Source organism: Pandoraea cepalis (assembly GCF_902459625.1).
GTDB lineage: Bacteria > Pseudomonadota > Gammaproteobacteria > Burkholderiales > Burkholderiaceae > Pandoraea > Pandoraea cepalis.
Genome location: NZ_CABPRY010000002.1, coordinates 57672 through 172594, shown reverse-complemented (window position 1 = coordinate 172594; position 114923 = coordinate 57672). Strand labels below are relative to the sequence as shown.

At 63.8% G+C, this 114923-nt stretch carries 104 protein-coding genes (2 of these 104 cut by a window edge); 53 read left to right on the top strand and 51 right to left on the bottom strand.

The genetic code is table 11. The annotated features are described in order from the left end of the window. Positions 1-450, bottom strand: partial view of a TerC family protein gene (locus PCE31107_RS05655; protein WP_150607094.1) — the 5' portion only. It extends 330 nt beyond the left edge of the window; only the first 450 of its 780 coding nucleotides appear in the window; its start codon is at positions 448-450; its stop codon lies beyond the left edge, outside the window. A gap of 185 nt (positions 451-635) precedes the next feature. On the opposite strand from PCE31107_RS05655, the gene PCE31107_RS05650 reads away from it, so the two are divergent. Then, positions 636-1601 carry a LysR family transcriptional regulator gene (locus tag PCE31107_RS05650; RefSeq protein ID WP_150607092.1) on the top strand — a complete coding sequence of 322 codons (966 nt, stop codon included), beginning with the start codon at positions 636-638 and terminating at the stop codon, positions 1599-1601. Further along, positions 1588-2661 carry an AI-2E family transporter gene (locus PCE31107_RS05645; RefSeq protein WP_150607090.1) on the top strand — a complete coding sequence of 358 codons (1074 nt, stop codon included), beginning with the start codon at positions 1588-1590 and terminating at the stop codon, positions 2659-2661. The genes PCE31107_RS05650 and PCE31107_RS05645 overlap by 14 nt, the downstream gene beginning before the upstream one ends. Here PCE31107_RS05645 and PCE31107_RS05640 read toward each other — a convergent pair. Then, a complete protein-coding gene (locus PCE31107_RS05640; RefSeq protein WP_174966561.1) occupies positions 2643-4244 on the bottom strand; it encodes a tetratricopeptide repeat protein in 1602 nt (533 codons plus the stop codon). The two genes, PCE31107_RS05645 and PCE31107_RS05640, sit on opposite strands and share 19 nt — an antisense overlap. 466 nt (positions 4245-4710) lie before the next feature. Here PCE31107_RS05640 and PCE31107_RS05635 point away from each other — a divergent pair, with 466 nt between their 5' ends. Continuing rightward, on the top strand, positions 4711-6450 hold the full coding sequence (locus PCE31107_RS05635) for an ABC transporter permease (protein WP_150607087.1): 1740 nt from the start codon (positions 4711-4713) through the stop codon (positions 6448-6450). A gap of 10 nt (positions 6451-6460) precedes the next feature. Further along, complete coding sequence (locus PCE31107_RS05630; RefSeq protein WP_130027048.1) at positions 6461-7777, top strand: ABC transporter ATP-binding protein; 1317 nt, start codon at positions 6461-6463, stop codon at positions 7775-7777. A 71-nt stretch (positions 7778-7848) separates the two neighbouring features. Here the strand turns inward: PCE31107_RS05630 and PCE31107_RS05625 are convergent, their stop codons facing one another. Next, a complete protein-coding gene (locus PCE31107_RS05625) occupies positions 7849-8733 on the bottom strand; it encodes an outer membrane protein (RefSeq protein ID WP_150607085.1) in 885 nt (294 codons plus the stop codon). A gap of 442 nt (positions 8734-9175) precedes the next feature. Here PCE31107_RS05625 and PCE31107_RS23295 point away from each other — a divergent pair, with 442 nt between their 5' ends. Continuing rightward, positions 9176-9319 carry a hypothetical protein gene (locus tag PCE31107_RS23295; protein ID WP_017232894.1) on the top strand — a complete coding sequence of 48 codons (144 nt, stop codon included), beginning with the start codon at positions 9176-9178 and terminating at the stop codon, positions 9317-9319. Positions 9320-9476: 157 nt separating this feature from the next. Here PCE31107_RS23295 and PCE31107_RS05620 read toward each other — a convergent pair whose 3' ends face one another. Then, the gene (locus PCE31107_RS05620) at positions 9477-10442 is read right to left on the bottom strand and encodes an NAD-dependent epimerase/dehydratase family protein (protein ID WP_174966560.1); all 966 of its coding nucleotides are present in this window, start codon (positions 10440-10442) and stop codon (positions 9477-9479) included. Between the two features lie 2 nt (positions 10443-10444). After that, a complete protein-coding gene (kbl, locus tag PCE31107_RS05615; RefSeq protein ID WP_130027050.1) occupies positions 10445-11662 on the bottom strand; it encodes a glycine C-acetyltransferase in 1218 nt (405 codons plus the stop codon). Positions 11663-11866: 204 nt separating this feature from the next. Between kbl and PCE31107_RS05610 the strand changes: the two genes are divergently transcribed. Further along, entirely contained in the window at positions 11867-12463 is a 597-nt protein-coding gene (locus PCE31107_RS05610; protein WP_369751557.1) for a helix-turn-helix domain-containing protein, read from the top strand. Positions 12464-12499: 36 nt separating this feature from the next. Here PCE31107_RS05610 and PCE31107_RS05605 read toward each other — a convergent pair whose 3' ends face one another. Further along, complete coding sequence (locus PCE31107_RS05605; protein ID WP_150607081.1) at positions 12500-13267, bottom strand: TetR/AcrR family transcriptional regulator; 768 nt, start codon at positions 13265-13267, stop codon at positions 12500-12502. A gap of 210 nt (positions 13268-13477) precedes the next feature. Between PCE31107_RS05605 and PCE31107_RS05600 the strand changes: the two genes are divergently transcribed. Both PCE31107_RS05600 and PCE31107_RS05595 read left to right on the top strand, forming a co-directional pair. Beyond that, entirely contained in the window at positions 13478-14764 is a 1287-nt protein-coding gene (locus PCE31107_RS05600; protein WP_150607079.1) for an MFS transporter, read from the top strand. A gap of 173 nt (positions 14765-14937) precedes the next feature. After that, a complete protein-coding gene (locus PCE31107_RS05595; protein WP_150607077.1) occupies positions 14938-16062 on the top strand; it encodes an alkene reductase in 1125 nt (374 codons plus the stop codon). Positions 16063-16167: 105 nt separating this feature from the next. Here PCE31107_RS05595 and PCE31107_RS05590 read toward each other — a convergent pair whose 3' ends face one another. From PCE31107_RS05590 to PCE31107_RS05565, 7 genes are all read right to left on the bottom strand, one after another. Beyond that, a complete protein-coding gene (locus PCE31107_RS05590) occupies positions 16168-16479 on the bottom strand; it encodes a type II toxin-antitoxin system PemK/MazF family toxin (RefSeq protein ID WP_343032338.1) in 312 nt (103 codons plus the stop codon). A 26-nt stretch (positions 16480-16505) separates the two neighbouring features. Beyond that, entirely contained in the window at positions 16506-16649 is a 144-nt protein-coding gene (locus PCE31107_RS23290; RefSeq protein ID WP_174966559.1) for a hypothetical protein, read from the bottom strand. A gap of 184 nt (positions 16650-16833) precedes the next feature. Continuing rightward, entirely contained in the window at positions 16834-18081 is a 1248-nt protein-coding gene (locus PCE31107_RS05585) for a mechanosensitive ion channel family protein (RefSeq protein ID WP_130027054.1), read from the bottom strand. A gap of 167 nt (positions 18082-18248) precedes the next feature. Next, positions 18249-19448, bottom strand: a complete 1200-nt coding sequence (locus PCE31107_RS05580; RefSeq protein WP_130027055.1) for an osmoprotectant ABC transporter ATP-binding protein OsmV — start codon at positions 19446-19448, stop codon at positions 18249-18251. Then, entirely contained in the window at positions 19445-20092 is a 648-nt protein-coding gene (locus PCE31107_RS05575) for an ABC transporter permease (RefSeq protein ID WP_150607075.1), read from the bottom strand. Before PCE31107_RS05575 ends, PCE31107_RS05580 begins: the two co-directional genes overlap by 4 nt. A gap of 48 nt (positions 20093-20140) precedes the next feature. Continuing rightward, entirely contained in the window at positions 20141-21082 is a 942-nt protein-coding gene (locus PCE31107_RS05570; RefSeq protein WP_246181731.1) for a glycine betaine ABC transporter substrate-binding protein, read from the bottom strand. A 20-nt stretch (positions 21083-21102) separates the two neighbouring features. Next, on the bottom strand, positions 21103-21837 hold the full coding sequence (locus PCE31107_RS05565) for an ABC transporter permease (RefSeq protein WP_174966558.1): 735 nt from the start codon (positions 21835-21837) through the stop codon (positions 21103-21105). An 888-nt stretch (positions 21838-22725) separates the two neighbouring features. On the opposite strand from PCE31107_RS05565, the gene PCE31107_RS05560 reads away from it, so the two are divergent. Next, a complete protein-coding gene (locus tag PCE31107_RS05560) occupies positions 22726-24093 on the top strand; it encodes a GGDEF domain-containing protein (RefSeq protein ID WP_150607073.1) in 1368 nt (455 codons plus the stop codon). 13 nt (positions 24094-24106) lie between these two features. On the opposite strand, the gene PCE31107_RS05555 is transcribed toward PCE31107_RS05560, so the two are convergent. From PCE31107_RS05555 to PCE31107_RS05540, 4 genes are read right to left on the bottom strand one after another with little or no spacing between them, the layout of a single operon-like run. Continuing rightward, a complete protein-coding gene (locus PCE31107_RS05555) occupies positions 24107-24526 on the bottom strand; it encodes a VOC family protein (protein WP_150607071.1) in 420 nt (139 codons plus the stop codon). After that, positions 24526-26070, bottom strand: coding sequence for a SpoVR family protein (locus PCE31107_RS05550; RefSeq protein WP_130027059.1), 1545 nt, complete (start codon positions 26068-26070; stop codon positions 24526-24528). The genes PCE31107_RS05555 and PCE31107_RS05550 overlap by 1 nt, the downstream gene beginning before the upstream one ends. A 37-nt stretch (positions 26071-26107) precedes the next feature. Further along, the gene (locus PCE31107_RS05545; RefSeq protein ID WP_150564820.1) at positions 26108-27370 is read right to left on the bottom strand and encodes a YeaH/YhbH family protein; all 1263 of its coding nucleotides are present in this window, start codon (positions 27368-27370) and stop codon (positions 26108-26110) included. 15 nt (positions 27371-27385) lie between these two features. After that, positions 27386-29308, bottom strand: a complete 1923-nt coding sequence (locus tag PCE31107_RS05540; protein ID WP_150607069.1) for a PrkA family serine protein kinase — start codon at positions 29306-29308, stop codon at positions 27386-27388. 1178 nt (positions 29309-30486) lie between these two features. Between PCE31107_RS05540 and PCE31107_RS05535 the strand changes: the two genes are divergently transcribed. From PCE31107_RS05535 to gloA, 15 genes are all read left to right on the top strand, one after another. Then, entirely contained in the window at positions 30487-31302 is an 816-nt protein-coding gene (locus tag PCE31107_RS05535) for a metal ABC transporter ATP-binding protein (RefSeq protein WP_150607068.1), read from the top strand. After that, the gene (locus tag PCE31107_RS05530; protein ID WP_130027061.1) at positions 31299-32162 is read left to right on the top strand and encodes a metal ABC transporter permease; all 864 of its coding nucleotides are present in this window, start codon (positions 31299-31301) and stop codon (positions 32160-32162) included. The genes PCE31107_RS05535 and PCE31107_RS05530 overlap by 4 nt, the downstream gene beginning before the upstream one ends. An 11-nt stretch (positions 32163-32173) precedes the next feature. Next, entirely contained in the window at positions 32174-33103 is a 930-nt protein-coding gene (locus PCE31107_RS05525; RefSeq protein WP_150607066.1) for a metal ABC transporter substrate-binding protein, read from the top strand. A 212-nt stretch (positions 33104-33315) separates the two neighbouring features. Then, positions 33316-34659, top strand: a complete 1344-nt coding sequence (miaB, locus tag PCE31107_RS05520) for a tRNA (N6-isopentenyl adenosine(37)-C2)-methylthiotransferase MiaB (protein ID WP_017235217.1) — start codon at positions 33316-33318, stop codon at positions 34657-34659. 120 nt (positions 34660-34779) lie between these two features. After that, complete coding sequence (locus PCE31107_RS05515; RefSeq protein ID WP_130027980.1) at positions 34780-35841, top strand: PhoH family protein; 1062 nt, start codon at positions 34780-34782, stop codon at positions 35839-35841. After that, a complete protein-coding gene (gene ybeY, locus PCE31107_RS05510; protein WP_130027065.1) occupies positions 35838-36365 on the top strand; it encodes an rRNA maturation RNase YbeY in 528 nt (175 codons plus the stop codon). Before PCE31107_RS05515 ends, ybeY begins: the two co-directional genes overlap by 4 nt. 11 nt (positions 36366-36376) lie before the next feature. Then, positions 36377-37063 carry a gamma-glutamylcyclotransferase gene (locus tag PCE31107_RS05505; RefSeq protein ID WP_150607064.1) on the top strand — a complete coding sequence of 229 codons (687 nt, stop codon included), beginning with the start codon at positions 36377-36379 and terminating at the stop codon, positions 37061-37063. Positions 37064-37215: 152 nt separating this feature from the next. Continuing rightward, a complete protein-coding gene (locus PCE31107_RS05500) occupies positions 37216-38091 on the top strand; it encodes a CorC family transporter (protein ID WP_130027067.1) in 876 nt (291 codons plus the stop codon). A gap of 48 nt (positions 38092-38139) precedes the next feature. Further along, positions 38140-39696, top strand: a complete 1557-nt coding sequence (gene lnt / locus PCE31107_RS05495; protein ID WP_246181730.1) for an apolipoprotein N-acyltransferase — start codon at positions 38140-38142, stop codon at positions 39694-39696. A gap of 208 nt (positions 39697-39904) precedes the next feature. Then, positions 39905-40843 (top strand): glycine--tRNA ligase subunit alpha, encoded by a 939-nt coding sequence (gene glyQ / locus PCE31107_RS05490; RefSeq protein WP_017235211.1) that lies wholly within the window; start codon positions 39905-39907, stop codon positions 40841-40843. Next, the gene (gene glyS, locus PCE31107_RS05485) at positions 40840-42969 is read left to right on the top strand and encodes a glycine--tRNA ligase subunit beta (RefSeq protein WP_150607061.1); all 2130 of its coding nucleotides are present in this window, start codon (positions 40840-40842) and stop codon (positions 42967-42969) included. The genes glyQ and glyS overlap by 4 nt, the downstream gene beginning before the upstream one ends. A gap of 32 nt (positions 42970-43001) precedes the next feature. Next, positions 43002-43595 carry a D-glycero-beta-D-manno-heptose 1,7-bisphosphate 7-phosphatase gene (gene gmhB / locus PCE31107_RS05480; RefSeq protein ID WP_017235209.1) on the top strand — a complete coding sequence of 198 codons (594 nt, stop codon included), beginning with the start codon at positions 43002-43004 and terminating at the stop codon, positions 43593-43595. Between the two features lie 91 nt (positions 43596-43686). Further along, positions 43687-44490, top strand: a complete 804-nt coding sequence (locus PCE31107_RS05475; RefSeq protein WP_150607059.1) for a lysophospholipid acyltransferase family protein — start codon at positions 43687-43689, stop codon at positions 44488-44490. An 85-nt stretch (positions 44491-44575) separates the two neighbouring features. Further along, positions 44576-45454, top strand: coding sequence for a M48 family metallopeptidase (locus PCE31107_RS05470; protein WP_240756068.1), 879 nt, complete (start codon positions 44576-44578; stop codon positions 45452-45454). A 111-nt stretch (positions 45455-45565) separates the two neighbouring features. Further along, positions 45566-45967: a lactoylglutathione lyase gene (gloA, locus tag PCE31107_RS05465; protein ID WP_026132205.1), complete on the top strand. Its 402-nt coding sequence runs from the start codon at positions 45566-45568 to the stop codon at positions 45965-45967. Between the two features lie 108 nt (positions 45968-46075). Here gloA and PCE31107_RS23610 read toward each other — a convergent pair whose 3' ends face one another. After that, positions 46076-46513: a rubredoxin gene (locus PCE31107_RS23610; RefSeq protein WP_150607057.1), complete on the bottom strand. Its 438-nt coding sequence runs from the start codon at positions 46511-46513 to the stop codon at positions 46076-46078. 240 nt (positions 46514-46753) lie between these two features. On the opposite strand from PCE31107_RS23610, the gene PCE31107_RS05455 reads away from it, so the two are divergent. Continuing rightward, positions 46754-47644 carry a DMT family transporter gene (locus tag PCE31107_RS05455; protein WP_130027072.1) on the top strand — a complete coding sequence of 297 codons (891 nt, stop codon included), beginning with the start codon at positions 46754-46756 and terminating at the stop codon, positions 47642-47644. Here PCE31107_RS05455 and rsmA read toward each other — a convergent pair. Genes rsmA through PCE31107_RS05435 form a run of 4 tightly spaced genes read right to left on the bottom strand, consistent with a single transcriptional unit; the run spans position 47619 to position 53263 of the window. Further along, positions 47619-48452, bottom strand: a complete 834-nt coding sequence (gene rsmA / locus PCE31107_RS05450; protein WP_130027074.1) for a 16S rRNA (adenine(1518)-N(6)/adenine(1519)-N(6))-dimethyltransferase RsmA — start codon at positions 48450-48452, stop codon at positions 47619-47621. The two genes, PCE31107_RS05455 and rsmA, sit on opposite strands and share 26 nt — an antisense overlap. A 10-nt stretch (positions 48453-48462) precedes the next feature. After that, positions 48463-49542, bottom strand: coding sequence for a 4-hydroxythreonine-4-phosphate dehydrogenase PdxA (gene pdxA / locus PCE31107_RS05445; protein WP_150607055.1), 1080 nt, complete (start codon positions 49540-49542; stop codon positions 48463-48465). 51 nt (positions 49543-49593) lie between these two features. Then, positions 49594-50961, bottom strand: a complete 1368-nt coding sequence (locus PCE31107_RS05440; RefSeq protein ID WP_130027078.1) for a peptidylprolyl isomerase — start codon at positions 50959-50961, stop codon at positions 49594-49596. Next, positions 50954-53263 carry an LPS-assembly protein LptD gene (locus PCE31107_RS05435; protein WP_217425187.1) on the bottom strand — a complete coding sequence of 770 codons (2310 nt, stop codon included), beginning with the start codon at positions 53261-53263 and terminating at the stop codon, positions 50954-50956. Before PCE31107_RS05435 ends, PCE31107_RS05440 begins: the two co-directional genes overlap by 8 nt. A gap of 214 nt (positions 53264-53477) precedes the next feature. On the opposite strand from PCE31107_RS05435, the gene PCE31107_RS05430 reads away from it, so the two are divergent. The 7 genes from PCE31107_RS05430 to purH all read left to right on the top strand — a co-directional run bounded on the left by PCE31107_RS05430 (position 53478) and on the right by purH (position 61109). Then, entirely contained in the window at positions 53478-54563 is a 1086-nt protein-coding gene (locus PCE31107_RS05430) for an aminoglycoside phosphotransferase family protein (protein WP_246181729.1), read from the top strand. 19 nt (positions 54564-54582) lie between these two features. Continuing rightward, positions 54583-55323, top strand: a complete 741-nt coding sequence (gene murU / locus PCE31107_RS05425) for an N-acetylmuramate alpha-1-phosphate uridylyltransferase MurU (RefSeq protein ID WP_130027983.1) — start codon at positions 54583-54585, stop codon at positions 55321-55323. A 42-nt stretch (positions 55324-55365) separates the two neighbouring features. Then, positions 55366-56697, top strand: coding sequence for an aminopeptidase P N-terminal domain-containing protein (locus PCE31107_RS05420; RefSeq protein WP_150607051.1), 1332 nt, complete (start codon positions 55366-55368; stop codon positions 56695-56697). After that, entirely contained in the window at positions 56697-58031 is a 1335-nt protein-coding gene (locus PCE31107_RS05415; RefSeq protein ID WP_150607049.1) for a UbiH/UbiF/VisC/COQ6 family ubiquinone biosynthesis hydroxylase, read from the top strand. The genes PCE31107_RS05420 and PCE31107_RS05415 overlap by 1 nt, the downstream gene beginning before the upstream one ends. Positions 58032-58139: 108 nt before the next feature. After that, a complete protein-coding gene (gene dusB, locus PCE31107_RS05410) occupies positions 58140-59168 on the top strand; it encodes a tRNA dihydrouridine synthase DusB (RefSeq protein ID WP_174966556.1) in 1029 nt (342 codons plus the stop codon). Further along, complete coding sequence (locus PCE31107_RS05405; RefSeq protein WP_010803993.1) at positions 59165-59398, top strand: Fis family transcriptional regulator; 234 nt, start codon at positions 59165-59167, stop codon at positions 59396-59398. The genes dusB and PCE31107_RS05405 overlap by 4 nt, the downstream gene beginning before the upstream one ends. A 145-nt stretch (positions 59399-59543) precedes the next feature. After that, positions 59544-61109 carry a bifunctional phosphoribosylaminoimidazolecarboxamide formyltransferase/IMP cyclohydrolase gene (gene purH / locus PCE31107_RS05400; RefSeq protein WP_150607045.1) on the top strand — a complete coding sequence of 522 codons (1566 nt, stop codon included), beginning with the start codon at positions 59544-59546 and terminating at the stop codon, positions 61107-61109. An 89-nt stretch (positions 61110-61198) separates the two neighbouring features. Here the strand turns inward: purH and PCE31107_RS05395 are convergent, their stop codons facing one another. The 12 genes from PCE31107_RS05395 to PCE31107_RS05340 all read right to left on the bottom strand — a co-directional run bounded on the left by PCE31107_RS05395 (position 61199) and on the right by PCE31107_RS05340 (position 75586). Continuing rightward, complete coding sequence (locus PCE31107_RS05395; protein ID WP_150607043.1) at positions 61199-62254, bottom strand: porin; 1056 nt, start codon at positions 62252-62254, stop codon at positions 61199-61201. 43 nt (positions 62255-62297) lie between these two features. Further along, positions 62298-63308 carry an XdhC family protein gene (locus PCE31107_RS05390; protein ID WP_150607041.1) on the bottom strand — a complete coding sequence of 337 codons (1011 nt, stop codon included), beginning with the start codon at positions 63306-63308 and terminating at the stop codon, positions 62298-62300. Next, positions 63308-65602 carry a xanthine dehydrogenase family protein molybdopterin-binding subunit gene (locus PCE31107_RS05385; RefSeq protein WP_150607039.1) on the bottom strand — a complete coding sequence of 765 codons (2295 nt, stop codon included), beginning with the start codon at positions 65600-65602 and terminating at the stop codon, positions 63308-63310. Before PCE31107_RS05385 ends, PCE31107_RS05390 begins: the two co-directional genes overlap by 1 nt. Continuing rightward, positions 65583-66026: a (2Fe-2S)-binding protein gene (locus tag PCE31107_RS05380; RefSeq protein WP_130027097.1), complete on the bottom strand. Its 444-nt coding sequence runs from the start codon at positions 66024-66026 to the stop codon at positions 65583-65585. The genes PCE31107_RS05385 and PCE31107_RS05380 overlap by 20 nt, the downstream gene beginning before the upstream one ends. A 171-nt stretch (positions 66027-66197) precedes the next feature. Further along, the gene (locus tag PCE31107_RS05375) at positions 66198-67139 is read right to left on the bottom strand and encodes an AraC family transcriptional regulator (RefSeq protein ID WP_150607037.1); all 942 of its coding nucleotides are present in this window, start codon (positions 67137-67139) and stop codon (positions 66198-66200) included. 233 nt (positions 67140-67372) lie between these two features. Next, positions 67373-67981 carry a HutD/Ves family protein gene (locus tag PCE31107_RS05370; protein WP_130027101.1) on the bottom strand — a complete coding sequence of 203 codons (609 nt, stop codon included), beginning with the start codon at positions 67979-67981 and terminating at the stop codon, positions 67373-67375. A gap of 22 nt (positions 67982-68003) precedes the next feature. Next, positions 68004-69272 (bottom strand): glutamate-5-semialdehyde dehydrogenase, encoded by a 1269-nt coding sequence (locus PCE31107_RS05365; RefSeq protein WP_150607035.1) that lies wholly within the window; start codon positions 69270-69272, stop codon positions 68004-68006. Between the two features lie 208 nt (positions 69273-69480). Then, positions 69481-70560, bottom strand: a complete 1080-nt coding sequence (holA, locus tag PCE31107_RS05360; RefSeq protein WP_150607033.1) for a DNA polymerase III subunit delta — start codon at positions 70558-70560, stop codon at positions 69481-69483. An 11-nt stretch (positions 70561-70571) separates the two neighbouring features. Then, positions 70572-71087, bottom strand: a complete 516-nt coding sequence (locus PCE31107_RS05355; protein ID WP_174966555.1) for an LPS-assembly lipoprotein LptE — start codon at positions 71085-71087, stop codon at positions 70572-70574. Between the two features lie 95 nt (positions 71088-71182). Continuing rightward, positions 71183-73777, bottom strand: a complete 2595-nt coding sequence (gene leuS / locus PCE31107_RS05350) for a leucine--tRNA ligase (RefSeq protein ID WP_150607029.1) — start codon at positions 73775-73777, stop codon at positions 71183-71185. Positions 73778-74092: 315 nt separating this feature from the next. Continuing rightward, the gene (dapB, locus tag PCE31107_RS05345; protein WP_130027984.1) at positions 74093-74890 is read right to left on the bottom strand and encodes a 4-hydroxy-tetrahydrodipicolinate reductase; all 798 of its coding nucleotides are present in this window, start codon (positions 74888-74890) and stop codon (positions 74093-74095) included. Positions 74891-74917: 27 nt separating this feature from the next. Further along, complete coding sequence (locus PCE31107_RS05340) at positions 74918-75586, bottom strand: outer membrane protein assembly factor BamE (RefSeq protein ID WP_246181728.1); 669 nt, start codon at positions 75584-75586, stop codon at positions 74918-74920. 166 nt (positions 75587-75752) lie between these two features. On the opposite strand from PCE31107_RS05340, the gene fur reads away from it, so the two are divergent. Together fur and PCE31107_RS05330 are read left to right on the top strand one after the other, a co-directional pair. Beyond that, positions 75753-76190, top strand: coding sequence for a ferric iron uptake transcriptional regulator (gene fur, locus PCE31107_RS05335; RefSeq protein WP_017231760.1), 438 nt, complete (start codon positions 75753-75755; stop codon positions 76188-76190). 158 nt (positions 76191-76348) lie between these two features. Continuing rightward, complete coding sequence (locus tag PCE31107_RS05330; RefSeq protein ID WP_150607027.1) at positions 76349-77212, top strand: YveK family protein; 864 nt, start codon at positions 76349-76351, stop codon at positions 77210-77212. A gap of 89 nt (positions 77213-77301) precedes the next feature. On the opposite strand, the gene gap is transcribed toward PCE31107_RS05330, so the two are convergent. After that, positions 77302-78312 carry a type I glyceraldehyde-3-phosphate dehydrogenase gene (gap, locus tag PCE31107_RS05325; RefSeq protein WP_017231759.1) on the bottom strand — a complete coding sequence of 337 codons (1011 nt, stop codon included), beginning with the start codon at positions 78310-78312 and terminating at the stop codon, positions 77302-77304. Between the two features lie 28 nt (positions 78313-78340). After that, entirely contained in the window at positions 78341-80353 is a 2013-nt protein-coding gene (tkt, locus tag PCE31107_RS05320) for a transketolase (protein ID WP_150607025.1), read from the bottom strand. Positions 80354-80552: 199 nt separating this feature from the next. Between tkt and PCE31107_RS05315 the strand changes: the two genes are divergently transcribed. From PCE31107_RS05315 to PCE31107_RS05300, 4 genes are all read left to right on the top strand, one after another. Then, positions 80553-81458 (top strand): spermine/spermidine synthase domain-containing protein, encoded by a 906-nt coding sequence (locus PCE31107_RS05315; RefSeq protein ID WP_174966554.1) that lies wholly within the window; start codon positions 80553-80555, stop codon positions 81456-81458. A gap of 161 nt (positions 81459-81619) precedes the next feature. Beyond that, positions 81620-82042 (top strand): VOC family protein, encoded by a 423-nt coding sequence (locus PCE31107_RS05310; RefSeq protein ID WP_130027112.1) that lies wholly within the window; start codon positions 81620-81622, stop codon positions 82040-82042. A 79-nt stretch (positions 82043-82121) separates the two neighbouring features. Further along, positions 82122-82859, top strand: a complete 738-nt coding sequence (locus tag PCE31107_RS05305) for a 16S rRNA (uracil(1498)-N(3))-methyltransferase (RefSeq protein WP_150607021.1) — start codon at positions 82122-82124, stop codon at positions 82857-82859. Positions 82860-82907: 48 nt separating this feature from the next. Continuing rightward, positions 82908-83552, top strand: coding sequence for a YidB family protein (locus PCE31107_RS05300; RefSeq protein ID WP_150607019.1), 645 nt, complete (start codon positions 82908-82910; stop codon positions 83550-83552). A gap of 167 nt (positions 83553-83719) precedes the next feature. Here PCE31107_RS05300 and PCE31107_RS05295 read toward each other — a convergent pair whose 3' ends face one another. From PCE31107_RS05295 to PCE31107_RS05285, 3 genes are all read right to left on the bottom strand, one after another. Then, entirely contained in the window at positions 83720-84226 is a 507-nt protein-coding gene (locus tag PCE31107_RS05295; protein WP_017231753.1) for a barstar family protein, read from the bottom strand. A 49-nt stretch (positions 84227-84275) separates the two neighbouring features. Next, positions 84276-84671, bottom strand: a complete 396-nt coding sequence (locus PCE31107_RS05290; protein ID WP_130027118.1) for a guanyl-specific ribonuclease — start codon at positions 84669-84671, stop codon at positions 84276-84278. Positions 84672-84964: 293 nt separating this feature from the next. Further along, positions 84965-87268 (bottom strand): NADP-dependent malic enzyme, encoded by a 2304-nt coding sequence (locus PCE31107_RS05285; protein WP_150607016.1) that lies wholly within the window; start codon positions 87266-87268, stop codon positions 84965-84967. A 431-nt stretch (positions 87269-87699) separates the two neighbouring features. Here PCE31107_RS05285 and thiL point away from each other — a divergent pair, with 431 nt between their 5' ends. The 3 genes from thiL to PCE31107_RS05270 all read left to right on the top strand — a co-directional run bounded on the left by thiL (position 87700) and on the right by PCE31107_RS05270 (position 89859). Next, positions 87700-88701 (top strand): thiamine-phosphate kinase, encoded by a 1002-nt coding sequence (gene thiL, locus PCE31107_RS05280; protein WP_150607014.1) that lies wholly within the window; start codon positions 87700-87702, stop codon positions 88699-88701. Further along, positions 88698-89219: a phosphatidylglycerophosphatase A family protein gene (locus PCE31107_RS05275; protein WP_130027124.1), complete on the top strand. Its 522-nt coding sequence runs from the start codon at positions 88698-88700 to the stop codon at positions 89217-89219. Before thiL ends, PCE31107_RS05275 begins: the two co-directional genes overlap by 4 nt. Before the next feature lie 136 nt (positions 89220-89355). After that, positions 89356-89859 (top strand): CinA family protein, encoded by a 504-nt coding sequence (locus tag PCE31107_RS05270; protein WP_130027126.1) that lies wholly within the window; start codon positions 89356-89358, stop codon positions 89857-89859. A 55-nt stretch (positions 89860-89914) separates the two neighbouring features. On the opposite strand, the gene pyrF is transcribed toward PCE31107_RS05270, so the two are convergent. After that, positions 89915-90727, bottom strand: a complete 813-nt coding sequence (gene pyrF, locus PCE31107_RS05265; protein WP_130027127.1) for an orotidine-5'-phosphate decarboxylase — start codon at positions 90725-90727, stop codon at positions 89915-89917. A gap of 178 nt (positions 90728-90905) precedes the next feature. Here pyrF and PCE31107_RS05260 point away from each other — a divergent pair, with 178 nt between their 5' ends. Beyond that, positions 90906-91781: a mechanosensitive ion channel family protein gene (locus PCE31107_RS05260; RefSeq protein WP_150607012.1), complete on the top strand. Its 876-nt coding sequence runs from the start codon at positions 90906-90908 to the stop codon at positions 91779-91781. 59 nt (positions 91782-91840) lie between these two features. Here PCE31107_RS05260 and mtgA read toward each other — a convergent pair whose 3' ends face one another. From mtgA to mpl, 6 genes are all read right to left on the bottom strand, one after another. Then, positions 91841-92581 carry a monofunctional biosynthetic peptidoglycan transglycosylase gene (gene mtgA / locus PCE31107_RS05255; RefSeq protein WP_150607010.1) on the bottom strand — a complete coding sequence of 247 codons (741 nt, stop codon included), beginning with the start codon at positions 92579-92581 and terminating at the stop codon, positions 91841-91843. Between the two features lie 8 nt (positions 92582-92589). Beyond that, complete coding sequence (aroE, locus tag PCE31107_RS05250; RefSeq protein WP_150607009.1) at positions 92590-93462, bottom strand: shikimate dehydrogenase; 873 nt, start codon at positions 93460-93462, stop codon at positions 92590-92592. A 212-nt stretch (positions 93463-93674) separates the two neighbouring features. Further along, positions 93675-94634 carry an energy transducer TonB gene (locus tag PCE31107_RS05245; protein ID WP_246181727.1) on the bottom strand — a complete coding sequence of 320 codons (960 nt, stop codon included), beginning with the start codon at positions 94632-94634 and terminating at the stop codon, positions 93675-93677. Continuing rightward, a complete protein-coding gene (locus PCE31107_RS05240; protein WP_246181726.1) occupies positions 94628-96823 on the bottom strand; it encodes a ribonuclease catalytic domain-containing protein in 2196 nt (731 codons plus the stop codon). The genes PCE31107_RS05245 and PCE31107_RS05240 overlap by 7 nt, the downstream gene beginning before the upstream one ends. 77 nt (positions 96824-96900) lie before the next feature. Beyond that, complete coding sequence (locus PCE31107_RS05235) at positions 96901-97512, bottom strand: YqiA/YcfP family alpha/beta fold hydrolase (protein WP_150607003.1); 612 nt, start codon at positions 97510-97512, stop codon at positions 96901-96903. A gap of 49 nt (positions 97513-97561) precedes the next feature. Continuing rightward, on the bottom strand, positions 97562-98944 hold the full coding sequence (gene mpl / locus PCE31107_RS05230; protein ID WP_150607001.1) for a UDP-N-acetylmuramate:L-alanyl-gamma-D-glutamyl-meso-diaminopimelate ligase: 1383 nt from the start codon (positions 98942-98944) through the stop codon (positions 97562-97564). A gap of 120 nt (positions 98945-99064) precedes the next feature. Here mpl and PCE31107_RS05225 point away from each other — a divergent pair, with 120 nt between their 5' ends. The 10 genes from PCE31107_RS05225 to PCE31107_RS05180 all read left to right on the top strand — a co-directional run bounded on the left by PCE31107_RS05225 (position 99065) and on the right by PCE31107_RS05180 (position 107032). After that, entirely contained in the window at positions 99065-99721 is a 657-nt protein-coding gene (locus tag PCE31107_RS05225; RefSeq protein WP_150606999.1) for a UDP-N-acetylmuramate--alanine ligase, read from the top strand. A 100-nt stretch (positions 99722-99821) separates the two neighbouring features. After that, on the top strand, positions 99822-100346 hold the full coding sequence (locus PCE31107_RS05220) for a TlpA family protein disulfide reductase (RefSeq protein ID WP_150607601.1): 525 nt from the start codon (positions 99822-99824) through the stop codon (positions 100344-100346). 132 nt (positions 100347-100478) lie between these two features. Continuing rightward, the gene (aroQ, locus tag PCE31107_RS05215) at positions 100479-100925 is read left to right on the top strand and encodes a type II 3-dehydroquinate dehydratase (protein WP_017231507.1); all 447 of its coding nucleotides are present in this window, start codon (positions 100479-100481) and stop codon (positions 100923-100925) included. 69 nt (positions 100926-100994) lie between these two features. Next, the gene (accB, locus tag PCE31107_RS05210; RefSeq protein WP_150606997.1) at positions 100995-101456 is read left to right on the top strand and encodes an acetyl-CoA carboxylase biotin carboxyl carrier protein; all 462 of its coding nucleotides are present in this window, start codon (positions 100995-100997) and stop codon (positions 101454-101456) included. Positions 101457-101555: 99 nt separating this feature from the next. Next, positions 101556-102917, top strand: coding sequence for an acetyl-CoA carboxylase biotin carboxylase subunit (accC, locus tag PCE31107_RS05205; RefSeq protein WP_150606995.1), 1362 nt, complete (start codon positions 101556-101558; stop codon positions 102915-102917). Positions 102918-102956: 39 nt separating this feature from the next. Then, positions 102957-103850: a 50S ribosomal protein L11 methyltransferase gene (prmA, locus tag PCE31107_RS05200; protein ID WP_130027142.1), complete on the top strand. Its 894-nt coding sequence runs from the start codon at positions 102957-102959 to the stop codon at positions 103848-103850. Between the two features lie 64 nt (positions 103851-103914). Further along, positions 103915-104886, top strand: a complete 972-nt coding sequence (locus PCE31107_RS05195; RefSeq protein ID WP_150606993.1) for a DUF3426 domain-containing protein — start codon at positions 103915-103917, stop codon at positions 104884-104886. Positions 104887-104918: 32 nt separating this feature from the next. After that, a complete protein-coding gene (tpx, locus tag PCE31107_RS05190) occupies positions 104919-105419 on the top strand; it encodes a thiol peroxidase (RefSeq protein WP_017231511.1) in 501 nt (166 codons plus the stop codon). A 178-nt stretch (positions 105420-105597) separates the two neighbouring features. After that, positions 105598-106533, top strand: coding sequence for a carbohydrate kinase family protein (locus PCE31107_RS05185; RefSeq protein WP_130027148.1), 936 nt, complete (start codon positions 105598-105600; stop codon positions 106531-106533). 19 nt (positions 106534-106552) lie between these two features. Beyond that, positions 106553-107032 carry an outer membrane lipoprotein gene (locus PCE31107_RS05180; RefSeq protein ID WP_150606991.1) on the top strand — a complete coding sequence of 160 codons (480 nt, stop codon included), beginning with the start codon at positions 106553-106555 and terminating at the stop codon, positions 107030-107032. Positions 107033-107146: 114 nt separating this feature from the next. Here the strand turns inward: PCE31107_RS05180 and PCE31107_RS05175 are convergent, their stop codons facing one another. The 3 genes from PCE31107_RS05175 to PCE31107_RS05165 all read right to left on the bottom strand — a co-directional run bounded on the left by PCE31107_RS05175 (position 107147) and on the right by PCE31107_RS05165 (position 109562). Then, positions 107147-107713, bottom strand: a complete 567-nt coding sequence (locus tag PCE31107_RS05175; RefSeq protein WP_150564258.1) for a histone H1-like DNA-binding protein — start codon at positions 107711-107713, stop codon at positions 107147-107149. 28 nt (positions 107714-107741) lie between these two features. Next, entirely contained in the window at positions 107742-108044 is a 303-nt protein-coding gene (locus PCE31107_RS05170) for a hypothetical protein (protein ID WP_150550492.1), read from the bottom strand. 375 nt (positions 108045-108419) lie between these two features. Then, positions 108420-109562, bottom strand: a complete 1143-nt coding sequence (locus PCE31107_RS05165) for a ribonucleotide-diphosphate reductase subunit beta (RefSeq protein WP_150606989.1) — start codon at positions 109560-109562, stop codon at positions 108420-108422. 544 nt (positions 109563-110106) lie between these two features. Here PCE31107_RS05165 and PCE31107_RS05160 point away from each other — a divergent pair. Further along, entirely contained in the window at positions 110107-111069 is a 963-nt protein-coding gene (locus PCE31107_RS05160; RefSeq protein ID WP_174966553.1) for an aldose epimerase family protein, read from the top strand. Positions 111070-111185: 116 nt separating this feature from the next. On the opposite strand, the gene PCE31107_RS05155 is transcribed toward PCE31107_RS05160, so the two are convergent. After that, on the bottom strand, positions 111186-114140 hold the full coding sequence (locus PCE31107_RS05155) for a ribonucleoside-diphosphate reductase subunit alpha (protein ID WP_150606984.1): 2955 nt from the start codon (positions 114138-114140) through the stop codon (positions 111186-111188). Positions 114141-114514: 374 nt separating this feature from the next. Then, positions 114515-114923, bottom strand: partial view of a 1,6-anhydro-N-acetylmuramyl-L-alanine amidase AmpD gene (gene ampD / locus PCE31107_RS05150; protein ID WP_150606982.1) — the 3' portion only. The gene runs 191 nt beyond the window's last position; 409 of the gene's 600 nt are visible here — the last part of the coding sequence; its start codon lies beyond the right edge, outside the window — the gene reads right to left on this strand; the stop codon is at positions 114515-114517.

Sequence of the window (114923 nt, the reverse complement as noted above, 5' to 3'; positions counted from 1 at the left end):
CACGAGGTCCAGCATCAGGATCTGAACCACGGCGGCACGCGCGGTGATCGTCGCCATCGTACCCGCCGTCGATGCGCCCTCTCCATGTTCAGCATCGTCCGTGGCCGACGCCACATGCTGATGCATCTCCTTCGTCGCCTTCCACACGAGGAACAGGCCACCGGCGATCAGAATCAGGTCGCGCCACGAAAAGCCGTGGCCGAACAACTCGAAGAGCGGTGTCGTCAGCTTGGCGATCCATGCCACCGTACCCAGCAGCGCCAAACGCATGACCAGCGCCAGACCGATGCCCATACGCTGCGCGCGCGCACGCATCGACAACGGCAACTTGTTGGTCAGGATAGAGATGAAGATCAGGTTGTCGATGCCAAGCACGACTTCCATGACCACCAACGTGACAAGCGCCGCCCATACCGCCGGGTCAACCGCCAAAGCAAGCAGATAGTCCATATGTGCGCCAGAGATTCCCTAGGGTGATCGGAACATTCGCCGCCAGTCGACAGCGGCCATGCCCCTTCGTTATCCCGCACCTAACGCGAGGTGCGGGTCCAGGACAGCATGATCCCCGAACTCATGTTTCGTAAAAACCAGTTATATACTTCAAAATAGTTCGGTTTTTCCGAAGTCTATTCGATATGTTGAACTACCGTCATCTTTACTATTTTTGGGTCGTCGTCAAGGAAGGGGGCTTTGCTCGCGCGGCGGAGCGTCTCGACATGGCCGTGCAGACGATCAGCGCCCAGGTGCGCGAGCTCGAGAAATCACTCGGCCACCAGTTGCTCAAGCCCGCCGGACGCGGTGTCGCAATGACCGACCCTGGGCAGGCGGCGTTTCGGCGTGCAGAAGAGATTTTTCGCCTCGGCCAGTCGATCCCCGACGACGTCCGCGAGGCCGCCAGCGGTCGTGTGGCAAGGCTCGCCATCGGGCTGGCCGACGGTATCTCCAAACTGGCCGCGCACGCGATTCTCGCGCCGGTGCTCGACACGCCCTCGCTGCGGCTCGTCTGCCATGAAGGCGAGCACGAGCAGTTGCTCGCCGAACTTGCGCTACACAAGCTCGACCTCGTGCTCGCGAGCCAGCCCGCCCCGTATAACCCTACGCTGCGACTCTCAAGCGAACGTCTGGTCGCGTCGCCGGTCGACTGGTATGGGCCGGCATCGCTGGTACGCCAATCCGCGCGAGCCGCGTTTCCTCAATGCCTGGCAGACCTCCCCGTCGTGCTGCCAACCGGTCACTCGGCCCTGCGCGCCCGGCTCGATCAATGGTTTGAGGCACAGAGCATTCGCCCGAATATCGTCGGTGAATTCGAAGACAGCGCGCTCATGGCTGTCTTTGCCACACGAGGCATGGGCGTCTTTCCGCTGAGCGAGGCGGGCGCAGGCGACGTCTCGCTGCTGCGCGGCCTGCGCTGGCTGGGCCGCCCTGCCGAGGTTTTCGAGGACATCTACGCCATTCGCTCGCGACGTGGCGAAGGCCATCCGCTCGTGACGCAAATCATCCGTGAAATCGGCCCGACCGCCGGTTCTGCTATAAGAACGACTGGCGCGCCGTCTCCGTCTGCACCACCGTCATCTTCGAGGAAACCCCATGTCGAGTCGTAGCGATCAGCGCAAGTTCTTCCACCTCATGCTGTTCGTCGTGACGATCGTGTTCGGGTGGATTCTGTTTCCGCTATTCGGCGCCGTCTTCTGGGGCACGATTCTCGCCGTGCTGTTCCAGCCAGTGCAGCGCCACATGCTCACTCGTCTGCGCGGCCGGCCGAATCTGGCCGCCCTCGCCACGCTGGCGCTGATCCTGCTCATCGTGATCCTGCCGCTTACGCTCGTGATCGGCATGCTGACGCAGGAAATCAGCACGGCACTCGTTCGTTTTCGAGCCGATCTTCCCCAACTCACGGTAGCCTTCCAGCAATTGCTCGACCGGATGCCCGCGAGTGTGCATCGGGTGATGGACCTGGCCGGTGTGCAAGACGTCAACGCGATCCAGCAAAAGCTCGGCGACGGCGCCGCGCAAATCGGCCGCCTGGTCGCGGTCTATCTGGTCAGCATCGGTCAGAACACGGCGCAACTGCTCGTGAGCTTCGGCGTAATGCTCTACCTGCTGTTCTTTCTGCTGCGCGACGGTACAGTGCTCGGCGTGATGGTCCGACGCGCCCTGCCGCTCGAAGAACGCCACAAGACCCAACTGATCCGGCAGTTCACCACGGTCGTACGCGCCACCGTCAAGGGCAACATCGCCGTGGCCGTGGTGCAAGGCGCACTCGGCGGCTTCATCTTCGCCGTCCTCGGCATCCAGGGCTACGTGCTCGCCGCCGTGGTGATGGCCTTCCTGTCGCTATTACCCGCCGTGGGCGCGGCCGTCGTGTGGGTGCCCGTGGGGACCTGGCTGTTGCTCTCCGGGGAAGTCTGGAAGGGTGTGGTGCTGTTTGCGTTCTGCGGCACCATTGTGAGCCTGGTCGACAACGTGCTGCGTCCGATTCTCGTGGGCAAGGACACGAAGCTGCCCGACTGGGTCGTGCTGATCGCCACCCTCGGCGGGATGTCGCTCTTCGGCCTGACGGGCTTCGTGATCGGACCGCTCATCGCCGCTCTGTTTATCTCGAGCTGGAATATCTACACGCGCCTGCGCGACGACGACAGCGATCAGGCCGACGCCGGGTGATATCCGTGGGCCTTCATCGGCACTGCCGCCCGCGCTTCATGCACAAGGGTAGCGAGATCGGCCCCGACCTGCGCCATCAGTCCATCCCAGTCGCCGCGCGGCGACTGGCGATAAAGCGTGAGCGACCGATACCAGTCGCTGTCCCGACGCGATAACTGCCAGCGCCAGTCCGGCGTAAAGCCGACGAGTCCCCAGACCGGCTTTCCCAGCGCTCCGGCCAAGTGCAGCGCCGCCGTGTCCACTGAGATCACGAGATCCATCTGCGCCATGACGGCCGCCGTCTCGGCAAAATCGCTGAGCTTCGCGCCGATGTCATGCACATTGGCATACCGGGCCAGTTCGGCGCGCTCGTCGTCGGTCACATCGACCTGCAACGCGTAGAAATGCGCGTCGGCGCCGAAGACCGGTGCCCAATGCGCAAGCGCCACGTCGCGATGCGGCGGAAACGGCCCGGTGCGCCACACGAAGCCCACCCGCAACGCGCCTTCCTGCGGCTTGCCCAGCATCGACCGCCAGATCATCTCCCGCCCTGCGCTCGAGCGCACGTAGGGCAAAGCGGTTGCCACATCGCCCCCTGCTTTCAACAGATGCGGCAGGCTGAGCAGCGGCAACTGCCAGTCGAACGACGGCACCGGTATGTGCTCGGCAAGCACCGTCACCCCGCGCGCGAAACCGCCCAGCAACGTGACAAGCGGTGCTTGCACCGACAGCACGACGTTCGCCCCCATCTCGACCAGACGCGGCACAAACCGCACGAACTGCAACGTATTACCCAGGCCCGGTTCGCTATGGACGAACACCGTCTTGCCCGCGAGCGGCGCGCGGCCGTCCCAGAGCCGGTCGCTGAAACGCCGCCGCTGACCGCCTTCCTGCCAGCGCCACTCGTAGTCATGCCAGCCATGCTCGAAGTCGCCCAGCAGCAGATTCGTCTGCGCCCGGTTGGTGCGCGCGCCCGCATGGTCCGGCGCGAGCTTCACCGCCTCGCGCAAACATTGCAGCGCCTCGCCGAACGCGTGTTGTTCACGCAGCGCCACCCCCAGATTCACCAGCGGATCGGGTTGCTGCGGGGCGATGGCGTTGGCCAGCCGGTACGCGTCGATCTCTTCGTCGTAGCGGCCCAGGGCACCGAGCGCGCGGCCACGGTTGAAATGCGCCTGCCACAACGCCGGCGCCTTCGCCGACGTGCGCTCGAACCAGCCGAGCGCACGCGCGTTGTCGCCCGCCTGCGCCCAGGTCAGACCAATGGTGTGCATCGTGCCGATGACGTCCGGCGACTGCTGCACGGTGGCGTCGAACAACGCCTCGGCACGCATCTGGCGCCCGGCCTGGAGGCTGGCCATTGCAGCGTCGAAACTCGCCTGCGCGCCCGGTTGCGGCACGAGCGCGATCAGGCGGTCGAAGGCGTCGGCGGCCGACTCGAAGGCGTTGGTGCGCAACGAGACGTAGGCGAGGCCCTCGAGGGCCGGCAGGAATTCGGGGGATTGTTTCAGTACTTGGCGCAACTCGGCGATCGCCTCGTCGAGCCGGCCGGCGGCACTCAGTTGTCGTGCACGCTCGCAACGCGCGTCTAATGGCGTCGTCATGCGGCGCATCCTTGCTTGTCTTGGAATGAGAGGGAGTCGGGCCGGCAAGCCACACGACCACCGGGGGCGCCTTGCGCCCCCGGCCACTGGCGCCGTGGCCCGATCGAGCGGTGCACACTACACGACCGCACGGCGCGAAGCAAGCCGCGGGAATTGGTCCGCGCAACGCCCATAAAGTTCACATCATCCCAGCCTCATTTTGCGGCACGGCGTCGGCGCAAACGGTCTTAGCGCACACCTCGGGTATCATCTGTCGAAATCTTGATTTCCCGCAGTGCAACATAAAAACCACAATTCCTCTTGGAAGATCCGGTTTGCCAGCGTATGACACGCGCTTTAACATATTTTTACGGGGCAATCTGGTAGCATCCGCTGCCGTCCCTGCGCGCACGCAACGTCGCTGCCGCGCTGCATGCCGACGCCGAATCCTGTTATCCGTCCGACCCCTCATCCTCAAGAGGTCTTGATGACGCGCGTAGCCCGTCCGTTCATCCCCGCCACTGCGCGACGCCTGCTTCCCAACCGCTGGGATTTCATTGCGTTCCCGATCATCATCGGTTTCCTGATGGTCAGCTCGTCGGGCATCCGTCAGACGTTGGCCCCGCTGGCCAACCTGCAAACCGAAGTCATCTCGCTCGATCCGGCCAACCTGCCCGAGTACGCGTTGCGCACCACGCTGCGCATGCTCGCGGCGATGGTCGCCTCGCTCGTCTTCACGCTCGTCTATGGCACGCTTGCGGCCAAGAGCCGACGGGCCGAGAAGCTGCTCGTGCCGATGCTCGACATCCTCCAGTCGGTGCCCGTGCTGGGTTACATCTCGTTTACGGTCACCTTCTTCCTCGCCCTGTTCCCGGGACGCGTGCTCGGCGCCGAATGCGCCGCCATCTTCGCGATCTTCACGAGCCAGGCGTGGAACATGACGTTTTCGTTCTACCAGTCGATGCGCACCCAGCCGCGCGATCTGTCGGAAGTGGCGGTGAATCTGCGGCTCTCGCCGTGGCAGCGCTTCTGGAAACTCGACGTGCCGTACTCGATGCCGGGCCTCATCTGGAACATGATGATGAGCATGTCGGGCGGCTGGTTCTTCGTGGTGGCGTCCGAGGCGATCACCGTGGGCGACAAGACGGTCACGCTGCCTGGCATCGGCGCTTATCTCGCCACGGCCATCGTGCAGCGCGATCTGCATGCCGTGGGCTGGGTGATTCTGGCGATGGTCGTCGTCATTGTGATCTACGACCAGTTCCTGTTCCGGCCAATGGTCGCCTGGTCCGACAAATTCCGTCTGGAAGACACCGTCTCGCAGGCCGCGCCCGAGTCGTGGGTGCTCAACCTGATTCAACGCACCCGCGCGATTCAGTTCCTGCTCCGCCCGTTCGGCAAGCTGCTGCGTACGCTCGCGCGTGCACGCATGCCGCTCTCGCTGCCCGCCGCGATGCATTCCGAATCGAAAACCCCACTCTCGCGCGTGATCGATTGGGTGTGGGCCGCGCTGCTGGTAGTGCTGGGCGTGGTCGCCGCCTGGAAGATCTACGTCTTCGTGACGGCCGAAGTCGGCGTCGCCGAAGTGCTGCGCGTGTTCGGCCTGGGTCTGGTCACGTTGGTTCGCGTGGTGGTGCTCATTGGCATCGCCTCGGTGGTGTGGGTGCCGCTGGGCGTGCTGATCGGGCTACGCCCCAAGCTTGCCGAACGCATCCAGCCGGTTGCCCAGTTCCTCGCGGCGTTCCCGGCCAACCTGTTGTTCCCGGTCTTCGTGGTGGCGATCGTCCATTTCCACGCCAATCCGGACATTTGGCTCTCGCCGCTCATCGTGTTGGGCACGCAGTGGTACATCCTGTTCAACGTCATCGCCGGTGCGACAGCGTTTCCCAACGACTTCAAGGAAGCCGCCACCAACTTCCGCATTCGCGGCTGGCAGTGGTGGCGTCAGATCATGCTGCCGGGCATCTTCCCCTACTACGTGACGGGCGCGATCACGGCGTCGGGCGGCGCGTGGAACGCGTCGATCGTCTCGGAATACGTGCAATGGGGTAACGACAAGGTTGCCGCGCACGGCCTGGGCGCTTACATCGCGCAAATGACGGAAGCGGGCGACTATCCGCGCATTTTGCTGGGCATCGCCGTGATGGCGCTGTTCGTTGTACTGTTCAACCGCTTGCTGTGGCGTCCGATGTACGCCATCGCTGAAAACAAGCTTCGCCTGAATTAAAGGGACCGTGATGCCGAACGATACCCAACCGATTGCCGGAAAAGAGATCTTCTCGCTCGCCAACGTCGGCCGCGGCTTCCGCAAGGGCAGCGACGAGCGGCAAGTGCTCGACGGTGTGAATCTGCAACTGCACGAAGGCGAAATCGTCGGCCTGCTCGGCCGCTCGGGCTCGGGCAAGTCGACGCTGCTGCGTATCATCGCCGGCCTGATTCAGCCGAGCGCGGGCGACATCCGCTATCTCGGCGAACCGCTCGAAGGGCCGCCCGAAGGGGTAGCGATGGTGTTCCAGACCTTCGCGCTGTTTCCGTGGCTGACCGTGCTGCAAAACGTGGAAGCCGGACTGGAAGCGCTTGGCGTCGAGCCGAAGGAGCGTCGCCGCCGTGCCCTCGCCGCCATCGACCTGATCGGTCTGGACGGTTTCGAGAACGCCTATCCGCGCGAACTCTCGGGCGGCATGCGCCAGCGGGTGGGCTTCGCGCGTGCGCTGGTGGTCAATCCCACGCTGCTGCTCATGGACGAGCCGTTTTCCGCGCTCGACGTGCTCACCGCTGAGACGCTGCGTACCGACTTGCTCGACCTGTGGAGCCAGCGGCAGTTGCCGATCAAGTCGATCCTGATCGTCACGCACAATATTGAAGAAGCCGTGTTCATGTGCGACCGGATTCTGGTGCTGTCGTCCAATCCCGGCCGCGTGGTCGCCGAGATCAAGGTACCGTTCCCACATCGACGCAACCGTCTCGACCCGGCCTTTCGCAAGATGGTCGACGATATCTATGCACTGATGACGTCGCGTCGCAACGCACACACCACGCAGAAGATGGCGCTGGAGTTGTCGAGTCCGCTGCACGAAGTGTCGACCAACCTGATGGCCGGTCTGCTCGAAGCGCTGGCCGGGCCGCCATACAACGGCCGCGCCGACTTGCCGGAAATCGCGCAAACGCTGCTGCTCGAGGTCGACGACCTCTTCCCCGTGGCCGAAATCCTCGACCAGTTGGGCTTCGCGGAACTCAAGGAAGGCGACATCCTGCTGACCGTCGCCGGCAAACGTTTCGTGGACGTGAGCACGCAGGAACGCAAGGTGCTGTTCGCCGAGCATCTGCTGCGTCACGTGCCGCTCGCCGCGAAGATTCGCGCCGTGCTGCAGGAACGCCGCGGGCAACGCGCCCCGCGCGTACGGTTCGAGCAGGAGCTGGAAGATTCGATGTCGGACGATCTCGCGCAGGAAACGCTCGATACCGCCATCAACTGGGGACGTTACGCCGAGATTTTCTCGTACAACGACCACACGGAGACGTTCAGTCTGGAAGACGTGGAAGGCGCGACCTGATTATCGTCCGCCGGCGTCCGGCCGGGAATCCAACGCCGCGCGACTCGACTGAGCGCGCGGCGTTGTCGTTTTTAGAAGGCGTAGCCCGCACCGACCATCCACGTCTGGTTGATCGTCTTCGAATCGGGTTCGTAGGCATTCGTGCCCGGTGCAACCTGCGTGACGCTCGAGCGCCCGTATTGGAAGCGAGACCACTCGTAGCTCGCGTTCACGTGGAAGTTGCGCGCGATCGCATAGTCGAGCCCGAAGCCAGCCACGACGACCGGCTTGTTGCCGAGGCTGAACGTGTTCTGCGAGCCCGCCAGCGTCATCGAGGCGCCAACCATCGCGCCCGCGCGAACGTCCGCCGTCGCCACGAGCTTAGGTGTGACTTCAAGCTGCCCCATGAGACCGCCTCCGATCACGTGATGGCGATAGCGCTCGTAAAAGCCGTTCGGGTCGCGACTGCTGTCGCGAATCCAGTCCCGGTAGCTGTAGCTCAGATAGGGAATCATCTGCGCATGCCAGGTACCGAGTTGGAATGGAATCGCCTTGCCGGCCTTGAGCGTGACGTCCGTCGCGGTCGAACGCGTGCTCATCTGATAGTTCGGCTGAACAACACGGCCCGCCAGATCTTGCAGATAACCGCCGTAATCGACGTTGCCGTGCGAGACACGCACCGAGCCAGCGAAATAGAGGTTGGACACGCCGAACAGCTCTCGCTGGGTTGATGCCCCCAGCGCGAACGCGGCGATCGTTCCGCGTTCGGAGTCGCTCTTGCCGGGCGCGATATTTTCCCAGTAATGCAATTGCTGGGCACCCGCGTCGACCCAGACCTGATTGTTGGCGCGCAGCATGGCTTGCTGCGCAGAGACGTTGGCCGCACACACGCTGGCGGCAACGAAGACGAACGCGGCGCGCTTGATGGCGCTTCCGCGATGGCCGCAAGCGATGGTGCGGCGGGTACTAGGCGTCATGGCACGTCCCTCCCAGGCGTGTTCTCTCAGACGACTCGAAAATGGCCATCGGCGTGGCCACCGTTTTTCGGCATTGTTTCAGCGCGTGAAGTGGCATGCAAGCGGAGAAATGTGGATTCTTCGGATCCTTGGCAAATTGAGATTCACGCGGTTCGAGCGATCGAAACGGGAAACGTCGGCGGCATGGCCGTGGCGATTGGCAGATGCGCAAACGGCGGGAAATTTTCCCCCGCCGAAGCGGTCATCGCTGCGGAGAATCAAACGATCCGACCGTGTCAAAAAGGCCACACGTATCGGTATAGATACTGATTCGCGGTCGTTTTTATGCGGTCGCATAATGAATACGGAACCTGCTGGTCATGCACCGGGGGGCGCAGCGACGCGCAGTCATGCAGGTTCTTTCCGCGGCGAAGACCGTGCATCAGACCCGAGAAGACGCAATATGAGCTATTACCATTCGAAAGAAGCCGTCCGCGGGCGGGCCATCAGCTTGACCCCCGCGTACCGCTGGCGCCGACGCGCCTTTGCTGTGACCTGTGCGGTCATCGCCGCACTGGCTTATTACGCGGTGCACCACCCGAAGTAAGGCTCACGGCAATCCCCGCGCGCAACGCAACAAGGCGCGTACGACTCGATATCGCACGCGCCTTGCTCGGCTTGTCTCGATTTCCCTGGCAGTGACCGGTCCGCCTTTCGGCGCCATCACCTCCTCCTCAGCGCCGCCGTCACCTCCCCGTTCCCGATCAAGCCGCGTTTCCCAAGACCGGCGCATGCCAGTCGAGCGGCACGTTGGCGAGCATGTCGTCGACCATCGCGTCCAGTCCGAAGGCCGGCTGCCAGTCCCAATCGTATCGGGCATGGGTATCGTCAAGCGTATGCGGCCAGGTCTCGGCAATCGCCTGGCGGAAGTCCGGGGCGTATTTCACCGTGAAGCCCGGCACACGACGTGCAATTGCCGCCGCCAGCGTGGCCGGGTCGAAGCTCACCCCCGCCACGTTGTACGAAGAACGCACGCGCAGGCGCGAGGCGTCGGCATTCATCAACGCTAGCGTGGCACGCACCGCATCGGGCATGTGGATCATCGGCAGCGTCGCATCGTCCTTCAAGAAACACGTGTACGTCTCGCCGCGGCGCGCCGCCTGGAAGATCTCGATGGCGTAATCGGTCGTGCCGCCGCCCGGGGGCGTCTTGTAGCTGATGACGCCGGGATAGCGCAGGCTGCGCACGTCTACGCCGAACTTCGAGAAGTAGTACTCGCACAGCCGCTCGCCCGCCTGCTTGCTGATGCCGTACATCGTGGTCGGGTCCATGATGGCGAGCTGGGGCGTTTCGACGGCCGGCGTATGCGGACCGAATGCGGCAATCGACGACGGCCAGAACACGCGCAGTCCCTGGCGTTCGCGCGCCAGTTCGAGCACATTGAGCAGGCCGTTCATGTTGAGCGTCCAGGCCTGGAGCGGCCGGGTCTCACCCGTTGCGGAGAGCAGCGCTGCCAAATGGAAGATCTGGGTAATGCCGAAGCGCTCGACAAGCGCGGCCAGTCGTGCGCCGTCGAGCACGTCGAGCGTCTCGTAATGCACCGCGTGACGTGACGGTCCCGGTGCGATGTCCGTGGCGATGACGTTCTCGTTGCCATACTGCGCGGCCAGCGCGTCGACGAGTTCGCTGCCGATTTGACCGTTGGCGCCGATGATGAGGATGCGTTCCATGTTCAACCTTGCTTGAGAATGCCGAGTTCGTTGCCGGCCTGGGCGAACGCCGCAAGCGCCCGGTTCAGTTGATCGCGCGTGTGGGCCGCCGAGAGTTGCACGCGCACGCGCGCCTGTCCGTGCGGCACCACCGGATAGAAGAAGCCTGTGGCGATCACGCCCAGCTCATAGAGCCGCTGCGCGAAACGCTGAGCGAGCGTAGCGTCGAAGAGCATGACCGGCACGATCGGGTGCGTGCCGGGCTTGATGGTGAAGCCCAGCGCCGCCACTTCGCGGCGGAAGAACGCGGTGTTCTCATGCAATTGCTCACGTCGCGCCGATGAGTGTTCGAGTTCGTCGAACACGGCGAGCGACGTGCCGACGATGGCCGGCGCGAGGCTATTCGAAAACAGGTACGGGCGCGAGCGCTGACGCAGCGTCTCGATGACCTCGCGTCGCCCGGCCGTGAAGCCCCCCATCGCACCGCCGAGCGCCTTGCCCAGCGTGCCGGTGATGATGTCGATCTTGCCGAGCACACCATGATGCTCGTGCGTGCCACGCCCCGTCGGCCCCATGAAGCCGGTCGCGTGACACTCGTCGATCATGATGAGCGCGCCGTATTGCTCGGCCAGTGCCACGATGCGATCGAGCTGGGCAATCGTGCCATCCATCGAGAACACACCGTCGGTCACGATGATGCGATGACGCGCCCCCATCGCCGACTGCAACTGGCGCTCCAGGTCGTCCATGTCGTTGTGGGCATAGCGCAGACGCTGCGCCTTGCAAAGACGCACGCCGTCGATGATCGAGGCGTGGTTGAGGGCGTCGGAGATGATCGCGTCCTGCTCGTCGAACAACGGTTCGAAGACGCCGCCATTGGCGTCGAACGCTGCGGCGTACAGGATGGCGTCTTCCGTGCCGAGGTACGCGGCGATGCGAGCCTCAAGGGCCTTGTGCGGACCTTGCGTGCCGCAGATGAAGCGCACCGACGACAAGCCGAATCCAAAGTCTTCCAGCGCTTGCTGTGCGGCCTTGACGAGCGTTTCACTGCCCGAAAGCCCGAGGTAGTTGTTGGCGCACAGGTTGATACGCGCCTGCCCGTCGTCGCACATGACCTCCGGCCCCTGCCGCGACATCAGCACGCGTTCCTGCTTGAAAAGGCCCTGACGGCGCGTGTCTTCGAGTCGTTCGGTCAGTTGACGGTAGAAGCCCTCGCGGGCTTCCGGGGTATGTGCGGTCATCGTGCGCCTCTCCTTGGTGCGGGCGACGGCGCCGTTATGCAGCGCCGTCGTGGGATTCCTGCGGCATCGGTGGATACCGACCGGTCGCGAAAGGCAGCCAGGCATCGAGCGCTTGCTCTGCTACCATGCAGCCATTCACCTTATCGGAAACTATACTTTATATTGAACTAGTTTCAATATATTGAAAAATTCTAATATCCCGGAATGCATATGGCAAGTACTCCCGCAGCATCGGCGATGTCACCGGTCGCCCCGCCGCCGGTCGGCGACATGATTCAGCAACTGCGCAAAGAGCGCGGCATGACGCTGGAGACGCTCTCACGCGCGTCCGGCGTCTCCAAGTCGATGCTGTCGCAGATCGAGCGCGACAAGGCCAATCCGACCATTGCCGTGGCGTGGCGGCTGGCCAATGCGTTAGGTGTGCGCCTCGACCAACTGCTGGGCGCCCCGGCGGGCGACCCCGAGCCGGTACGCGTGATCGGCAAGCATGAAATTCCGACACTGGCGGGCGCGGAGCACGCGTATCAGCTCAAGATCCTCGGACCGATGGAGCTGGCGGGCAAATATGAGTGGTATGAATTGACGCTGCAACCCGGCGCCGCACTCGTCTCCGAGCCGCACGATCCGGGCACGCGCGAACACTTCACGGTGTTCGACGGCCAGGTCGACATCGAGGTCGAACACTTCGCGCGACGCGCCAAGCCGGGCGAGACCGCCCGCTATCCCGCCGACCGCGCCCACGCGATCCGCAATGTCGGTAAATCCGTCGCACGGGGTCTGCTCGTGGTGATCCACGGATAAGCGCGGGCCACCACGGCAGCAGCAGCCTGAAGGCAGTCAGTCGGCAGCCAGCGCACCCGACATTCCGGCGTCGATGATCTGACGCGCCACCGTCGGTAAAATGCGTAGCGGCGGCGAACCGGGTCCGAAGGTTTGACTCGCTGCATAAGCGCCTTCGAGAATCAGCGAGAGCGCATCGACCAACGGCGACGGCTCCCGCAAACCCGCGGCCGTGACGAGTTCGGTGAAACGCCGCACCATTTCCGCCTTGTAATTCACCACCGACTGGCGCGCGGGATGCGCCGGGTCGGGGAATTCAGCGGCCACGTTCACGAACGGGCACCCGCGATAGCCGGGCCGACTCGCCCGCTCGGAGAGATCCACGAAGATTTGCAGCAATTGTGCGCGCGGCTCGCCGCGCCGTTTTGCAATACTTTCGTCGATACGCGCCAGACTCGCCGTCTGCATGTGATCGAGATACGCCAGAATCAGCTCGTCCTTCGACGCGAACTGGCGATAGAGGCACATTTTGTTGACACCGGCGCGTTTGACGACGGCGTCCACGCCCACGGCGCGCACCCCTTCCGTATGGAAAAGTTCCACGGCAGCGTTAAGCAGATACTGCTGCGCGACGGACGCTGGCGTCACATGCCGCTCGGTCTTGCCCGAGCGCGTCGCTGCTCGGCCCCGGCGCGCAGGGACCACCGTGCCTTCGCGCTTGGCATCCTTCGTGGCCTTCGCGACCGCGGTCGTTTCTCCCCCTGATTTCGCCGGATCCGGCGTCCCAGGCACATCGGGCATGACAGGCGTTGTCGATTTGGCCATGATCCGGCACTCCCCTGAAGCGGTGATTCGCGATGTCGGGCAGCACCCGGATGTCGCAAACGAATACTTGACATGTTACCGATCGGTTCATACCATGGCAACCTAATGTTACCGATCTGTCACAAGCTAACGATTGACCATGGACAGCACGGTTCGCGCAAACGTTCCCGGGACGGCTGACGAGACCGATCCCCCGCAAGGATTTCCGCCATGAAGGCAGCCATCGCAAGGCGCATCAACGGTCACTTCCACTATGGCTGGGTCGTGGTCGGGGTGATATTCCTGGTTCTGCTCGCATCGGCGGGCATTCGCGCGACGCCCAGCGTCATGATGGTGCCGCTCGAGCACGACTTCGGCTGGAGCCGCGCCACCATCTCGCTGGCCATTTCGGTGAATCTGGCGCTATATGGGTTGACCGGCCCGTTCGCCGCGGCTGCAATGCAACGTTTTGGCATTCGCCCGACAGTCATGGTGGCGTTGCTGCTGCTCGCCTCGGGCACGGCCCTTTCGTCGCTGATGACCGCCCCCTGGCAGATGGTGTTGATCTGGGGCGTGATGGTCGGCGGCGGCACGGGTGTGGCGGCCATCACGCTGGCCGCCACCGTGGCGAACCGCTGGTTCCACACGCATCGCGGTCTGGCGATGGGCATTCTGACGGCGAGTTCGGCCACCGGTCAGATGGTCTTTCTGCCGATGATGGCCGCGATCATCGAGCGTCACGGCTGGCGACCGGTGGTGCTGATCGTGGCGATCGTGGCGGCGCTGGTGCTGCCGCTCGTGGCCTTCCTCTTGCCGGAGCGTCCGGGGTCGGTCGGCCTGCGCCCGGTCGGCGCCCCTGAAGACGCGCCGGATATCCCGCTCGCGCAAGGCAATCCGCTGACCCACGCGTTGTCGGTACTGCGCGTGGCGGCCGGAAAGCGCGACTTCTGGCTATTGTTCTTCAGCTTCTTCATCTGCGGCGCGAGCACCAACGGCTACATCGGCACGCACTTCATCGCGATGTGCAGCGATTACGGGCTCTCCGAAGTCAAGGGAGCCGGCATTCTCGCGGCGATGGGCATGCTCGATCTCGTGGGCACCACGCTTTCGGGTTGGCTCTCCGATCGCTACAACAGTCGCGTGTTGCTGTTCTGGTATTACGGGTTGCGCGGGCTGTCGCTGATTTACCTGCCGTATGCGTTCGGCTTCGATTTCTTCGGCTTGCCGCTCTTTGCGCTGTTCTACGGCCTGGACTGGATCGCGACCGTGCCGCCGACCGTGCGCCTGACGACCGATGTTTTCGGCAAAACGGCGGCCCCGATCGTGTTCGGCTGGATCGTCGCGGGGCACCAGCTCGGTGCAGCGACGGCCGCCCTGGTCGCCGGTTCGCTGCGCGCCACGCTCGGCAACTACACAATGGCATCGATGCTCTCGGGCGGCGTGTGCATCATCGGCGCGTTCATGGTGCTGCGCATTAACAGGCGCGCACCGAGTCAGCCCGTCCCGGCCGGCGCGTAATCCATCGGGTCGCCATGATGCCTCGCACCGGGACACGCATGGCCAAGCGTCGAGGCGCGTTTTGGCATCGACAGGCGTCGCCTTTGGTGACGTCGGCGAGATTTCAGCAATTGCCATAACCTATTCAAGTTTTGTGCAGGACAGCATCCCCCATTTTCACAGGACCCTGAACAATGACGGACTCGCAACACCCACAACTCACCGCGCTCGACACCGACCTCTTCTCGCCGTACCGGCTGGGTCCGCTCGAACTGCGCAACCGTATCGTGATGGCACCGCTTACGCGCAGCCGCACCGGTGCCGGCGACGTGCCGGGCCCGATGAACGCCGAGTACTATGTGCAACGCGCGTCGGCAGGACTCATCATTAGCGAAGCGACCAACATCTCGCAGCAAGGCAAGGGCTATGCCTTCACGCCGGGCATCTACACCGAAGCGCAGATCGCCGGCTGGAAAGGGGTGACGGACGCGCTCCACGCCAAGGGCGGAAAGATCTTCTGCCAGCTCTGGCACGTCGGCCGTATCTCGCACACGTCGCTGCAGCCTGACGGTGCGCTGCCGGTCGCGCCTTCGGCGATTCAACCGGCGGGCAAGGCCTTCACGGAACACGGTTTCGAGCCGCACCCGACGCCGCGCGCGCTGGAGACCGCCGAGATCCCGGGCATCGTCGAGCAGTATCGTCACGCCGCCGAGTGCGCGAAGCGCGCCGGTTTCGACGGGGTGGAAATCCATGCGGCGAACGGCTATCTGCTCGATCAGTTCATGCGCGACAAGACGAACCATCGCACCGACCAGTACGGCGGCAGCATTGAGAATCGCGTGCGGCTCACACTGGAAGTCACGCAGGCGGTCGTCGATGTATGGGGCGCCGATCGCGTCGGCATTCGCCTCTCACCGGTCAGCCCGGCGAACGATTGCGGCGACAGCCATCCGGAACCGGTATTCACGTACGCGGTTGAACAGCTCAACCGTTTCGGCCTCGTGTATCTGCACATCGTCGAAGGCGCAACGGGCGGTCCGCGTGAGGTCGAAAACGGCTTCGATCTGCAGAAGCTTCGTCAACGCTTCACTGGCACCTTCATGGCCAACAACGGTTACGACCTCGCGTTGGCAATCGAGGCGCGCAAGGAGAACCGCGCTGATCTCATCGCGTTCGGCAAACCGTTCATCGCCAATCCGGATCTGGTGGAGCGCCTCCAGCGCGGCGGCCCGTTCAACGACCTGGATCGCGCCACGCTTTACGGCGGCGACGCGCACGGCTATCTCGACTATCCGACGCTTGACGAATCGGCGGCATAACGCTCCATAACGCTCCATAACGCCCCGCAACGCCCTCGCGTCGGATCGTTGCGCTGCGTCAGAAAGGGCTCCTGCGGGAGCCCTTTCTGTCTGCTGAGTGCCATATCAATCGCGGCATGCGTCGTGCAAGTGGTCCGAGACGACGCCCCGAATTCCTCCCATCGTCGCCCTCAACGCCCCGCAGTCAAGCGCACCGACGCGGCGCACCAGACGTCGTCGATCAATTGCCCTGACTTGATCAAGCGTCACCGATCCGGGCCGCCCGGCAAACCTCGTCGGGACGCGATATCGAGACGCATGCAATGATGACGTCATCGGCGCAACGATCACCGTGCACGTGTGCTTGTGCATATTCGCGGAAGAGATCACGGCACATGGCCGCGTCTTCCTGATCTCACACCCAATGGCGGGGTCCAGTAAAACGACCTACACTTCGCCTCGTTTCACCACGTCCACGCCTCCTCATCGAAGTCGTTGCCGAAACGCCACAACTGCAGCTCCTCGTCGCTGTCCATGTCGCCCAGTTCAATCGGTAGCAATTCGCGCTGTTCACTCCCCACACAACCCTGTTCGTTTCGTTCATCCATATTCCACTCCGATGTCATTCCCCCGTGATCCCTCTTGTGTGGATTGGATGGCATCGTCGCAGCCCGGACGGTCGAAGTAAACGACGTCGAAAGTATTCCGGAAGTTTCCTGAAGCAAAGCGCCGGCAATCCGAGATGTGTTTCGGACTCACCAGCATTCGAGGTCACTCCCCGTCATTGCGCGGTTACGCCGCCCGCTGCCCTTGCCAGCGCACGAGATCCGCGCCTGCCGGATTCTGGTACATGCGTAAGCCGAACTCGGGCAGGATCGCGAGCAGATGATCGAAGACATCGCCCTGCACGCGTTCGTACTCGGCCCACACCGTCGTGTTGGTGAAGCAATACAGTTCGACCGGGATGCCCGTGGACGACGGCTCGAGCGAGCGCACCATGCACGTCATGCCCTCGTGAATGTTCGGATGCGCCTTCAGATACGCCAATGCATACGCGCGGAAGGTGCCGATGTTCGTCAGCCGCCGGGTGTTGGCCGGTACCGCCGCCGCAATACCCAACGACCCCAGCGCCGCATTCGCCTCTGCCAACGAACGCTGCTTGTCCGTCAAATACGACCCGAGCAGATGCAGCCGCGACAGGCGTGCAATCTCCGCCTCGTCGAGAAACCCGACGCTCCCCGCATCGACGCACAGCGTGCGCTTGATGCGGCGTCCGCCCGACTGCTGCATGCCGCGCCAATTGCGAAAACTCTCCGCAATCAACCGCCAGGTCGGGATCGTGGTGATCGTCTTGTCCCAGTTCTGCACCTTCACGGTATGCAGGGCGATGTCGACCACATCGCCGTCGGCGCCCACTTGCGGCATTTCGATCCAGTCGCCCACGCGCAGCATGTCGTTCGACGTGAGTTGCACGCTGGCGACGAACGACATGATCGTGTCCTTGAACACCAGCAGCAGCACCGCCGACATCGCCCCCAGACCGGAGAGCAGCAGCCATGGAGAACGGTCGATGATCGTCGCCACGATCGCGATCGCCGCGACCACATACAGCGCGATCTTGCCTAACTGCACGTATCCCTTGATCGAGCGCGTGCGCGCATGCTCCGAGAGCGCGTAGACCGTTTGTGCGGCATCGAGAATGCCTGCGATGGCCAGCGTGGCGTAGAGCAGCGTCATCGCCAGTGCGACGTTGCCGACGATCATGAGCGCTTTCGCCGGCAGATCCGGCACCCACGCGATGCCGAACTGAATCACGAGGTACGGCAAGATCCGCGCCACGCGGTGAAAAACGCGATGGGCGAGCAAAGCGTCGTCCCAGCGATTCGCCGTGCGCTGCACGACGATGCGCACCACGCGAACGATCAGGCACTGCGCCACCGCCTGCGCCAGCAGCGCCACCGCGAACAGTATCGCCAACGCACCGGCCAACCGTGCCCACGGCGCGTTGTCGAGCCACGCCATCATTGCTTCCCACGTCATCCTGCAACTCCTTGCCTGCTGATTGTCCCGAGCGTTACGCCGCGCAGGTGAATACAAAAAAATGACGGCCAGACATCGGGCCGTCATTCGTTGACTTGCCGGGCGAATGTCAGTGACATTCACCCGTCGACGACAGCGCAAGCCATCGTCTCGAATCAGGCGCCAGGTTACACCGTCGCACCGAACGGAACACTCGCGATCACATGCGGCGCACCTGGCGGCGGCGGCACGGTGATCGTTCCGCCCCCGTTGCCACGCGACTTGCCTGAACTCAGATAGTCCGCGATGGAATCCTGCGTGACCTCGCCGAGGTACTGGTTGTCATCGCCCAGCACCGGCAACGACGCCAGGTTGTGCTCATACATGCGCGACAGGAGCACCCGGAGGTTGTCGCCCGCCACCGCCGACGCCTTGAATTCGCGCACCCGCTCACCGCACGCCCCGAGCGCATGACGCGTGTCACGACGCGCAACATAACCCAACGCGCGCGCGTTCTCGTCAACGACAACCAACGAGCGCGTGTCGAGTTCGTCCATCATGCCGTAGGCCTCGGCCAGCGTCGTCTGCGGCTTGACGGTCGGCTGCGGCGTGGCCGCGTCTTCTGCGCGCACCAGCAACAGGCGCTTGAGAATTCGGTCATGTCCCACGAAGCTCGCCACGAACTCGTCGACTGGACGTGCCAGCAACGCATCGGGTTGCGCGCACTGCACCAGCCGCCCCTGACGGAAGATCGCGATGCGGTCCGCCAGCTTGATCGCCTCGTCGATATCGTGGCTGACCATGATGACGGTCTTGCCCAGTTGACGCTGCATCTGCAGGAACTCGTTCTGGATCGATTCGCGGTTGATCGGATCGACCGCACCGAACGGTTCGTCCATCAGCAACACGGGCGGATCGGCGGCCAGCGCGCGAATCACGCCGATACGCTGCTGCTGGCCGCCCGACAACTCGCGCGGGTAACGCGACAAATAGCGCTTCGGATCGAGCGCCACCATCGCCATCAGTTCGGTCGCGCGGGCACGGCAACGTGTCTTGTCCCAGCCGAGCAAACGCGGCACGACGGTGATGTTCTCCTCGATGGTCATATTGGGGAACAGGCCGATCTGCTGAATCACATAGCCGATGTGACGACGAAGTTCGATTTCGTTGATGTTGCCGGTGTCTTCGCCGTTGAGCAGAACGCGCCCGGACGTCGGCTTGATGAGCCGGTTGATCATCTTGAGCGTGGTCGTCTTGCCGCAGCCCGACGGGCCGAGGAAGACGCAGATCTCGCCCGGCGGCACGTCAAGGCTGACCGAATTCACGGCGGTCATGGGCGTGCCGTCCTTCTGGACGAAGTGCTTGGTGAGATTGTCGAGTGTAATCATACGGTTCGGATTCCTTTGGGTGTCAGCACGCGCTGCAGGCGGTGCAACAGGGTGTCGGCGACGATGGCGAGCACACTCACCATGACCGCACCCGCGACAAGCTGCCGGGTATCGCTCTGACTGATTCCCTGGGTGATCAACACCCCGAGACCGCCGGCCCCGACGATGGCGCCAATGGCCATCACGCCAATATTCATGACGACGGCCGTGCGCACGCCGCCCAGCACCACCGGCACGGCCAACGGCAATTCAACCAGGCGCAGGCGCTGCCAGAAGGTCATGCCGATGCCGATGCCCGCTTCGCGAATGCTCGGGTCGATCTGCTGCAACGCGAGGCTCGTGTTGCGCATGATCGGCAGCAACGAATACAGGAACACGGCGGCAACGGCCGGCGCTGGCCCAATGCCCATGCCATAGACGGACAGCACCGGAATCATCAGGCCGAACAGTGCGATCGACGGAATGGTGAGCACGACGGTGGCCAGGCCGAGCACGGCGCCCGACAGCCAGCGAAAACGCGTGACCAGCACACCCAGAGGTACGCCAACCACAATGGCCGCCCCTACCGACGCGGCCACCAGCCACGCATGCTGACCGGTGAGGATCAGAATGCGGTGCCAGTTATAGGTGAGAAATTCAATCATGGGACTCCTCGGTCAGTCACTTTCAGGGCACGCAACGGGCGATCGCCGTCACTGCACCAGTCCTTCCTGCGTGAGGAAGTCACTCGCCACACGCGAAACGGCACGATGATCGATGTCGACCATCGCATTCATGTCGCGCATGTTCTCGTTGTTGATCTTCGCGGACAGCGCGTTGAGTTCGTCGGCGAGGTTGGGATGGGCGTCGAGCACCGCCTGACGCACGACAGGGGTGGCCGCGTACGCCGGGAAGAAGCCCTTGTCGTCGGCCAGCACCTTCAGGTCGAACCCCTTGTTGCGTCCGTCGCTCGTGTAGACGAGGCCGGCGTCGATCTGCGCGTTCTTGAGCGCCGTATAAACGAGGCCCGGATCCATCTGCTTGATGTTGCGTCGCGCGAGATGAAAGTCGTAGAGCTTCTCCATCGGCACAAGCCCGTCCGAGCGGCCGACAAACTCAAAATCGAAGGCGAACTGCATCTTCGCATTGGCTCGAAACCGGTCCACGAGTTGCGACACCGTCTCGATGCCCGCTTCGCGCGCGATATTGCCCGGCACGGCAAACGCATACGTATTGTTGAGCGCCGAAGGGTTGAGCCAGGCGAGGCCGATCCTGCCGTCGAGTTCCTTCACGCGCGCATAGGTCTGCTGCGGATCGAGCTTCTCGGTGACCTTGTTGTAGACGATCAGTGAGGTACCGGTGTACTCCCAGACGATGTCGAGCTGATCGCTCTCCATGCCCTGACGCATGACGACACTGCCCAGACCATTCTTGAGTTCGACGTCGTACCCCAGGCTGCGCAGATACTGGGTCGTCATTTCCGAGAGGATCAACTGCTCGGTGAAGTTCTTGCCGCCGACAGTGAGGGTCTCGGCATGCGCGGTGCCGCACACGGCGCTCGCGACGATCACGCCAAGCGCCAGACAGGCCGCGCCGAGTCGTCGTATCCAGCGCGGCGTCATGCCCTTGCGTGGACGAAATAATGAAACTTGCATAAGTATGGGTCTCCTTTGCCTTAGCGGGCAGGGGCGCCGTGACGCGCGAACCAGAGGCCGCTGGCGAAGGCGACGATGCCGTCGAGCATTAGCGCGAGCAGTGCGGTCCCGCCGGCGCCGAGCAGCAGCTTCGTCGGGTCGTTCAGATAGATGCCCGGGAAGATCAGTTGCCCCAGACTGTCTGCGCCGATCAGGAACGCGAGCGGCGCGGTGCCGACGTTGATCGCAAGGGCGGTGCGAATGCCGCCGACGATGACCGGCATGGCGCTGGGCATGTCGACACGGAACAGCACTTGCGCGGGCGTCATGCCCATGCCGCGCGCCGACTCCCGCAAGGCGGGCGGTACCTGCCGCAGGCCTTCATAGGCATTTCTCACGATAGGGAGCAACGATGCGAGCCAAAGCGCGAGAATGGCGGGCCGATCACCGATACCCAGCACGGCCATCGACAGCGCCAGCACGGCGAGCGAGGGCAGCGTATTGCCGATATTGAAGATCTGCACGGCGCGCTCGGCATGCCTTTCGAACTTCGGACGCGAGATCAGCATGCCGGCGGGCACGCCGACCACGATCGCCATCGTCATCGAGATCGCCACGAGCTTGAGGTGCTGCTGCGTGTAATAGACCAGATCGCCCCGGTACTTGACGAGCGCATCGATACCCAGCCAATACAGCAGACCGGTGACTGCGGCGGCAACGCCGAGCAGTCCGAAGCCTGCCAAATAGAAAATGCGGTACTGCTTCGCCACGTTCATGCTCCCTTTGAATGGGTTGGCAGCGTTGGCGCAGGGCAATAGCAATCGCCCCGCGTGACAACGCGGTCAAACAAGCATGACAACTGTTAGCTGCCTTGCGAATTGTGAAGTGTTCGCTCCGAAGGTCTGAGGAAGACAACGGTGACGAACCAGGCGTCGCGAAATGCGACATGAGAGACAAGCTTTCGACGCCATGAGCGCCTGGGCCTCTCGGTGCACGCTCATTGAAAGCGCGCGAATGTTCTACGGCATGAACTCATTGCGTGATGGAACGGAATGTCGGCGCAACGAGGAACACCGACAACCCTTTGACTTCTGCTTCTATGGACCAATCGTGGCGATTGGCTTTTTTTATTCTAGTACAGATAGTGCGTCGCTGCCAAGCCGCCGCCCACCTTACGGGGGAAATCCCATGCATTTTTGTGCAATATCCGCTCTCATCATTAACAATGCATCGGATACCAAATCAATTGCACGCTCTTTAATCCACCGTCATCACTGGCGTTGCGGGAATTCCCCCGCGCGCGCCCCGAATTTCGTCGACGCAAAGTTCCGCATAGCGGATCAGTGTGCCACTCTGATTTATTTTCCGCGACGGCGGCATCGCGTTTTCGCGCGCCCGAAAACGTTGCGCGGGCAGTCCGAAATCCGCGCCTCGGCGAGGGTCGAACGGGAATGCAACGCGCGCCGTTCGAAACGGATGCCAACCCGAAGAAACTCGTGTATTCTGCGACGTTTATCTTAGTTTTCAACTATTTAGCGAAAAATCGGGGAAACGGGACGGTCACGTGAGGCGACGATCTTGCGGCCAGTCTCGGGCGCGATGGTTGAACGGCAAAAGGGCGATCGTGCGCGAAGCACGAGGTCGTTGATTGGCGAATAAGAACTATGAAAACTACCATCAGCCGTACCGAACCCGGCAATCGTGTCGCCGCAACCACCATCCTGGTCGCGTGCGCCGCACTCACGCTCGCCGGATTTTTCGCGCGCGCCATCCAGGGCGAGGTCAACCCCTTACTGACGTTTTTCCTCGTCTCGGCCGGCGGGATTCTTAACCTGTCGACCGCGTGTCTGCTCGGCGTGCAGTACCTCTACAACGGCAAACGATATTTCGCGCAATTCGGATGCGCCTTTCTGCTGCGCGGACTCTTCATGTTTACCGAAGGGGTGTTGCTCGCGAACCAGCTCGCCGGCATTGCAACGCATGTCACGCACGCGCCCTTCTGGCTTTGGTTGATGGCCGAAGCGAGCTTCGCGGCGTACGTAATGCTGAGCGTGCGCAGTTATACACGCACGCGCAGCGATCCGCACATCCGTCCCGGCTACAAGGAAGCGGCGTGGTATGGCGCTACCGTGCTCGTCATCTGGGCGACGGTGTCGCTGGCGCTGATCGGCACCGGCCGCCCGCTGATCATAGCGCCTCCGGTCGGTGGCATCGGCGTCGAGACGCTCGCCCTATACGCGCTTTTCATCGCCTATGTCGCGCTGTGGTGGCGTGTCGCGACCGTCACGCGTCTGTCTCACAAGCTGTTTCTGCTCGTGTGGGTGGTCGTCACCATCTCGCTGTGCCAGTTGCTGCTTTCGCTCACAGCGCCCAACGACGCATCGTATCAATGGTATGCCGCACGCCTGCTGGCGTTGGCATCGCCCGGTGTGGCAACGCTCGCCCTTGTCTGGGAAATCACGCGCCAGTATCAGTCGCTCGCGCTCACGAATACGGACCTGGTCGAGAAGGTCTTCGTCGATCCACTCACGCACATCTACAATCGCCGCTATTTCGACAATCGCATCCGCCTCGTGGCCGACCGGGTTCAGCAACGTGCGATCCCCCTGTCGGTGCTGCTGATCGACATCGACTTCTTCAAACAGGTCAACGACCGCTACGGGCATCCATTCGGCGACACCGTGCTGCAACGTATCGCCGGCACGATCCAGCACTGTATTCGGCTGCCGAGCGATTTCGCGGTGCGCCTGGGCGGCGAGGAGTTTGCGGTGGTGCTGCCGGAAATCGATCAACAGGCCGCCCTGCGCGTGGCGGACCGTATTCGCGAATCGGTCAAGCGCGCGAGCACCGAGCTACTTCCCGAGAAGGCGCGCGACAGAGGCGAGGCCATCACGATCAGCGTGGGCATAGCAACGTGGCAACCCGGCGCGCCGCTCGTCATCAGCGCGATGCTCGAGCGTGCCGACAGGGCGCTCTATCAAGCCAAGCACAAGGGACGCGATCAAAGCGTGCTGGGGCAGTTGGCGGCCTGATGTCGCGCCCGACTCAACGAAGCGGACCGAACGGCGGCCCCTTGAGTTCGACGGTATTGCCGTCTGGATCGTCGACGTAGCACGACGGCCCTTCGCCGTGCGCCCCATAGCGCGGCGCGACCTCACCGAGCGTCACCCCATGCGAGGCCAGTTCCTGACGGATGGCCACCGCGTCGAACGGTTCGACTCGCAGACAGAAGTGATCGAGATTGCGCCCCTCGGGGCCGGGTGCAGCGCCGCCCCGGCGGCCGATTTCGCCGGCGACGTCGACCAGATCGATCAACGCGTCTCCCGCGCGCAGTTGCACTAGCCCGAGGTCGGCCTGCACCTTTTCCAGCGTGCAGCCCAGGACGTCGATATAGAAGTGCTGGAGCCGCTCGACATCGTTGGTGCGCAGCACCACGTGATCAAGCGCAACGAGCGGAATCCTCATCAGGCACTCAGCGCATAGCGCCGCCGCTTCTCGACCTTGGTCTCGTGCGTCATCTCGTTGCGGCCATCCTCGAACACCGTCTCCAAGCGCACCGTGAAGCCCCACAGGCGCGCCACGTGCTTGAGCACCTCTTCGAAGCTATCGTCGAGCGGCTTGCGCTCACTTTGCACATGGCGCAGCGTGAGCGATCGATCGCCGTGCAGATCGACGTGCGAGACCTGAATGTTCGGCTCCAACTGGCTGAGGTTGTATTGCTGCGCGAGCATCTCGCGAATTTCACGATAGCCGGCGTCGTTATGAATGGCCGTCACGCGCAGGCGGCTGTCGCGGTCGTCGTCGAGCACGGAGAACAGCTTCAGATCGCGAATGACCTTGGGCGACAGGAACTGCTGGATGAAGCTCTCGTCCTTGAAGTTGCGCATGGCGAAGTCGAGCGTCGTCAACCAGTCGGTGCCGGCGATGTCCGGCGCCCATTGGCGATCTTCCTCGGTCGGCGCTTCGCACATGCGGCGAATGTCCTGGAACATCGCAAAGCCCAGCGCATACGGATTCAGACCGCTGTAGTACGGGCTGTCGAAGGACGGCTGGTACACCACGTTCGTGTGCGCATGCAGGAACTCCATCATGAACGCGTCGTTGACGAGCTTCTCCTGGTAGAGCTGCTGCAAAATCGTGTAGTGCCAGAACGTTGCCCAGCCCTCGTTCATCACCTTGGTCTGACGCTGCGGATAGAAGTACTGCGCGAGCTTGCGCACGATGCGCACAATCTCGCGCTGCCAGGGGGCCAGCTTGGGGGCGTTCTTCTCGAAGAAATACAGCAGGTTTTCCTGCGGCTCGCCCGGGAACGGCGCCTCTTCGGACTCGGTGGGGTCGAGCCCGTCGTCCTCTTCGTCATCGTGCAAGGGGTGATGAGGCAACGTGCGCCACAAATCGTTGATCTGCATTTGCAGATAGTTCTCGCGCTCTTTCTGGCGCGCCTGTTCCTGCGCGAGCGACAGGCGTTTTGGCCGCTTGTAGCGGTCGACGCCGTAGTTCATGAGCGCATGACAAGAGTCGAGCAGCAGTTCGACCGATTGTTCGCCGTAGCGCTGCTCGCACTCGGTGATGTAGTTGCGCGCGAACAGCAGGTAGTCGACGATGGCGTCGGCGCTCGTCCAGGTGCGGAACAGGTAGTTGCCCTTGAAGAACGAGTTATGACCGTAGCTGGCGTGCGCGATGGTCAGCGCCTGCATGGTCATGCTGTTCTCCTCCATCAGATACGCGATGCAGGGGTTCGAATTGATGACGATTTCATATGCCAACCCCATCTGTCCGCGCTTGTACCCGCGCTCGGACGACAGGAAGTGCTTGCCGTACGACCAGTGGTGATAGCCGATGGGCAAACCCACGGTCGCATAGGCGTCGAGCATTTGCTCGGCGGTAATGATCTCGATCTGGTTGGGATACGTGTCGAGCCTGAAATTCGCCGCGATGCGCGCGATCTCATGCTCGTAGCGCTGAATCAGCTCGAACGTCCATTCCGATCCGGTGGATATATACGCCATGATGCGTCCTCGTTGCGGGGCCGACGCCGGGCGGTTTTCAGGCCGCCTTCTTCTTGAACAGGTCGTGCAGCACCGGATAGATCTCGGCCGCCTCCATGATGCGCTGCATCGCGAAATTCGGGTGCCGCTGCTTGACCGACAAGTATTCGTTCCACAGGTTCTGCGGCTCGGCGCTGGCCACCTCCACGTACGCGAAGTACTGCACGGCAGGCATGATCGACTGCATCAGGATATCGCGGCAGATGGGCGAATCGCCGTCCCAGTTATCGCCATCGGACACCTGCGCCCCGTAGATATTCCAATCGCTCGGCGAATAGCGATCCGCGATGATTTCCGTCATCAGCTTGAGTGCGCTGGAGACGACCGTCCCTCCGGACTCGCGGGCATAGAAGAAGTCGTCTTCGTTGACTTCCTTCGCCGTCGTGTGGTGCCGGATGAGCACCAGATCGATGCGCTCGTAGTTATGCCGCAGGAACAGATAGAGCAGCATGAAAAAGCGCTTGGCCAACTCCTTGCGGCTCTGGTCCATCGATCCGGAGACGTCCATCAGGCAGAACATGACAGCCTGCGCCTGCGGCCGAGGCTGCATGACCCGATTCGAATAGCGCAGGTCCAGCTTCTCGATGTACGGAATGGCTTCGATGCGCGTGCGAAGGCGCGACATCTCCGGCAACATCGCCAGCGCGCGCGGCGACGTGTCGCCCTCACGCGAGACAATGTCCGCGTACGCGGCCTCCAGCTCACGCAACTGCTTGCGGTAAGGCGCCGTGAGCGCGATGCGGCGACCCAGCGAGCTGCGCATCGTACGAATGACGTTGAGGTTCGACGGCGTGCCGTCGACGGAATAGCCCGCGCGAACCTTGCGGAACTCCGGAATCTGCGCGAGCCGGCGTTTCGCGAGGTCCGGCAGGGCCATGTCCTCGAAGAAGAATTTCAGGAACTCCTCGCGCGAGAGGTTGAAGACGAAATCGTCCTCGCCCTCTCCCGAGTCGCTGGCGCGGCTGCCGCCACCCCCCGCGCCCGACGGCGGACGCTCGAAATTGTCGCCCACCACGAACTCGCGATTGCCGGGATGAATCATCTCCCGCCGCCCGCCGGGTCCATGGTGGAACAACGGCTCCGAAATGTCCTTGACCGGGATCGAGACCTGTCCGCTGCCATCGATATCGGTAATCTTGCGCCCAGCCACCGCCTTCGCTACCGCGCGTCGAATCTGATCGCGATAGCGCTTGATGAAGCGCTGTTGGTTGATGGCGCTTTTGTTCTTGCCGTTTTGCCGTCTGTCGATGATTGCTGACATAGTGGCCCCGATTGGTTACGAGGATTTGCGCACGCGCAGATACCATTCCACGAGCAGGCGAACCTGCTTCGGGGTATAGCCTTTTTCCACCATACGGTTGACGAAGTTGGCGTGTTTTTCCTGATCCTCCTTGGACGACTTCGCGTTGAACGAGATCACCGGCAGCAAGTCCTCGGTGGTCGAGAACATGCGCTTTTCGATGACCGCGCGCAGCTTCTCGTAACTCGTCCAGAGCGGATTCTTGCCCGCGTTGTTGGCGCGCGCGCGCAGGACAAAGTTGACGATCTCGTTGCGGAAGTCTTTCGGATTCGTGATCCCGGCCGGCTTCTCGACCTTCTCCAGTTCGTCGTTGAGGGCGTTGCGGTCGAGGATCTCGCCGGTGTTCGGATCGCGATATTCCTGATCCTGAATCCAGAGATCCGCAAAGTTCACATAGCGATCGAAGATGTTCTGACCGTACTCCGAATACGACTCCAGGTACGCCGTCTGAATCTCCTTGCCGATGAACTCCACGAACGGCGCCGTCAGATACTCCTTGATGTAGGCGAGATACCGCTTCTCGACTTCTCCCGGGTACTGTTCGCGCTCGATTTGCTGCTCAAGCACATACAGCATGTGCACCGGGTTGGCGGCCACCTCCGTGTTGTCGAAGTTGAAGACCTTGGAGAGCACCTTGAAGGCGAAGCGCGTTGACATCCCCGTCATCCCCTCGTCTACCCCGGCGTAGTCGCGATACTCCTGGTACGACTTGGCCTTCGGGTCGATGTCCTTGAGGTTCTCACCGTCGTAGACTCGGACCTTGGAGAAGATGTTGGAGTTTTCGGGCTCTTTCAGACGCGTGAGCACCGCGAACTGGGCGAGCATCTTGAGCACATTCGGCGCGCGTGGCGCGTTGGAGAGTGAGCTGTTCTTGACGAGCTTCTCGTAGATCTTCACCTCGTCGGTCACCCGCAGGCAGTAAGGCACCTTCACGATGTAGATCCGGTCGAGGAAAGCCTCATTGTTGCGGTTGCCCTTGAAGCTTTGCCACTCGGCCTCGTTCGAGTGCGCCAGCACGATACCGTCGAACGGAATCGCACCGAAGCCTTCCGTGCCCTTGTAGTTGCCCTCCTGCGTGGCGGTCAGCAGCGGGTGGAGCACCTTGATCGGCGCCTTGAACATTTCCACGAACTCGAGCAGGCCGCGGTTGGCCAGGCACAAGCCCCCCGAATACGAGTAGGCATCCGGGTCGTCCTGCGGAAATTCCTCGAGCTTGCGGATGTCGACCTTGCCGACCAGCGACGAAATGTCCTGGTTGTTTTCATCACCCGGCTCGGTCTTGGCAATGGCGATCTGTTGCAGCACCGACGGCCGCACCTTGACCACGCGGAACTTGGTGATATCGCCGTTGAATTCGTTCAGGCGCTTGGTGGCCCACGGCGACGGGATCGTATTGAGATACCGCAGCGGAATGCCGAAGTCCTCCTCCAGAATCTTGCCGTCTTCGTCGGGCGAGAACAGGCCCAGCGGTGATTCGTGCACCGGCGATCCCTTCAGGCAATAAATGGGCACGTCTTCCATCAACGCCTTGAGCTTCTCCGCCAGCGACGACTTGCCGCCGCCCGGGGGGCCCAGCAGGTACAGGATCTGTTTGCGCTCTTCGAGCCCTTGCGCGGCGTGCTTGAAGAACGACACGATCTGCTCGATCGTGTCTTCCATGCCGTAGAAGTCACGGAAGGCAGGATAGATCTTGATGATCTTGTTCGAGAACAACCGCGAAAGGCGCGGGTCGTGGTGCGTGTCGATGAGTTCAGGCTCACCGATGGCGCGCAGCATCCGCTCGGAAGCCGATGCGTAAGCCGTCGCGTCCTTCTTACAGATCTCCAGATACTCCTGGATGCTGTATTCCTCTTCCTTGCGTGCTTCGAAACGTGTCGTGTAGTGGCTGAAAATATCCATATGCCTCACCCCCCGCCTCATCGGAAAACATCGCGACGCGATGTCCGCTCTGTTGCCTAAGACCTGGATGACTGCGCAAAGGTTTCGACCTGGCTCACTGCATGCCGGAGCGACTGTCGCGAAACCTTTCGCACGGCCCCCTCCCTCACATGAACGACTCAAAATAGGTTTAGGTTGACTTTAAACTTGTCGCTGAAAATTGCAACCGTTACCTCATCATATGCACAAAACAAAAAAACTGTCGCTAGATATTTTCCGCAGCGCTAAGCATCGTCTATCCGCCATATTCCACGCGGGTTTGCGCCTCATCTACGCATTGCGCACGTCAGCGGAACCGCCTCACAAACCGCGCGATTTTTCGGCAATTCTTCCACGCAATGCGCACTCGGGTTTATCTGCATTCGACCGCGTTTGAATTCGTCGACGCTTACTAAGGAATGCTATCTATCCGATAGATTTTTCCACGCACATTCGGCGCGCCGTGAGCACGCGTTTGCAGAAAAAAGTGGGCGGCCCGACGACGTCGACGAACGCGAAGACGTGGGCGCGTGATGGGGTGCTTTCCTGTCGAGGCGACGCGACTGCGCGAAGTCGCGAAGGTCGTGCGATCGTCATGCAGCGAAGCATGGTGTCGCGAGCGGAAAGTCGACGACGGCCGGATGTCTGAACGAGCGAACCTCCTCGGCGATTTCGGCATGCCTGCGGCGCTTGCCCTACCGTCTGTCGGAAGGTTCCGACCCGGGCCGTTGCACCCCACCATGCCACCGTCTCATCAATGCCTTGCAAATTGCCGATCCCTGGAATGAAGCGAACAGCGTGCCAGTGACTCGAGCTTGAACCCATGTTACGCCGGTTCGCCCGACTCTGCTGCGCCGATATGTAACGTGCTGTGTCCCGGCACGCCTCGCAGACCGCTCGAACCCAGGGGCCCCGACGATCCACGAGCACAGCGACACGCATCAATTCATGCCATAATGCAACCTTGTTGCATTTATTACACAGTTGCAAACTGTGTCTGAGCGTCGCCGCGCCGACGCCTAATCCATCCACGCGTCGTCCATGATTCGTTTTTCCGTTTGGCTCTACCGCCTGGCTGGCTGGGAACGCACCGTCCTGACGTTGCTGGTGCTCCTGCCGCTTTGGGCGCTCGTCTGCTGGGCTCTGCAGGGGGTCGCCCCGTGATCGGCTGCCAGGATCTCTCGGTTCATTTCGGACCGAACGTAGCGCTCGATCGCGTGAGCGCAACCTTTGCACCCGGCATGCTCTGCGCGGTCGTCGGCCCCAATGGCGGAGGCAAGACCACGCTGCTGCGCGCACTCGCGGGCCTGCAAAAGCCCTCGACGGGCAAGATCGTCTGCGACGGGCCGGTCGCCTACCTGTCGCAACGGCCCGAGACCGACCACCGATTCCCCATGTGCGTCGAAGAATACGTGCTGACCGGCACATGGCGGCGTACGGGCGACGCACGACGTCTCGGACGCGACGAAGTCGAGCGCGCTCTCGACGCCCTTGCACGCGTCGGTCTTGCCGACAAACGGACGCAAGCCCTGGAGGCCTTGTCCGGCGGGCAATGGCAGCGCGCCCGCTTCGCAAGGCTAATCGTGGAAGACACCCCGATCGTTTTACTGGATGAACCCCTCACCGGCATCGACTTGCCTTCTGCGGAACTGTTGCTCACCTTGCTGGATCAATGGCGCAACGAGGGACGCACGGTGGTGACGGTGCTCCACGATCTGCCACTCGTGCGCGAGCGCTTTGCGCACGTCGCCGTGATGGCCGGTCGGTTGGTGTCGACGGGTACGCCGGCCGAGTGTCTGAACGGTGGGTTGCCGTCCGCCGACAGCGCGGGCGGCGGCGCGCATGCGGGCTTGTCCGGCGCCGGCGGCTATACCGCCCGCGTTGCAGGTGCCGCGTCGACGGCCTATGGCTTGCCGTCCCACGGGGGCTCGCGCGCGTCAGGCGCCATCGCGACGTCGGGGAGAGGCCACCGATGAGCGCGATTCTGGATCTGATCGTCGGCCCGTTCTCCGAGTTCGACTTCATGCGCCACGCGTTGGTCGGCAGCCTCGCGCTGTCGGTCGGCTGCGCGCCGGTGGGCGTTTTCCTGCTGCTGCGGCGCATGAGCCTGATGGGCGATTCGCTCTCGCATGCGGTGCTGCCGGGCGCCGCCATCGGCTATCTGATTGGCGGCCTGTCGCTGCCGTGGATGGCGGGCGGCGGGATGGTGGCGGGCTTGCTGGTGGCCCTGCTCGCCGGACTGTCGAGCCGCCGCACGCGGCTGGACGAGGGGGCATCGTTCGCGGGCTTCTATTTATTGGCGCTGGCCGGTGGCGTGGTGATTGTCTCGAAATGGGGCAACAGCGTCGACCTGATGCACCTGCTCTTCGGCTCGGTGCTCGCGGTGGACGATCCGTCGCTGATTCTCGTGGCCGCGATCGCGTCCGTGACGCTCCTATGGTTCGGATGGCATTATCGCGGTCTCGTGCTCGACAGCGCCGATCCGGCGTTCCTCGGTCACGGCCACGGCAGGGGCGTCATGCGCTATCACCTGGGCTTTACGGTGCTCACGGTGATGAACCTCGTCGCGGGGTTTCAGGCGATGGGCACGCTCATGGCCGTGGGACTGATGATGCTGCCGGCGGCCACCGCCCGGCTCGTCGCCCGCACGCTGCCGGGCATGCTGCTCGTGGCCTGGCTGGTCGCGAGCGCGTCGAGCGTGATCGGATTGCTGCTTTCGTATTACCTGGCCTGCCCTTCGGGACCGGCCATCATTCTGACGGCGGGCATCGCCTACCTGGGCGCGCTGCTCGCCACGCCGGGCCACGCCAATACGGCCAGGGCCCCGGCGCTTTGAGAGAGGAAAACATGTTCGGATTGGGTCAATCGGCTGGCAAATCGTGGTTTGGCGCAGCGCGCCTCGCCGCACTGCTCGCCATGGCGCTGGCGCTCGCCAGCCCGGCACGCGCGCAGGACACGCACCTGCCTGTTGCCGCAAGCTTCAGCATCCTGTCCGACATCGTCAAGGCCGTCGGTGGCGACCGGGTCGACGTGACGACGCTCGTCGGTCCCGACCAGGACACGCACGTCTACGAGCCCACGCCGGCGGATGTCGCCAAGATTTCGGGAACCAAGCTCTTCTTCGTCAATGGCCTGGGCTTCGAAGGCTGGATGCCTCGCCTGATGAAGGCGAGCCACTATCCCGGCAAGCTCGTCACCGTCACCAAGGGCCTCAAAGCGCGCACGATGGTCGACGAGGGAAGGACCGTGCCCGACCCGCACATGTTCCAGGATCCGGAACGTGTCAAAACGATGGTCGATAACATCGCCGCCGCCCTGTCGCAAGCGGACCCGTCCGGCAGCGCCTATTACGCGGACCGCGCCAGGAACTACCGCGGCGCACTCGATGACCTGATCACCTGGGCGAACAAGCAGTTCGCCCCGATTCCGCCGGCCCGCCGCGTTGTCCTCACCTCGCACGACGCCTTCGGCTACCTCGGCCAGCGCTTCGGCGTCAGGTTCCTTGCCCCGGAAGGCGTGTCGACCGAAAGCGAAGCCAGCGCCCGGGACGTGGCGAACCTGATCCGCGTAATTCGCCGCACAGGTATCAAGGCCGTTTTCATGGAAAACATTTCCAATCCGCGCCTGATCCAGCGCATCGCCCGCGACGCCAAGGTGACGGTCGACGGCAAACTGTATTCCGACGCCTTGTCACAGAATCCGGAAGCCACGACCTACCTTCAGTTGTTCCAGCACAACGTGCGCGCCATCGCCGCCGCGATGAAGGACAACCGCTAGTCGGCCGCCGCCCCGCCCGCCACGGTGCACGCGCTATACGCGCTATAATGCGTGCACCACACACCGGCCCCGCCAAGGAGGTCCGGACAGGCCGGCCACGCCGGCTTTTGCGTTTGGGCCGCCGCTTCTCTCTCGCGGCCGGGCAAGACTGAACCCCTGAAACATTCATTACGGACGCCCCCAGGTCAACCACTGCGAACGGCGCACACTCAATGGCAAAGAAGATTTATATCAAGACGTTCGGCTGTCAGATGAACGAGTATGACTCCGACAAGATGGCGGACGTACTCGGCGCCGCCGAAGGTCTGGAAAAGACGGACACTCCCGAAGACGCCGACGTCATCCTGTTCAACACCTGCTCCGTACGCGAAAAGGCGCAGGAAAAGGTGTTCTCGGATCTGGGCCGCATGCGCGCGCTCAAGGAAATCAAGCCGGATCTGGTCATCGGTGTCGGCGGCTGCGTCGCCAGCCAGGAAGGCGCCGCGATCGTGCAGCGCGCCCCCTACGTGGACGTAGTGTTCGGCCCGCAGACCCTGCACCGTCTGCCGCAGATGCTCGAAGCGCGCCGCGCCACCGGGCGCTCGCAGGTCGACATCTCGTTCCCGGAAATCGAGAAGTTCGATCACCTCCCGCCCGCCAAGGTCGAGGGAGCGACCGCATTCGTCTCGATCATGGAAGGCTGCTCGAAGTACTGCAGCTATTGCGTGGTGCCCTACACGCGAGGGGACGAAGTCTCGCGCCCATTCGAAGACGTGCTCACCGAGATTGCCGGCCTGGCCGAGCAAGGCGTGCGCGAAATCACGCTGCTGGGTCAGAATGTGAACGCCTATCGCGGGTCGATGGCCGACGGTGAGATCGCCGACTTCGCGCTGCTCATCGAATACGTGGCCGAGGTGCCTGGCGTCGAGCGCATCCGCTACACGACCAGCCACCCGAAGGAATTCACGCAACGCCTGATCGACACGTACGCCAAGGTGCCCAAGCTCGTGAGCCATCTGCACCTGCCCGTGCAGCACGGCGCCGACCGCGTGCTCTCGGCGATGAAGCGCGGCTATACCGCGCTGGAATACAAGTCGATCATCCGCCGCCTGCGCCAGGTGCGCCCGGACATGTCGATGTCGTCGGACTTCATCGTCGGCTTCCCCGGCGAGACGGAAGAGGATTTCGACAAGCTCATGGCGATGATTCACGAGATCGGCTACGACACGAGCTTCTCGTTCATCTACAGCCCGCGCCCGGGCACGCCGGCCGCCAACCTGCCGGACGATACGCCGCGCGAGGTCAAGCTGCGCCGTCTGCAACATTTGCAGGCGGTGATCGAGGAGAACGCCGCGCGCATCAGCCAGCGCATGGTCGGCTCGCGTCAGCGTATTCTCGTCGAAGGCGTGTCGCGCAAGGACCCCAACGAGCTGCAAGGCCGCACGGAGAACAACCGCGTGGTGAACTTCCCGGCAACCGAAGCCCAGCGCGCCCACTTGATCGGCCAGATGACCGACGTCGTGATCACGCTCGCCTACCCGCACTCGCTGCGTGGCGAATTGCTCACCACGCACTGACCGAAATTTGCGACTATGATCGGATCCGGCAGATTCGGGCGCACCCACCTCATGCATCGCGTGCCCGAGCCTGTCCCCGGCGACTCCATCGAACGATCTGAACAGGCACCCGACCGGATCATCTTGAAAGCACCCGTCCAAGAATTCACCGCACCGCGCGACGACAACCGCCGTCTGGCCAACCTCTGCGGCCCGCTCGACGAGAACCTGCGTCAGATTGAACAGGCGCTCGACGTCTCCATTTCCCGCCGCGGCCATCGCTTCGCCGTTCGCGGCAAGAGCGCCGCGATCGCCACCCAGGCCATCGAGAGCTTTTACAACCGCGCGACCGAGCCGCTGTCGGTCGACGATATCCAGTTGGGACTCGTGGAGTCGCGTCAGGGGCTCGTACCCAGCGTGCGTCACGGCGACGACAACCCGTTTGCCGCCGGCGAGACGGAAGACGGATCGCCCGTGCTGCACACGCGCCGCAGCGATCTGCACGGTCGTACGCCGGCGCAGCGCGACTATCTCAAGCAGATCCTGTCGCACGACGTGACATTCGGCATCGGCCCGGCGGGCACGGGCAAGACCTATCTGGCCGTGGCCTGCGCCGTCGACGCCCTGGAGCGCGACGCCGTCAAGCGCATCGTCCTGACGCGCCCCGCCGTGGAAGCGGGCGAGCGCCTGGGCTTTCTCCCCGGCGATCTGGCCCAGAAGGTCGACCCGTACCTGCGACCGCTCTACGACGCACTCTACGATCTGCTCGGCTTCGACAAGACGCAGAAGTATTTCGAGAAGCAGATGATCGAGATCGCGCCGCTCGCGTACATGCGTGGCCGCACGCTCAACCACGCGTTCATCATTCTTGACGAGGCGCAGAACACCACGCCCGAACAGATGAAGATGTTCCTGACGCGCATCGGCTTCGGCAGCAAGGCGGTCGTGACCGGCGACACCACGCAGGTCGACCTGCCGCGCGGCCAGAAGAGCGGCCTGATGGAAGCGCAGGTGATCCTGAAGAACGTTCGCGGCATCGCCGTGACCCGCTTTACCAGCGTGGACGTGGTGCGTCACCCGCTGGTCGCCCGCATCGTCGATGCATACGACGCTCACGCGCAGCTTGACGAAGCCAGCCTCGAGGCGCGCGTGTCGGCCGAACGCGCCCCGCGCGCCGCCCGCGCATCGCGAGGCAAGGCATGAGCGAGCGGGCCTCGCGTTCGCCGCGTCATGCGCTCACGCTGACGCACCAGTTCGTGGCCGGTCCCGCGTTCGCCACGCACAAGGCATTGCTCACGCGCACCACGCTGCGCCGCTGGGTGCAGGCCGCGCTGCTCGCCGACGCCGAACTGACCCTGCGCTTCGTCGGCGCGGAAGAAGGACAGACGCTGAACCGCGGCTATCGCGGCAAAGACTACGCGACCAACGTTCTCACGTTTGCCTATGCGCAGCACGACAGCGACCCGGTAACGGGCGACATCGTGTTGTGCTGTCCGGTGGTCGAGCGCGAAGCGAGCGAACAGGGCATTACGCTCGAAGCGCATTACGCCCATCTGATCGTGCACGGCGTGCTTCACGCGCAAGGTTACGACCACGAAGCGGACGATGAGGCACAGGAGATGGAAGGCCTCGAAACGGAGATTCTCACCGGTCTCGGCTACGCCGACCCTTACTTGGTCGAAAAGTCCCCGACGGCCCGCACACCGGCCAACACGCGCCGCGCCTGAAACGATATCGCATGGACCGCTTCCCCAATCGCCCGACGGCCCCCGAGACGCCACCGGCCAGTGTGTCGAGCGGCCCCGGGTGCAACCAGTACCCGCCGGATCTCGGCGACGCCCGTCATCTGAGCCAGCAAGAACTCGCGGGCTCGCTGGATACCGCGCTCGCCCACTGGGATGGTCGCGAGGATCTGTGGATCTTCGCGTACGGCTCGCTCATCTGGAATCCGGGCCTGCCCGTCGAGGAGAGCCTGCGTGCTCGCGTCTTCGGTTACCACCGGGGGCTGTATCTGTGGTCGCGCGTCAATCGAGGCACCCCCGAGCAACCGGGACTCGTGCTGGCCCTCGACCGTGGCGGGTCCTGCGCGGGTGTGGCGCTGCGGCTCTCGGCAGCGAAGGCACGCGCCGAACTCGAAACGCTCTGGTATCGCGAGATGGCGATGGGCTCGTATCGTCCTGCATGGCTCAATTGCTGCCTCGCCGACGGACGCAGCGCGCCCGCACTCGCATTTGTCATGCGACGCGATGTAAAGAGCTACGCCGGCCGCCTACCCGACGACATCATCCGCAAGGTCTTCGATCAGGCGCAGGGACGCTACGGCACAACGCACGATTACGTCGCGCGCACGGTCAAGGCGCTGCGCGAAGCCGGCATGCCCGACCCGGCGCTGGAAGCCGTGCTGCACCGCTGCGGTGCGCGCTGACATGGCCCGTCCGTCCTGAAATCCGTAGCATCGCGCAGACACGAACCCGGCGAGGCGACAGGCTGCGGTACTGACGCAGAATTGCCGTACATCTGGTGTATCCTTTAGCTTCCTGTAACAGCTCGGCGTCCGCCCACCTTGGACGCGCCGTCATGAACGACCCATATCCCAGTCGACCCGGTCGAAAAAACACCGATAAACCCCGCTCGCTGCTCGAACGCCTCACCGATCTGATTTCCCCGGAGCCGGAGTCGCGTGCGGAGCTGCTTGAAATTCTGCAAGACGCCCACGCCCGCAACCTGATGGACGCCGATTCGCTGGCGATGATCGAGGGCGTATTCCAGGTGGCCGACCTGTGTGCCCGCGACATCATGGTGCCGCGCGCGCAAATGGACGCCATCAACATCGAACAGACACCCGAAGAGTTCGTCCCCTTCGTGCTGGAACAGGCGCACTCGCGCTATCCGGTGTACGAAGGCAATCGCGACAACATCATCGGCATTCTGCTCGCGAAGGATCTGGTGCGTTACTACGCCAATCACGACTTCGACGTGCGCGACATGCTGCGCCCGGCGGTGTTCATTCCCGAGTCGAAGCGTCTTAACGTGCTGCTGCACGATTTCCGCGTCAATCGCAATCACATCGCCATCGTCGTCGACGAATACGGCGGCGTGGCCGGCCTCATCACCATTGAAGACGTGCTCGAACAGATCGTCGGCGATATCGAGGACGAGTACGACTTCGACGAGGAAGAAGACAACATCATTGCCGCGCCCGACGGCACGTATCGCATTCGTGCCCTCACCGAGATCGAGCAGTTCAACGAGGCGTTCGGCACGCAGTTCGCCGACGCCGAGAACGACACGATCGGCGGTATGATCACGCACCAGTTCGGCCGAGTGCCACGTCGCGGCGAGCGCATGCGTTTAGGCAATCTCGTGTTCGAAGTGCTGCGTGCCGACGGCCGTCAGATTCACGTGCTGCTGTTGCGGCGCATGGAAACGGCTGGCGCCGATCCGACTGCCTGACGTCTTGACTCACGCTCCGATCAACGTCTTCATCGACCCATGCAGGAAATGACCCTCCACGCGCCCGAGCGGCGCTCGTGGCCCGCTTGGCGTGCCCGCGCGCTCGCCGGCCTGGCCGGTATCGCCCAGACCCTCGCCTTCGCGCCGCGCGACGTCTGGTGGCTGCAACTGCTGGCCATGGCCGGGCTGTTCGCGCTCGTCGAGCGCAGCGGGTCGCGCCGCGACGCCCTCTGGCTGGGCGGCAGTTTCGGCGTCGCGTCGTTCGCGTCCGGCATCTGGTGGCTCTATATCAGCATGCATACGTACGGCGGCATGCCCGGCATCATGGCCGGTGCAGCCGTGCTGCTGTTCTCGATCTATCTCGCAATCTATCCTGCGCTGGCGACGTTCATCACGCGTGGGGTCTCCCCCAGCGGCCTGTGGCGTACCCTCGCGTTCGCGGGGGCATGGACGCTCGCGGAATGGCTGCGCGGCACCGTGTTCACGGGCTTCCCGTGGCTGTCGCCCGGCTACGCCCATGTCGATGGCCCACTGGCAGGCTTTGCGCCGCTCATCGGGGTCTACGGCATTGGCGGACTCGCCGCACTCGCGGCGGCCTGGCTCGCCCGCGCGGTGCTTCCCGTCGCCGACACGACACCACCGGCCGGGCCCGCCCGGCGGCTGGCGGCAGTCGTCGGCGTGCTGGCGCTGCTCGGCGCGGGCGCCGGGCTTGCGCGCCACGCCTGGACCACCCCGTCGGGCAAGCCGCTCACCGTTCGGCTGCTGCAAGGCAATATCGCGCAGGACATGAAGTTCGAGCGCGCGGGGATCGATCACGCGATGGCACTGTATCGCGACATGATCGTGGCCGCACCGGCGGACCTCATCATCACGCCGGAGACGGCCTTCCCCGTGTTGCTGCAAGGCATACCGCCCGATGTGGCCGGCCCGATCCGCGAATTCGCCGATCGCACCGGCTCGCACGTGGTGCTCGGGGCCGTCGGCGCCACGCTCACCGATCGCGGCCCGACGGACTTGACCAACAGCCTTTTCGGCGTCACGCCGCGCGACATGACGCTGCATCGCTACGACAAGCATCATCTCGTGCCATTCGGCGAATTCGTTCCGTGGGGCTTTCGCTGGTTCGTCGACATGATGCACATCCCGCTGGGCGACTTTCTGCGCGGCACGGCCACGCCGAGCGGCTTCGCGGTCGGCGACCAGCGCGTGGCGCTCGACATTTGCTACGAAGACTTGTTTGGCGAGGAAATCGCCCAGACACTGCGCAGCATGCCCGAGCCCGCGACGGTGCTCGCCAACTCGACCAACCTGGCGTGGTTCGGCGACACCATCGCGCTCGACCAGCATCTGCAAATTGCGCGCATGCGCACGCTCGAAACGGGACGTCCGATGCTGCGGGCGACGAACACCGGCACGACGGCGATCATCGATGCCCACGGCCGCGTGCAGGGCCGTCTGCCGACGATGACCACGGGCGCTCTCACGGGCAGCGTGCAGCCCTACAGCGGCCTCACGCCGTACGTCCGCTTCGGCAACCTGCCCGCGCTGGGGCTCGCCCTGATCGCGCTGGGCCTCGGACTGGCCATGTCGCGCAGGGCGCGCTGAGTCCGAGCCGACGTCGCGACGGCGACATCGAAATGACGCGGGGGGGCCGTGAAAATCCCCCTGTCTGGCTACCCGAAGGGCATCGACGCCCCGTTCGGGTCGAATTCCCGCTAAAATTCAATGTTTTAGTCTTTTGGCCGCGCTCGCGGCCGGGCCAAAAGACTGCGCAAAATCCGCATTTTTTTCTGTTCGTCCGCGCGAATTCATCATGCTTACCTTTCAACAAGTCATCCTGACTTTGCAGGATTACTGGGACAAGCAAGGCTGTGCGTTGCTCCAGCCTTACGACATGGAGGTCGGCGCCGGTACCTCGCACACTGCCACGTTCCTGCGCGCGATCGGCCCGGAGCCGTGGCGCGCCGCCTATGTGCAGCCGTCGCGCCGTCCCAAGGATGGCCGTTACGGTGAGAATCCGAATCGCATGCAGCACTACTACCAATACCAGGTGGTGCTCAAGCCGGCACCGGAAAACATTCTCGACCTGTACCTGGGTTCGCTGCGCGCGCTCGGCCTCGATCTGACCGAAAACGACGTGCGCTTCGTGGAAGACGACTGGGAAAACCCCACGCTCGGCGCCTGGGGCCTGGGCTGGGAGGTGTGGCTCAACGGCATGGAAGTGACCCAGTTCACGTATTTCCAGCAAGTCGGCGGGCTTGACTGCAAGCCGGTGCTCGGCGAAATCACCTACGGGATCGAACGTCTGGCCATGTATTTGCAACAGGTCGAGAACGTCTACGACCTCGTGTGGACCGAATGGGAAGAACAAACGGCCGAGGGCCCCGTCACGCGTCGCCTGACCTATGGCGACGTGTTCCATCAGAACGAAGTCGAACAATCGACGTACAACTTCGAGCATTCGAATCAACCGATGCTGTTCGGCTTCTTCGATAACTATGAGAGCGAAGCCAAGCGCCTCATCGAAGCCGAACTCGCGTTGCCCGCCTACGAGATGATTTTGAAGGCTGCCCACACGTTCAACCTGCTCGACGCGCGCGGCGCCATTTCGGTGACGGAACGTGCGGCGTATATCGGCCGTATCCGGGCGTTGTCGCGCCTGATCGCACAGGCCTACTACGCTTCGCGCGAGAAGCTCGGCTTCCCGATGTTGAACGCCCCCGCCGCCCCAACCCAAACGCAAGCCGCATGATGAGCACCGCACAACGCACCCTGCTGGTCGAACTGCTGACCGAAGAATTGCCGCCGAAGGCGCTGGCGCGTCTGGGCGACGCGTTCGCCGACGGCATTGCCCACGGCCTGCGCGCGCGCGGCCTGACCACGGACGCCAGCGTCGTCACGCCGTACGCCACGCCGCGACGCCTGGCCGTCTCGATCTCGAATGTGCTCGAACGCGCTCCGGACGCGAGCATCCGCGCCAAGGTACTGCCGGTCTCCGTCGCCCTCGACGCTGACGGCAACCCGACGCCGCCGCTGGCGAAGAAGCTTGCCGCCATGGGCTTTGCCGACCTGCCGGTCGCCAGCCTGGAGCGCTCGATGGATGGCAAGGCCGAGGCCTTCTTCCACACCTACACGGCGGCGGGCGCCCAACTGGGCGACGCGCTGCAAGGGGCGCTCAACGAGACGCTGGGCAAACTGCCGATCCCGAAGGTCATGAGCTACCAGCGTCCGGACGGCGAGACGGTGCAATTCGTGCGCCCGGTGCACGGCCTGATCGCGCTGCATGGCGACACCGTCGTGCCCGCCACGGCGATCGGCCTCGCCTCGGGCAACAAGACACTGGGACATCGCTTCCTGTCGAACGGCGAAGTCGTCGTCGCGCATGCCGACGCTTACGCCTCCACCCTCGCCTCCGAAGGCAAGGTGCTAGCCGGTTTCGCCGATCGCCGCGATGCGATTAGCGCGCAGTTGCTTGACGCGGCGGGCAACGATCATGTGATCATGCCCGACGCACTGCTCGACGAAGTGACCGCTCTCGTCGAATGGCCGGCGGTCTACGCCTGCCACTTCGAAGAGGAATTTCTCGCGGTGCCGCAGGAATGTCTGATTCTCACGATGCAGACGAACCAGAAGTACTTCGCGCTCACCGACAAGCCGCTCGCCGAGGGCGGCCGTCTGACGAACCGGTTCCTGATCGTCTCCAACATTGCGACCGACACGCCCGAACAGATCGTCACGGGCAACGAGCGCGTGGTGCGCCCGCGCCTCGCGGATGCGAAGTTCTTCTTCGAGCAGGACAAGAAGAAGCCGCTCGCGGACCGTGTGCCGCAGCTCGCGAACGTCGTTTATCACAACAAGCTGGGCTCGCAGTTCGAGCGTACGCAACGTCTGGTGCGACTGGCCGGTGCCATTGCGCAGATGATCCGTGGCGCGGACCAGAACGCCGTGGCGATGGCCGAGCGCGGCGCCCTGCTGGCCAAGGCCGATCTGCTGACCGATATGGTCGGTGAGTTTCCGGAACTGCAAGGCACGATGGGCACGTATTACGCGCGTCACGACGGCGAAGCCGAAGACGTCGCGCGCGCCTGCTCGGAACATTATCAGCCGCGCTTCGCGGGCGATGCCCTGCCCGCGAGCGACACGGGTCTCTTCGTGGCGCTGGCCGACAAGCTCGAGACGCTCGTCGGCATCTGGGGCATCGGCCTGCAACCGACCGGGGAGAAAGACCCGTTCGCGCTGCGCCGCCATGCGCTGGGGATCGCGCGTATGCTCGTCGAGCGGCGCCTGCCGGTCATGCTGTCGGACTTGCTGAACGTGACGTACCGGCAATTTACGTCGGGTGTCGCCAGCGACGCGTACCTGAACGACGTCTACCAGTTCGTGCTCGATCGCCTGCGTGGCTATTTGCGCGAGCGTGGCTACGCCGCCAACGAGATCGAGGCGGTTCTGGTATCCCCGTCGATCTACCTGAACCTGAGCGATGTAATCGAGCGCCTGGAGGCCGTGCGTACGTTCTCGGCGCTGCCGCAAGCCGACGCGCTTGCCGCGGCAAACAAACGCATCGGCAACATCCTCAAGAAGACGGCGCCGCCGCCCGAGGGCGTCATCAAGGCGTCGCTGCTGATCGAGCCGGCCGAGAAGGCGCTCGCCGCCGCACTGGACAAGGTCACCCCCGTGGTGGATGAAAAGTTCAGGGCGCACGAGTATGCACAAGCGCTGTCGGCGTTGGCCGACCTGCGCGATGCGGTCGACGCGTTCTTCAACGACGTGATGGTGATGGCCGACGACGAGGCACTGCGCAACAATCGCCTCGCCCTGCTCAGCCATCTGCATCTGAAGATGAACCTCGTGGCCGATCTCTCGAAGCTCGCCGCTTGATCGCGGCCTAATGTCCCGGAAGCCCGTTCGTCATGGATTCGCGTAAAGACCGCACCCCCGGCCCCGCCGCCCGCAAGCTCGTGATTCTGGACCGTGACGGCGTCATCAACGCCGACTCGGACCAGTTCATCAAGTCGACGGATGAGTGGGTACCGTTGCCCGGCAGTCTGGAGGCCATCGGCCGCCTGAATCAGGCCAGCTACCGGGTCGTCGTGGCGACGAACCAGTCAGGCGTGGGGCGCGGGCTGTTCGACATGGCGACGCTCGGTGCCATGCACACGAAGATGTCGAAGCTGGCCGTCGCCGCCGGCGGCCGCATCGACGCCGTGTTCTTCTGCCCGCACACCGCCGCCGACGCCTGCGACTGCCGCAAGCCGCGGCCCGGTCTGTTTCAGGAAATCGCGCGCCGCTACGAGGTCGACCTGACCGGCGTGCCGGCCGTGGGCGATTCGCTGCGCGATTTGCAGGCGGCGGCGGCGGTCGGCGCACGCCCGCATCTGGTGCTGACCGGCAAGGGCAAAAAGACGCTCGCCGCAGGTAATCTGCCCGAAGGCACGCGTGTGCATGACAGCCTGCAGGCGTTTGTGAACGACCTGCTCGCCGAAGAGGACGCCAAGAGCGCGTGAGCGGCGCGGCGCTTGCCCGCCACATTACTCAGGACGCGCATCGGCGCGCGTAGGACAATCGCTCCGGCACCCTATTTCAGGCCAAGATCCGATGTTGCAACTTCGTTCCATTATCTTCTTCATCTTCCAGATCGTCTGGACGATTCCGTACGCCATCGCGTGCATCGTCTCCTTCCCGTTCCTCTCGCGCGTGCAACGCTATTGGGTCGCGGCGGGCTGGTGCAAGGTGGTCATCTGGGTGGGCGACAAGCTGTGTGGCATGCGCTACCGGGTCATCGGCTGGGAGAATCTGCCCGATACCCCCGCGGTCCTGCTGTCGAAGCATCAGTCGGCCTGGGAGACCATTGCGCTGCCGGCGCTCATGCCGCGCCCGCTGTGTTTCGTGTTCAAGCGCGAGCTGCTCTACGTGCCATTCTTCGGCTGGACGCTGGGCCTGCTCAGCATGATTCACATCAATCGCAGCAAAGGCACCGATGCGTTTCAGTCGGTCGTTGCGCAGGGTCGCGAGCGCCTGGCCCAAGGATCGTGGATCATCATGTTCCCGGAAGGCACACGCACGAAGACTGGCTCGCGCAACAAGTACAAGTCGGGCGGCGCGCGCCTCGCAACGGCGACCGGCGCCCCTGTCGTGCCCATCGCGCACAATGCCGGGCGCGTCTGGCCGCGCAACACGTTCATGAAAAAGCCCGGGGAAGTGATCGTGTCGATCGGGCCGGTCATCGAGACGGCGGGCCGCACGGCCGAGGCCGTCAACGCCGACGTGACCGAATGGATCGAGCGCGAAATGGTGCGCATCGACCCGAGTGCCTATACGGCAAAGCCGGCGAAGACCGCGTCCCAATCGACGGATTCACCCGCTTCGTCGGACAAGCCCGACACCACGCCACGGACCTGACGCTATCTCCCGGAACCGTCTCATGTCGAAAGTCCAATCCGCTATGCGCGACACTCGCTCCCGGCATGAGACACCTGTTCCCCAGATGGAACTCGATCTGTTCGGCAACCCGGCGGCCGAAGCGAATGGGGTGGCCACGGACGTGCCAGGCCCTTCCGTAACACAGAGTCCCTCGGCAAGCGACACGAGCACACGCCACGAGCCCACGGCGGCGGCCCCGGGTCCGCGTCGCCTGCCCGCCGCCGGCGAGCGGGTGATCGTGCTCGACGGCCATGCCATCTACTACCGGTTCAAGCGCTCGTCACGACGCACCATCGGGTTCATGATCGACGAATCGGGACTGGCCGTCACGGCCCCGCGCTGGGTCACGCTCGCGGACGTCGAAGCCGCCGTGGTCGAGAAAAAGCGCTGGATCTTCAACAAGATCGCCGAATTTCGCGATCGCGCCGCGCGTCGAGTGATTCCGCGTGTGATCTGGGCCGACGCCACCACGCTGCCGTTCCTCGGCCACACGCTGACGATTCGGCTCGGCGCGAGCGCTCGCGCTGCACAGTACGACATCCATACGCATACGTTGTGGCTCGATTTGCCGCCGCAAGCCGCGCCGGAGCAGATGCGCGACCGCGTGCAGGGCTGGCTGCAGCAGGAGGCCCGCAAACTTTTTACGACGCGGTTGGAAGTCTATGGCGAGCGCCTCGGCGTGCGTCATTCGGCGCTGGGGCTGTCATCGGCCACCACGCGATGGGGCAGTTGCAGCGCTGACGGGCGTATCCGCTTGAACTGGCGGCTGATTCACTTCCCGCTGGGCGTAATCGATTACGTGGTCGCGCACGAACTGGCACATCTGAAGGAGATGAACCACGGGCCTCGTTTCTGGCAAGCCGTGGCGTCGATCTTCCCGGAGTTCGAGTCGGCGCGCGATACGCTCAAGTCGCATGCGCCCGAGTGGCTACCGGAATTCTGACCGCACGGTCGCGTCTGATCGTTAGCATGGCTCAACGCTGCGTGAATGCAGCTCATTTTCATGCGCGCGGGTACAATCGAGTTCTCGTTGTCCCCATCGGTTAAAAACACCATGCGAATGCTCCATACCATGCTGCGCGTCGGCGACCTGCAGCGCTCGATCGATTTCTACACGCGTGTGCTTGGCATGCAACTGCTGCGTCAGAGCGAGAATCCCGAGTACAAGTACACGTTGGCTTTTGTCGGCTATGGCGCCGAGTCGGAACACACGGTGCTTGAACTGACCTACAACTGGGGGGTGGAGAAGTACGAAATCGGCACCGCGTTCGGCCATCTGGCGATCGAAGTCGACGACGCCTACGTCGCCTGCGACACGATCCGTGCGGCCGGTGGCAAGGTCAGCCGCGAAGCCGGGCCCGTCAAGGGCGGCACCACGGTCATCGCCTTCGTCGAAGATCCGGATGGCTACAAGATCGAATTGATCCAGAAGCATTCGGCCAAGGGCGGCTTGTAAAGCCCGCCAATCCGCGCGCCATGCGGTAACGGCCGCCCATTTGCGGTGGCCGTTACCCGGATGACACAACAGCGTGCCGGCCACCTCCGTGCAGACCGGCCCGACGCGTCAGAACTCCACCATCGCAAAGTCCTCCTTGCCCACGTCGCACAACGGGCAACGCCAGTCCTCCGGCACATCTTCCCAGCGGGTTCCGAGAGCAATGCCGTCGTCCGGACAGCCGAGCGCTTCGTCGTAAATCCAGCCACAGATCACACAGACCCATTGGCGGTAGGTCGGCGCCGTGTCGCCGGACACGACGGGCGTAGCACCGTCGCGCTGTGTCGTTTCGGTCTTCTGCGGTGCCGCCGGATCCAACAGAGGGAACACGAGCGGCGATTCGGTGCCCGAGGCAACGGGTTCTCGCCGGCTCAAATGCGATTGGAGCGCGGCGAGCAGTGCTTGCGCCTCGTCGCGAGTGAGATCGATCCAGTACGGATCGCCAGCCCCGTCGTTGAGTCGTGACGGGGAGAACTGAAGTTCGACGGCGGAGCCTTTTTTGTACATGCGCAATAGTGCGGAAAATGACGGCGGAGGCAGGCACCACGGCCCGCGCGGAGCATTGTATCGCCACGGCTATGTGCAATAAACCCGTGGAATAGGGAAACATAATGTCGCGAGACGAAACAATGCGTCCCGGATTACCCCTGTTGCCTGCACCAGAATGATGCCCGTGCGACCGGGATCGGAGACAATGAGCCACACAGCGTATCGGGCTCACGATACGTCGCCATCCGAACCAATTTCATGAAAACCACTCCGCGTCCGATCGATGCCGCCGCGCTCGCCATCATGTTTGGCCTATGTGCGGTTTGGGGCGGCCAGCAGGTCGCCGTCAAACTGGCCGTGCCTGTCGTGCCTCCCGTGCTGCAAGCCGGCCTGCGCTCGCTGATCGCGACCGTGCTTGTCGGCGGCTGGATGCTGTGGCGCCGTCAGAAGCTCTTCACCGGCGACGGCACCTTGCCGGCGGGCCTCCTTGCGGGCTTGCTCTTCTCGCTGGAATTCCTCTGCATCTTCGTCGGCCTGACGCACACGACGGCCTCGCGCATGGCCGTCTTCCTGTACTCGGCCCCCTGCTTTACCGCCATGGGCCTTCACTGGACGGTGCCGAGCGAACGGCTGCGACCGATGCAATGGCTTGGCATGGCCGTCGCCTTCTGCGGCATCGTGGTGGCGTTCTCCGACGGCAGCGGTTCTGACCTCGCGAAAACGTGGCCCGGCGACCTGCTCGGCCTCCTCGCCGGCGTGTTCTGGGGAATGACGACGGTGATCGTCCGGGCGTCACGCCTGGCGAGCGCCGCACCGTCGAAGACGCTGCTTTACCAACTCGCCGTCTCGGCCGTGTTGCTGTGCGCACTGGCACTGGGCACAGGGAGCGTGCACGTCGGCCCGATGACGGCCACGACATGGGTCAGCCTCGCCTATCAGTCCATTGGCGTGGCGTTTGCCAGTTACCTGATCTGGTTCGGGATGCTGACGCGCTACAGCGCCGCCCGCCTCGCGTCGTTCTCGTTCCTGAGCCCGCTCTTCGGCGTAACGTTCGGCGTGCTGGTGCTGGGCGAATCGGTCGGCTGGCGCTTCGCGGGCGCCGTCGTGCTCGTGTTCGCCGGGATCAGCCTGGTGAACCGGCGCCACTGATGGCACGCGAGAGGTTCACGTATTCGCCGACCGGAACGTCCTCGGCGCGGCGCGTGAGATCGAATCCCAGCGCATCGAAATCGACACGATCGCGGTAACTGTGCAGCGTGTTGCGCAGCATCTTGCGGCGCTGCGAGAACGCCTGCGCCACCACCGCGCCGAACACGTCCAGATCGACCTGCGGCAGATCGGCCACGGCACGCGGAATCATCCGCACCACGGCCGAGTCGACCTTCGGCGGCGGATTGAACGCCTGCGGTGGTACGTCGAGCACCTTGTCCATCCAGTAGCGATACTGAAGCATGACCGAGAGCCGGCTATAGTTGCTCGACCCCGCGGGCGCGACCATGCGCTCGACAACCTCGTCCTGCAGCATGAAGTGCTGATCGCGCACGAGCGCAGCGTAGCGCATCAGATGGAAAAGCAGCGGACTGGAGATGTTGTACGGCAAGTTGCCGACGATGCGCAGCGGGGCTTCGTCGCGTCGATCCGCCGGAACAAGCGATCCAAAGTCGAAGTCGAGCGCGTCGCCCGCATGCACGCTCACGCGCTCACCGAACTTGCGCGTCAGGCGCGCAACCAGGTCGCGATCGAGTTCGACCACATGCAAATGCGCGAGCCACTCCGTGAGCGGCGTCGTCAGCGCACCCAGCCCCGGCCCGATCTCGACCATCAGGTCGTCGGTGCGCGGCGAGATCGCGCCCACGATCGCGTCGATCACGCCCATGTCGACGAGAAAATTCTGACCAAAACGTTTGCGCGCCACGTGGCCCTGTTGGACGCCCGTGCGCTTCGATGCGCTACTCATGTGAAATTCCTTATGAACGCGGTTTTGCGGCGTGCGGATCGCCGCTCGCGCCTGCGGTCAATGATGCGTGTATCGCGGCATTGGCTGCCATGGTGGCGGCCGTACGCAAGGCTTCAAGCAGGCTGCCGCTCTCGGCTTGCCCGGTGCCGGCGAGATCGAGGGCCGTGCCGTGATCGACCGACGTGCGGATGATCGGCAGGCCGAGCGTGATGTTCACGCCTGCGCCAAAGCTCGCGTACTTGAGCACCGGCAGTCCCTGGTCGTGGTACATCGCGAGAACCGCATCGGCCCCTTCGAGGTGGCGTGGCTGGAAGAGTGTATCGGCGGGATACGGGCCGCGGGCGTCGATGCCGGCGGCGCGCGCGTCGTCGAGGGCCGGCGTGATGACGTCGATTTCCTCGCGGCCGAGGTAACCCGATTCCCCCGCATGCGGGTTGAGACCCGTGACGAGAATGCGCGGACGCGTCACGCCGAAATGACGCATCAGATCCTGATTGAGGATGACGAGCGTTTGCAGCAGATCGTCGCGACGAATCGCACCCGGCACTTGCGCGAGCGGCAGATGCGTCGTCGCCAGCGCCACGCGCAGTCCACCGCCGGCCAGCATCATCACGACACGCGGCGTGCCGGTGCGCTCGGCCAGGTACTCGGTGTGGCCGGTGAAGGCCACGCCACAGTCGTTGATCGTGCTCTTCTGTAGCGGTGCCGTGACAATGGCGTCATAGGCGCCGGCCAGCGCACCATCGATGGCATCGTCGAGCAGGGCCAGCACGTAACGGCCATTGGCGGCGTCCAGCTTCCCTGGCTGTGCCGTGACGGCAAGTGGATGATGCACGACGCGCACGCGAGCACTGGCCAGCAATGCCTGCCATGCGTCGCCGAGCCCCACGGCCTGCGCGCGTGCCGCGAGCAGCGACGCATCGCCGAGCACGGCGAACTGGCAACGGAGAAGGGGGGCGTTGACGCTGATGTCGGTGGCACCTTCCGTGGGGGACAGGCACTTCACAAGTGCCTGCACCGTCAGCTCCGGCCCGACGCCCGCCGGTTCACCCGTGGTGATGGCGAGGACGAAGGACCGGTCGGAAGTCATGCCTGGGACGAGAGAGAAAGGAGAGGGGGACTGAAATGTCTCACACGCCGCTTACTGTTGCGCGTTATTGAGACGATAGTCGACGTAAGCACTGTCGCGCAGTTGCTGCAACCAGTCGCGGTACTGCTGCTCGGCCTTGCGGCCACGCAGTTCCTGCATGGCGACATTGCGCTCCTGATCGCCCGAGACCTGCGTCTCGCGATGACCCAGCACTTGAATCAGGTGATAGCCATACTCCGAGCGCACCGGGTCGCTGATCTGGCCGTCCTTGAGTTCGGACATGGCGCGCTCGAACGCCGGTACGGTCTCGCCCGGCGAGATCCAGCCAAGATCACCGCCCTGCGATGCCGAACCGTCCGCCGAGAACTGTCGCGCAAAGTCGGCGAAATCGCCCTTGCCCGCTTCGATCTTGGCCTTGATATCGAGCAGCTTTTGACGCGCCTGCGCTTCCGACACACCATCGCCCACCCGGATCAGGATGTGACGCGCATGGATCTGCGGCACGGTCATGCCCTGCTCACCGCCCTGCTTGCGGGTCTCGACCAACTTGATGACGTGGAAACCGTTGTTGCTGCGAAGCACCTGCGGAACCACCGTCCCTGGCTGCAGCTTCTGAATCTGGCTCAGGTACAGATCGGGAATGCGTTCGGGAATGCGAAAGCCCATGTCGCCACCGCTCGCGGCATCGGAGGCGTCTGAATACTGCTTGGCAAGCGCGGCGAAATCTCCGCCGGCTTTCGCCTTGTCCAGCGCTTCGTCCGCCTTCTTCTGCGCCGCGCTGACCTGGTCGGGCGAAGCGCCCTCGGGCAGCTTCACGAGGATTTCGCTCAGACGGTACTCGGTCTCGGACGGCGTCGCCGTGGCGCCGCGCTGTGCGGCGAGGAAGGTGTTGACTTCCGAATCGCTGACCTGCACCTGGCTGTCGACTTCGCGATCGCGCAGGCGTGCCATCACGATCTGTTCGCGCACTTCCTTGCGGAAGGCATCCCATGGCACACCGGCCTGCGACAGTCTCGCCTTGTACTGATCGATGCTCAGATGGTTGTCGGCGGCGATGCGTTGCAGGGCCTGCTCGACGTCGGCGTCCTTCACGACGATGCCGTCTTCCTTCGCGCGTTGAAGCTGCACTTGCGTGACGATCAATTGCTCGAGCACCTGGCGCTGCAGCAGATCGGCGTCCGGAATCGGGCGCTTGGCGAGCACGAGCTGGTGCTTGGCCTCCTCGATACGCGCGTCGAGTTCCTTCCGGGTGATCACGCTGTCGTTGACCACGGCCACGATGGAATCGACCGCGCGCACGGACGATGCAGGCGTTCCCGCGACACGGCTACCCACCGGCGCCGGCTGGGCCACCGCCACCCCGGCGGCGAGACACAGGCTCGCCAGCAGCGAGGCACGCTTCACAAACATGTCATTCATAGTTGCTGAATCGAGAAGGAATCTGGTTCGTCGGCGGCGCCTGATAACCCGGCACCCCGACCTTGAAGGCTTCTGTGGCGCTGCTGCCGGACTTCGTCAAGCCTTTTAGCTCCAACTGCGCGAAGATACGCGAAGTTGTCGTGGTGGCATTGGTCGCATAGCGCTGGAGCCCCACCCGGAAGGCCCAGCAGTCGGCATCATACTCGAAACCCGCCAGGGCATCGATGAAGGTCTTGTCGGTAATGCTGTAGTTCAGGCGCCCCACAACGCCCAACCGCGGTGTGATCGGCCACTGACCGGAAAGTTCGACCTGATTGATCGGCGTGACGGTCAATGCGGTCTGTCCCACGACCGGCACAGGATTTCGGAGGTAGCGGTAATACACGTTGAACACCCGTCGCTCCCCCGGGCGCCATGTCACGCCGACATCCGAGCGGTTGAACTGCGACGTGCTCGGGCTGTATTGCACGGCGGTGCTGAACGTGATGTTTCGGTAAAGCAATGCCGAACCACCGACCAGAAAATCGGATATGCCGGCGTCTTCCGGCGTGCCGCCCGGCATCGTCACGAGCGAGCGCGTGAAGTTGTAGCGCTGCGCGTACCAGACACGGCCTCGCTCCACCCCCGACTCCGCATCGATCAGGCGCGAGGTCAGCGCCGCCGTCACGCGATTGGCATCCTGAATCCGGTCGACGCCGATGAACGAGTTCTCGCTGAAGATTTCTGCCAGGTTGAAGTCGGAAACCGCACTGTCGAAAATCGGAATGGAACTCTGATTTCGATACGGCGTGTAGACGTAGAACAGGCGCGGCTCCAGCGTCTGCCGCATCGCCGAGCCGAACAGGTTCAGCGGGCGTTCAAACGTCAGTCCGGTATCGAGGCTGAGTGTCGGCACCGTGCGCGTGATCGACGACTGCATCGTCGAGCCGTTCGCATAATCGATGTTGTACGCGGCCGCGTTGAAGATGACCTTCGGCACGATAAAGTAGCCGGGCGTCAGGATCGGGTAGCTCAACGTAGGCTGCGCGTAAATGCGCTCGCCATTCGGCTGCCCCGTCGACGATGCAATCTGGAACCGGTTGTACTTGATCGGCATCGTGAAATCGAAGCCGTGGAAGTCCAGCTTGTTGTAAGTCGCCGACAGTTCCGGCACCGACTCATACTGCGGCGCGGTCGGCGCGAGCGTCTGATACTTCAGCACTCGGGCGAGGAACGACCAATTGCCGTACCCCCACGTCAACCCGGCTTCGCGGTTGTAGACGCGCTGCACACCGGTCTGGAAGTTGGTGCCCGCACCAAAATCGTCCGGATAAGTGTCGTCCGAGACCTTCGTGAAGTTCACGTAGCCATTCACGCCATAGCCGAGCGACTGGCTATGCTGCCATGTGAACGTGTAACGAGCGTCGCCCGTGATTCGGTCCTTCGGCAGGTATTCGAGATGGAACAACCCTGCGTACGTCGGCTCGAGGTAGCGGAAATCGCCGTTGAGCATCACACCGCGCTTGGTCATGAAGCGGGGGGTGAGCGTCAGGTCACGGTTCGGCGCGATATTGAAGTAATACGGCGTCGCCAGCTCGAAGCCGGTGCGGCTCGACTGAGTGAAGGTCGGCGCCAGGAAGCCCGAGCGACGCTCGTTCGACGTCGGGAACGACAGATACGGGCTGGCGAGAATCGGCACGCCCTGGAAAAACAGGATGCCGTTGTACGCCGTGCCTTCCTGCTGCTCCTGATCGAACTCGAACTCGGACGCCTTGATGTACCAGGCCGGCGTCTTGCCGTCGTCCGTGCACGCGCAGGCGGAATACGTGCCGCGCTGCAGGGTCACCACGTTGCTCGCCTCGACGTCCGCGCGCTCCGACTTTCCGCCCCCGCCCGTCACGAGCTTGTAGGTCGGCGTCAGCATATAGCCGTCGCCCGCACCGGTGTACATATGCGCCTCGGGGCCGAGGAACAGATTGCCCCCTTGCGATAGGCGCGCATTGCCACGCGCCACGACCTCGTCAGAGTCCTGATCGTACGTGAGGCGATCGCCCTTCACGAACGAACGGTACTTGCGCGCCTCGGCGTCGCCATCGACGGTCGCATCCACGTTGGTCCGGCCGGTGAGGTGCATGCCGCGCACATACATCGGCACGTCGTCTCCGGCACCCAACGGGTTGTCGACGAGCGCCGGCACCGTGCGCAATACCAACCCGTCGCTCTTGGCAATATCGGGAGGGGGGGCTTCCTGCGCACCGGCGAGCGAACACCACACCCCCGGCAGGGAGAGCAGGAGGGCCAGTGGCTTTCGGCGCGCGCGCATCAGGCGCCGCAGCGAAGAAACATCATTCGTATGGACTTGTTTATCCGGCATGTACGCAAACAGCGTGACAATCGAGGCGCCGCTTGCAGGCAGCCAATCCCGCCTGTCTGCACGGCGTTGCCGGGACATTCGGGACGGTCGATCGAGGTCGAGAAACAGGGCGTCTGGAAAACATGATCGGGTATTATATGGCAAGACGTTTACGACCCCCATCATGACCGCACATCCCGCCGCCTCCGCGAGTGTTTCCGACGCTTCCCACGCGCTCTCCAACACCACCGATTCTCGCCTGCAAGCCCTCGGCCACTGGCTCGCCAGCATCGCCGAACCATTCGCGCTGGATATGGCGCAGTGGGCGCCGGCCTCCGCGGACGCCAGTTTCCGGCGCTACTTCCGTATCGGCAGCCACGATCCTGCGCATCCGAGCCTGATCGTGATGGATGCGCCGCCGCCGCAGGAGGATTGCCGTCCGTTCGTGCACGTCGCCCAATTGCTCGCCGACGCGGGCCTGCAGGCGCCGAAGGTGCTCGCCGAAGATCTCGCGCAGGGTTTCCTGCTGCTCACGGACCTCGGGCGCGAGACGTATCTCGACGTCATCACCGAGGACAATGCCCGCCCGCTCATGCGCGCCGCGCTCGATGCGCTGATCGTCTGGCAGAGGCAGTCCCGCCCGAACGTGCTGCCCGCCTACGACACGGCGCTGCTCCAACGCGAACTCGATCTGTTCCCGGACTGGTACGTTGGCAAGCACCTGAAGGTGACGCTGAGCGCGGACCAACGGGCGACGCTCGACCGCGTCAATCAGTTGCTCATCGACAATGCGCTCGCGCAGCCCAAGGTGTTCGTGCACCGCGATTACATGCCGCGCAATCTGATGCCGGGCCTGCCGGGCACCACGGGCCCCGGCATTCTCGACTTCCAGGACGCCGTCTACGGACCGCTCACGTACGACGTGATCTCGCTGATGCGCGACGCCTTCCTCAGTTGGGACGAGGAGCGTCAGCTCGACTGGCTGGCGTATTACTGGGAACGCGCCCGCAAGGCCGGCCTGCCGGTCGACGCCGACTTCGGCGAGTTTTACCGTCAGGCGGAATGGATGGGGCTGCAGCGTCATCTGAAGGTGCTCGGTATTTTCGCGCGCATCAACTATCGTGACGGCAAGCCGCGCTATCTGGCCGACACGCCGCGCTTCCTCGGCTACGCGCGCAAGGTCGCCGACCGCTACGCGCCGCTCCGCCCGCTCGCCCAGTTGCTCGATGCACTGACCGGCCAGCGCACGGATGTCGGTTACACGTTCTGAGGCGCACCGCATGTCCGCAATGAAGGCGATGATCTTCGCGGCCGGGCGCGGCGAGCGCATGCGCCCGCTCACCGACGCCACACCGAAGCCGCTGCTCGGTGTCGGCGGCAAGCCGATCATCGTCTGGCAGATCGAAGCGCTGGCGCGCGCGGGGTTCACCGACATCGTCATCAATCACGCGTGGCTGGGCGCGCAGATCGAAGCTGCGCTCGGCGACGGCAGCGCATTTGGCGTTCGGCTTGCCTACTCGGCCGAGCGCGAAGCCCTGGAAACCGCCGGCGGAATCGCCTGCGCACGCCCGTTGCTCGAAGGCGCCGGCGATGTGTTCCTGGCGATCGCCGGTGATATTTTCACCTCGTTCGACTACGCGGCGTTGCGCCCTCATGCGGCACGCATGGCCGCGCAGCCTGCGCCCGGCATGCACCTGGTGATGGTGCCGAACCCACCGTTTCATCCGAAAGGTGACTTCGCCCTCGATCCGGGTGGCCAACTGCATCTCCCCGAGGCCGCCCCGCCAACGGCCCAGGCGCTGACGTTCGGCAGCATCGCGCTGTACGACCTCCGGCTCTTTGCCGACATCGCCTCGGGCACGCGCATGGCGCTCACGCCGCTGTACCAGCGCTCGATCGCCGCCGGGCGCGTCAGCGGCGAACGTTTCGATGGCCTGTGGGAAAACGTTGGCACCCCGGCACAACTCGCTGCCTTGAATGCCGACGTGCAGGCCCGGCACAACCGCCCACCCGGCAGTAGAATCGCCTGACAACGTATTCAATCGACCGAACCCACCGAAATGGAGCCCGCGATGACTGATTCTCCGTACCGCGCCCGCCGCGAGCGCGTCATCGAACAGATGCGCAAGGCCGGTGGCGGTGTCGCCATCCTGCCGACGGCGCCGGAAGTGCCGCGCAACCGCGACAGCGACTACCCTTATCGTCACGACAGTTATTTCTATTACCTGTCAGGCTTCACGGAGCCCGATGCGGTCGTGGTGCTCGACAGCCGCACGGGTCATTCCATCCTGTTCTGCCGCGCGAAGAACGAAGAACGCGAGATCTGGGACGGCTATCGCTACGGCCCGGAAGCCGCGCGCGAGACCTTCGGCTTCGACGCCGCCTACCCCATCGACGAGATCGATACGCGCGTGCCGCAACTGCTGGCCGACGCGCCGGCGCTGTTCTATGCGCTCGGCGCTTCGGCGCAGCAGGATCGCCAGGTCCGTCACTGGCTGAGCGCCGTGCGGGCGCAAGGACGCACGGGCGTGTCGGCACCGTCCGTCGCACGCGATATCCGCGCGATCCTCGACGAGATGCGTCTGGTCAAGGACCCGGTTGAAATCGACATCATGGCGCGCGCAGGCAAGATTTCGGCAGAAGCCCATGTGCGCGCGATGAAAGCGTCGCGCCCGGGGCTGCGTGAATATCATCTCGAAGCCGAGTTGCTGTACGAATTCCGCCGCAACGGCTCGCAGTTCCCCGCTTACGGTTCGATTGTCGCCACCGGCGCCAATGCCACGGTGCTGCACTATCGCGCAGGCGACGCCAAGCTGCGTGACGGCGATCTGTGCCTGATCGATGCCGCTTGCGAACTCGATGGCTACGCGTCGGATATCACCCGCACGTTCCCGGTCAACGGCAAGTTCACCGCGGCGCAGCGCGAGCTGTACGACATCGTGCTCGCCTCGCAACAGGCCGCCATCGACGTCACGCGCGCAGGCGCGCGCTTCGACGCCCCCCACGACGCCGCCGTGCGCGTGCTTGCCCAGGGCATGCTCGACACGGGCCTGCTCAAGCGCGATGCGGTGGGCGGCCTCGACGACGTGATCGCCAACAAGTCGTTCAGCCGCTTCTACATGCACCGCACGGGGCACTGGATCGGCATGGACGTCCACGATTGCGGCGAGTACCGCGAAGACGGTCCGAACGGCGAACGTCCGTGGCGCACACTGGCCGCGAACATGGTGACGACCATCGAGCCGGGCATCTACGTGCGTCCCGCGCCGGACATCGACGAGCGTTACTGGAACATCGGCATTCGCATCGAGGACGATGCGGTCGTGACCGCCGACGGCTGCACGCTGCTCACGCGCGACGTGCCCGTGGATGCCGACGAGATCGAAGCGCTGATGCGTGGCTGATGACTGACGTTCAGGCTCCCGCGGCTTCCACACACGCGTCCCACGCGGTGGGCGACGCTCGCGCGCGTCGGTTCGATCTGGCGATCGTTGGCGCAGGCCCGGTCGGCACGGTGCTCGCGCTTGTGCTCGCGCAGCGCGCGCCGCAGCTACGGATCGCGCTGGTGGATGCGCGCGGCGCGCAGGTCGGGTACGACGACCCTCGCACGCTCGCGCTCTCGCATGGCAGCCGTGAGATTCTTGCGCGCGCCGGCGTCTGGCCGCACAACGCGGCCGGTCTCGACAGCACACCGATTCAACATATTCACGTCTCGCAAGCGCGGCGCTTCGGCAGCACTGAAATTGATTATCTCGATCACGGCGTCCCCGCACTCGGTTACGTGGTGCGATACGGCGCCCTGATGCGCGCACTGGACACCGCCATGTCGCGCGTTCCCGCCCACGTCGAGCACGCGCCGCCGCCAGCGTCCGTCTCGCCGGAGGGGTCCGACGCGTTGCCCGCACCGGATCGACCGGGTCTGCATCACTTCCGCCCGTACCGAGCCATTGCCCTGAGCCAGGACGCACAGCAGGTCACGATGACCCTCGGCACGTCCGTCGACGATCGCGCGCAAACGCTGCACGCCGCGCTCGCCGTCAATGCCGAAGGGGGGTTGTTCGAGCGGCAGATGGCGCGCCCTCGCGCGCGCGACTACGGCCAGACCGCACTCGTCGGGTTCGTCACCTGTGAGCGGCCCCGCATCGGCTGGGCATGGGAGCGCTTCACGCCGGAAGGCCCGTTGGCCCTGCTGCCGCAGGAAAACGGCTACGCGTTGGTGTGGTGCTGCCCGCACGCCGAGGCGAAACGTCGGCGCGAACTGGGCGACGCCCAGTTCCTGAGCGAGCTGCACGCCGCCTTCGGCGACCGCATGGGCCGCTTCACCTCGATTGTCGGCCGTGCAGGTTTCCCGTTGGGCCTCAACGCGCTCGGCCAGGTCGTCGACGGCCGGATCGCCGCCATCGGCAACGCCGCGCAAACGCTCCACCCGGTGGCGGGACAAGGCCTGAACCTCGGCCTGCGCGACGCCTTCGACCTGGCCGACGCTCTCGTTCGCGACATTCGCGGCGGCGCCCCGCACCACGGCGTGCCGGGCCCGGCGGCCCTCACCGCCTTCGCCCGCCGACGCCGCGCCGACCGCGGTCTGACGATCGGCATCACCGACCTGCTGCCCCGCGTCTTCGGCATCGACGCTGCCCCTGTTGCCCTGCTGCGCAGTGTAGCCCTCGCCAGCCTCGACCTCGTTCCGCCGCTCAAATCCGCCTTCGCCCGCCAGATGATGTTCGGCCAGCGCGGCTAAGTGTGCGGCTTCCCCGGCGCGACGATCGGACCGCCTGCTCATTTTTTAGGCGACGAGAATGGGTTTTCGCAGTAAAATGCCAACTTTTTCCCGCCTTTTCCCTACATCGTGCATATCGGCCCCCACGAACTCCGCAATAACCTGTTCGTCGCCCCCATGGCGGGTGTGACGGATCGGCCGTTCCGCCAGTTGTGCAAGCGACTCGGTGCGGGTTATGCCGTCTCGGAGATGGTGGCCTCGAACGCCCAGCTCTGGAAGAGCGAGAAGACGATGCGCCGCGCCAATCACGCGGGCGAAGTCGCGCCGATCTCCGTGCAGATCGCAGGCGCCGACCCGGCCATGATGGCCGAGGCCGCCCGCTACAACGTGGAGCGCGGCGCCCAGATCATCGACATCAACATGGGTTGTCCGGCCAAGAAGGTGTGCAACGTCGCCGCCGGTTCGGCCCTGCTCCAAAACGAACCGCTCGTGGCCCGCATCGTGTCCGCCGTCGTGGGCGCCGTGGGCGATGTGGTACCGGTCACGCTGAAGATTCGCACAGGCTGGGATCGTGAGCACAAAAACGCCCTCACGGTCGCCCGTATTGCCGAAGACTGCGGCATCAGCATGCTCACGGTGCACGGGCGCACGCGCGCCGACCTGTATCACGGCGACGCGGAGTACGAGACCATCGCCGCCGTCAAGGCCGCCGCCCGCATTCCGGTCGTCGCCAACGGCGATATCGACTCGGCGCAAAAGGCCAGGCATGTGCTGGACGTCACGGGCGCCGACGCCATCATGATCGGCCGCGCCGCCCAGGGGCGTCCGTGGTTGTTCCGCGACATCGAACTGTTTCTCACGACGGGCGAGATCGCCTTGCCGCCGCGCGTCGACGAGATCCAGCAAATCATGAACGAACACCTCGAGGATCATTACGAGTTTTACGGGGAATACACCGGTGTGCGGACCGCGCGCAAACATATCGCGTGGTATTCGCGTGGCCTGCCGGGGGCAGCCACGTTCCGCCAGCGTATGAATACGCTCGACACCACGCAGGAACAGTTGGCTGCGGTCAACGAGTTTTTCGAACAGCAGAAGGCGCACTCGGACCGTCTCTGCTATGAACAAGAATCGCCGAGGGAGCTATTAGCCGCATGAGCAAAACAAACATAGAACAATGCGTGCGCGACAGTCTGGATTCGTATTTCCGCGATCTGGACGGCGCACGACCACACGATGTCTACGATATGGTCGTCTCGGTCGTCGAGAAGCCGCTGCTCGAGTTCGTGCTCGGCAAGGCCGACGGCAACCAGTCGCTCGCTGCCGAATACCTGGGGATCAACCGCAACACGCTGCGCAAGAAGTTGCAGCAGCACGGCCTGCTCTAGCCGTTGCGCGCGAACGGGAGGCCCGCTATAGACCCGCGCGCCGCCCGTCAGCCCCATCGCGGGGTGCGCCTGCGTCGATGACGTCGCATCGCGCCCGCCCCATTTGCTCAACTCGCCCGTTTTTGCCGCTTCACTACTGTCCGTCATGATTAAGCAAGCTCTCATTTCCGTCTCCGACAAGACTGGTATCGTCGACTTCGCCAAGTCGCTCGCTGCCCAGGGCGTGTCGCTCCTCTCCACTGGCGGTACCGCCAAGTTGCTGGCGCAAGCCGGCCTCAAGGTGACCGAAGTGGCCGACTACACCGGCTTCCCGGAAATGCTCGACGGGCGCGTGAAGACACTGCATCCGAAGGTTCACGGCGGCATTCTGGCCCGCCGCGACCTGCCCGAGCACATGGCCGCGCTCGCGGAGCACGACATTCCGACGATCGACCTGCTCGTGGTGAACCTGTACCCGTTCGTGCAGACCATCGCGCGCGATGACTGCTCGCTCGAAGACGCCATCGAGAACATCGACATCGGCGGCCCGACGATGCTGCGCTCGGCCGCGAAGAACCATCGCGACGTCACCGTGATCGTCGATCCGGCCGACTACGCCGTGGTGCTCGACGAAATGAAGGCGAACGGCAACACGGTCGGCTACGCCACGAACTTCCGTCTGGCCACGAAGGTGTTCGCTCACACGGCCCAGTACGACGGCGCGATCACGAACTACCTCACGAGCCTGGGCGAGTCGCTGCGTCACACCGAGCGCTCCGCCTACCCGGCCACGCTGAATCTCGCGTACACGAAGGTGCAGGACATGCGCTACGGCGAGAACCCGCATCAGAGCGCCGCGTTCTATCGCGACATCGTCACGCCGGAAGGCTCGCTGGCGAACTATCGCCAGCTCCAGGGCAAGGAACTGTCGTACAACAACATCGCCGACGCCGATGCCGCGTGGGAATGCGTGAAGACGTTCGACGCGCCGGCCTGCGTCATCATCAAGCACGCCAATCCTTGCGGCGTGGCCGTGGCCGCATCGCCGGTCGACGCCTACGCCAAGGCATTCCAGACCGATCCGACGTCGGCCTTCGGCGGCATCATCGCGTTCAATCGCGAAGTCGACGAAGCGGCCGCGCAAGCGGTCGCCAAGCAGTTCGTGGAAGTGCTGCTCGCGCCGTCGTTCACCGACGCCGCCAAGCAAGTCTTTGCGGCCAAGCAGAATGTGCGTCTTCTCGAAGTGCCGCTCGGCAACGGCGTGAATCAGTACGATTTCAAGCGTGTGGGCGGTGGCCTGCTGGTGCAGTCGCCGGATGCGAAGAACGTGGCCCCGCATGAACTGCGCGTGGTGACGAAGCGTCATCCGACGCCGAAGGAAATGGAAGACCTGCTCTTCGCCTGGCGCGTGGCCAAGTACGTCAAGTCGAACGCCATCGTGTTCTGCGCCGGCGGTATGACGCTGGGCGTGGGCGCTGGTCAGATGAGCCGTGTCGACTCGGCGCGCATCGCCAGCATCAAGGCCCAGAACGCCGGCCTGTCGCTGAGCGGCTCCGCCGTGGCCTCTGACGCATTCTTCCCGTTCCGTGACGGCCTCGACGTGGTGGTCGACGCAGGCGCGACCTGCGTGATTCACCCGGGCGGTTCGATGCGCGACGACGAAGTCATCGCCGCAGCCGACGAGCGCAACGTCGCCATGCTGATGACGGGCACGCGTCACTTCCGTCACTAAGCCCTCGCCGCGATGGCCCTCGCCGGGTCATCGACAGGCGATATGAGAGGACACCCAGGATCCCCCGGGTGTCCTTTTTTTTCTCAGCCTCAGAAGTAGTGTGCGAGACCCACGGCCACACCGACCTGATTGCTGCCCGGCAGGATGCTCGCGCCATAGCCGGTCACGCCCAGATTGGAGCCGTTCTGATTGCGCGATAAACCGACTTCCGCGAACAGTTGTGTGCGTTTGGAAAGCAGATATGCCGCATTGGCCGCCAGCAAAAACGGATGTTGATTGGCCGACGTGATGTTGTTGTAGTAGATCGCCCCCGAGAGAATCACTTCGGTCACGGGCCGGTACTGCAACCCGGCGAAGATCAGTTCATTGCGGCCCGCGACGCCGGGCACGTCGCTCAGATACCACTGATATCCCACGAACGGCTTGAAGTTACCGACGGCATAGCTCGCCCCCGCCGCCACCCGCTGCGTGGTATTGCCCTGCGTCGCGACCGACGTGCCACGTTGCTGGTCGTACACCAGCGAGACGTTGAGCGGACCGTTTCCGTACCCGACCGACACGCTGTACTCCTTGCCCACACGCCACTGCCCCGGCACCTGCGCACCATTGGCAATGCTGGCGTCGTAACCCGTCGAGAACAGGCCAGCGACCTTGATGCCGTTGAAGTTGCCGGCGTACTTGATCGAGTTGTCGGCCTTGCCAACGAACTGAGCATCGAGTGCGGGCAGCGAATAGCTGTAATACGAAAGCGGATCGAGTTCAAGGAACGCATCGTAAATCAGGTTCTTCTGTCGGCCGAAAGTCAGTGCCCCCCATTGATTCTGCAAACCCACATACGCCTGGCGGCCAAACATGCGTCCGCCCTGCTGGAGCTGCCCCGAGTCGAGATTGAACCCCGCTTCGAGCTGCATGATCGCCTTGAGCCCACCGCCTAGATCTTCCGCCCCCTTGAAGCCGAAGCGATTCGCCGCCTGAGACCCGTTGCTCACGCGAAAGAGTGACGACTTGCTGCCGTTCGCGCCAGCGGCTGCGTTACTGAGGTATTCCAGACTGTTGTCCAGAATGCCGTAGATCTGCAGCCCATCCGCTTTGGCGCAGCCCGCCGCAAGCGTCAACGCCATTGCCAACCAAACCTTGTGTTTCATGACATTCCCTATTTTTTATATTGGATAACGAATTACAAACGCCTCATGCAATACGCGTTCGACATTCCCGACTTCCCTGCAAGTGACCGACTGAGACGGCATTTGAGACGCCGTTGCGCAGCCCGGTGATCTCCGCCAGAATCGCCAGCGCGATTTCCGGCGGCGTGCGCGCCCCGAGCGGCAGGCCGACCGGCCCGTGCAAGCGGGCGATCTGCGCGGCGTTCAGATCGAACATCGCCAGACGCTCGCGACGCGACGCCTGATTGCGGCGCGAGCCGATCGCACCGACGTAGAACGCGTCGGACTTGAGCGCTTCGAGCAGCGCCATATCGTCGAGCTTCGGATCGTGCGTGAGCGCGACAATCGCCGTATGGCCGTCGGGACGCAAACGCGCAATCAGGTCGTCCGGCATCTCTCGCGAATGCGAGACGTGGGCGCCGCCCATCGCGTCTCGCATCACCTCGTGGATATCACGGGGATCGCAGACGACGACCCGATAACCCAGCGGCACCGCCATCGTCACCAGATGCTGCGTCAGTTGCCCGTCGCCGATCACGATGATTCGCCAGCGCGGGCCGAACGGCACCGTCAGGCGCGTTGGCGAATAGTCGAACGCTGCCGGCTGCGTAACGTTGCGCACACGCGCCACCCCCGTGCGCAGATCCAGCTCACGCACACCGAGTCGACCCTGGCCGATGGCCTCGCGCATGGCGTCGAGTCCGCTGCGCGGGGTCACGCGCTCGACGACCAGCTCGAGCGTGCCGCCGCACGGCAAGCCAAAGCGGTGCGCCTCATCGGCGTTAAGGCCGTAAGTCTGCAAGTGAGGTCGCAAGCCCGGCCGGAAACCACCGGCGACCTTCGCGAGCAGGTCGTCCTCGATGCAACCGCCGGAGACCGACCCGGCGATGCGCCCGCGCGTGGCGAGCGCCATCATCGCGCCCACGGGACGCGGCGCCGAGCCCCATGTCCGCGCGACGCTCGCGAGCAGCACGTCGTCGCCTTGGGCCTGCCAGCGAGCGACGGCATCGAGCACTTCAGCGTCGAGCGCGTCCATCAGGCGTGTCCCTCGTCATGCGCTTCACGGGCGAGCGCGCGCGCCTGCGCGACGGTCTGCGGCAGTGGCATCGAACGCGAGCGCACACCGGTGGCGCGACGGATCGCCTGCGCCACCGCCGGCGCCACCGGCGGCAACGACACTTCGCCACACCCCTGCGGCGGGCGGTCGCTCGGCACGATCACGGTCTCGATCGTCGGCATCTCGACGAGATACAGCAGCGGATAGTCGGCGAAGTTGCTTTGCTCCACGCCGCCCTTGGCGAAGGTAATCTGGCTCTTGAACGTATTGGTGAGCGCAAATCCGATGCCGCCTTCGATGTTCGCGCGGATCAGGTTCGGGTTGATTGCACGGCCACAATCGACGCCGCACACAACGCGTTCAATCTTGAAGCGCTCGTTCACGACGCGCAGCTCCACGGCGAGCGCGACATAGGTCGAGAAGGCCCCACCGCGTCCGGTGTAGGTGCAGTAGCCGAATCCGCGATGCACACCGGGCTTCGCCAACGTGTGCCAACCGGCAGACGCCGCCGTCGTCTCGATCACCCGTGTTGCCAGCGCATCGTGTTTGAGCAGTCGTTTGCGATACTCGACGGGATCGACGCCGGCTGCGTCGGCCATCTCGTCGATAAAGCTCTCGAGAAAGAACACGCTCGACGTCGAGCCGACCGAGCGCATGAAGCTCACGGGAATGTTGGGCTGCGGCACGTCGATGCCTTCGACGCGCAGGTTCGGCACCGCGTACGCGAGGTCGTAGAGCCCGTCGAGCATGGTCTCGTCATAGCCGGCCTTCTCGTAGTGGTCCTTCTTGATGACGTTGTAGAGCGACTGCCCCGCCACGCGCGCATGCAGCGCCGTGGGCAGCCCGTCGTGACCGAGCACCGCCTCGAAACGACCGGAGGCGCAGGGACGATAGAAGCCGTGTCGTATGTCGTCTTCGCGCGAGCGGATCACCTTGACGGGACGCCCGACCGCCGCCGATGCCGCCGCCGCATGGATCACGAAATCGGGCACGTATTTGCGTCCGAAGCTGCCGCCGAGGAACGTCGTGTGAACGATGACCCTCTCCGGTGGCAGCTTGAAGATGCCACCTAGCGCCCAGCGAACTTTGTCCTGCCCCTGGATCGGCCCCCAGACCTCGATCTCACCCTGCGCCTTGCGCACGTGCACGGTGGCGTTCACCGGCTCCATCGTCGCGTGGACGATGTATGGAGTGTGGTATTCGGCCGTCACGCGCTTGCCGCCGGCGACACCTGAGACACCGGCAGCGATAAGGCCCGGGGCATCGCCGACGTCGGTCGCAACGCCCGCCTTCCCATCGACAAGCGCGGCACGGCGCTGCGCGAGTATCGTCGCACTGTCGGCCGCGGCGCCCGCTTTCCATTCGATATCGAGGGCATCGCACGCTTGCTTTGCACACCAGTAATCGTTAGCGACGACGATGATGGCGTCCTTCGCCTGCACGACGTCGTGCACCCCCTTGCGTGCCTTGATCGCGTCGCGATTGCGCACCGACAGCGGAACGCCACCTGTGGTCGGGGCCATGCGCACGGCGCCGAAGAGCATGCCGGGCACCTTCACATCGATACCGAAGACGGCCGAGCCATCGACCTTCGACGGCGTATCGAGACGCGGCACCGACTTCCCGATCAATGCATGGGCGGCTTCGTTCTTCAATCGCGGATGCGAATTGAGCGGCAGCTTCGCGGCCTCGGCGGCCAGCTCACCGTAGCCAAGCGAGCGGCCCGATTGCGGATGAATGACGCGGCCCTCACGCGTCACACAGTTGGTCGTGCGAACGCCGAACCGTCGTGCAGCCACGGCGACCAAGGCTTCACGCGCTTGCGCCCCGGCGATTCGCAGACGCTCATAGAACAACGTGGCCGACATCGACGCCCCCACGAACTGCTGCAACGCCTCGTTGGCCGCAGCCGTTCGGTAGGCGTCGCGCGCAGTCACGAATTCGACGCGCACCCGACGCCAATCGGCGTCGAGTTCATCGGCCAGCACCTGGGGCAAACCGGTGTAGACCCCCTGTCCGACTTCGCATTGCGAGAGACCGAGCACGGTCGTGCCGTCGGCATCGATGCGAATCCAGTCGTTGATTTCGACAAGGGTCTCGCCCGCCGCACGCGCTTCGGGACTGACCACCCACGACGCCGAAATCGGAACCAGCAGACTGCCCGCTGCCAGCGACATCCCTTTGAGCCAGTGACGGCGGGACGGCGACGTGGGGGCCTGGGAAGCCGCCTCGTTCACATCGGCCGTGGTGCGCTCAGCGTTTGGCAGCGGCATGGATCGCCTCCCGGATACGGTGATAGGTCGCGCAACGGCAGAGGTTGGTCATCGCCTCGTCGATCTGGGCGTCGGTCGGATGCGGATGCTTGTCGAGCAGCGCCGCCGCGGCCATCACCATGCCGGACTGGCAGTAGCCGCACTGCGGCACATCCGTGGCGATCCACGCCTGCTGAATCGGATGCGCGCGTGTCGGCGACAGGGCCTCGATGGTCGTGATGCGCCTGCCCGCCACCGCCGAGACCGGCAGCACACAGGTGCGCGTGGCTACGCCATCGAGGTGCACCGTGCAGGCACCACATGCGCCGATACCGCAGCCGTATTTGGTGCCGGTCAGCCCCGCGGCATCGCGGATGACCCACAGCAAAGGCGTGCCGTCATCGCCGTCGAAGACGAAGGGCCGCCCGTTGAGTTGGAATTCCATTGACTCTCCCGTTGTGACTGCCGTCTGCCTCGGCGTGCCTTACGACGTGCCGGCAGAGGGTGAGTGAATTCTCACAACGAGAAAATTGGCGAACAACGACCGCTCGGCCCGAAAAGGATGCCGTTCGTCCAGAGACGGGAAAACCCTCACGCGCGAGGCGCGACGGTCGCGTCAGTTGGCCGGGCCGCAGTGTCTGAGATATTCGCGCGGCGGCAAGCCGTAGCAGCGACGAAAGGCGCGAGTGAACGCCTTCTCCGACGCGTAGCCGACGGCATCGGCCACGTCGGCGATGCGCACGCCCGCGCCCGCCAGACGCTCCGCAGCCAGGTACATGCGATGCGTCGTGAGATACGACATCGGCGATTCACCCACGAGTTCGCGAAAGCGCAGGCAGAACTTCGAGCGCGACATGCCGGCGATGTCGGCCAGTTGCTCGACCGTCCAAGGCCTTTGCGGCGCGTCGTGCATCGAGGCGATGGCGCGCCCCAATTGCGGATCGGTCATGCCGCGCAGCCAATGCGTCGTCGCGCCGCCGCTGGCACCGAGATAGGCACGCAGGATCTGGATGAACAGCACGTCAGCCAGACGCGCGACGGCGACGCGCCATCCCGCACCGCACTGCATCGACTCTTCGATGAAGCCCGCCAGGGTCGTGGTCAGCCGCGCGGGAACGGCCGGATCGCCGGCGCGGATATGGATGAGCGGCGGCAGCGACGCGAGCAAGGGATTGCGAACGCGCTCACGGAACATCACTACGCCCGTGTAAAGGTCGCTCACCGGCCCCGCGCCACCCGCGCGGAACGCGAGAGGTGTGTCGAGCCTGGGCTCGATACCCTGCGCCGTCATCAACTGCTCGAAGACCACCGGTGGCTCGTCCAGCGACGAGCACATCACGTGCTCGTGTCCATGCGGCAACAGCACGCAGTCGCCCGGCTCCATGCGCACCGGCGCCATGCCAGCCACGACAAGATAAAACGGCTCTCCCGTCGCCGTGCGAAACGGCGCACCGTCCATCGCGGGCTTGCGCAGAGACCAGGGGGCCCCGAACGTGAAGCGACCTGTCACGACCGCATCCGCCCGCAAATCGTGGAGAACGTCGCTCAGCGGATCCATGCCACCCCGCGTTGCACGACGTGAAGATTCATTCGTTTCATGGGTGGAACTTTGATTTACATATGGATAAACCGAAGTATGCCGTTTCGCTCACTGGAAAAGTATCGGGATCGGCCTAGGGAAAATACGAAGACGATGGAGGGCGCGCGTTGGGGCGCGGTGTCACGCGAGCGGAGGGGATGGGATGGGGTGAGACCGGCCTGTAAGCGTCTGCGCGGCACAGGCCAGGGGGTTCATCGTCGCGAGAGCGTCGTCAGGAAGAGGTGGGCAGGGCTTGCCTCGGCCCGCAGTTCACAGGCATCGCCACCGTCGACGCGAAGCGCATGTCCCTCGGGAACGCTTACGGCTTGGCCGTCCGCGAAGATCACTCGCACCTGCCCTTGCGCACAGTAAAGGAAGGCGACGGCGTCGGCGTCCGCTGGCAGCGACCACGTCACGGCGTCTCCATCGAGCCGATGCTGCGCCAGCGTGTGCTGCCATGCGGCGCGACGTGTCATGACATTGAAGTCGTCGATGGGCACGCCGGACGTCTCCAGCATCGGTGTGCTGCTCACCGTCAACTCGCCGCCGAAGGCATATGGAGGCGTGCGCGTCGAGAGCGTCACGTCCGGGCGGCCTTCGACCGTGAGCGTGAGCGTGCCGCCCCGCACGATGGCCAGCGAGCGATCGACGCCCGGGAACACGGAGAACGGCCCAGGGCTCGTGACCGTGGCCGTGCTGATGCGCCAATCGAAGCCGTCTTCACCGGGACGTCGCGCCACCGCCAGCTCGGTCGTGACCCCCAGGCCGTTCTTCCACGGCATCTTCTGAAAATCGGCCGGGCCGAGCGTTTGCAGTTTCATGCGACGTCTCTGACGAATTGGCTTACTTGCGGACTTCGCCGTGTCCGAACACGACGTACTTCAGACTCGTCAGGCCCTCGAGACCCACCGGACCGCGGGCGTGCAGCTTGTCGTTCGAGATACCGATCTCGGCACCCAGGCCGAATTCGAAGCCGTCGGCGAAACGCGTGCTCGCATTGATCATCACGCTCGCGGAATCGACTTCGCGCAGGAATTGCATGGCGGCGGAGTAATCCTCGGTCACGATGGCATCGGTGTGATGCGAGCCGTAGCGATTAATGTGCGCGATGGCCGGCCCCATGCCATCGACGATCTTCAGCGCCAGCACCGGTGCCAGATATTCCGTCGACCAATCCTCTTCGGTCGCCGCCACCACGCCCGTCACGCCGACGTCGCCGAGCGCAGCCAGGGTTCGTTCGCAACCGCGCAGCTCGACCTGCTTATCCTGGAACATGCGTGCGATGGCGGGCAACTGGTCGATGGCCTGTTGGTCGACGAGCAATGTTTCCATCGTGTTGCAGGTGCCATAGCGATGCGTCTTGGCGTTCTCGCAAATCGCCAGCGCCTTGGCCGGATCGGCGCGACCGTCGACGTAGACATGGCAGATGCCGTCGAGGTGCTTGATCATCGGCACGCGCGCGTCCTGCATCAAACGCGCGATCAGGCTCTTGCCGCCGCGCGGCACGATCACGTCCACATAGTCGGTCATCGTGATGAGTTCGCCGACTGCCGCGCGATCGGGCGTGCTCACGACCTGCACGGCGTCACCGGGCAACCCGCTCGCCGCGAGCGCCTGCGCGATGAGGGCGGCCAGCGCCGTGTTGCTCTCGATGGCTTCGGACCCGCCCCGCAGAATGGTCGCATTGCCCGACTTCAGGCAAAGCGCAGCCGCGTCGATGGTCACGTTGGGACGGGATTCGTAAATGATGCCGATGACGCCCAGCGGCACGCGCATCTGACCGACCTGAATACCGCTCGGCTGCACGCGCACGTTGCTGATCTCGCCGATGGGGTCCGACAGGCCCGCGATCTGACGCAGTCCTTCGATCATCGTGCGCAGCGCCTTGTCCGACAGCGTGAGACGATCGATGAAGGCGGCATCCTGACCATTGGCGCGGGCGCGCTCGAGATCGCGGCGGTTCACGTCCTGCAACGCCGCGCCATCGCGCTCGATGGCATCGGCAATCGCGAGCAGCGCGCGATTCTTGGCAGCGGTGTCGGCACGCGCCATGGCGCGCGATGCCTCACGGGCGCGCTGGCCCAACGATTGCATGTAGCCTTTGATATCCATATCGTCTGTTTCGCAGTTCTCTTGGCGACGCAATCGCCAGTGCATTCGGTGGGTCTTCGGTGACGGCCATCGTCACGAAATTCGGGCGGTGGCACACGGCACGTCGCCAGTCATGCGCCAGATTGTCCGTCAAATGTGGGGATCTTGCTGGCGCGGCTCCCGTGCCCCGGGAGGTGGGTTCCGGCGTTTGGCAGCGCTTGGGCGCGGTCTACGCGTGCACCGGACGGGGTGCGCGAGCGGAGCGCGCCATCGGCGGTCGCTCGCCGGCGAGCAGTAGCCCGAGTTGCAGCATGCCGTCCCACGGGTCGCCGGACAGACCGTCGGCCCGCAGCCCCTTGACCTGCCGGTCCAGACGCGCGGCCAATTGCAGGGCCTGCGCCAGCTTGGCGGGTGTGACTCGGTGGACCGCCTGCTCCATCAGGCGCTCTCGTGGCCCCCAGACCCGATACTCGCGCAGCAACATCGCAAGCGGCTTGCCCGCCGCCATCCCGCGCGTGATCTTGGTGAGCGTGCGCACTTCTTCGGTCAACGCCCACAGGACCAGCGGTGCTGCTTCGCCCTCGCCGCGAAGGCCGTCGAGCATGCGCACGAGCCGAGCGGTATCGCCTGCGAGGACGGCTTCACTGAGTTTGAAGACGTCATAACGCGCCACGTTCATCACGGCATCCTGCACTTGCTCGAACGCGAGCGCTCCCGCCGGATACAGCAGACCCAGCTTCTGAATCTCCTGATGGGCCGCCAACAGGTTGCCCTCGACGCGATCCGCGATGAACTGCAGCACACGTCGTCCAGGCTCGCCGGCTTCGACGCGTTGCCCTTGTGCGGCGAGACGCTGGGCAATCCAGTCGGGCAGACGGCTCCGGTCGACAGGGTCAATCTTGATCGTCACGCCCTCGCGATCGAGCGCCGTGAACCAATCGGATTTGGTCGCTGCCGCATCGAGCCGGGGCAGCGTGACAATGGTCAGGACGTCGCTGTTCGCGGCACTGGCATGCGCCTTGAGCGCTGCGCCGCCGTCCTTGCCGGGCTTTCCGCCGGGAATACGTAACTCGATAAGTTTGCGGTCGCCGAACAGCGACATGGACTGGCCGGCGTTCGCGAGCGCGCCCCAGTCGAAGCTGCGCTCGACGCTGAGCACATCACGCTCGGTGAAACCGCCCGCACGTGCCGCTGCGCGTACACGATCCACCGCCTCCTGAACGAGCAGGCTCTCGTCGCCGTAGATCGTATAGATCGGCGAGAGGGTCTTGGCGAGGTGCGCGTCAAGCGCGTCGGGACGCAATTGCATGGTGGCAGGCGTTACTCTTCCGGTTTTGTCGCCGGCAAGGATTTCACCGCTTCCATGCGACGAATGATCTGGTCGACGGCATCTTTCTGCATGTCGCGGTTAAGCAGTGCGGCTTCGGTATCGCGCGCCGTCGTTTCGTTGTCGCTGTAGGGCAGATTGCGCGTTAGGCGAATTGTGTTCAACGGGATGATCGGCGTGCCATCCGGTGTCACGAGTTGAAAGGTGAACGCACTACGCAGCTCGTATTCGCGTGCCTGGCCATTGGCATCGAGACTGATGGCCGTACGCGACGACGTAGTGTTCACGAATTCCAACCGCGCATCGGCATCCTTAGGCTCGGTCACCACGACGGTGCCCTTGCTGCCGTAACGGATGTAGCGCGAGATGTCGGTCGCCATCTGGCCACCGCCCGAGATGTACAAACGGTGGAACGCATACTCGCTCGCGCCGCGCAGTTGGAAGCCGCACGCCGACAATATCAACGCACAACTCAGCAGGGCAATCCCGCCGAAGATTCTGCGCGTCATACCGACGCTTCGTTGTCCGGATGTGATTTGCACGAGATGTGCCCTCTTGTCACCAAACGTCATCAATTCATCGACCGGCGGCTGCGAAGGCCGCTTCAAAGCACTACGTTCACGAGACGGCCCGGCACGACGATGACCTTCTTCACCGGCTTACCTTCGCCAAACTTGGCCGTCATTTCGTGCGCCAGCGCGGCTTGTTCGATGACCTCGCGCGAAGCGTCCTTCGCCACGCGCACGGCGCCACGCACCTTACCCGCCACCTGCAGCACGAGTTCGATCTCGTCCTGCACCAGCGCGGCGGCGTCGACTTCCGGCCACGGCGCGTCGAGCAGATCGCCCTGTTGCGCCGCGTAGCCCAACTCGACCCACAAGCCGTGGGTGACGTGCGGCACCACCGGGTACAGCACGCGCAGCAGAATGCCGTAGCACTCGCGCACCGCACCGGCGCCCGCCGCCCCCTTGTCGCTCTCGATGGCGTTGAGCATCTTCATCGCCGCGGACACGACCGTGTTGTACTGCACACGCTGATAGTCGTAGTTGGCCTGCTTGAGCACGCCATGAATCTCGAGACGCAGCGCCTTGGCCGCCGGGTTCGCCGTATCGATGGCGGCGTCCGCCTGACGCAGCAGCGCGGCCTGCGACTGGCCGAAGCCCCACAGGCGGCGCAGGAAGCGGCTCGCGCCTTCCACACCGGCCCCCGACCATTCGAGTTGCTGTTCGGGCGGTGCCGCGAACATCACGAACAGACGCGCCGTATCGGCGCCGTGCTGATCGATCAGCGACTGCGGATCCACGCCGTTGTTCTTGGACTTCGACATCTTCTCGATGCCGCCGAGCGTCACGTCCGCACCGTCAGCCTTCGACGTTGCACTGACCGGACGGCCCTTGTCGTCGAACTGCACCTGCACGTCGAGCGGGTTGAACCACGTCTTCTTGCCCGCGGCATCCTCACGATAGTACGTCTCGTTGAGCACCATACCCTGCGTGAGCAGGTTCTGCGCCGGCTCCTTGAAACTCACCAAGCCCAGATCGCGCATGACCTTGGTCCAGAAGCGCGAATACAGCAAGTGGAGAATCGCGTGCTCGATGCCGCCGATGTACTGATCCATCGGCATCCAGTAATCGGTGCGCGCGTCGACCATGGTGTCGGCGTCCGGGCAGGCATAGCGCGAGAAATACCACGACGAGTCCACGAACGTGTCCATCGTGTCGGTCTCGCGGCGCGCCGGCTTGCCGCACTTCGGGCAATCGCACTTGAGGAACGCTTCCGACTTGGCCAGCGGGTTGCCGGTGCCGTCCGGCACGAGGTCTTCGGGCAACACGACCGGCAGGTCCTTTTCGGGAACCGGCACCGCGCCGCACGACGCGCAGTGAATGATCGGAATCGGTGTGCCCCAGTAACGCTGGCGCGAAATCCCCCAGTCGCGCAGACGGAACGTGACCTGCTTGTCACCGGCACCCTGGGCCTTGAGATCCGCGGCGATGGCGTCGACGGCCGCCGCAAAGGCCAGACCGTCGTATTTGCCGCTGTTGACCAGCGTGCCGTTTTCCTTGTCGCCGTACCAGGCCTGCCAGGCTTGCGTCGAATAGGTCTCGCCGGCCACCGCGACAACCTGCTTGATCGGCAGGTCGTACTTGCGCGCAAACGCGAAGTCACGCTCGTCGTGGGCCGGAACGCCCATCACCGCGCCCTCGCCATACCCCATCAGCACGTAGTTGCCGATCCACACCTCGACCTTGTCGCCGGTCAGCGGATGCGTGACGAAAAAGCCCGTCGGCATGCCCTTCTTTTCCATCGTGGCGATGTCGGCTTCGGCCACGCCACCCTGCTTGCATTCGGCGATGAACGCCTGCAGGTCGGGACGCTCGGCGGCCAGACGCGTTGCCAGCGGATGCTCCGCGGCAATTGCGCAGAAGGTCACCCCCATGATCGTGTCGGCACGCGTAGTGAACACGCGCAGCAGCTTGCGTTCGCCGTCCAGCTCGTACGGGAAGCCAAAGTTCACGCCAAAGCTCTTGCCGATCCAGTTCTGCTGCATCACCTTCACGCGCTCAGGCCAGCCGAGGTCGTCCAGGTCGCCGAGCAGTTCGTCGGCGTATTCGGTGATGCGCATGTAATACATCGGAATTTCGCGCTTCTCGATGAGCGCACCCGAGCGCCAGCCTCGACCGTCGATCACCTGCTCGTTGGCGAGCACGGTCTGATCGATCGGGTCCCAGTTCACCGTGCCGGTCTTCAGGTAGACGACGCCCTTCTCGAGCATCTTCAGGAACAGCCACTGGTTCCAGCGGTAATAGTCCGGCTTGCAGGTGGCGACTTCGCGCGACCAATCGATCGCCAGGCCCATCGCCTGCATCTGCTTCTTCATGTACGCAATGTTGTCGTACGTCCACTTGGCCGGCGGCACGCCGTTGGCCATTGCCGCATTTTCTGCCGGCATGCCGAAGGCGTCCCACCCCATCGGCATCAGCACGTTGTACCCGCGCATGCGCATCTGACGATACATCACGTCGTTGATGGTGTAGTTGCGCACGTGGCCCATATGCAGCTTGCCCGACGGATACGGCAGCATCGAGACGCAATAGAATTTCTGTTTGTCCGCGCGCTCGGTGGTCTTGTAGGCATCGATGGCCTGCCAGTGAGACTGGGCGGAGGCTTCGACGTCGGCGGGAACGTATTTTTCTTGCATGATGGGTCGGCGGGTAGGATTCGGCTCGGCTTCGGCCCCGCCGGTGCGCGGCAAAGGGCGCGCAGCACGCAAGCGTTTGGGGGCAAATCCGGGGAAAACGATGATTATAACGCCGACGGCAACGGATTCGGCGCGACGGTAGAGAGCAGATGCGGCCTGGGGGCCGCCTTGGCGTGGCTGCCGCCCGATGCGTCATGCGATCCGTGGCGTCGTGCGTCTTTGATGTCGGCGTCCGGTGCCGGCTGGCGCACCGTCTGCCCTCTCATGCGCCACCTCGACGGGCCATCCGCGCCCCGCACGCCGGCAAGGGCTGAATCAGCGCAGGCCCAGAACGTCCTGCATATCGAACAGGCCCGTGTTGTGTTGCGCGAGGAAACGGGCAGCACGCAGCGAGCCTTGCGCATACGACAGGCGGCTCGACGACTTGTGCGTGATCTCGATGCGCTCACCGATGCCGGCAAACAGCACCGTGTGATCGCCCACGATATCGCCGCCGCGCACGGTCGCGAAACCGATGGTCGACGGATCGCGCTCGCCCGTCACACCCTCGCGCCCGTAGATGGCGCATTCCTTCAGATCGCGACCCAACGCGTCGGCCACCACTTCGCCCATGCGCAGCGCCGTGCCCGACGGAGCATCGACCTTGTGGCGGTGATGCGCTTCGATGATCTCGATGTCGTAGCCCGTGTTCAGAATCTTCGCCGCGACTTCGAGCAGCTTGAACGTGGCATTCACACCCACGCTCATGTTCGGCGCAAACACCACGGCCACGCGTTCGGCGCCCGCGGCCAGACGCGCCTTGTCGGCTTCCGAGAATCCGGTCGTGCCGACGATCATCTTGACACCGTGCTTTTCGGCGGCAGCCAGATGCGCCAACGTGCCTTCGGGACGCGTGAAGTCAATCAGATATTGCGCGTTGGCGAGCGCGACATCGAGATCGGCGGTGATGTTCACGCCCGTCTCGCGCCCCAGGAAGGCGCCGGCGTCGTGTCCCAGCGCCGGGCTGTCCTCGCGGTCGAGCGCACCTACCAGTTCGGCGTCGTCGGTGGCCAGTACGGTTTCAATCAGCATCCGGCCCATACGGCCGGAGGCGCCAGCAATCGCAATCTTCATCATGGAATTCTTGACTCTTCAGACAGCTTACTTGGGCATCGAGAACAGGCCACCGCCGGAAGTCACCCGCGGCGACGGGACAAGCCCCGTGCCCGTGGCCGTCGTCGCGCTGCCCGATGCGCTGTCGCCAGCGGTGGACTGTGCGTTGGACGCAGGGGCCGGTTCGGAAGCGGTAGCCGCCGCAGCGGTCGACACGGCCGCGACGTCGGACGCGGCAGGCGCGGCAGTCTCCGCGGTCGCAGCACTCGCCGTCGACGGGGCCGAGGCGTCGGTAGTTACGGTCTTGCCCTTCTGACCATCGATTTCCCGCACCAACTGATATTCGGTCGGCAGATTTTCTCCGCCTTCCCAGCGCGCCAGCGTGTCGCCATCGAAGTACACCTTCAGGTGACGTTCCTGGACCACCGACGCGTTGCCGCGCTTGAAATAGAAGACATAGTCCCAGCGATTCGCGTGGAAGATGTCCGTGAGCAGCGGCGTGCCGAGCAGTTGACGGACCTGATCACGTGTCATGCCGGCTTTGAGCTGCTCATAGGCCTCTTTCGAGACGAAGTTGCCTTGAACGATGTTGATTCGATACGGCGTGACCACGCCGATCACTTTGTCGGTCACGCTGTCATACGTCGAGCAACCGGCCAGGGCCAGGAATGCCGCTGCAGCGCAGACGGAGAGCGGAAGGGAGAGATAACGACGCAAATCTGACTCGCTTTCAAAAAAATCGACCTTGAATCCGGCACGCCGGGCGCGCCGCCACATCGCCCCCGTTGACGGCACAAACCGTCCCGATTGCCCTGGTTTGCGCCCGGGCAAGGCAAAAAGGCATTATTATTGCGGCTGTATTGTACTCTAGGGACGTAGAGCGATGCCGAATCCCGCCGATCTGAAAAATATCGGACTGAAAGCCACGCTTCCGCGCCTCAAAATTCTGGAGATTTTCCAGAACAGCGAGAGCGAGGTGCACCATTTAACCGCTGAAGACGTCTATCGTCATCTGCTCAACGAAAACCTCGATATCGGTCTGGCCACGGTGTACCGTGTCCTGACGCAGTTCGAGCAAGCGGGCCTATTGTCGCGCAGCAACTTTGAGTCCGGCAAGGCCGTTTTCGAGCTCAACGAAGGCCATCACCACGATCACCTCGTGTGCCTCGACTGCGGGCGTGTCGAAGAGTTCTTCGACGCCGAGATCGAACGCCGCCAGAAAATGATCGCCAAGGAACGTGGCTTCGCGCTCCAGGACCACTCGCTAGCGATGTACGGGAGTTGTACGAAAAACCCCTGTCCGCATCGTCAAAAGAATTAAACGTTGTTTTGGCATACTGTCTTCCGATGAAGGCAGTATGGGATTCCCCCCAAGCTCCAGCCGCTGATGTGTTAAGTGCTGATACGCATCCGCTGTCAATAGCGGTCGAATGCAGCTTGCCGAGGCTCCTTACTATATTGAAGCCCCTCATTCTTCACATGAATCACAAAGAATTGCCCAACGACATGGATCAGAGCGACGACGACGAAATTTCGCTGGCAGATATTCTCGATTTTGCGCGGGACAACGTCAAAGTGATTGCTGGACTCGCCGTGGTCGGCGCTATCATCGGCGTTGGCAGCACATTTGCGCTCCACAAGAAATGGGAAGGCACTGTAACGCTGCAGATCGGACGCGCGGCCGGCTCGCCCGTCGCCGGCCCTGATGGCCCCTTGATCGAGTCGATTCAGCAAACGGTCGGACGCGTCAAGCTAAGCACCTTCCGCGACAAAGTCACCTCGGAAGTACTTCCTCAGTTACAGGGTGACGAAGCTGCGCTGCGCCGCACGGTCGCCTGGAACGCCATGAAGGCGCGGGCACTTCCGGGTACTGCGTACGTCGAAATCACCGCTCGCGGAACTTCGCCTGACCAAGCCGAACAGGTGCTCAAGGCCGCATCGCAGCGAATCGAAACAGAACACGCTGCGATCCTCGAACGCGCACGCATACTTCCCAAGCAGCAGTTGAGTGTTATCGACGCCGCCATCGACGCGAACACCAAAGCGCAGGAACAATTGAGCGCGGCGTTGGCGAAATCGAAGAATACGGATTCGGTCATGGCGCTAAGCGCATTGCAAAGTAGCCGGTCGGAGCGTGCAACACTCAACGATAGTCGCTATCGCGTCTCCCAGATGCTTGCCCCGGATCAGTCATACAACACTCGCATCGTCAGTGCGATTCAGGTCGACGAGAACCCGGCGTTTCCCCGAAAATCGTACTTCGGCCTCGGCGGGCTGGTGTTGGGCGCCGTCATCGGCGTTATCGTCGGCCTCTGCCGCAAGGGCCGCGCACGCAGCGCATAAACCGCGAAATCCCAGCACAACGCCGCGCACAAACGAAAAAGCCGCTGTCTCACGACAGCGGCTTTTTTACGACTCGGTGTCAAACGCGATTACTTCGCCGACATGAGCGCAACGGTCGTGTCGAGCATGCGGTTCGAGAAGCCCCACTCGTTGTCGTACCACGAGCCAACCTTCACCAGGCGGCCCGACACCTTGGTCAGCGTGCCGTCGAAGTTCGACGAGGCCGGGTTGTGGTTGAAGTCGACCGACACCAGCGGTGCCGTGTTGTACGTTGCGATGGCCTTGAGCGAACCCTCGGCCGCTTCCTTCAGAATCGCGTTGACTTCGTCAACCGTCGTGTCGCGCTTGGCAACGAACGACAGGTCGACGATCGACACGTTGATCGTCGGAACGCGAATGGCGTAACCGTCGAGCTTGCCATTGAGTTCCGGCAACACCAGACCGACGGCCGACGCGGCGCCCGTCTTGGTCGGGATCATGCTCATCGTGGCCGAGCGCGCACGACGCAGGTCTTCGTGATAGACGTCCGTCAACACCTGATCGTTGGTATAGGCATGCACCGTCGTCATCAGGCCCGTTTCCAGACCGATCTTCTCGTGCAGCGGCTTGACCAGCGGCGCCAGGCAGTTCGTGGTGCACGAGGCGTTCGAGATGACCGTATCGGTCGACTTGAGCACGCCTTCGTTCACGCCGAACACGATCGTGGCGTCGACATCCTTGCCGCCCGGGGCCGAGATAATGACCTTCTTCGCGCCGCCCTTCAGGTGAGCGCCAGCCTTTTCCTTCGTCGTGAAGAAGCCCGTGCACTCAAGCACGACATCCACGCCCAGCTCGCCCCACGGCAGTTCGGCCGGGTTGCGGTTGGCCAGCACGCGAATCTTGTCGCCGTTGACGATCATGAAATCGCCGTCGACCGACACCGTGCCCGGGAACTTGCCGTGCGCCGTGTCGTATTGCGTCAGGTGAGCGTTCGTCTGCGCGTTGCCGAGATCGTTGATGGCGACGATTTCGATGTCGTGCTTCTTACCACCTTCATAATGGGCACGCAGCACGTTGCGGCCGATACGGCCGTAGCCGTTGATAGCGACGCGAATGGTCATGGGGGTTTCTCCGTAAGGTCTAACGAAATCAGCCAAGCACGGACTTGACCGTCGCGACCACGTGGTCGACGGTGAAGCCGAAGTGTTTGAACAGCACGCCGGCCGGGGCCGACTCGCCGAAGGTGTCGATGCCGACCACGCCGCCTTCCAGGCCGACGTACTTATGCCAATACGCCGTCACACCGGCTTCGATCGCCACGCGCGACACGCCACGCGGCAGCACGCGCTCGCGATACGCCTTGTCCTGACGGTCGAACACGTTGGCCGACGGCATCGACACGACACGCGCCGCGATGCCCTCGGCGGCCAACGCCTCGGCGCCCTTGAGCGCCAGCTCGATTTCCGAGCCGGTCGCGATCAGCACGATCTGCGGATTCGTCACGTCACGCAGCACATAGCCGCCACGACGGATATCGGCAATCTGCGCATCGTCACGCGAGACGAACGGCAGGTTCTGACGGCTGAGCACCAGGCTCGACGGACCGTCGTGACGCTCGACGGCTGCCACCCAGGCGACTGCCGTCTCCGTCGTATCGCAGGGACGCCACACGTCCATCTGCGGGATCAGGCGAAGGCTTGAAACGTGCTCGACGGACTGGTGCGTCGGACCGTCTTCACCCAGGCCGATCGAGTCGTGCGTGAACACGAAGATCGAGCGCAACTTCATCAGCGCCGCCATACGCAGCGCATTGCGGCTGTAGTCCGAGAACGTCAGGAACGTTCCACCGAACGGGATGTAGCCGCCATGCAGCGCCATGCCGTTCATGATGGCGCTCATGCCGAACTCGCGCACGCCGTAGTTGATGTGATTGCCAAACTGCACGCCTTCCGCGTTGGCGCGCACCGCCTTGCTGGCCTTCCAATTCGTGAGGTTCGAGCCGGTCAGGTCAGCCGAGCCACCCAGGAACTCCGGCAGTACGGCGGCCAGACCTTCGATCGCAAGCTGCGAGGCCTTGCGCGTGGCGACCGTCTCGCCCTTCTCGTTGGTCTTGGCGATGAACGCGGCGGCGGCCGACTTGAAGTCGCCGGGCAGCTCACCCTTCATGCGACGCTCAAATTCGGCAGCCTCTGCGGGGAACTGGCTGCGGTAGGCGGCAAAGCGCTCGTTCCATGCGCCTTCGGCGCGCTGACCGGCGGCCTTGGCATCCCATGCGGCGTAGACATCGGCCGGCAGCTCGAACGGCGGCAGGTGCCAACCGAGCGACGCGCGCGTGGCGGCGATTTCGTCGGCACCCAACGGCGCGCCGTGCACATCATGACCGCCCTGCTTGTTCGGCGCGCCCTTGCCAATCAACGTCTTGCAGCAGATCAGCGTCGGACGTTCCGAGGTCTTGGCCTGCGCAATGGCGGCATCAACGGCGTCGACATCGTGGCCGTCGATGCCGCGAATCACGTTCCAGCCATACGCTTCGAATCGCTTCGGCGTGTCGTCGGCAAACCAGTATTCGACGTCGCCGTCGATCGAGATACCGTTATCGTCGTACAACGCGATGAGCTTGTTCAGACGCAGCGTTCCCGCGAGCGAACACGCTTCGTGCGAGATGCCTTCCATCAGACAGCCATCGCCAAGGAACGCGTACGTGTAGTGGTCGACGATATCGTTACCCGGGCGGTTGAATTCCTTGGCGAGCAGGGCCTCGGCCAGCGCGAAGCCCACCGCGTTGGTGATGCCCTGACCCAGCGGGCCCGTGGTCGTCTCGATGCCCGGCGTGACGCCCACTTCCGGGTGCCCCGGCGTCTTGCTGTGCAGTTGGCGGAAGTGCTTCAGCTCTTCGATCGGCAGGTCATAGCCCGTCAGATGCAGCAACGAATAGATGAGCATCGAGCCGTGACCGTTGGACAGCACGAAGCGGTCGCGATCGAACCAATGCGGGTTGACGGGGTTGTGCTTGAGGTGACGGCCCCAGAGAGCGACCGCGATATCGGCCATGCCCATCGGCGCGCCAGGGTGACCGGAGTTGGCCTGTTGGACCGCGTCCATGGAGAGGACGCGAATGGCAGAGGCCATCAGCGCAGGCGTAGCAGAAGAGGAGTTCGTCATGGTGAACAGCCGGAAGAGCGGGCGTGCCCCCGTTGCCGCGAGCTGCCGCGCGAAATTCGAATGCGGAATAAAGTCCAAGATTTTACCAGATACGGCCGTTGCCCGGGTCGCTCGCGGCGAACTTCCCCAAATGACGGGAACGTGGAATCATGCAAAGAACAGGCATGATCGCCACCCATTAGAGGAAGTTGCCTCGCCAATGCCCGCCAAACGTGACATCAGCGACGACCTATCGACCGCCGCATTGCGCCCGTGCACGGCGCCGCTCGGGCCTTGGGCCGGTTATGTGTTCGCCGCGCGCCCGGTATTCGCCGCCACGTCGGCCTATCAGCACATCGAGGTCGTGGATTTGCCGGCATTCGGGGCACTTGGGCGGGCGTATCGACTCGACGGCCGGTTCATGGCTTCGCTCGCCGATGCGCATATCTGCCACGAATGCATGGTGCATCCGCTCTTGCTTGCGCACGGCAACGCCCAGCGTGTGTTGGTGCTTGGCGGGGGTGATGGCGGCTCGGCCCGCGAAGCCTTGCGTCACCCGAGCGTGCGCGAGGTTGTCGTCGCCGAACTCGATGCCCAGGTGCCCGCGACGATCCTGCAGTACATGCCGACGTTGGCGGACGGCGCATTCGACGATCCGCGCACCACGCTTGTCATCGGCGACGCCCGGGATCTCGTCGACGCCGCGCTGGCTCGCGCAGAAGCGTTCGACGCCGTGATTTTCGACCTGACCGACGCTGACGGCGAAGCGGCCACGCTGCACGGCGCGCCGTTCTTTGCCAAACTCCGCGCGTTACTCGGCCCACGCGGCGCTATCGCCCTGCAACTCGGGGCGCCATGGTTCGAAGCCGATCAAGTCGCGCGCATGCTCGATGCCCTGCGCTCGGTGTTCAAATTTGTCCAGCCGATGAACACGTATGTGCCGCTGTACGGCACGTTGTGGGCGCTCGCGTTCGCCAGCGATTCGCTCGACGTGCGAGGTAGCGATGCAACCGTTGCCACGCAGGCTCTGCTATCGCGAGAATCCCTGCGCCACTATTCGCCGGCCCGGCGGGCCGCGCTTTTCGACATCCCGCCGGAACTGATGGCCGTGTTCGGCGATCGATAACAAATCGCGCGACGACGAGATGACGCGACGCAAGTGAACCAAGCCCGCATTCCTTGTATATTGAAAACTCATCGCAACCCTTGGCGGCGGACCGTTCGCGTATTCAAGCGCCAGGACGCGTCTGCTTTGCCCACAGCCGAAGCTCATACCGGAGCACCGTCATGCCCGATCCCCGCCCCGCCCATGTGCCGTGGTTGACGCCCTACCTGACTGTTCGCGACGCCCGGGCAGCCGCGACGTTCTATGCGCAGGCGTTCGGCTTCTCGGTGCACGACATGGTGAACGACGACGGCATCGTCATGCACGTGGAAATGTTTTATCAAGGGCAATTGATCGTGATGTTCGCCCCCGAGGGCGCGTTCGCGAGCACCGCGCGCACACCGCGCACCTCCGGTGTGGAGGCGTCGCAGAGCTTCTATGTCTATACGGAAGACGTCGATGCGCTATACGCGCAGGCGATCGCCGCCGGCGCGAAGGGGCTAACGCCTCCCAGCGACCAATTCTGGGGCGACCGCTTTTGCCAACTGGAAGACCCGGACGGCTATCGCTGGGGCTTCGCCCGCCCCGTCGCTGCGCGAAGCTGACCCGTTTCTCCCTCTGGCGTTGGGGTATGCTTCTGTCCCCGGCGCCACGCCCGACCGCTCCCTTTCGACTCCCGTCCGTATGCCTCGCTTCTTTATCGATGTGCCGCTGCACGCCGGCTCACAGCTTGATCTTCCCGAGACGGTGGTGCGTCACGTTCAGGTGTTGCGCCTGAAGATCGGCGATGCGCTCACGCTTTTCGACGGCACGGGCGGCCAGTATCCGGCAGTGCTCACGACGCTGGAAAAGCGCCACGCCACGGCGCAACTCGGCGAACGGGAGGCGCGCGAGGTAGAGACGCCGTACCGCGTCACCCTGGCACAGGGCATCGCTGGCGGCGACAAGATGGACTGGCTGATGGAAAAGGCCATCGAGCTGGGCGTGACGGACATTCAGCCGCTGATCACCGAGCGCTCGGTGATCCGGCTCGACGGAGAACGTGCGGCGAAGCGCGTTGCGCATTGGCAGGCCCTGGCACAGGCCGCCTGCGAACAATGCGGCCGAAATCGCGTGCCACGCGTCCTGCCGATTCGCCCGATCGGCGCTTGGCTGCGCGAGCAAGGCGCGGTGACAGACGACGGATGGCGTGTGCTATTGTCACCCAGAGCGGACAGCGGTTTCGACTCGCTGCCGCTGCACGCACCGACTCAGCCAGGCGTTTTGCTGTTCGGCCCGGAAGGCGGACTGGCACCGCACGAAGAATCCCTCGCGCGGGAGGCCGGTTTTACGGCGATTCGCCTTGGCGAACGCATCTTGCGAACTGAAACGGCGGGTATCGCGGTCCTCGCGGCATTGGCCGCGCGCTGGGGCGGTTGGTAGGCCTCGACGATTTGAACATTGGCTTCACAAGCCTAAAGGAGTCATCCCATGGGTATCCTGGATTCCATTCTCGGCGGCATTTCTGGCAACTCGGCCGATGGCGGTAGCGGTGGCGGCGGCAATACCAAAATGTTGTTGCTGATGGGTTTGCTGGCGATGATCGCCAACCGTTCCGGCAACGCGCAGGCACAGGGCGGTCAAGGCGGCGACCTGATCGGCTCATTGGGGGGCGCGCTCAGCGGAATGCTGGGCGGCGCGGCGGCGGGCGGCGGTGGTGCCGGCGGTCTTGGCGGTTTGCTGGGCGGGCTGCTGGGCGGAGGACAAGCACCGCAGCAGGATGCCGCCGGCAACCCCGCGACATCCCCTGGTGACTTGGTGGGCGCGCTCGGCGGACTGGGCGGACTGACGCAGGTGCTGGAAAACGGCGGCCTGGGCGATGCGATGCGCTCGTGGGTCGGCACCGGCAGCAATCAGCCGGTGTCGGCCGATCAAGTGGCCCAGGCGCTTGGCCCGGGAGGACATCTGCAGCAACTGGCCGATTCGGCGGGCGTAAGCCAGGACGAGGCTGCACAGCAGCTTTCATCGCTGCTGCCGGAGGTGGTCAATCACCTCACACCGAACGGCGATCTACCGCAAGGCCATCTCGACCTCGCGAGCCTCGCCCAGCAATTCCTCGGTGGACGACCCGGCTGAGGCAAGGCCATCCAGGAATCCGATAATCCCAGGCTGATAACGCAAAAAGGTCCGCAATGCGGACCTTTTTCGTGAGGTTGACGTGACGCATGTTCGCGGCGGGGCGAGACCGGTGACGTCAGACGATGTTTCCGAGGTCACTCACCGACGATTCGCGTGGCGGCCCGTCAGGCAAACGAGTAAAAGACGCGGAACGTGATACGACGCTCCGCCCAGAACTCGGCGGCATCGCGGAACACGTCGAGCAGGGTTTCACGACCGTCCTTATCGAACTTCGTCGCCACCGGCAATCCCTCGAGCACGACGACAAAACCGGGCTGCGGGCCAGCGTGATGCACCAGATCGGTCAGACAATCGTGCAAGGCGTCGTAATTCTTTCCGAAATGCTTGGGAAACAGGAACGACGTGGCGATCGTCTCCAGCACCTCGGCCTTGCTCTGCGCCTGCGAACAATTGGCGTAGAGGAAGTGCTGCCCGAGTCGCTCGGCCTCTGCGGCCAATTCCGGCACGCGGAATGCGCGGATCGACTGCACGATATTCGGCCTGACGGTCTTGAAAAGACTCATATCTCCCTCTTCCGATAAGGTATGGCGGCGGCCGGCCCGCGCGACAGCATGCAGGCCCAGCACCTGCTTGAACAAGTTGCCCTCGCCCGCACCGAATGGATCTGCCATACGATCTTTCCCGCGTTCCTGTGCGAAAACCGGCTCACTCATACTGCTGTCATTCCCTTATGCGTCTAAAGCTGTTGTAGTGATCTTGTGTGTAGTAACAAGGATCGACCGACCGCTGGTCCCCGCCACAGATGATGCGTCTGGCGCCCCGATTGCGGGCACCGGGGGTCGGCACCGTATATTCATGGTAATAGCCACGCCGCATTTTGGGCAGCCGCTTTTCGTAGTTCCCGAACACAACGCCGTCTTTGGCGTAGGGGAACGGCCCGCCCTGGGCAATCAGCGTCAGCGTGCGCTGTGCTTCGCGAGGCAACTCGGCAACGGACACTGTGACCGTTGAACCCGTGACGTATGGCGCGGTTTCGCGCGCCACAGCATTGGACCACAGAAACACACTACCAGCCGCCGTCAGCGCCACGATGCTCCGGTGAAGCCAACGTGCCATGGTCATAGCTAGCCTGTCGCCCGACGTCGTATTGCGCCGCGGGCTTGTTCTGGTGGTTGAAGCCGTAAGGTTATCGCTATTGGTCCAGAGAATCAATGTCGGCTTACATTTTGCAACGAAACAACGCCACAAATTATTGAAAATAAAGGATTTTCAAGAGAGTGAGCGCACACATGACGGCGTGAGTGCGCAAAATGTCTCGCCGGAATGCAAATCGCCGCCCCCAAAAGGGGGCGGCGATTTGTCGCTAACATGTGCCGAACGGTGGCGAACCGCCGCGCGCTCGCCAGACGTCAGCGCGCCTGTTGTTGCGCCGCCGCATCGGCCACCACCAGTGCCACCATGTTGATGATGCGTCGCACCGTGGCCGACTCGGTCAGGATATGCACCGGCTTGGCAGCGCCCAGCAAGATCGGCCCGATCGCCACGTTATTGCCCGCCGCCGTCTTGAGCAGATTGTACGCAATGTTCGCGGCGTCGATATTCGGCATGATGAGCAGGTTCGCAGCACCGGTCAGCGTCGACTCCGGCATGATGCGTGCGCGCAGTTCCGGGTCGAGAGCGCAATCGCCGTGCATTTCGCCATCAACTTCCAGATCGGGCGCACGTTCCTGCAGGATCGCCAGCGTTTCGCGCATCTTGCGGGCGCACGCGGCGTCGCTGGTACCGAAGTTCGAATGCGACAACAAGGCCACCTTCGGCTGGATACCGAAGCGGCGAATCTCCTCGGCGGCCATCAACGTGATTTCGGCCAGTTCCTCTGCGCTCGGATCCTGATTGATGTGCGTATCGACCAGGAATATCTGGCGGTTCGGCAAAATCAGGGCATTCATCGCCGCATAGACGTGCCCGCCAGCCCGCTTGCCGATCACGCGATCGATGAAATGCAGATGACGACCCGGCGTCGACACCGTGCCGCAGATCATGCCGTCGGCTTCGCCCTTGCGCACCAACATGGCGGCAATCAGGGTCGTGCGGCGACGCATCTCGACGCGCGCATAAGACGCCGTCACGCCCTTGCGGTTGGTCAACTGGTGATACGTTTCCCAGTAATCGCGATAGCGCTCGTCGTGCTCCGGGTTCACGACGGTGAAGTCGACACCCGGTGTCAGGCGCAGGCCATATTGCTGAACACGGTGCTCGATCACGGCCGGGCGCCCCACCAGGATCGGCGTGGCGACACGTTCATCCACAAGCACCTGTACGGCACGCAGCACGCGCTCCTCTTCGCCCTCGGCAAACGCAATCCGTTTCATGTTGGCAGGCACGCTGCGCGCCACCGAGAACAGCGGCTTCATCAGACCGCCGCTGTGGTACACGAACTGCTGGAGCGATTGCGCATAGGCATCCACATCCGCAAGGGGACGCGTGGCGACACCGGCGGCCATCGCCGCTTCAGCCACCGCGGTCGCGACCTTGACCAGTAGACGCGGATCGAACGGTTTCGGAATCAGATAGTCGGGGCCGAACGACAGGTTTTTGATCCCGTAGGCCGACGCCACTATATCGCTCTGCTCCTGACGCGCCAATTCCGCCAGCGCATTCACCGCCGCGATTTCCATCGAGCGCGTGATCGTCGTGGCGCCAACATCGATCGCACCGCGGAAGATGAACGGAAAGCAAAGGACGTTATTGACCTGATTCGGGTAATCGGTGCGGCCCGTCGCCATCACGCAATCCGGACGCACTTCCTTCGCAAGTTCCGGCGTGATCTCTGGATTTGGGTTGGCCAGCGCGAAGATCAGCGGTTTGTCGGCCATCGTCTTGACCATTTCCGGCTTCAGCACGCCGGCAGCCGACAGCCCGAGAAACACGTCGGCGCCGCCAATCACGTCGGCCAGCCCGCGCGCATCGGTCTTTTGCGAGAACCGGATCTTCTCCGGATCCATCAGTTCGGTGCGGCCCTCGTACACCACCCCCGCCAGGTCCGTCACCCAGATGTTCTCGATGGACAGCCCCATGTCGACGAGCAGGTCCAGGCACGCAAGCGCGGCGGCGCCCGCGCCGGACGTCACCACCTTCACGGACTTCAGATCCTTGCCGACGACCTTCAGGCCGTTGATCAGCGCCGCGGCCACCACGATGGCCGTGCCGTGCTGATCGTCGTGAAAGACCGGAATCTTCATACGCTCGCGCAACTTGCGCTCGACGATGAAGCACTCGGGCGCCTTGATATCTTCGAGGTTGATGGCGCCGAAGGTCGGCTCCAGCGCCGCAATGATGTCAACGAGCTTTTCGGGGTCTTTCTCGTCGATTTCGATATCGAACACGTCGATATTCGCGAATTTCTTGAACAACACGCCCTTGCCTTCCATCACCGGCTTGGATGCCAGCGGGCCGATATCACCCAGCCCAAGTACAGCCGTGCCGTTCGTGATCACGCCGACCAGATTGCCACGCGCCGTGTAGCGCGATGCATTGAGCGGGTCGACGACGATCTCCTCACACGCGGCGGCAACGCCCGGCGAATACGCCAGCGCCAGATCGCGCTGGTTGAGCAACTGCTTGGTCGGCGCGATGGCGATTTTGCCGGGCGTGGGGTATTCGTGATACTCGAGCGCAGCTTCGCGCAGTTTCGGATCGATCGGCGTGGGCATGAGGGGAGGCTCTTGACGAACAAAATGGGGTCGGATTTTCAGTGCAAATTGTAGCCCCATTTATTCACGCCACTTATGCAAAAAGCGAATAGGGGCTGCACCTGCGCGGTACGGCTTCCTCGCCGATAGTGGCCAAAATTGCTGGCGATTTCAACGCTGCGCTGCACCATCGTCCGCCTTTTCGGACCACGGACGTCTTGCAACGTGGGGGGGATCCGAGACAGGCATGAGAATCCGTCTGAATTCCGGGTGTCCGTGCTTTGTCCGCTTGGGAAAGCCGGGGCCGCCTCTTAGAATAGGGTCTTGCCTGTGCATCACCGCAGCCCTTTACTCATTGCCCACCGCCTAATGCTCCCTGGCGTCGCGCGTTGCACCGGAGTGGTCCCGCAACGCGATGCGCTCGGTCCAGGCGGGCAACCGAGCCGTTGCTCATGACCCAGACGTCTGCCTCAACTTCACCGCTGTCCGAGTTCTCGCTGATCGACCGCTTCTTCGCCCACGCTACCCGGCCGGGCGAGCATGTGACGCTCGGCATTGGAGACGACTGCGCGTTGCTGCGCCCCCCCGCCGGCGAGCAGCTCGCGATTTCGACCGACATGCTCGTGGAGGGCCGCCACTTTTTTGCCGACGTCGACCCGCGCGCGCTTGGTCACAAGACCCTCGCCGTCAATCTGTCGGATCTCGCGGCCATGGGCGCGCGGCCCATGGGCTTCACATTGGCGATTGCCCTGCCCGAGAGCGACCCGGCCTGGCTCGCGCCCTTTGCCGAGGGCCTGTCGACGTTGGCCGACCGTTACGCCTGCCCGCTTGTCGGCGGCGACACCACGCGCGGCCCACGCAATCTTTGCGTGACCGTCTTCGGCAGCGTGCCCGGCGCCCATGCGTTGCGTCGCGACGCCGCGCAGCCCGGCGACGACATCTGGGTCTCCGGCACCCTCGGCGATGCCCGGCTGGCGCTTGGTGCGATACGTGGGGAATGGACCTTGTCAGACGTCGATCTCGCCCTCGCGCGCCGCGCGCTGGACTGGCCCGAGCCGCAGGTGACACTCGGACTGGCGCTGCGCGGCGTGGCTCGCGCCGCCCTCGACATCTCCGATGGGCTGCTGGGCGACCTCGGCCATATTCTGGAGCGCTCCGGCGTGAGCGCGACGGTAAACGTCGATGATGTACCGTGCTCCGACCTGCTGACCGCGCAAACGCCGGCGATTCAGAGAATGTGTGCGCTGGCGGGCGGCGACGACTATCAACTGGGCTTCTGCGCCGACCGTGCGCAACGGCCGCATATCGAGGCGATCGGCAACGAACTCGGCATACGCCTCACGCGTATCGGTACAATAGCGCTTCCCGACGCGCGCCTCGCCCGGCTCCACCTCCAAGACAAGACTGGCGCGTCCGTCGCTGCCGATTTCAAAAGTTTCGACCATTTCCAATGAGCACTGATCAACCGGCCGCCGTCAACTCGGGCAGCGGCCCGCGCCGGCCGAACTCGCGGTTCCTGCTGTCGCACCCTGCCCACCTCTTTTCGCTCGGCTTTGGCACGGGCCTGTCGGCGTTCGCGCCGGGCACCGTGGGCACGCTTTTCGGATGGGCATCGTATCTGGTGCTCAATCTGTACCTGACGGTCACGGGGTGGGGCGTGCTGATCGCCGCGTCCATCGCTGGCGGCATCTGGATCTGCGCCTACACGGCGCGCAAACTTGGCACATCGGATCCGAGCCCCGTCGTCTGGGACGAGATTGTCGCGTTCTGGATCGTGCTGCTGCTCATTACGCCGGCGAGCTTTGTCGGCCAATTGGTGGCCTTCGTGCTGTTCCGATTCTTCGACGCCGTCAAGCCGCCGCCGATCCGATATTTCGACCGCACGGTCAAGGGTGGCCTCGGCATCATGCTGGACGATCTCGTCGCCGCCTTTTGCACGTTGCTCGTCATTGCGCTGTGGCGCTCGATCTGATCGACCGGGCTTGCCGCCGCGCGATGGTGCAAGCCGCATCATTCATGACGGGTGCCTCGCTGGCGTCGTCCCCGCGGGTACGCGCACCGATACCCGTTACCTATTCGTTGCATTGACTTATTGAAGGCGCCGTCCCGTGGTCTCCGAACAAAATCTTCTGGCCCAACTGTCGGTCAAAGTCGGCAATCGTCTGCGTGACGAACGCCTGATGCTGACCACGGCCGAGTCATGCACCGGCGGCCTCGTTGCGGTAGCAATCACCGACGTTTCCGGTAGCAGCCAATGGTTCGAGCGTGGCTTCGTGACTTATTCGAACCAAGCCAAGTCCGAAATGATCGGCGTTCCGCCGGAATTGATCGACAAGCACGGTGCCGTGAGCGAACCGGTGGCACGTGCCATGGCCGAAGGCGCACTGCTGAACAGTCGTGCACAGATCTCGCTGTCGATCACCGGCGTGGCCGGACCGGGCGGCGGTTCGCCCGAAAAACCGGTGGGTATGGTGTGCTTCGCGTGGAGCAATCGCGTCACGACCCTCGTCGAGACGAAGCGCTTCAAGGGCGATCGCACTCAGGTGCGCAGTCAGGCCGCACAGCACGCGCTGCGCGGTGTCGTCGAATTCCTCGACCAGGCCGAGGCGTAATCGTCGCGCCGCCCTGCGACGTTTGACGACGTCCGCGCATCGGCACGTGGACCGATCATCGATAGGCGTTGATGCTGTCGCGCGTCTTTTGCGCAGCGGTCGCAGCCGCCGCAGCGAAGTGCTCGTCGCGACCGGCGTAGATGATGGCACGCGACGAGTTGATCATCATGCCCGTCCCGTTCGCGGTGCGACCGGCTTTGACCGTCGCTTCGACGTCCCCGCCCTGAGCACCCACGCCGGGAATCAGCAGCGGCATATCGCCGACGATGCTGCGCACGGCAGCGATTTCTGCCGGGAACGTCGCCCCCACCACCAGGCTGATCTGCCCGCTCGTATTCCACGGCCCAGCGGCCAGGCGCGCCACCGTCTGATACAGCGGTTTGCCATCGACATCGAGGAATTGCAGATCGCTGCCGCCCGGGTTCGACGTACGGCACAGCACAACGACGCCCTTCTCGGCGTGCGCCAGATACGGCTCCAGCGAATCGAAGCCCATATAGGGATTCACCGTCACGGCGTCGGCACGATAGCGCTCGAACGCTTCGCGCGCATACTGCTCGGCGGTGCTGCCGATGTCGCCACGCTTGGCGTCCAGAATCACTGGCAGGCCCGGATGATCGGCGTGGATATGGGCGATCAGCCGTTCGAGCTGCTCCTCGGCGCGATGCGCGGCGAAATAGGCAATCTGCGGCTTGAATGCACACGCGTAGGCGGCAGTGGCATCCACAATCTGGCGACAGAACTCGAAAATCGCGTCCGGCTGCGCTTGCAGATGCGCGGGAATGCGCGACGGCTCGGGATCCAGGCCCACGCAAAGCAGAGAATTGTTGCGCGTCCAGGCCGCGTTAAGTACTTCGGTGAATGTCATGACGGGGTTCCGGCGGGGTTCCGGCGGCGGTATTCCGACGGCGGGTGATTCGAGACTGATTCGTTCCAGCAAGGCCGACATTTTACCTGCTCCGCGTGCCGGCCGAACCAATCCGCGCGCTTCGCGTCAATCTTGATGTCGGTGCTCTCGGGCCCCCATCATCACGGAGAACCCCCATATGACCGAGGTTACCCCCCCTCTCGCGTCCTTCGACGCCGTGATGGGCTTTCTCGCGGCCAACGCCGTCCGCTACGGTCTGTCGCTAGTACAGGCCGTGTTGATTCTGTTGATCGGCTTCTGGATCGCAAAGCGATTGGCGCGCTTCGTACACCGAACGCTGAGCCGTTCACCACACTTCGACGCAACGCTCAAGCCGCTCATCGAGTCGATCGCGCTGTGGTCGGTGCGCATCATCACGCTCGTTGCCGTGCTCGCTCAATTCGGTGTGCAGACCGCCAGCATCATCGCGGTGCTCGGCGCGGCAGGCCTGGCCATCGGTCTGGCACTGCAGGGCACGTTGCAGAACATTGCGGCGGGCACGATGCTGCTGGTACTGCGACCGTTCCGCAACGGCGACTACATCACGGCCGGCACGACGGTGGCCGGCACGGTCGACGAGATTGGCTTGTTCACCACCACCCTCACGAATGCCGACGGCATCTACGTCTGTGTGCCGAACAACCAAATCTGGGGCCAGCCGATCACGAACTACAGCCGCAATGCCACGCGTCGCATGGAGGTCACCGTGGGCATCGCGCTCGACGACGATCTCGATACCGCCATGACGGCACTGCGTGCCCACGTGGCAGAGGACGCGCGAGTGCTCGACAAACCGGCACCGGAAGTCATGGTCAAGCAGGTCAGCGACAGCGCGGTGATTGTGAACGTACGGGTATGGTCGTTACTGGGTAACTACTGGGGCCTCTATTGGGATCTGCAGCGCGGCGTCAAGGACACGGTCGAGGCCGTGGGTTGCTCGCTCCCGTATCCGACGCGCACCGTCATGCACGTGCCCGCGCAGCCAATGCCGGACGCGCCCCCCTCGCGACACTAGCGCCACACACGGCCACGCTGGCCTCTCTCGCGACCGTCTGCGCGCGGGGGGCTATCGACCTACTGTGGCAACTCCGCCGCGCCCATGCGACGCGCGATCACGCCGGCGCGTTGCGCAAGGTACGGCGAATTGCGATGGGCATCGAAGTAGCGCGGGCGCGGCAACATCACCGCCAGCCGCGCCGCCTGCCAAGCGGAGAGCTTCGAGGCCGGAATGCCGTAGTAGTGGCGTGCCGCGGCCTCAGCACCGAACACACCCTCGCCCCACTCCACCGAATTGAGATAGATCTCGAAGATCCGCTGCTTTGTCATCCAGAACTCGAGCATCCACGTGATGCCCAATTCTTCGGCCTTGCGCAGGTAACTTCGCTCGCTCGACAGGAACAGATTCTTCGCCAGTTGCTGCGAGAGGGTCGAGCCGCCCGCGACGATGCGCCCCTTCTTCTGATTCTTCTCCCACGCGCCGAGCATCGCGTCGATCTCGAAGCCATCGTGATTGACAAAGTTCGCGTCCTCGCTCGCGATGATGGCGCGCTTCAGATGTCGCGAAATCTGGTCGTAAGGCACCCATTGGTGCTTGAGCGTCGCCGTCGGATCCGTTTCATGCAATCGCGCGGCGGCCGCGCGCATAAACGCCGTCGACGACGGATCGAAACGCACCCACCAGCCAATCTGCACGAAGTAATAGAGCTGCGTGGCAAGCACGCCGACGAAGACCAACGTGACGACGTAGGCCGTCCACTGCCACGGCCCCCAGCGGCGATGACGGGTCGTGCGCGAAGCGCGTCGCGGTGCAGCCATCGGCAATGTCAACCTTTCGCTGCGAGCCGGGCGCGCAACGCCGTGCGCACGGCATCGGTCGACGGCCGCACGCCGCGCCACACCGCGAACGCTTCGGCCGCCTGCTCGACGAGCATGCCGAGACCGTCGGCCGCGCGCGTCGCCCCGGCCGCCAATGCGTGAGTCATGAACACCGTTGGCTGCGCGCCGTACATCATGTCGTAGGCAAGCGCCCCTTCCGCATAGACGCCCGCAGGCAGCGGCGGTACGTCGCCTTGAAGGCTACCGGCCGTGGCATTGATGACGACATCGAACGCCGCGGGGACCGCGTCCCAGCCGCCACCAGCCAGCGCCACGCCATGACGCTCGGCCGCGTTCGCGAACCGTGCGACGAGTTCGTCGGCGCGCGCGGCCGTGCGATTGGCGACAAACAGCGCCGCCGGCCCCGCCTCGATCAGCGGCAACATTGCCCCGCGCGACGCACCGCCGGCGCCGAGCAGCAACACGCGCCGGCCCTTGAGCGATACGCCCAGCGGTCCCTCGATGTCGCGCACGAGCCCCACGCCGTCGGTGTTGTCGCCGGTGATGCCCCGCGCGTCGAACACCAGCGTGTTGACCGCGCCCGCCGCCTGCGCGCGTTCGGTCAGACGATCCGCCAACGCGTGGGCCTCGAGCTTGAACGGGACGGTGACGTTGGCCCCGCGAGCACCGTTGTCGATAAAGGTGCGCACGGTGGCGGCAAACGCATCGAGCGGCGCGAGCAGGCGCTCATAGGTGAGATGCTGGCCGGTTTCGCGCGCGAACTCGGCGTGAATGAACGGCGACTGGCTGTGTTCGACGGGATGACCGATCACGGCGTAGCGATCGGCCTGCAGTTCCCCGGAGGGCGTTTGGTTTGTCATCGTTGTCAAAGACGCGGCGCCTGGCTTTCGCCCAGGCGCCGCAATTACTGGCGTCCACGTGCATCAGATACGGTGTTTGGCCGTGACTCGGCAGGCATCGGTCGCCGGAAACCTTCACATCACGTTGCCGGCAAAGCGCGCCAATGTCATCGAATAGTACACGCAGCGGCCCCGTGGCTTCGGGCGTTTACCGACGATTCGCCCGTGGCGTCCTACCGCGCCGCGGCGACCGACGGTGACGCAAGCGTCTCGGCCTGCACCCCCTGACGCGAGAAGGTCATCCGCGTCACGATCTCGAGAATGTCATAGCGCTGCCGCATCTCGGGCGAGAAGTCACCAAACGGCGCACTGGCCTGTACGATCGCCACCGCTCGGCGGTCCAGATCGCGATTGCCGGAGCTTCGCGTGACTTCCACGCCCGCGACATTCCAGCCGTCTTTGTGATAGCCGAGCCCGCCCCGCTGATTGACGTTGAGCGTGACGATCAGCTCGCCATAGAGACGCTCGTTGCCGATCTGGGGAAAATGCTTCGTGCCGTAGCGTTCGACGCGATGACGCAGCGTGTCGAAATAGCGCGCATACGCCACTTCACGGGTATTGGCTGTGACCTGGCCGCGTTTCGGGCGGGTCTGATAGGCGCGCAACTGCTTGTCGATTTCCGCCTGCAGACGGGCGATCTTCTGGTCGACGTTCTGATCGTCGAGTCCTTGCCCGCGCTGCGGCGCGTCGGCGCGATGCCGCTGCGACGCCGGCGTGGCAGCGTATTGATTGCGCAGTTGCGTCAGCAGCTTTTCCTGCGTCGCTTCCAGTTCGCTCACGTTGCGCTGGATTTGCGCGATGGGCGCGCCGTCGCGATCGAGCGCGCGCGACGGCAGCGGTGATGTCGCACGCTCGCCGTCGTGCTCGCCGCCGCCCACGAGGTTGGCCTGCGCGAGCGCCGTCGCCTTGTCGGGGGCGTTGGCCGACTTCGCGTTGACGAGGACGACATCGAGCGGCGTGTCCGCGCTATGCAGCCGGAAACTGTCCGGCGCGACGAAATGCACCGCCAGCGCGAGCAGGTGGACCAGCGCGGAAAATGCCAGGCCCGTGGCAAGCGGATGCTCGCGCATCAGCGACGCGCCGCGGCGGCGCGCCGCGCGCAGGTTGCCTGCCGCGAGAGCAGGTTTCAGCACGCCGGACCGGGAGACGCGTCGCGCCCCCCCGCCACCATCAGCGCGGCAGCAAGCGACGAAGTGCCGGACGCCACATCAACGGTTTGCGACGCCGAGGCGACGTCGTCGTCACCCTGGCTTTCGCCGCGGTCGTCGCTTACCGTGTCGCTCGCTCCCTCCGCATCGTTGGCGCCATCGGCATCGTCGCTCCCCCCCGCGTCGTCGCCACCTGCGGCCCCATCGCCTCCATCGTGCCCCCCACCGCCTTCGCCTGCACCGCCGGCGCCTTCGTCATCGTCTTCGCCCAGTCCGCTCTGGCTGGCGCCCAGCACCTGCGCGACACGTACCGAGATGCTGAGCGTGACGACATCGAGCGAGAGCACGTCGAGCATGATCTGCGTACCGCGCGCGTGCGGGCCAAGCCCCAGAACGATCAGCGTCAGCGGAATATCGTTCAGCCGCACGGTGTCGCCCTTGAGCACGCTCGCCTGCACCTGCGACTTGTTCTCCTGAATCAACCAGCGCAGGCACCAGTAGCGCTCCATCCGGCTCTGGTGCTCGGCGTAAGCCGCATAGGCGGCTTCGAAGCTCGACACGGTCACGTACAGGTCGGCATCCTTTGGCTTGAAGGGCGCCGCCAGCTTGGCCATCACGCCGTGACGCACACACGCAAGCAACTGCCACTGGTTGACCAGATCCACATAGCGACGCAGCGGCGAGGTGCTCCATGCGTACTGCTCGACACCCAGGCCCTCGTGCGGCGCCGGCGAAGTCTGCATGCGCGTGCGATTCACGCCGTAAGCACGCTGAGCGCGGTAGATGCCGGGCACGCCGCATTCGGCCAGCAGGCGTCCCCACCGGCTGTTCGCGAGAATTGCCATCTCGGCGACGATCAGATCCAGCGGCGCACCGCGCATACGCTGCTTGATCGTGACCTGCTCGCCTTCGACGTAGAAATTGAAGTCGGTCTTGTTCTGCACTTCCGGGCGCAGGCCATAACCCACGCGCGCGGCCTGACGTTTCTCGTAGAGCGACTGCGCGAACGGCCACAACAGCCGCAGCGCTTCCTTGTGCGGATACTCGCCGCTGCCGTCGGCCAGCGTCTCGGCCGTGATGATCGCGTCGAGTTCGTTGTGACGCAGGTTTGCCGAGATCGGCACCCGCTCGGCATGCGTTTCCGTCGTCACGATCTCGTACGTGTCGGCCTTGACCACGACATACAGCGACAGTGCCGGACGCGCGCCGCCCTCGGCAAGCGTGTACGCCTCGACCACCGCATCCGGGAGCATCGTGATCTTTTCGCCCGGCGCATAGACCGTCGACAGACGCACGCGCGCGATCTCATCAATGGCGTCACCCCGCGTAATGCCGAGTGCCGGCGCCGCAATGTGGATGCCCACACGCAACAGCCCATCGGGCAGTACCTGTACCGAGAGGGCGTCGTCGATCTCGGTCGTCGTCGAATCGTCGATGGAGAACGCCTGCACGTCGGCCAGCGGCAAATCGTCGCCGGGCACCGGGGTCGGCCCGAGTTCCGGGAAGCCGGTGCCGCGCGGGAAGTGTTCGTAGAGGAACGCCGCCTCGTGATACGCGCGCGGCGACGAAATGCCGCCGCAGGCGAGCATCACCTCGGCGTGCGTCTTGCCCAGCGCCATGGCGGCGGCGTCGAGCGCCTTCCACTCGATGGTGTTCTTGTCGGGACGGAACAACAGCTGCAGTTCCTTGCCCTTGAGCGCGTCGGGCAGCGTGCCGGCGATCAGTTGATCGGCATACACGGCCTGCAATTCCGCCTGCTGCTGCTTGCGGGCGAGTCCCGCGAGCGCGGCCTGCAGTTGTTCCTCCGGCGCGCGTTGGTACTGACCGCGGCCTTTTCGCCGGAAGTACACCGGCGAAGCCTGCAGCGCCAGCGCGAGTCCGGCCTGTTGCGCAACGCCGGCGCCTTCGCCGAAGTACTCGGCAGCGAGCACCGGGAACGCGAACTCCTCGGCAGGCGCGCATTCCCACAGGAAACTCATGTCGATGTCCTGTGCGGCGGCGTGCGCCTGCGTCATCAGCTCCGCGGGCGACGGCGACTCGAAACGCAGCAGCACGTCGCGCCCCTTGATCTTGCTGCGGCGTCCACCGGGCAGCTCCACCTGGTACGACTCACCTTGCTGCGACAACACCGTGCCAGCCTTGAAGCCGCCGGATTCCTCAAAAAAAATATTCATGAAACAGCCATCGATCGCAATAGGCGACATTGTAGCCCGCCAACGTGCGGCGGTTTAGGGCGGAAGGGGCAAACGCGCTATTCGCCCGCGAACGGGCCGGCGCCACCGGGCGAAGGGGGAACGTCGATGCCGGCGAAGTGCAGCACGTCGTCCATATAGTCGGCGAAATCGGAAATGCCGTGGTCGCTGCCGTCGATCACCGTGAGCTTCGCCCCCGGAAACTTTGCCACCATGTCTCGGTAGTCGAGGGTCTGGTCGCCGGTCGCGGCCACGAGGTAGTAGCGCTCGGGACGCGTGATCCGGGCCACGTCGATCATGCGCAGCTCGTCCAGGTGACGCGGCTCGACGACGATAGTGCCGCCGCCATGCCACATCGGCTGCTCGCCCAGCCATTTGCCCAGATCGTCGTACGGGCGCGTGGCCGGGTTGAGCAACACCGCGCGGCAACCGAGCTTCTCGGCCAGATACGTGGCGTAATAGCCGCCCAACGAGCTGCCCACGAGGGTCAACTCGTCGGCCTTCACACCGGTGAGCAGACGCTGCGCGTCGACGACCGCGGCCAGCGGCGACGGCGGCAATTGCGGGCAGGCCCACTCGCGCCCCAGGCCGAGGCGGTGCATGCGGGCGGCCATCAATTGCGCCTTGAAGGAGCGCGGCGACGAACGGAAGCCGTGCAAATAGAGAATCATGTGAGCCCCGATAAAAGCTGGTCAGTACCCGGACGCCTAGGCGTGCGAATCAGGCGCGCGCCGCCAGTGCATCGAGCAATTTCTGGTGAATGCCGCCGAAGCCGCCGTTGCTCATCACCACGATCTGGTCGCCCGGACGCGCTGCCGCGCTCACTGCGCGCACCAGTCCGTCAATGTCGCTGAACGCCTGCGCACGCGCGCCGAGCGGAGCAAGCGCCTCGGTCAGATTCCAGCCGAGGGCGTCCTTCCCGGACGGCGCGCCGTAGCCGAACACCAGGTCGGCATCGGCAAGGCTGGCCGGCAGTTGCGCCTTCATCACGCCCAGCTTCATCGTATTCGAGCGCGGCTCGAGCACCGCCAGAATGCGGGCGGTGCCGGCGCGGCGACGCAGTCCGGCCAGCGTCGTCTGAATGGCGGTCGGATGGTGCGCAAAATCGTCGTAAACGGTGACGCCGGCCGCTTCGCCGCGCACCTCCATACGACGCTTCACATTCTGGAACTTGCCCAGCGACGCCGCCCCCTGCTCCGGCGGCACACCCACGTGCCGTGCGGCAGCCAACGCCGCCAGCGCGTTCATCCGGTTGTGCTCGCCCTGCAGCGACCACTTCACTTCCCCGGCGGCCATCGCCCCATGGTGGACCCAGAATGCCTCCTGTCCCGCCGCAAGTGTGTCGTTGGCCTGGGCGACATGCCAGCCGTCGGCCACACCGAAGCGCTCCACCTCGCTCCAGCAGCCGCGCGCCAGCACGCGCTCCAGCGCGGCCTCGCGACCGTTGACGATGAGGCGGCCCTGGCCCGGCACGGTGCGTACCAGATGATGGAATTGCGTCTCGATCGCCGTCAGATCGGGGAAGATGTCGGCGTGATCGAACTCAAGATTGTTCAGGATCGCGGTGCGCGGATGGTAATGAACGAACTTGGAGCGCTTGTCGAAGAACGCCGTATCGTATTCATCGGCCTCGATCACGAAGAAGTCGCTGTCGGTCAGTCGCGCCGAAACGCCGAAGTTCATCGGCACACCACCGACGAGGAAGCCCGGTTGGTAGCCCGCATCTTCGAGAATCCAGGCGAGCATCGATGTCGTCGTCGTCTTCCCGTGCGTTCCCGCCACGGCCAGCACCCACTTCTTCGACAGCACATGCTCGCCGAGCCATTGCGGGCCCGACGTGTACGGCAGATTCCGGTTGAGGATCTCTTCCATCAGGGGGTTGCCGCGCGACACCACGTTACCGATAACGAACAGGTCGGGTTTGAGCGAGACCTGATCGGCGTCAAACCCTTCGATCAGCCGAATACCCTGCGCCTCGAGCTGGGTGCTCATCGGCGGATAGACGTTCGCGTCGCAACCGGTCACGGTGTGACCGGCCTGACGTGCGAGCACCGCGAGACCGCCCATGAACGTGCCGCAGATGCCAAGAATATGAATATGCATGGATGGGGAGCGAGGTGAGGACGGGCCGAGCCCGTGCGGGAAATGGGGGAGGCCGAACAGCCAGAATCACCATTGTACCTGCGGCGGGAAACGCAATGCCTTTCGGGTATCATCGTGCGCATGACACGCAAATCCTGGTCCGACGCCCAACGCCTGCGCGAGGAAATCGCTCTGGTGGCCGCCCGCCTCATCGCCGAGGAGGGCGCCGACTACGCCACCGCGAAACGCAAGGCGGCCAAGCAAGTGACCGGTGAGGCGCGGATTGCGGGTGAGTTGCTGCCGGATAACGACCAAATCGAAGCGGAAGTCCGCGAGTACGTGCAGACGTTCCTCTCGGACACGCAGCCGGCTGAGCTGGCGCATTTGCGTCAGGTCGCGCTGACGGTCATGTCGGCACTGGCGCGCTACCGGCCTTATATTACCGGCGCCGTCTACAACGGCACGGCAACGTCACTATCTGATATCTATTTGCAGGCATTTTGCGACAATCCAAAGGAAGTCGCCATCGATCTGTTGAACCGGGGCATCGACTACGAGGTCTCGGAAAGTCGCCACTTCAATGGTCGCGGCATGGTCGAGACGCTGAGTTTCCTGTGGCGCGAGCGGGGGCAGCGCGGCGAACCCGCGGGCGTGCACCTGTCCTTGTATTCCCTCGACGACATGCGCGGCGCACTCAAGGCCACCGACGGGAATGGCCGCCCCGTGCGCGTCGATGCGCACGGCCTGAGCACACTGATCGACAGCGCCGAGGCCATGGAGCAGGCATCCAACCACTGACCGGCACCCGAATGGCGGCAACATGGCCATCAGCCTGTCGCCATTCTCCGCAATTGCCATCCGTCTAACGTCTATTCCCGCCACTTCGGCCCCATCCATCATGGTAAAACGCATCGTTCCTCTGCTGATTCTGGCGCTCGCGGGGCTGGCGGCCGGCTTTTGGTTCGGCCATCGAAACCAGGCGCCCGCGAACGCGCCCGATGCCGCCGTCGCCCAACTGCTCGCCACGCGGCTTCCCGACTTGGCGGGCAACGAGCAGGCCATCTCGCAATGGCGTGGCAATACGCTGGTCATCAACTTCTGGGCTCCATGGTGTGGGCCCTGCGTGGAGGAAATGCCCGATCTCCAGGCACTTTCCATCGAATTCAAGGGAAAAAACGTCCAATTCGTAGGAATCGGCATTGATACTGCCCCGAACATGATCGCGTTCGAGCAAAAGGTGAAGGTTGATTACCCGCTCCTCGTGGCGGGCTACGCAGGCACCGACCTTGCCCGCGCACTGGGCAACAAGGCCGGCGCGCTACCGTATACCGTCGTGGTTGATCCTCAAGGCCGCTTGTACTACCAGAAGCTCGGCCGTATTACGTCGGATGAAGTGCGTTCAGCCCTCAAGCCGGCGCGCTGACATCGCGCCGGCCAGCCGGTCGCGCGGGAAGTCCCGCCAGACGTGACCGACGGGGTTTCATTTTCACCCCACTGGACAAAATCCACCAACTGGCGTTTAATTGCGCCCAATTTCGTGAAATTTGATTCGCCGATGCCTCACCGCATTCTTGTGCTCCACGGTCCCAATCTCAACCTGCTCGGTACTCGCGAGCCGGCGGTGTACGGTCGTACGACGCTGGCCGACATCGACGCGGCGCTCGAGGCGCAAGCCAAGGCGGCAGGTGCCGAGGTCACGACATTCCAGAGCAATCACGAAGGCGCGCTGGTTGACCGGATTCAGGCGGCACGCGACGCGTCGATCGACTTCATCGTCATCAACCCTGCCGCCTACACGCATACCAGCGTGGCGATGCGTGACGCGCTGGCCGGCGTGGGCATTCCGTTTGTTGAGGTGCATCTCTCGAACGTCCATGCCCGTGAGGCCTTCCGGCATCACTCGTACTTTTCCGATATTGCGCAAGGCGTGATCTGCGGCCTGGGCTGGCGCGGCTACACCTTCGCACTCGAATTTGCCCTGCGGCGACTCGCCGGCGGGTAGCCGTCTCATCCCCTATTTCCCCTCGCGGGGGGTGCCCCCGCGTCGATACCGAATTAAGGAGCTTCCTTCATGGATTTGCGCAAACTCAAGACGTTGATCGACCTCGTGGCCGAATCGGGTATTTCCGAACTCGAAGTCACCGAAGGCGAAGGCAAGGTCCGCATCGTCAAGGCGCCGCCCCAACTAATCGCCGCCCCGATGCAGATGGCCATGCCGGCGGCCTACCCGCAGGTTGCCGCGCAAGCGCCGGCGGCAACGCCCGCCGCACCGGCACCGGCAGCCCCGGTCCTGCCGCAAGGTCACATCGTCACGTCGCCGATGGTCGGTACCTTCTACCGCGCCCCGTCGCCGGGCGCCGATCCGTTTGCGCAGGTCGGCGACTCGGTCAAGGAAGGCCAGACGCTGTGCATCATCGAAGCGATGAAGCTGCTCAACGAGATCGAGTCGGACAAGACCGGCGTGATCAAGGAAATCCTCGTCGAGAACGGTCAGGCCGTGGAATACGGTCAACCGCTGTTCGTGATCGGCTAATGCCGGTTGTCGGACGCCCCGCCCGCGCGGCCAAATGCCGCCCGGCGACACGAGGCGTCCGGCCCCGCTCCTCTCCCCCTACGGGCAGGACTGCACATAATGTTTGAAAAAATCCTCATCGCCAACCGCGGCGAAATCGCTCTGCGCGTTCAGCGCGCGTGCCGCGAGATGGGCATCAAGACCGTGGTCGTCTACTCCGAAGCCGACAAGGAAGCGAAGTACGTCAAGCTTGCGGACGAAGCCGTCTGTATCGGACCGGCACCCTCGCCGCTGAGCTACCTGAACATGCCGGCGCTCATCAGCGCGGCGGAAGTCACTGACGCCCAGGCCATCCACCCGGGTTACGGCTTCCTCTCCGAGAACGCCGACTTCGCCGAACGCGTCGAGCAATCGGGCTTCACGTTTATCGGCCCACGCCCCGACACCATTCGTCTGATGGGCGACAAGGTCTCGGCCAAGCAGACGATGATCAAGACCGGCGTGCCGTGCGTGCCGGGTTCGGAAGGCGCGTTGCCCGACGATCCGAAGGAAATCGTGCGTGTTGCACGCCAGGTCGGCTATCCGGTGATCATCAAGGCCGCCGGCGGCGGCGGCGGTCGCGGCATGCGCGTGGTGCACACGGAAGCGGCGCTGGTGAACGCGGTCAACATGACCCGTGAAGAAGCCGGCCGCGCCTTCGGCAATCCGGAAGTCTATATGGAGAAGTTCCTCGAGAACCCGCGCCATATCGAAATCCAGATCCTCGCCGACAAGCACAAGAACGCCGTCTGGCTGGGCGAGCGCGACTGCTCGATGCAGCGCCGTCACCAGAAGGTGATCGAAGAGGCGACCGCACCGCTGATTCCGCGTCGCCTGATCGAGCGCATCGGCGATCGCTGCGCCGACGCCTGCAAGAAGATGGGCTACGTCGGCGCCGGCACGTTCGAATTCCTGTTCGAGAACGGTGAGTTCTACTTCATCGAAATGAACACGCGCGTGCAGGTCGAACACCCTGTCACGGAAATGATCACCGGTATCGATATCGTGCAGGAACAGATTCGCATTGCGGCTGGCGAGAAGCTCGCCTTCCGTCAGCGCGACATCCAGTTCCAGGGTCACGCGATCGAGTGCCGTATCAACGCCGAAGATCCGTTCAAGTTCACGCCGTCGCCGGGTCGCATTACCGCCTGGCACATGCCGGGGGGCCCCGGCATCCGCGTCGACTCGCACGCCTATAACGGCTACTTCGTGCCGCCGAATTACGATTCGATGATCGGCAAGCTGATCGCCTACGGAGCAACGCGCGATCAGGCCATCCGCCGCATGCGTGTCGCGCTGTCGGAAATCGTGATCGAAGGTATCCAGACGAACATTCCGCTGCACCGGGAACTGATGCTCGACGCGAAGTTTGTCGAAGGCGGCACGAGCATCCATTATCTGGAACACAAGCTGGCGCAGAAATCTGCCGTCGGCGGCAACTGAGCTGTTCATCAGCCGTTTATCAGCAGGAAATCACTCGCCATGTATCGCGAACTCGTCGTAGAAGTTGCCCGCGCCCAAGCCGAGGCCCTGTCGGACGCCCTGCTCGATCTGGGCGTGCTGTCGGTCTCCGTGGAAGACGCGGATGCCGACACGCCCGACGAGCAACCGATGTTCGGCGAGCCCGGCCTGACCCCGCCCGACACCGCGTGGCAACACTCGCGCGTGGTCGCGCTGGTGGGGGAAGACCAGGACGCCGCCGTGCTGCTCGCGGCGGCCGTCAATGAATTGGGGCTCACCGAGTCGCCCGCGTTCACGTTGCGCGACGTGGAAGAACAGGACTGGGTGCGCCTGACGCAATCGCAGTTTGAGCCCATACAGATCGGCCAGCGTATCTGGGTCGTGCCGTCGTGGCACGACGCCCCGGACGCCGATGCGCTTATCCTCGAACTCGATCCGGGCCTCGCGTTCGGGACCGGCAGCCACCCGACCACGCGGCTGTGCATGGAGTGGCTCGAACAGCACGTTGAGGCGGGTCAGTCCTTGCTCGACTACGGCTGCGGCTCGGGCATTCTGGCCATTCTGGCGCGCAAGTGCGGCGCCGATCCGGTCGTCGGTATCGACATCGATCCGCAGGCCGTCGAGTCTGCCCGCTACAACAGTGAGCGCAATCATGCGACCGTCGAATACGGACTGCCCGCCGACCTGCGCGACGGTCAATTCAATATCGTGGTCGCCAACATCCTGTCGAATCCGCTCAAACTGCTCGCGTCGATGCTGACATCGCGCGTGGCACCGGGCGGACGGCTCGCGCTGTCTGGCGTGTTGGAGCGGCAAGCGGACGAGGTGATCGCCGCCTACGCCCCCTATATGAAGATGTCGGTCTGGCGTGCTCACGATGGCTGGGTCTGCCTGCACGGGCAGGCCGCCGGCTAAGTCGCCCGCGACGCGCCGAGTCTCCGGGACCTCGCCCTCGAATCCCCCGATGCCCCCGACTCCCATGGCTCAGTCCTCGCGCGTTCTCGCTACCCGCTGCCCTCACTGCCATACCGTCTTCCGCGTCGTGGCGGATCAGCTCAAGCTGCGCGACGGTCTCGTGCGCTGCGGCAACTGTCGTGAAGTATTCGACGGACATGCCTACCTGTGCGAGCCGCCCGGCGAAGAGAACGAGGCGCAGACCGCGCCCGCCGAACGCCCCCCGGTGCCCGAGATGCTCACGCCCACGGCGATCGCTGCACTGCTGGGCACGCCGGACGAGAGCCTGGCGCAGATGCGACATGGCCCGGGTCGCTACATCGATGACGACGATGCCACGGTGCTTCTGGCGCCCACCGCGTCCATGACGTCGTCAGCTTCCGTCGCGTCTGCCGACTCGCCGACGTCCGTGGCTCTTGCCGGACAGGCACGTCGCCCCGGCGTCGGTCGCGTGATCTGGCGTGCGCTGATCGCGCTGGCCGTCGTCGGTCTGATCGCCCAGTGGGCGTGGGTCGAGCGCGCCGCACTCGTCGATCGCGTGCCGACGTTGCGCGGCGTGTTCGCGACGCTCGGACGCCCGATGCATGTGACGGTCGCGCCGCCGCGTCAGCCCGACAAGGTGCAGATTTCGAGCGTGACGCTGGTCACCGACGCGCCCGGCACGAGCGACGCGAGCGACGCGAGTGGCGCGAGTGGCGCGACAACCGGTACACCGGCGAGCGCCCCGGCACCAGACGACGCCGTGCCAATGACGCTCACCGTGTTCATGCGCAATCAAGCCGACTATGCCGTGGCCTGGCCGTCGCTCGAACTCACGCTGTCGGACATCGACGGCAAGCCGGTCGTGCGACGCGTGTTTTCGGCGAGCGACTACGTCACCGATACAGCGCAGCATGACGCCGGTCTGGCGCCACACAACGAACGCACGATTCGGTTACGATTGACGGCGCAGGCAGCGCTAGCCAGTAACTATCGGGTGCTCGCGTTCTATCCTTGATAGCGCTGTTGCACTCAACCTAGGAGATATTGATGTCCCAAGTCACACTCGGGGGCAACCCCATCGAAGTCGACGGCCAGTTCCCGCAAAAGGGGCAGACCGCTCCGGCTTTTTCGCTGGTCAATGCCAAGTTGCAGGACGTCTCGCTCGACGATTTCGCTGGCAAGCGCAAGGTGCTCAACATCGTGCCGAGCCTCGACACGCCGACCTGCGCCACGTCGACCCGCAAGTTCAACGAAGCCGCGGGCAAGCTCGAGAACACGGTCGTGCTCGTGATCTCGGCTGACCTGCCGTTCGCCATGAGCCGCTTCTGCGCGACCGAAGGACTGAACAACGTGGTCACGCTCTCGACCATGCGCGGCCGCGAGTTCCTCAAGCATTACGGCGTGGCAATCACCACCGGCCCGCTCGCCGGAGTGTCGGCCCGTGCCGTTGTCGTGCTCGACGCCGATAACCGCGTCGTCCACGCCGAACTCGTGCCCGAGATCAAGAACGAGCCGAACTACGACGCCGCGCTGGCCGCATTGTCGTAAGCCATCGCCCCTCGGCGTATCGCTGGCCCGCCCGGTAAAGCCGGTGCGCGCCAGATGGCAGTTCCCGTGCCGGTGCGGCAAATGCACCGGCCCGTTTTTAGCATGACCCGGCAGGGCGACTGGCCAACCGTCTGCCCTCCCAGATTGGCCCCGCTTACCTTTCGCAAGGATCTCCCCCGTGACTACCGTGATCTGCGGCTCGCTCGCCTACGACAACATCATGACGTTCGAAGGCCGCTTCGGCGAGCACATCCTGCCCGATCAGGTACACATCCTGAACGTCAGCTTCCTCGTGCCGACGATGCGCCGCAACTTCGGCGGCTGCGCCGGCAACATTGGCTACAGCCTGCATCTGCTGGGCGGCTCGCCGGTCGTCATGGCCACCGTCGGCGAAGATGGTGCGCCCTACGTCGAGCGCTTCCAGTCGCTCGGCATGACGACGGAATTCGTTCGCGTGGTCGCGGACAGCATGACCGCCAATGCGATGATCACGACCGATCTGGACAACAACCAGATCACCGCCTTCCACCCTGGGGCGATGATGTTCTCGTCGCGCAACCGCGTGGCCGATGTCAACGGCGCGACGCTCGGCATCGTTGCCCCGGACGCCCCCGACGCCATGCTCACTCACGCCGAAGGCTTCGCCGCCGCCGGGGTACCGTTCCTGTTCGATCCGGGTCAGGGCCTGCCGTTGCTCTCGCCTGAGGCCCTGCGTCGCATGGTGGAACTCGCCACATACCTTGCGGTCAACGACTACGAAGCCAAGCTGCTCTGCACGAAGACCGGCTGGTCGATGGACGACCTCCAGTCGCGTGTCGAGGCGCTGGTCGTGACGCGCGGAGAACACGGCGCGCTGATCTTCGCCGGCGGCAAGCAACACGACATTCCTGCCGTCAAAGCCAAGCGAGTCGTCGACCCCACCGGGTGCGGCGACGCCTTCCGTGGCGGGTTGCTGTACGGTATCGAAAAGGGCCTCGACTGGCCCACCGCCGGCCGCCTGGCCAGCCTGATGGGTTCGCTCAAGATTGCCGAGCAAGGCCCGCAGACTTACGCGCCGACGCGCGCCGAGATCGAGGCGCAATATGAAGCCGCGTTCGGCCACCGCTTCGTATGATTCCAGGACAAACACAACGATGGCACGACTGACCACACCATTCCTTATTCTCACCGTCGCGGCGTCGCTCTCCCTGTCCGCCTGCACGGCGTTCGGTCCGAGCAATTCCGCGAGCGTCTACAACAGCCGCCAAGCGCAACGCGAGCAGGTTGTGCGCATGGGCACCGTCGAATCGGTGCGCCCGGTCACGATCGATAGCAGCAATGGCGATCCGGGGATTCTCGGCGTGGTGGGGGGCGGTGCGCTGGGCGCCGTCGGCGGCAGCGCCATTGGTGGCGGTCGCGGCTCGATCGCGACGGGCATCATCGGCGGTCTGTTGGGTGCCGTTGCGGGGCAAGCCGTCGAAAACCGCATGAGCAAGAAGGCGGGCCTGGAGATTACCGTGCGACTCGACAACGGCGAGCTGCGCGCCATCACACAGGATGCGGACGAAGCATTCCAGCCGGGTCAGCGCGTGCGTCTGCTCTCGAGCGGCGGCGTCACGCGTGTGACGCACTAAGGCCGCATGAAAAAACCCGCTGCGACGATCGCTCATCACAGCGGGTTTCGGATCGAGTAGGCCTACTCGATCAAAAGACACCTAAGTGCCTTGGTTCCTGCTTTGGCACTCGAATTACGGACGGCTGCCGGTCGGGAACGGCCATGCCGCTGCCGGATTCAGTGCCGTCTTCGGTGCTGCTGCCGGTGCCGCAGCCGGGGCCGCAGCAGGCTTGGCGGCAACCTTCTTGACGGCCGGCTTCTTCGCCGCCGCAGCAGGCTTCTTCGCAGCCGGCTTCTTCGCAGCAACCTTCTTCACGGCGGCCTTCTTCGCAGCCGGCTTCTTCGCGGCAACCTTCTTCACCGCTGCCTTCTTCGCAGCCGGCTTCTTGGCGGCAACCTTCTTCACTGCTGCCTTCTTGGCGACCGGCTTCTTGGCGGCAACCTTCTTCACCGCTGCCTTCTTGGCGACCGGCTTCTTGGCGGCAACCTTCTTCACCGCAACCTTCTTGGCGGCCGGCTTCTTGGCGGCAACCTTCTTCGCTGCCGGCTTCTTGGCGGCGACAGCCTTCTTCGCTACCGGCTTCTTGGCAGCGACAGCCTTCTTCGCGACAGGCTTCTTGGCGGCGGCAGCCTTCTTCGCTACCGGCTTCTTGGCAACAGCCTTCTTGGCTGCGGGTTTTTTCTTAGCAGTAGTAGCCATCACTTTGCTCCTTAACGTGAGAGATCACTCAAACAAAACCACCTGAGAAGGAAACCCGACCACCATGCGGCGAACCGCCGGCGAGCGGGCTATTCATCGGCGTACGCATCGGACTTCGACGGCTTACGCTAATGAATTCGGCGCTGCGCGCATGACGCTGACCGTGAGTGGTCACGCGCGCAAAAAAATTGCCGGCGACATTGCCGCCAGCAATTCGATTGTCTTGAGAAAGGGGATTCGCCAGATTCTTCGGGGGGTAGCTTGCCTGTCCCGTCATCGGGAGGGAGGAGATTGCGATAGCGGATAAGCGATACTGCTTGCTATGCACCAAGGTTTTTACGCTCCGTAACTACCAGCTCTCTGTCGCGGGAGGAAAGCAATGTGCTTTCGTGTGTTCATCGAGACTGCAATTTATTTGAGCGAATCATAATTCTTTTGTGATGCGATGTTAATACTTTGCGCGTAAAAAATCGCACAACGTTCGCAACGAAGAAGTCAATCTGTTGTATTTGATGCACATGGCGTTCGCATGTCGACGCGTGCGAAGCGAGCGTGACGACGCGCGAGTGAGGATGATGTGCGTGATCTGCGCCTTCTCTTTTGCTTCTCTTGCTGGCGCTCACGCGCGCCACGCGCGCTCACACCACCCTCTCGAAACCCGCATGGATACTGGCTTTGCAGCCAGCATCCAAATTTCACTTCCTGCTTAGTCCCAGCTCAGCGCGCCACCGGTCTGGTATTCGATCACTCGCGTTTCGAAGAAGTTGCGCTCCTTCTTCAGATCGATCATCTCGCTCATCCACGGGAACGGATTTTCTTCGTTCGGATAGAGCGCCTCGAGACCAATTTGGGAACAGCGACGGTTCGCGATGAAGCGCAGATAGCTCTTGAACATGCCCGCGTTCAGACCGAGCACGCCGCGCGGCATCGTATCTTCAGCGTAGCGATACTCCAGCTCGACCGCTTTCTTGAACAGCTCGCGAATCTCTTCGCGGAACTCCGGCGTCCACAGGTTCGGGTTTTCCAGCTTCACCTGGTTGATCAGATCGATGCCGAAGTTGCAGTGCATCGACTCGTCGCGCAGGATGTATTGATATTGCTCTGCAGCACCGGTCATCTTGTTCTGCCGACCCAGCGCGAGAATCTGCGTGAAGCCGACGTAGAAGAACAGCCCTTCCATGATGCAGGCGAACACGATGAGCGAGCGCAGCAGCTTCTGGTCGGCTTCCTGCGTGCCGGTCTGGAACGACGGATCCGCCACCACTTCGATAAACGGGAGCAGGAATTCGTCCTTGTCGCGAATCGACGGCACTTCGTGATACGCGTTGAAGATCTCGCCTTCGTCCAACCCCAGGCTCTCGACGATGTACTGATAGGCGTGCGTGTGGATCGCCTCTTCGAAGGCCTGACGCAGCAGGAACTGGCGGCACTCCGGTGCCGTGATGTGGCGATACGTGCCGAGCACGATGTTGTTCGCCGCGAGCGAGTCGGCCGTCACGAAGAAGCCGAGATTGCGCTTGATGATGCGGCGCTCGTCCTCGGTCAGACCGTTCGGATCTTTCCACAGGGCGATGTCGCGCGACATATTGATTTCCTGCGGCATCCAGTGGTTCGCGCAACCGGCCAGATACTTCTCCCAGGCCCACTTGTATTTGAAGGGCACCAGTTGATTCACATCCGTCGTGCCGTTGATCACGCGCTTGTCGGAGGCGCTCACGCGACGCGTCGACTGCGAGGCGATCACAGTCGGGGTTTCCCCTTGCGTGCCCAGCACGTTCGACGCGGCAACCGGAGCAGCGGTGGGGGCAGCCGATTTGGCCGTGGTGGTGTCTTCTTCCCAGTTCAGCATAGGGTCTCAGTCCGTTCAGGTTGATGCGATGCACACACGCGCGCACATCGCCGAAGTGACAGATCAGCCGCTCGCGTGCGAAGGCTGACAAAAAATTTGCGATCCGGCGGCCGGCAAGCGATCACCGGGAGCACGAAGTCCACCGGGAGCATTGCCATATTTCGGGGGTGATGCAGATGCGCAATTGCGCAGTTTTGAACAACAACGCCGACGCGAGAGCTGCAACAACATCCTGACCTCCCGACGTCGAATGGAATGCCTCCAATTTAGCACAATTACGTCACTCGTTCCAGCATGCAACACTATATCTAGTGCCGCGCCGCACGATGACCACTATACCTAGTGTTTGGCAACATCCCCCGAGTGCCGGGCGGCCGGGCTTGCGGGACCGGCATCTTGCCATGAAACGGTGCCGCACGACAGCGATGATGGTGCGTCGAGGGGGAGCGCTGCGTCGCATTGGCGTATCCTGTCGCGACGGCGAACCGGAACGACAGATTCCGGCGCACGCCACTTCTGAACGTCGATGAAGGAGATACCGACGATGACATTCCCAGGCGCCAACGGCGCACCGGCGTCGACCGGTTCGTCAGGCCCGACACCGCTCACGCTCACCCCCGGCAAACCGATCCACCTCGCGGCGGGCGCACTCGTGGCCGAGGTTCAACCGGGCTGCGGGGCGCGGCTCGCGCGACTCGCTCGGCGCGACACGCGCGGTGACGTTTTCGACTACCTTGTGCCGCTCGGCAACGACCCGTTCTCGTCGGACGAATGGCCGAAGGCCGGCGCCTTTCCGATGCTGCCGTATACCAACATGCTGCGCGACGACACGCTGCATTGGCGCGACCGCGCGATCGTCGCTCGCGAGGCGCCGGCCGCATCGAGTTCGCTGCACGGCTGGGGGCTGCGTCGCGCGTGGGATGTCGTCGACGAGAGCCCGCACTGTTGCGTGCTCCAACTCGACAGTCCCGCTCAACCCGAATGGCCGTGGCACTATCAGGCGTATCTCTCGGTGACGCTCGACGAGCACGGTGTCGACATGCAACTGTCGATCACCAATCTCTCGACGCAGGACATGCCCGCCGGGCTCGGGCTACATCCCTACTTTCAGTGGCCTGCCGGCGCGCGCCTGACGTTCGAAGCGGAGGCGATCTGGCGTTCGCCGTCGGAGGACATCCGATGGCCGAGCGAGCAACGCGTGCACGTCGGCGAGATCGAGGTCGTGTCTGTCGGCGGCGGACTCGATACCGAGGGGCGGTCCACCTGGTTCGCCGAAGCGCCGGTCGAGTCGGGGCGATTCGACGCGCGCCTCGACTACGCCGGCGGCCTGCGCTCGGCCACGGTGCGCAGCAGCGACGCCAGCTGGCTCGTGGTGCACTCTCCCGCCGGACGTCCCTACCTCTGTCTGGAACCGTCGACGCATCGGGTCGGCGCGTTCGACGACGATCACGTGGTCGTGGCGCACGGGCAAACGCTCGATCTGTCGATGCGGATCGATCTGACCTGAGGGCCAGGCGGCGGGTGCGCCGCCCTTCCCCCCTACCACGGCGCCCCAAAAAAGCTTGGGGCCAGTGCCGAGGCGCGAACCTCGGGACTGGCCCCAATCTCACCGCAAGCGCAAGCTTACTGGCAAGCCTCGCACTCGTCGAAGCCCGGATCGCCCGGACGCATCGTGCACACCGCGCCTTCAGCGTCCGGCATCGGCTGCGCCAGCGGCGAGGAGGGTTCGGCCGAGAAGCTTCCGCTCGGCGTCACGCCCCCCGAGCTCACCGCATTCAGCGCGCCGTGGCTCACCGTCGATTTCTCGACGTGCGTCGCGGCCATCGTACGGAGGTAGTACGTGGTCTTCAGGCCACGCGTCCAGGCCAGCTTGTACGTCTCGTCGAGCTTCTTGCCCGAAGCGCCCGCCATGTAGATGTTGAGCGACTGCGCCTGGTCGATCCACTTCTGACGACGCGACGCCGCCTCGACCAACCACTTCGGCTCGACTTCGAACGCCGTGGCGTAGATCTCGCGCAGGTCGGCCGGCACGCGGTCGATGCGGGCCAGCGTGCCGTCGAAGTACTTCAGGTCGGCGACCATCACTTCGTCCCACAGGCCACGCGCCTTCAGGTCACGCACCAGGTACTCGTTGACCACCGTGAATTCGCCCGAGAGGTTCGACTTCACGTACAGGTTCTGGAACGTCGGCTCGATACAGGCCGAGACGCCGATGATGTTCGAGATCGTGGCGGTCGGGGCGATCGCCACGCAGTTCGAGTTGCGCATGCCGTGCGAAGCGATGTGCTTGCGCAGGCTGTCCCAGTCGAGCGTTGCCGACATGTCGACGTCGATGTAGCCGCCGCGCTCTTCGGCCAGCAACTTGAGGGAGTCTTGCGGCAGGATGCCGCGATCCCACAGCGAGCCCTTGTACGACGAATACTGACCGCGTTCCTTGGCCAGCTCGGACGACGCCCAGTAAGCGTAGTAGCACACCGCTTCCATCGAACGGTCGGCGAACTCGACGGCAGCGTTCGAGGCATAAGGCGTGCGCAGCAGGTGCAGACAGTCCTGGAAGCCCATGATGCCCATGCCCACCGGACGGTGATGCAGGTTCGAATTGCGCGCCTTCGCCACCGCGTAGTAGTTGATGTCGATGACGTTGTCGAGCATGCGCATCGCCACGCGCACGGTACGTTGCAGCTTGTCGTGATCGAGTTCGTAGCCGTTCGCGGTCTGCTTCAGGTGAGCCACGAGGTTCACCGAGCCGAGGTTGCACACCGCGATTTCGGTCTCGCTCGTGTTGAGCGTGATTTCCGTGCACAGGTTCGAGGAGTGCACTACGCCCACGTGTTGCTGCGGCGAGCGAATGTTGCACGGATCCTTGAACGTGATCCACGGATGGCCGGTTTCGAACAGCATGCCCAGCATCTTGCGCCAGAGCGCTTGCGCCGGCACCTTCTTGAACAGCTTGATTTCGCCGCGTGCGGCCTTGTCTTCGTAGGCCGTGTAAGCCTGTTCGAAAGCCTTGCCGTACTTGTCGTGCAGGTCCGGGCAGGTCGCCGGCGAGAACAGCGTCCACTCGGCGCCTTCCATCACGCGCTTCATGAACAGATCGGGAATCCAGTTCGCCGTGTTCATGTCGTGCGTGCGGCGACGGTCGTCGCCCGTGTTCTTGCGCAACTCGAGGAATTCCTCGATGTCCAGGTGCCACGTTTCCAGGTAGGCGCACACCGCGCCCTTGCGCTTGCCGCCCTGGTTCACGGCCACGGCCGTGTCGTTGACCACCTTCAGGAACGGCACCACGCCCTGGCTCTTGCCGTTCGTGCCCTTGATGTGCGAGCCGAGCGCGCGCACCTGCGTCCAGTCGTTGCCCAGACCACCGGCAAACTTCGAGAGCAGTGCATTTTCCTTGAGCGCTTCGTAGATGCCTTCCAGGTCGTCCGAGACCGTCGTCAGGTAGCACGACGAGAGTTGCGAGCGACGCGTGCCCGAGTTGAACAGCGTCGGCGTCGAACTCATGAAGTCGAAGCTCGACAGAATCTGGTAGAACTCGATCGCACGCGCTTCGCGCTCGACTTCATTGAGCGCCAGCCCCATCGCCACGCGCATGTAGAACGCCTGCGGCATTTCGATGCGGTGACCGTCGATATGCAGGAAGTAGCGATCGTAGAGCGTCTGCAGGCCCAGATAGTTGAATTGCAGATCGCGCGATGCGTCGAGCGCGGCGCTCAGCTTGGCCAGGTCGAACGAGAGCAGTTGCTCGTCGAGCAGTTCGGCGTCGACTCCCTGCTTGATGAAGCGCGGGAAGTATTCGATGTAGCGCGCGGCCATTTCGCCCTGCAGCACTTCTTCGCCGAGAATCTCGCGGCGGATCGTGTGCATCAGAATTCGCGCCGTGACCTGGCTGTACGCCGGTTCCTTCTCGATGAGGGTGCGCGAGGCGAGGATCGCCGAGTCGTAGACCTGCGACAGCGGCACGCCGTCGTACAGGTTCTTGAGGGTCTCGGTCACGATCGGCTCGGCCACGACTTCGTCGCCGAGATTTTCGCAGGCAGCCTGCACCACGCCGCGCAACACCGACATATCGAGCGTACGCACCACGCCGTTGTCGGTGACATTGAGCACCGGGCCATCGTGTGTAGCCGCTTCTTGCGTGGTCTCGACCGCGTGCGCACGCTCTTGCGAACGCTTCTCGCGGTACAGCACGTAGGCGCGCGCCACGTTGTGCTCGCCTTCACGCATCAGCGCGAGTTCGACCTGATCCTGGATGTCTTCGATGTGGAACGTGCCGCCATTCGGGCGGCTGCGCATCAGGGCGCGCACGACGTGCCCCGTCAACTGCTCCACGAGTTCGCGTACGCGGGCCGACGCCGCACCCTGGCCGCCGTTCACGGCGAGGAACGCCTTGGTCACGGCGATCGCGATCTTCGACGGCTCGAAACCCACCACCGCGCCGTTGCGTCGAATCACTTTGAAGTCGGCGTTGGTCGCCGGCTCGAAGGCGCCCGTCGTCTGGGGCGCCGACGCACCCGCACCATTGCCGGAGGTCGCGGCAGGCGTCGGGGTCGGGCGGGTGAGGTTTTCGTTAGTCTGCATGTAAAAACTCCCGTTCCAATGAGATGGTGCTGTTAGCGCGTTCTTACCAGGGTTAAGGCCGGCAAAAATGCGCCCTAGGGACGCCGATGGAGCGAAGTGCTGGATACCGCACGACCGACGGACGGCCAAGGGTTCAGGTGTCCGCTGCACGGCTTTGCTGCTGTGCCGCCCCGCAAAAACGCCGCAGGAAAAGCACGGTATTGATGGCGATTGCATTCCGTGCCGAACCTCACATCAACCACTAGATGTAGTGGTCGGCACCTGAATTTTCACTAAGTATAGTGGAGATGACGCACTCCGCAAACCCAAAAATTTCTCTCGCCGGGAGGCCCGTGGCATCGCCGTGTCAAGCAAAACCTGTCCCCGGATGGGGATTAGTCGGCCGGCTGAAACGGCAATGCCTGGGGGCTCAGCGACGCCATCCGACGCAATCGCGGCCACTCGAAGTACGGTCCCGGATCCGTCTTGCGGCCCGGTGCGATATCGGCATGTCCGACCACGGCTTGAATCGGATAATGCTCACGCAACGCTCGCGTGAGCGCCGCCAGCGTGACGTATTGCGCTTCCGTATACGGGAGGTCGTCCGTGCCCTCGAGCTCCACGCCGATCGAAAAATCGTTGCAGCGCGTTCGCCCTTCGAACGACGATGCCCCCGCGTGCCAGGCCCGCGCGTTGCACGACACGAACTGCTGCAACGCACCATCGCGTCGCACCAGGAAGTGCGACGAGACCCGCACACCGCGAATCTCATCGAAGAAGGGATGCGCATCGTGATCGAGCCGG

Bases quoted from the DNA above. Each gene is read 5' to 3' on its own strand.
- PCE31107_RS05650 (WP_150607092.1), top strand. From the start codon at position 636: ATGTTGAACTACCGTCATCTTTACTATTTTTGGGTCGTCGTCAAGGAA.
- PCE31107_RS05645 (WP_150607090.1), top strand. From the start codon at position 1,588: ATGTCGAGTCGTAGCGATCAGCGCAAGTTCTTCCACCTCATGCTGTTC.
- PCE31107_RS05640 (WP_174966561.1), bottom strand. From the start codon at position 4,244: ATGACGACGCCATTAGACGCGCGTTGCGAGCGTGCACGACAACTGAGT.
- PCE31107_RS05635 (WP_150607087.1), top strand. From the start codon at position 4,711: ATGACGCGCGTAGCCCGTCCGTTCATCCCCGCCACTGCGCGACGCCTG.
- PCE31107_RS05630 (WP_130027048.1), top strand. From the start codon at position 6,461: ATGCCGAACGATACCCAACCGATTGCCGGAAAAGAGATCTTCTCGCTC.
- PCE31107_RS05625 (WP_150607085.1), bottom strand. From the start codon at position 8,733: ATGACGCCTAGTACCCGCCGCACCATCGCTTGCGGCCATCGCGGAAGC.
- PCE31107_RS23295 (WP_017232894.1), top strand. From the start codon at position 9,176: ATGAGCTATTACCATTCGAAAGAAGCCGTCCGCGGGCGGGCCATCAGC.
- PCE31107_RS05620 (WP_174966560.1), bottom strand. From the start codon at position 10,442: ATGGAACGCATCCTCATCATCGGCGCCAACGGTCAAATCGGCAGCGAA.
- kbl (WP_130027050.1), bottom strand. From the start codon at position 11,662: ATGACCGCACATACCCCGGAAGCCCGCGAGGGCTTCTACCGTCAACTG.
- PCE31107_RS05610 (WP_369751557.1), top strand. From the start codon at position 11,867: ATGCATATGGCAAGTACTCCCGCAGCATCGGCGATGTCACCGGTCGCC.
- PCE31107_RS05605 (WP_150607081.1), bottom strand. From the start codon at position 13,267: ATGGCCAAATCGACAACGCCTGTCATGCCCGATGTGCCTGGGACGCCG.
- PCE31107_RS05600 (WP_150607079.1), top strand. From the start codon at position 13,478: ATGAAGGCAGCCATCGCAAGGCGCATCAACGGTCACTTCCACTATGGC.
- PCE31107_RS05595 (WP_150607077.1), top strand. From the start codon at position 14,938: ATGACGGACTCGCAACACCCACAACTCACCGCGCTCGACACCGACCTC.
- PCE31107_RS23290 (WP_174966559.1), bottom strand. From the start codon at position 16,649: ATGGATGAACGAAACGAACAGGGTTGTGTGGGGAGTGAACAGCGCGAA.
- PCE31107_RS05585 (WP_130027054.1), bottom strand. From the start codon at position 18,081: ATGACGTGGGAAGCAATGATGGCGTGGCTCGACAACGCGCCGTGGGCA.
- PCE31107_RS05580 (WP_130027055.1), bottom strand. From the start codon at position 19,448: ATGATTACACTCGACAATCTCACCAAGCACTTCGTCCAGAAGGACGGC.
- PCE31107_RS05575 (WP_150607075.1), bottom strand. From the start codon at position 20,092: ATGATTGAATTTCTCACCTATAACTGGCACCGCATTCTGATCCTCACC.
- PCE31107_RS05570 (WP_246181731.1), bottom strand. From the start codon at position 21,082: ATGCAAGTTTCATTATTTCGTCCACGCAAGGGCATGACGCCGCGCTGG.
- PCE31107_RS05565 (WP_174966558.1), bottom strand. From the start codon at position 21,837: ATGAACGTGGCGAAGCAGTACCGCATTTTCTATTTGGCAGGCTTCGGA.
- PCE31107_RS05560 (WP_150607073.1), top strand. From the start codon at position 22,726: ATGAAAACTACCATCAGCCGTACCGAACCCGGCAATCGTGTCGCCGCA.
- PCE31107_RS05555 (WP_150607071.1), bottom strand. From the start codon at position 24,526: ATGAGGATTCCGCTCGTTGCGCTTGATCACGTGGTGCTGCGCACCAAC.
- PCE31107_RS05550 (WP_130027059.1), bottom strand. From the start codon at position 26,070: ATGGCGTATATATCCACCGGATCGGAATGGACGTTCGAGCTGATTCAG.
- PCE31107_RS05545 (WP_150564820.1), bottom strand. From the start codon at position 27,370: ATGTCAGCAATCATCGACAGACGGCAAAACGGCAAGAACAAAAGCGCC.
- PCE31107_RS05540 (WP_150607069.1), bottom strand. From the start codon at position 29,308: ATGGATATTTTCAGCCACTACACGACACGTTTCGAAGCACGCAAGGAA.
- PCE31107_RS05530 (WP_130027061.1), top strand. From the start codon at position 31,299: ATGAGCGCGATTCTGGATCTGATCGTCGGCCCGTTCTCCGAGTTCGAC.
- PCE31107_RS05525 (WP_150607066.1), top strand. From the start codon at position 32,174: ATGTTCGGATTGGGTCAATCGGCTGGCAAATCGTGGTTTGGCGCAGCG.
- miaB (WP_017235217.1), top strand. From the start codon at position 33,316: ATGGCAAAGAAGATTTATATCAAGACGTTCGGCTGTCAGATGAACGAG.
- ybeY (WP_130027065.1), top strand. From the start codon at position 35,838: ATGAGCGAGCGGGCCTCGCGTTCGCCGCGTCATGCGCTCACGCTGACG.
- PCE31107_RS05505 (WP_150607064.1), top strand. From the start codon at position 36,377: ATGGACCGCTTCCCCAATCGCCCGACGGCCCCCGAGACGCCACCGGCC.
- PCE31107_RS05500 (WP_130027067.1), top strand. From the start codon at position 37,216: ATGAACGACCCATATCCCAGTCGACCCGGTCGAAAAAACACCGATAAA.
- lnt (WP_246181730.1), top strand. From the start codon at position 38,140: ATGACCCTCCACGCGCCCGAGCGGCGCTCGTGGCCCGCTTGGCGTGCC.
- glyQ (WP_017235211.1), top strand. From the start codon at position 39,905: ATGCTTACCTTTCAACAAGTCATCCTGACTTTGCAGGATTACTGGGAC.
- glyS (WP_150607061.1), top strand. From the start codon at position 40,840: ATGATGAGCACCGCACAACGCACCCTGCTGGTCGAACTGCTGACCGAA.
- gmhB (WP_017235209.1), top strand. From the start codon at position 43,002: ATGGATTCGCGTAAAGACCGCACCCCCGGCCCCGCCGCCCGCAAGCTC.
- PCE31107_RS05475 (WP_150607059.1), top strand. From the start codon at position 43,687: ATGTTGCAACTTCGTTCCATTATCTTCTTCATCTTCCAGATCGTCTGG.
- PCE31107_RS05470 (WP_240756068.1), top strand. From the start codon at position 44,576: ATGGAACTCGATCTGTTCGGCAACCCGGCGGCCGAAGCGAATGGGGTG.
- gloA (WP_026132205.1), top strand. From the start codon at position 45,566: ATGCGAATGCTCCATACCATGCTGCGCGTCGGCGACCTGCAGCGCTCG.
- PCE31107_RS23610 (WP_150607057.1), bottom strand. From the start codon at position 46,513: ATGTACAAAAAAGGCTCCGCCGTCGAACTTCAGTTCTCCCCGTCACGA.
- PCE31107_RS05455 (WP_130027072.1), top strand. From the start codon at position 46,754: ATGAAAACCACTCCGCGTCCGATCGATGCCGCCGCGCTCGCCATCATG.
- rsmA (WP_130027074.1), bottom strand. From the start codon at position 48,452: ATGAGTAGCGCATCGAAGCGCACGGGCGTCCAACAGGGCCACGTGGCG.
- pdxA (WP_150607055.1), bottom strand. From the start codon at position 49,542: ATGACTTCCGACCGGTCCTTCGTCCTCGCCATCACCACGGGTGAACCG.
- PCE31107_RS05440 (WP_130027078.1), bottom strand. From the start codon at position 50,961: ATGAATGACATGTTTGTGAAGCGTGCCTCGCTGCTGGCGAGCCTGTGT.
- PCE31107_RS05435 (WP_217425187.1), bottom strand. From the start codon at position 53,263: ATGCGCGCGCGCCGAAAGCCACTGGCCCTCCTGCTCTCCCTGCCGGGG.
- PCE31107_RS05430 (WP_246181729.1), top strand. From the start codon at position 53,478: ATGACCGCACATCCCGCCGCCTCCGCGAGTGTTTCCGACGCTTCCCAC.
- murU (WP_130027983.1), top strand. From the start codon at position 54,583: ATGAAGGCGATGATCTTCGCGGCCGGGCGCGGCGAGCGCATGCGCCCG.
- PCE31107_RS05420 (WP_150607051.1), top strand. From the start codon at position 55,366: ATGACTGATTCTCCGTACCGCGCCCGCCGCGAGCGCGTCATCGAACAG.
- PCE31107_RS05415 (WP_150607049.1), top strand. From the start codon at position 56,697: ATGACTGACGTTCAGGCTCCCGCGGCTTCCACACACGCGTCCCACGCG.
- PCE31107_RS05405 (WP_010803993.1), top strand. From the start codon at position 59,165: ATGAGCAAAACAAACATAGAACAATGCGTGCGCGACAGTCTGGATTCG.
- purH (WP_150607045.1), top strand. From the start codon at position 59,544: ATGATTAAGCAAGCTCTCATTTCCGTCTCCGACAAGACTGGTATCGTC.
- PCE31107_RS05395 (WP_150607043.1), bottom strand. From the start codon at position 62,254: ATGAAACACAAGGTTTGGTTGGCAATGGCGTTGACGCTTGCGGCGGGC.
- PCE31107_RS05390 (WP_150607041.1), bottom strand. From the start codon at position 63,308: ATGGACGCGCTCGACGCTGAAGTGCTCGATGCCGTCGCTCGCTGGCAG.
- PCE31107_RS05385 (WP_150607039.1), bottom strand. From the start codon at position 65,602: ATGCCGCTGCCAAACGCTGAGCGCACCACGGCCGATGTGAACGAGGCG.
- PCE31107_RS05380 (WP_130027097.1), bottom strand. From the start codon at position 66,026: ATGGAATTCCAACTCAACGGGCGGCCCTTCGTCTTCGACGGCGATGAC.
- PCE31107_RS05375 (WP_150607037.1), bottom strand. From the start codon at position 67,139: ATGGATCCGCTGAGCGACGTTCTCCACGATTTGCGGGCGGATGCGGTC.
- PCE31107_RS05370 (WP_130027101.1), bottom strand. From the start codon at position 67,981: ATGAAACTGCAAACGCTCGGCCCGGCCGATTTTCAGAAGATGCCGTGG.
- PCE31107_RS05365 (WP_150607035.1), bottom strand. From the start codon at position 69,272: ATGGATATCAAAGGCTACATGCAATCGTTGGGCCAGCGCGCCCGTGAG.
- holA (WP_150607033.1), bottom strand. From the start codon at position 70,560: ATGCAATTGCGTCCCGACGCGCTTGACGCGCACCTCGCCAAGACCCTC.
- PCE31107_RS05355 (WP_174966555.1), bottom strand. From the start codon at position 71,087: ATGACGCGCAGAATCTTCGGCGGGATTGCCCTGCTGAGTTGTGCGTTG.
- leuS (WP_150607029.1), bottom strand. From the start codon at position 73,777: ATGCAAGAAAAATACGTTCCCGCCGACGTCGAAGCCTCCGCCCAGTCT.
- dapB (WP_130027984.1), bottom strand. From the start codon at position 74,890: ATGAAGATTGCGATTGCTGGCGCCTCCGGCCGTATGGGCCGGATGCTG.
- fur (WP_017231760.1), top strand. From the start codon at position 75,753: ATGCCGAATCCCGCCGATCTGAAAAATATCGGACTGAAAGCCACGCTT.
- PCE31107_RS05330 (WP_150607027.1), top strand. From the start codon at position 76,349: ATGAATCACAAAGAATTGCCCAACGACATGGATCAGAGCGACGACGAC.
- gap (WP_017231759.1), bottom strand. From the start codon at position 78,312: ATGACCATTCGCGTCGCTATCAACGGCTACGGCCGTATCGGCCGCAAC.
- tkt (WP_150607025.1), bottom strand. From the start codon at position 80,353: ATGACGAACTCCTCTTCTGCTACGCCTGCGCTGATGGCCTCTGCCATT.
- PCE31107_RS05315 (WP_174966554.1), top strand. From the start codon at position 80,553: ATGCCCGCCAAACGTGACATCAGCGACGACCTATCGACCGCCGCATTG.
- PCE31107_RS05310 (WP_130027112.1), top strand. From the start codon at position 81,620: ATGCCCGATCCCCGCCCCGCCCATGTGCCGTGGTTGACGCCCTACCTG.
- PCE31107_RS05305 (WP_150607021.1), top strand. From the start codon at position 82,122: ATGCCTCGCTTCTTTATCGATGTGCCGCTGCACGCCGGCTCACAGCTT.
- PCE31107_RS05300 (WP_150607019.1), top strand. From the start codon at position 82,908: ATGGGTATCCTGGATTCCATTCTCGGCGGCATTTCTGGCAACTCGGCC.
- PCE31107_RS05295 (WP_017231753.1), bottom strand. From the start codon at position 84,226: ATGGCAGATCCATTCGGTGCGGGCGAGGGCAACTTGTTCAAGCAGGTG.
- PCE31107_RS05290 (WP_130027118.1), bottom strand. From the start codon at position 84,671: ATGGCACGTTGGCTTCACCGGAGCATCGTGGCGCTGACGGCGGCTGGT.
- PCE31107_RS05285 (WP_150607016.1), bottom strand. From the start codon at position 87,268: ATGCCCACGCCGATCGATCCGAAACTGCGCGAAGCTGCGCTCGAGTAT.
- thiL (WP_150607014.1), top strand. From the start codon at position 87,700: ATGACCCAGACGTCTGCCTCAACTTCACCGCTGTCCGAGTTCTCGCTG.
- PCE31107_RS05275 (WP_130027124.1), top strand. From the start codon at position 88,698: ATGAGCACTGATCAACCGGCCGCCGTCAACTCGGGCAGCGGCCCGCGC.
- pyrF (WP_130027127.1), bottom strand. From the start codon at position 90,727: ATGACATTCACCGAAGTACTTAACGCGGCCTGGACGCGCAACAATTCT.
- PCE31107_RS05260 (WP_150607012.1), top strand. From the start codon at position 90,906: ATGACCGAGGTTACCCCCCCTCTCGCGTCCTTCGACGCCGTGATGGGC.
- mtgA (WP_150607010.1), bottom strand. From the start codon at position 92,581: ATGGCTGCACCGCGACGCGCTTCGCGCACGACCCGTCATCGCCGCTGG.
- aroE (WP_150607009.1), bottom strand. From the start codon at position 93,462: ATGACAAACCAAACGCCCTCCGGGGAACTGCAGGCCGATCGCTACGCC.
- PCE31107_RS05240 (WP_246181726.1), bottom strand. From the start codon at position 96,823: ATGAATATTTTTTTTGAGGAATCCGGCGGCTTCAAGGCTGGCACGGTG.
- PCE31107_RS05235 (WP_150607003.1), bottom strand. From the start codon at position 97,512: ATGATTCTCTATTTGCACGGCTTCCGTTCGTCGCCGCGCTCCTTCAAG.
- mpl (WP_150607001.1), bottom strand. From the start codon at position 98,944: ATGCATATTCATATTCTTGGCATCTGCGGCACGTTCATGGGCGGTCTC.
- PCE31107_RS05225 (WP_150606999.1), top strand. From the start codon at position 99,065: ATGACACGCAAATCCTGGTCCGACGCCCAACGCCTGCGCGAGGAAATC.
- PCE31107_RS05220 (WP_150607601.1), top strand. From the start codon at position 99,822: ATGGTAAAACGCATCGTTCCTCTGCTGATTCTGGCGCTCGCGGGGCTG.
- aroQ (WP_017231507.1), top strand. From the start codon at position 100,479: ATGCCTCACCGCATTCTTGTGCTCCACGGTCCCAATCTCAACCTGCTC.
- accB (WP_150606997.1), top strand. From the start codon at position 100,995: ATGGATTTGCGCAAACTCAAGACGTTGATCGACCTCGTGGCCGAATCG.
- accC (WP_150606995.1), top strand. From the start codon at position 101,556: ATGTTTGAAAAAATCCTCATCGCCAACCGCGGCGAAATCGCTCTGCGC.
- prmA (WP_130027142.1), top strand. From the start codon at position 102,957: ATGTATCGCGAACTCGTCGTAGAAGTTGCCCGCGCCCAAGCCGAGGCC.
- PCE31107_RS05195 (WP_150606993.1), top strand. From the start codon at position 103,915: ATGGCTCAGTCCTCGCGCGTTCTCGCTACCCGCTGCCCTCACTGCCAT.
- tpx (WP_017231511.1), top strand. From the start codon at position 104,919: ATGTCCCAAGTCACACTCGGGGGCAACCCCATCGAAGTCGACGGCCAG.
- PCE31107_RS05180 (WP_150606991.1), top strand. From the start codon at position 106,553: ATGGCACGACTGACCACACCATTCCTTATTCTCACCGTCGCGGCGTCG.
- PCE31107_RS05175 (WP_150564258.1), bottom strand. From the start codon at position 107,713: ATGGCTACTACTGCTAAGAAAAAACCCGCAGCCAAGAAGGCTGTTGCC.
- PCE31107_RS05165 (WP_150606989.1), bottom strand. From the start codon at position 109,562: ATGCTGAACTGGGAAGAAGACACCACCACGGCCAAATCGGCTGCCCCC.
- PCE31107_RS05160 (WP_174966553.1), top strand. From the start codon at position 110,107: ATGACATTCCCAGGCGCCAACGGCGCACCGGCGTCGACCGGTTCGTCA.
- PCE31107_RS05155 (WP_150606984.1), bottom strand. From the start codon at position 114,140: ATGCAGACTAACGAAAACCTCACCCGCCCGACCCCGACGCCTGCCGCG.